Raw genomic sequence first — 111,418 nt, forward strand, 5'->3', positions numbered from 1 at the left:
GACACCCCGCCGCGGATGCGTTCGGAGTTGGAGACCAGCCTGGTCTCGACCACCATCGGGCAGAGCACCGACACGCCGATGCCGTTGTCCTTGAGCTCGCGGGCCAACGTCTCGGCCAGGCCGACGACACCATATTTGGCAACGCCGTACGCCCCGAGGCCGGCGTTGGGCACCAGCCCGGCGAAGGACGCGGTGAACGCGATGTGCCCCGTGCCCTGCTTGAGCAACCGCGGCACGAACGCCTCGACGGCATGGATCGAGCCCCACAGGTCGATATCGATCACCCAGCGCCAGTCCTCGTGCGTCATCTGCGCGATCGGGCCCGCGACAACGATGCCGGCGTTGCTGAACACGACGTCGACATGGCCGAGAAGGCGGAAAGCCTCGTCCGCGAGGTGCACCACCTGGTCGAGATGCCGGACGTCGCAGACGACACCGTGCGCGTCAACCCCGCCGCCGCGCAACCGCGACACGGCCTGGTCCAGCGCGGGCTGATCGACGTCGGCGAGCACCACACGGGCTCCCCGGCGCGCGAACTCGGCGGCGGTGGCCAAGCCGATGCCGCTCGCACCGCCGGTGATGACCGCCGAGCGTCCTTCGAATGTGTTCATAAAGATAAGCACCCCGGGTTGTCGTCGCACTACCGTCATTCGACCACTGCGGTCGATGGAGGATTGATCCGGGTCCACAGGGCCGCGAGGTAGACCAGGTTCTGGTCGACGGGTTCAGCAGATCGAGGCCGGTAAAGCAGGGTGTTGCGGTGGACAACCAATTCTGCAGCGCTGGCTCCGCGGTCAAAGCTGTTGGCTGCCAAGCACTGCAGCGTCGCGGCACGATCGGCTCCCTCGACACAGTCGAACACGCGCCGGACTATGTCGTCGGAATCTCGGGGGATTGAGCCAGCAGCAGGTGAGGAAGAAAGTCGCGCACGGTGACGAGCCCCCTGCGGCCGGCTTCGTCGGCGAACACGACCAGCATTTGCAGCCGCCCGAGTATCGCCCGAACGGAACTGCTCGAGTTGGGAAGACCAGTTGTACGCGCACGGCAACGAGCTGTGTGCATGTGCACAACTCGGCGGGCGATATTGGGCCGCTGGCAGTTGTGCTTTCGCGCGGCGCGGCTGACGATAGGCAATGTCCAGAGCCAATCCCCGCGCGACGATCCTCCGAACACATCGAGCCCGGACAGACAGGACCCGCCATGAGTACCGTTAGGCAAGCAACCATCGACCTGTTCCGATCGCACGGTCTGACCACGTGGTTCGGCAACCCCGGTTCATCGGAGCTGACCCTGTTGGAGGACTTTCCGGACGATTTCCGTTACCTGCTGGGCCTGCAGGAGATGGTGCCGGTGGGAATGGCCGACGCCTATTCGCAGATCACCGGCCGCCCCGCTGTCGTGAATCTGCACACCGCGCCGGGCATGGGCAACGCCCAGGGCGCGCTGTACAACGCATTCGTCAACAAAACCCCGCTGATCGTCACGGCGGGAAACCAGCGCCGCTTCATGCAAAACCAGTACTGCCTGCTGACCAACATCGAAGCCACCACGGTGCCAAAGCCTTTCGTGAAATGGGCGGCCGAACCGGCGATCGCCAGCGAGACCCTTGCCGTCCTCGCCCATGCCGTCCACCTGGCGACCACACCGCCGATGGGCCCGGTGTTCGTCTCCTTGCCGATGGACGACCTGCAAGCAGAACTCGATGACACCCAGGCCGCCGACATCGCCGCGGTGTCCGCCCGGAAAGTGACCCACGCCGTTGGATTTCCAGCGGATCTCGCCGATCAGATCTCCGCGCGCTTGGAAGCCGCGGCCTCACCGGCGTTCATCGTGGGTGGCGATGTCGAGCGCTACGGCGCATGGGACGCGGTCATCGGATTGGCCGAACGCACCCGATCGGTGGTGTGGACGGCCCCGCTGACCGGGTGGAGCGGGTTCCCCGAGAACCACCCGCTGTATCAGGGCATGCTCCCCCCGGGTGCGGGCTGGATCTCCCAAGCATTGACCGGACGCGATCTGATTCTGGTGATCGGAGCGCCGGTATTCCGGTACTACCCCAAGGTTCCCGGCCCCTATCTGCCGCCGGGTGCAGACCTGATCCACATCACCAATGACCCCGACGAAGCCGCCCGCGCACCGGTCGGGGACGCGATAATCGCCGACCTGCGCAGCGCCGCCGAGGCCCTGCTCGCCGCGGCCACACCAAGCCGGCGGCCCGCCCCGCCGCCGCGTGCACCGATCCCCGACGTCGAGCACGCCGAGGCACCCCTCAAGCCGGAGACATTGTGGGCGGCCGTCGGGCGCGCCGCACCGCCGGAGACGCTCTGGGTCAGCGAGGCCGGCAGCAACGAGTTGGCGATCACCACCGGTATCCGGCCCGGTAAGCCGTTCTCCCACTTGTCGGCGGCCGGCGGCGGACTCGGCTTCGGGTTGCCCGCCTCCGTTGGCGCTCAACTCGCCGCCCCCGACCGCCCCGTCGTGGCGTTGATGGGGGACGGCTCCATGCACTATGCGATCACCGCGTTGTGGACGGCGGCGCGGTACCGCATCCCGGTCACCATCGTGGTCGCATCCAATGGCGAATACGGCGTACTCAAAGAATTCGGCAAGTGGGAGAAAACGGCCGGAGTACCCGGCCTGGACCTACCCGGGCTGAACGTCGTGGCCACCGCCGCCAGCTACGGCGTCGACGCTCACGAAGCACGCACCACCGACGAGGTCATCGAACTGGTGGAATCCGGCATTGCCGACCGCGAGCGACCCACCCTCATCAACGCGCGCACCATCCCCGTTGACGCCTGAATCCATTGGGGCGGCACGGAATTAGGCGTCGCGCCGACCGACTACTTCAGGCAGCCGCCCGCGTCGACGGGCAGGGTCACGCCGGTGACATAGCGGGACTCGTCGGAGGCGAGGAACAACACCGCGTTGCTGATGTCTTCGGGCTCCACCCACGGAATCGGCAGGGTGTGGAACATCTGGCAGATCGGGGCCATGTCGTCGGGGCCCGGATTTTCCAGATCCGGGCGGAACATCCTGAACGTCCCCTCGTTGTGCAGCATGGGTGTCCGCACGTGGGTGGGATGCACGGAGTTGACGCGAATCATGTGCTGCCCCAACTCAACCGCGAAGGCGCGCATGAGCCCCACCACACCGTGTTTGGCCGCGACGTAATGGCCGGTATGCGGGTAGGCCTTGAGCCCGCCGACCGAGCTGGTCAAGACGATCGACCCCCCGCGGCCGCCGGCCAGAATGTGCGGGACACCGGCTTTCACGGTTTTCCACACGCCCGACAGGTTGACGTCGATCATTTCCGTCCAGTCCTCTTCGCTGGTTTTGTCCAGCGTCGCACCGCCGTTGCCGATGCCCGCGTTGGCCACGATGATGTCCAGCCGGCCCAGCTGCTCCACACCGCTGTCCACGGCGGCCTTCAGCGCGTCATAGTCACGCACATCGACCTCGGCCGTGAAGATTCTGCGGTTGTGGCCCTTGACGAGATCGGCGGTCTCGGCCAGATCCTCCGGCGTCGACGCCGGGATCGCGGTGGCCTCAACGATGCCCCCGCGGATGGGCTTGCAGATGTCGACGGCAATGATGTCGGCGCCTTCTTGCGCCAACCGCACCGCGTGGCTACGGCCCTGACCGCGCGCCGCCCCGGTGATGAAAGCGACCTTGCCCTCGACACGTCCGGTCATGACTACCTCAATTCCTCAGATGGCTCAGCCCAGAACGGCCGGCATTGTCTCCCATCCCCGCACGGTGGAAGTGGGGGAGAGCTTCGCTTCGGTAAGGTTGACGTCCCACTCGGGGAAGCGCCTCAAGATCTCCTCGAGCGCGATGCGGCCTTCGAGACGAGCCAGCGCCGAGCCGAGGCAGTAATGGGTGCCGACGCTGAACGTCAGATGTTGATGCGGTTCGCGCCGGATGTCGAAAACGTCTCCGTCCGGCGGGAATTGGCGGTGATCGCGGTTGGCCGCGCCGACGAGCATCATCATGACGCTGCCCGCGGGCACGCGTTGGCCGTAGTACTCGACATCGCGGGTGACGTAGCGGGCGACGTGTGGTGCGGGCGGTTCGAAGCGCAGCAATTCCTCGATGGCCGCGGGGATCAACGACCGGTCCGCTACCAGCTCACGCCGCTGGTCCGGGTGCTCGGCCAGCACCTTGCCGGCCCATCCGATCAGCCGGGTGGTGGTCTCGTTGCCGGCGCCGGACACCACGCTGATATAGATGAGGAGCTCGTCGCGGCGGAGCCGGCGGACGGTCCCGGTCTCGTCCTCGAACTCGGCGTGCAGCAGTTCGGTCATGATGTCGTCGGAGGGATGCTCGGCCCGCCAGTCGATGAACTGGCCGAAAAACTCGCCGTCCATCATGTTTTCGGCCGTGGCGTCCATCGGCTTGCCGGCTTCGGTGCGCAAGTTCGCGTTGGCGCGATCCCGCGCGGCCTCCTGGTATTCCTCGGGGATGCCCAGCAGCATCCCGATCACCCGCATCGGCATCTGCGCCCCAAGGTCGGCGACGAAGTCGAACCGGTCGGTGCCGACCAGCGGATCCAAACTGCGAGCGCAGAATTCGCGGATCTTCGGCTCGAGGTCGTTGATCTTGCGCGGCGTGAACATCCGGGACAGCAACTTGCGGTGGACGTCGTGGATCGGCGGATCCTCGAACAGCAGCACACCCGGCGGAATGGCGATGTTGGCCTTGATCAGCTCGAGTATCGCGCCCTTCGCCGAGCTGAAGGTCTGGTAATCGACCAGCGCGCCGTCGACGTCGTCGAACCGGCTCAGCGCGTAGAAGTCATGCGCCTCGTTGTAGTACAGCGGTGACTCCTCGCGCAGCCGCCGAAACATCGGGTACGGGTCGGCGTTCAGCCCCACGTCGTAGGGATCGAAGTAGATTTCGCTGGCCGCGCTGACTGTCACGGGTAATCAATCGCCTCTCGCCGGACCGCGTTCCCCCCGGAACCACGGGTCGTGCCGCATGTGAACTCTGTCATCACTCACCAACGGGTGTCAACGACGAATCCGTTTTGGCTATTTGTGGTTCTAGATTCTAGAGAATCCAATTCTCGCAGGGCAAACGATGTGCGCTATTTGCTCAGCTCTTGTGGCGAAACGGCGCGCGCTAGCCGACAAATCCGCGCGAGCAGAAGTCCCACACCTCGTCGGCGGTGATGGGATGGACCGTCGCGTCGTCGGAGCCGCCGCTGGACTGCGCGATGAACATGACCGTCTGCATGGTCATGGCGGCCACCCGCTTGGGATTAACACCGGCGCGCAACTTGCCGGCGTCGTCGGCGGCTTCCATCAGCTCGGTCAGCAACGCCAGCAACGGCGCGTGGGCGACCTTGACCTCGGCGGGATGCGTGACCAGCAACCGCGGCGCAAAGTCGGTGAACAACGGCCGCTTGGCCGTCGGGTCGGGACGGGAGGCCTCGTACAACAGCTCGACGGCGACTTTGAGCCGCTCCAGCGGATCGGTATGGCTTTCGGTGGCGGCGCGGATCTGGTCGGCGGACCGGCTCAACGCGTCTTCGAACAGCGCGAGCAGCAGCTCGTGCTTGCCGTCGAACTGTAGGTAGAAGCTCCGCAGCGACTGGCGGGACCGGTCCACGACCTCCTGGACGGTAAAGTCGGTGCTGCCCTTCTCGATGATGATCGCCTGCGCGGCGTCGAGAAAGCGCTGAACACGTTGCGCGGCACGCAGTTTCGCGGTCTTGATGGACCGCTCCACGGCGCGCTGCTTCCAGGCCGGCTCTTCGCTTGGGCTGGTCACGGACGGCTCAGATGATTGCCGCGAGGGGAGAACATGGTTGGACTCTACCGGAGAACGCCGTGACATCGTTGCGCTCGACCCCCTCACGGACGACGTGTCGGAGATTGTAACTTTCTCACGACGAGAATACTATTCTCCTACACGTGTGTATAGAAGCGGAATGGCCGGCGAGCGCTAGGGGGTTTCGAGGGGTGCCGTGCAGCTGACTTTTGACGCCGACGTCGAGGCGTTCCGCGTCGAATTCGTGGCTTTCCTGGACGCGCATCTGCCCGCCGACGCCGAGGCGGTCGAGCGGCCGCGGTCCAGTTCGCACATCCCGGGGTGGGCTCGCCGCTGGCAACGGCTGCTGTTCGATAGCGGTTGGCTGCTGCCCGGCAACCCGCCAGAATTCGGTGGGCGCAACGCCACGCTATTGCAGCAATACGTGTACCTGGAGGAGTTGGGGCGGCGGCGCATCTATCAAAGCTTCAATCCGCAGGGCGTGGGCATCATCGCGGCGTCGTTGTTGACGTTTGGCACGCCAGCGCAAAAGCGGCGATGGGCGGTGCCGATCCTGCGGGCCGAGATCACCGCGTCGCTGGGAATGAGCGAGCCCGGCGCGGGCTCGGATCTGGCGTCACTGAAAACCCGGGCGGTGCTTGACGGCGACCACTTCGTGGTCAACGGGCAGAAGGTGTGGACGTCGGGCGCCCACGACGCCGACGTGCTGCTGACGTTCGTGCGCACCGATCCGGGCAAGCCAAAACACAAGGGCATCAGCGCATTGCTGATCCCGACCGACACCCCCGGCGTGGTGCGCCGTCCGTTCGCGTCCATGTGCGACGGCGACGATGTCGACTTCAATGAGGTGTTCTTCACCGACGCGCGCGTGCCGGCCGAGAACCTGGTCGGTGAGCTCGACGGCGGCTGGCGGGTGGCAACCGGGTCGCTGGGCCACGAGCGCGTCATGCTGTGGATGGGATATGCCGATCTGCTGCGCGAACTGACCGAGGATTTCGGGCCATCCGGTGTGCTGGAGCGGGACCGCTTCGCCACCCTGGTGATGGACTCCTACGCGCTGCGGCTGCTGGGATCGGCGGCGCTGGCGCGCGCCGCCCGCGGGGAAGAGGACGTGCCGGCTCAGTCGGTGCTCAAGCTCCTCGGTTCCGAAGCCCTGCAACGCGCCTCCGAGGACGCGCTGAACGCCGCGGGCGCTGACGGGCTCGTGTACCGCGCGGTGACCGCGCCGTTCGCCCCGCTGAACCTGGACAGCCACTACCGCGGCTGGTTCGACCGATACGCGCGCAGCTTCGCCGCGACCATCGCCGGCGGCACCTCCGAAATACAGCGCAACATCATCGCCGAACGAGTGCTCGGCATGCCGCGCAATTAGGCCGCGCGAGTGGGCATTTGACCAAGTGGTCTCGCCCGGGCGCCGAGACTGCACTGGCAGCCCTGAGCGCAGGCTCGACACCACTCGGGCAGAATCGGCGCCAGCAGGTTGGGTAACAACCCCTTACGGACCAGGCCCACTAAGCCGTTTGGGCGTCCATCCACGAGTAGTAGCCGATCGCGACGAGCCCGGCCGCGATCGACACCGCCCCTAATACGATGCCGGCCATCGCGATTCGGGGATTATCCGCTTCGCCGCGCTGCACGCGTCTGCGGGCGATGTCACCCGTTATTACCGCCGCTATGCCGAATGGCACCCCGATCAGAAGCCAGCATGTGATGAGCGAGACCAAACCCAGGATCAGCGAAGCGACGCCGACCTCGTTTCGGGGTGCGTCCGGCTGACCCATCAGACGAGTCTACGTGGAGGTCGGCTTGGGTTGTCCGTTCGCCCCCTTCTGCTAAGGATTCACATATGTAACAGGAATCCCGGGCCATGCCGATGTGCCCGCCTCATAGCGACAAGTTCGGTGCAGTCCCAAGCAGTCCAGCGATTGTCGCGGAGAGGCGGGCAAAGAGCCACCACCAGTCCTCCGGTGACTCAAGTGACGGATGGGGCGGAAGCCGGCCGCTACAGCTCGGCGAGCCGTGGCGCAGATCCCTTGGTGCGCAGTAGGACTCCGGCCTCACGGGTCAATTCCCGTGCGCTACCCAGCAGACCGTCCAGGATCAGCGACCGTTTGACGTGGCGGTGCAGCTGGTGCTCGGCGGTAAAGCCGATGCCGCCCAGCACCTGCTGGCAGTGGCGCGCGGCGGTCAGCGCCGCCTGGCCCGCCGCGGCCTTGGCCAGCAGGCTGGCTAGCCCGTCCGGGTCGTCTCGGCGCACGACGGCGTCGGCCAGGGTCGCCTCGGCGCCCTCGATTGCGACCAATGTCTCGGCCAGCCGATGGCGGATCGCCTGAAACGAGCCGATGCGCCGGCCGAATTGAACGCGGTCCACGGCATGCTGGCGCGCCAGTGACAGCATCGCCCGGCCGGTCCCGACCAGCCACCAGGCCAGTGCCCGCCGCCCCGCGTCCACCGCGGCCGGTGACAGTGGATCCGCTTGCGGCACACGATGTATTGGCAGTTCGCCGTCGAGCGCCGAACTTGGGCCGTCGCCGCGCTCCCACACCACCCAGGAGCCGCCCGCGAACGGCAGCGCCACCGTGGCCCCGGGGGCGGCACCGGCGGCGCGCAGCACGACATCGTTGAGCGCGGGGGCGTGCGCGCCGGTCTCGCCGAGCAGTCCGAACACCAAAGGTATTGCCGTATCGGGCATTTCGTTCAGCATGTCGAGCCAGCCGAGCTCGATCAACGCGGCATCGAGCTTGGCGCCCGAAGCGGCGCTCATTGTCGTCCGCAGCGAATCGGCCAGCAGGCGCAGTGACGAGGGGTCTGCCGGGGCGTCCACGATTCACTCCTTCCCGAGGTCGAGCAACCGGCGGGCGATGATGTTGCGCTGAATCTCGGCGGTACCGCCATAAATGGTCGCCGCGCGCGAGTACAGGTACTCCGGCCGCCAGGCCGTCTCGTCGAGCTCAAGGGTCCCCGGCAGCAGATCGCGAACGGTGTCGTAGAGCCGTTGCTCGGCGGTGGCCAGCAGCACCTTGTCGATAGAGGTCTCCGGACCGAGCCGCTCTCCGTTGCCCAACCGGTGCTGGGTGCCACGGGACCGGCACCGCACCGTATGCAGCGCGAGATATGCCGCGCCAAGCACGGATTCGTCAACCTCGCGCGCTTCCGCGAGGAGTTCGTCGAACCGCGAGTAGAGGTAGGCGATCCGCTGCCAGAAGCAGGTGGAGCGCTCATAGGGCAGCAGGTCCATCGCCAGCCGCCAGCCGTCTCCCGGCCGGCCGAGCATCCGGCTCGCCGGGATCACCACGTCGTCGTAGTAGACCTCGCAGAATTCGTCGACCCCGTGCATCGTGCGCAGCGGCCGAACGGTGATGCCCGGCGTGTCCAGGTCGACGAAGAACGCGGTGATTCCGTCGTGGCCGGGCGCGGTGCGGGTCAGCAGGACGCATCGGGTGGAGAATTGCGCGAAGCTGGTCCAGACCTTCTGCCCGTTGACAATCCAGTTATCCCCCTGGGGCGTCGCGCGGGTGGACAGCGAGGCCAGGTCGCTGCCGGACCCCGGTTCGGAAAAGCCCTGACACCACTGCTCGCGGCCGCTCAGCAGCCGCGGCACCATTTCCGCCGCGAGTTCCGTTGGGGCGTAATCGATCATCGTGGGCGCGAGCACCTCGACCATCGAATAGGGGCCCGGCTCGGCCAGCCTGCGGCCCACCACCTCCTCGCCGACGATCGCGCGAAGCACCGCGGGGCCGCCCAATCCGCCGACCTCGACGGGCCAGCCGTACCGCATCCAATCGGCGTCGTAGAGCGCCCGGTGGACTCGGGCCAGTTGCCGCATCTGGCCCTCTAGCGAGCGGTCGGGTCCGGGAGTCAGGTCGTGGTCGCCGAGCCACGCACGCAGGTCGGCCCGGAACCGCTCGACATTCACGGCGCGGGACGGCCCACGGCATGCGGGCGGCCCGAGTCGTGCGCGCCGCTGCGGCGGATGAACGTCATGGCGCGGGTCTTGAGCCGCCATCCGTCGGCGGTGCGGGCGTAGGTGTCGCGGTAGTAGCCGATCCGCATGTCGTGGGTGGCGTGCTCGATAAAACACAACGGTTGGGTGCCGCTCGCCGAATCACCGTCGATGTCGACCGCCGCGGTTCCGGTGAGAAACAAGCCCTTTGGCGCGGCGGCCACCAACTCCGGGAACCTGTCCAGGCCGTAGGTGTCGCCGAAGGCGCTGTAGGTTCCGTCGGGCGTGAAGACGGCGAGCAGGCCGTCGATGTCTTCCTGGGTGATGGTGACCGCGTAGCGGGCGAGCAGCTGCTGGATCTCGACGAGATCGTCAGTTCTGGTCGACATAGACCTTGCCGCCTTTCATGACAAAACCGACATGCTGGGTAACAGTGATGTCCTCCAACGGGTTTCCCGGCACCGCGATGATATCGGCGAGCTGGCCCGGCGCGAGCCGTCCCCGGTCGTCCGCGTTGATCAGCTCGGCGGCGGTCACCGTGGCCGCCCGCAGCACCGCCAACGGTGGCAGGCCCCAATCGACAAGGGTGACAAGCTCGTCGGCGTTGCGGCCGTGCGGTATCGCGGGGGCGTCGGTGCCCACCGCGATCTTCACACCGGCCTCGTAGGCGGCCAGTATCGAGGTGCGCGACCGAGGGAACATCTCGGCGGCCTTGGCCTGCAGCTCGGGTGGGGCGTGTGAGACGTCCATGCCCTCCGCCAGGCGCCGGGTGGATACCAAAAACGTGCCGTGCTCGACCATCGCCGCGATCGCCTCGTCGTCGATGAGGAAGCCATGCTCGATGCAGTCGATGCCGGCGGCCACGGCATGCTTGACCGCCTCGGCGCCGTGCGTGTGCGCGGCGACGCGCAGCCCGCGCCGGTGTGCCTCGTCGACGATCGCCCGCAGCTCCTCATCCGAATAGTGCTGCGCGCCAGGGGGTCCCGTCAGCGACATCACCCCGCCCGAGCAGCAGACCTTGATCAACTGCGCGCCGTGTTTGATCTGATAGCGCACCGCCTTGCGGATCTCGTCGACCCCGTTGGCGATGCCCTCCTCGACCGTCAGCTCCAGCACGTGCGGCGCGAAGGCCGCGAACATCGTCGGATCCAGATGCCCGCCGGTGGGTGTAATGGCGTGCCCGGCCGGCACCACCCGTGGTCCGTCGATCCAGCCCGCGTCGATGGCCTTGCCCAGCGCGACGTCGAGCAGGTAGCCGCCGGTCTTGACGAACAACCCGAGGTTGCGCACCGTCGTGAACCCGGCACGCAGCGTGCGGCGGGCATTGCCCACCGCACGCAACACCCGCGTCGGCGGATCGTCCTGCACCTGGGACAGCCCGGGCTTCTCGCCGCGCCCGCCCATGAGCAGGTTGACCTCCATGTCCATCAGCCCGGGCAACAGGATCTGGTCACCGAGATCGATCAGCTCACCCTCGACGTCACCACCGACACCGGCTATCCGCTCGCCGTCGATCCGCAGGACGCCGGGCCGCAGGATCTCGCCGGTGTCGACGTCGAGCAGCCCGGCGGCCTTGAGCGTCAACACCTCTTAGATCACCGGTTCCTTGATCAGCTCCACCCAGGCCGCGCCGCTGTCGGGGACCCGCGGCTGCTTCCACGCTTCGATCGGAAACGACACCATGACCAGCGACTGCATCAGGTGCATGAGCGTCCTCGCGTCCTCGGGCAGATCGTCCAGTGGATACTTGTCACAGTAGGCGATCACGTCGTCCAACCGCGGGAATGCGGCGTCGTAGAACGCCTGCATCTCGGTCATCGTCGAGGCCAGCCGCTTCGCGTAGCGCTCGGGCTCGGTGGCCAGGTCCCAATCCAAATACGGCTCCAGGTCGGCGAATTCAGACGGTAGCGCCATTATTGCTATATTCCTTTACGTAGTCTCCGGCCACCTTGTGCAGATGGCGGAGAAGGATTTCCTGATCGCATAGCGGAAAGTCCTTGACGACCTTGGTGCCGATCATGGTCTGGGTCGCTTCCAAAGTGTTGGCGTCCTGCAGCGCGTACTCCTTGAACGTCACCGCGGCCAATTCCTGCGCCAACCGTTCGCGCGCGTTTCTCGGCGGCACGAAATACAGTGTGGTCTCGAAGATGTGCTTGTCGACGGCGGTCGGCCAATAGTGATAGGTCAGGTACCAGCCGGGCGCCCAGATCAGCAGCATGAAGTTGGGGAAGAAGTGCCACGAATCGATGCCCCACTGCGGTGCCCGCGCCGGGTTGACGCCGGGGGGTAGCTTGTCGAGCTTCTCGATGACCTCCGGCCGGTCCCAGGGACCGAACAGCCCACTGCGCAGCACCCGGTCCAGGGGCTTCACCATGTTCAGGTCCGCGGGCGGCGCCTGACCGCCCCACGTGGAGATCATCCCGTGCGGGCTCGCCAGCTCGTAGTGCAGCGCCTCGAAGCCGTACTTCATGATTTTGGCGGCTTCTTCCTTGGTGTACTGCCCCTGGTGCAGCACCGGCGCGTGGTAGAACTCGGCAAACGCGTCGATGAACAACTTCCAGTTGCTGCCGACCTCGGCCTTGTACGAGTAGACCTCGGTCATCTCGTGGAAGGGGTAGCCCTCGATGCCTTTGGCCAGCGGCCCGAGGTAGTCGACGAGCGGCATCGCGTCTCGGTCAAAGTTGATGAAGATGAACCCTTCCCACGCCTCACAGCGCACCGGGACGAGTCCGTACTGGCCCTTGTCGACGTCGAAGAACTCGTCCTCCTGTTGGATAAAGGTCAGATCGCCGTCCAGGCTGTAGCGCCAGGCGTGATACTTGCAGGTGAACTGGCGGCAGGTGCCCGAGGTCTCCTCGTGTGGATAGTCGTTCCACACCAACTTGTTTCCGCGGTGGCGGCAGATGTTGTGGAACGCCTTGACGGACCCGTCCTTGGTCTTGACGACGATCACCGACATACCGCGGCCCGCCGACGGCAGCTCCTTGGTGAAATAGCTGCCGGCGCGCGGCAGGCGCTCGACCCGGCCGACATTGAGCCAGGTGCGCTTGAAGACGGCGTCGCGCTCGGCTTCGAAGAACGCCGGATCGACCGAGTCGGTGTAATCGACTGGCGCGGTGCCCAGTTCGGGATAGTTTTCTGTCCAGCTTCCCGCGGCTGGTTTCGCGAAGTGGGGCAAGGCTCTTACCTCTCTACCTCTTCTAGTTCTATGCCAAAGGTGTTGAAAGCCATGGCCAGCAGCGTGTAGCAGCCGACCGTGAAGACGAAGTCCATCCGCTGGCGGTCGTTCAGGCGCTCACCGAGCGCGGCCCACGTCTCGTCGGACAACTGGGATTTCTCGTCGAGTTCGTCGACCCCGGTCAGCACCGCGCGTTCGAACGCCTCGAGGCCGGCGCTATCACCGCCGGCCTGCCGAACCGCGGCGATCTCGTCGTCGCGCAATCCGGCCTCCTTGGCCAGCGTTACGTGATGGGTCCACTCGTAGGCGCAGTCGCGACGATGCGCGACCCGCAAAATGGCCAGTTCGCGGACGCGCGGCGGCAGCGTGGACGAATACAGGAGGTGGACGTTGAATCGGAGAAATGCCTTGGCCAGCGCCGGGTGATTGGCCAACGTCGAAAGCGCGTTGCCGGCGTCGCGCGGATTGCAGCGTTCCGCGGGCAACATGCCCGACAGCGACCGCTGCACGGTCTCGTCCCACTCGTCGGCGGGCAGCGGCTGCAGGCGCATCGGCGGTGTCCTCTCGGGATCCCCTCGACCACCTCTCGGTCAAAGAGAATCAGATTCTCATTTCCAACCAATAGAGTTGCACGATTCGGTCGGCTGGTCAATGGTGGCGCGCATGGCGAGGGCCGCCCGGGGCATGCGCCGATCCGACGCCGGCGCGGGCGGCGGCGTGGGCAATTTGCGTCGTCGCCGAGCGTGCGGCCCGGCCATGCGAATCCCGCACGGCCGCCCTGGATGTTGATTCTCGCTTCGCGAGAAGATAGTTTTCAAAATAGTGATCTTGGCGCTGGCCGGTGGTTTGCCGCGGCCGTGCGGGTCGCGAGACCGACGGATCCGAGGGAGAGGATGGCCATGAACAGAGACGACATGATCCTGATCAGCGTCGACGACCACACCGTCGAGCCACCGGGCATGTTCAAAGACCATCTGCCGACGAAATACCTGGACGACGCGCCCCGGCTGGTGCACAACCCGGACGGCTCGGACATGTGGAAGTTCCGCGACACGGTCATCCCCAACGTGGCGCTCAACGCGGTCGCCGGCCGGCCGAAGGAGGAGTACGGCATCGAGCCAACCGGGCTCGACGAGATCCGGCCGGGCTGCTACAACGTCGACGAACGCATCAAGGACATGAACGCCGGGGGCATCCTGGCCTCGATTTGCTTCCCGTCCTTCCCCGGCTTCGCCGGGCGCCTGTTCGCCACCGAGGATCCGGAGTTCTCGGTCGCGCTGGTGCAGGCCTACAACGACTGGCACATCGACGAATGGTGCGGGGCGTATCCGGCGCGGTTCATCCCGATGGCGATACCGGTGATCTGGGATGCCGAGGCGTGCGCCGCGGAGGTGCGGCGGGTGTCCAAGAAGGGCGTGCACGCGCTGACCTTCACCGAGAACCCGGCCGCGATGGGTTACCCCAGCTTCCACAATGAGTACTGGAACCCGCTGTGGAAAGCCTTGTGCGACACCAACACCGTGATGAACATCCACATCGGATCCTCGGGCCGGCTGGCGATTACGGCGCCCGACGCGCCGATGGACGTGATGATCACGCTGCAGCCGATGAACATCGTGCAGGCCGCCGCGGACCTGCTGTGGTCGCGGCCGATCAAGGAGTACCCGGACCTCAAGATCGCGCTCTCGGAGGGCGGCACCGGGTGGATCCCGTACTTCCTGGAGCGAGCGGACCGCACGTTCGAGATGCATTCGACGTGGACGCACCAAAACTTCGGCGGCAAGCTGCCCAGCGAGGTTTTCCGCGACCACTTCCTGACGTGCTTCATCAGCGACAAGGTTGGCGTGCAGCTGCGCAACATGATCGGGATCGACAACATCGCCTGGGAGGCCGACTACCCGCACAGCGACTCGATGTGGCCGGGCGCGCCCGAAGAGCTCTGGGACGTGCTGTCGGTGAACAACGTGCCGGACGACGAGATCAACAAGATCACCCACGAGAACGCGATGCGCTGGTACTCGTTCGACCCCTTCACCCACGTCCCTCGGGAGCAGGCGACGGTCGGTGCGCTGCGCAAGGCCGCCGAGGGGCACGACGTGTCCATTCGGGCGCTCAGTCACCACAAAGATGCCAGGTCCGGCTCGTCGTTCGCGGATTTTGCGGCCAACGCGAAAGAGCTCACCGGCAACAGGGACTGAGTCGCCGGCGCCCGGCGAGCAGTCGCAGAATCGCATTGTTCGGGCGGCAATCGTGCGATTCTGCGACTGCTCGCGGTGAAGAAAGGTGCGCGGAATGGATTTCGAGCTGACCGACGACCAGGAGCTGATCCGCCGGTCGGTCGCCGAGTTGGCTCGGAAGTTCGACGACCAGTACTGGATGGAAAAGGACCAGGCGCACGAGTTTCCGACGGAGTTCTATCGGGCCATAGCCGACGGCGGCTGGCTGGGCATGACGATTCCCACCGAATACGGCGGCCACGGCCTCGGCATCACCGAAGCCACGCTGTTGCTCGAGGAGGTCGCCAAATCCGGCGGCGGCATGAACGCGGCCAGCTCGATTCACCTGTCGATCTTCGGCATGCAGCCGGTGGTGGTGCACGGCTCCGACGAACTCAAGGCCCGCACGTTGCCTTCGGTGGCGACCGGCGAGGTGCATGTCTGCTTCGGGGTGACCGAACCCGGTGCGGGGCTGGATACTTCGCGCATCACGACGTTCGCCAAGCGCGACGGCGATCGCTACGTCGTCAACGGTCGCAAGGTGTGGATCTCCAAAGCCATGGAGTCTGACAAGATCCTGCTGCTGACCCGCACCCAGGCGTACGACGAGGTGACCAAGAAAACCGACGGGATGACGCTGTTCCTCACCGACCTCGACCGCAACCGGGTCGACGTCCGCCCTATCCGCAAGATGGGCCGCAACGCCGTGAGCTCCAACGAGCTGTTCATCGACAACCTGGAAGTGCCGGTCGAGGACCGAATTGGCGAGGAAGGCAAGGGATTTCGCTACATCCTGGACGGTCTGAACCCGGAGCGGATGCTGATCGCCGCCGAGGCGCTGGGCATCGGGCGGGTGGCGCTGGACAAGGCGGTGAAGTACGCCAACGACCGCGAGGTCTTCGGCCGGCCGATCGGCATGAACCAGGGCATCCAGTTTCCGCTCGCCGACTCGCTGGCCCGGCTGGATGCCGCCGAGTTGATGTTGCGCAAGGCAACCTGGCTGTACGACAACGGCAAACCCTGTGGGCGCGAGGCGAATACGGCCAAATACTTGTGCGCCGACGCCGGCTTCACCGCGGCGGACCGGGCGTTGCAAACCCACGGCGGCATGGGCTACGCCGAGGAGTACCACGTCGCGCGCTACTTCCGTGAGGCCCGGCTGATGAAGATCGCGCCGATCAGCCAGGAGATGATCCTGAACTTCCTGGGAGCCCACGCCCTGAAACTGCCGAGGAGCTATTGATGGCCAATCCGCTGTTCGACCTGACCGGCCGATCGGCGTTGGTGACGGGGGCCGGCGGGGGGATCGGTGCCGCGGTCGCGCGGGCGCTGGCGGCCGCCGGTGCCGCGGTGCTCGTCAGCGACGTCGATGCGGATGCGGCTTCGGTTGTCGCTCAACGTATTTGCGTCGACGGCGGCAAGGCCGACAGCATCGCCCTCGACGTCCGCGACCGCGGTGCGGCCGACGCCGCGGCCGCGCGCGCCGCCGGGCTCACCGAGGGCACGCTGCACATCCTCGTCAACAACGCTGGGGTGACCGCGCCGGCGATGTTCGCCGACCTCACCGACGAAAGCTTCCACCGGGTGCTCGACACCCACCTCATGGGCGCCTTTCACTGCACCCAGGCCGCGCTGCGCTTCCTGCCCACCGACGGCACCGGCCGCGTCATCAACGTCGTCTCGTCGGCCGGAATCACCGGCACGCTGGGCCAGGTGAACTACTCCGCCGCCAAGGCCAGCATCATCGGGTTCACCAAGTCGCTCGCGCGTGAGATGGCGCGCAACAACATCCTGGTCAACGCGCTGGCGCCGCTGGCGGCGACGCGCATGACAGAGACCATCCGCACCAACGAAAAATTCGCGGCCAACATGATGGCCCGAATTCCGTTGCGGCGCTGGGCCGAACCCAAGGAGGTCGCGGGCGCGTTCGTCTTCCTCGCCTCCGACGCCGCGTCCTACATCACCGGGCAGGTGCTGCCGGTGGACGGCGGCATGGTGATGTGACCGTGGCCGACGACCCCGTGCTGCTGTCGGAGGACCGCGATGGGGTACGCACCCTGACCCTCAACCGTCCGCTCCGCAAGAACGCGATCAACCCGGAGCTGTGGATCGCGTTGCGGGACGCGCTTGACGCCGCCGGCCGTGACCGCAGCGTGCGCGCGCTGGTGATCACCGGCGCCGGCGGCAGCTTTTGCTCCGGCGCCGACATCTCGGTCCCCGACGACGTTCATCCCAAACACAAGCTGCAGCGCTTGACCGACGTGGCGCTGGCGCTGCACGAGCTGCCGATGCCGACGGTCGCCAAGGTGACCGGGGTCGCGGTCGGCGCCGGATGGAATCTGGCGCTGGGTTGCGATTTGGTGGTAGCGACGCCGGAATCGACGTTCTCCCAGGTCTTTTCCAAGCGGGGCCTGTCGATCGACCTCGGCGGTTCCTGGCTGTTGCCGAAACTCGTTGGCCTGCAACAGGCCAAGCGGCTCACGCTGCTCGCCGAAACGATCGACGCCGCGGAAGCCCACGCCCTCAACCTGGTGACCTGGGTGGTGGCCGCCGCCGAGATCGACGCCTTCGTCAACGACCTTGCCGGCCGGCTGGCGGCCGGCCCGCCGATCGCGCTCGCCCAGTCCAAGGCCCTGCTGAACGAGGGCACCGACCGCACCCTGCGCGACGCGTTGGCCAACGAGGCCCGCGCCCAGGCGGTCAATTTCGCAACGGCCGACGCGGCGGACGCCTATGCCGCCTTCGCGCAGCGGCGGGAGCCGTCGTTTACTGGTCGCTGGGCGCTATCGAGATCTGACCAACAATCGGAGTGAACATGCGTGAGACAGTCATCGTCGAGGCGGTACGCACGGCAGTGGGGAAGCGTAACGGCGGGTTGTCCGGCATGCACGCCGCCGACCTGTCCGCGGTCGTCCTCAACGAACTGCTGGAACGGACCGGCATTGGCCCGGAGATCGTCGACGACGTGATCTGGGGATGCGTATCCCAGGTCGGCGACCAGTCCAGCAACATCGGGCGCTACGCGGTGCTGGCCGCGGGCTGGCCCGAGAGCATCCCCGGGACCACGGTCAACCGGGCGTGCGGTTCCAGCCAGCAGGCGCTCGACTTCGCGGTGCACGCGGTGATGTCGGGCCAGCAAGACGTCGTGGTAGCCGGCGGCGTCGAGGTGATGAGCCGCGTCCCGCTCGGTGCGGCCAGGGCAACCGGGACGCCCTACGGGCCGAAAGTGCTTGCCCGCTATGACGATTTCTCGTTCAACCAGGGCCTGTCGGCGGAGATGATCGCCAAGAAGTGGGGCTTCTCCCGCACCCAGCTCGACGAGTACTCCGTGCAGTCCCACGAACGCGCCGCCGCGGCCCAGGACGGCGGCGCCTTCATCGGCCAGATCGTGCCGGTGTTCACCGATGACCAAACCGTCATAGCCGCCGACGAGGGCATTCGGCCGGGCAGCAGCGTCGAAAAACTGGCCGCGCTCAAGCCCGCGTTCATCGACGACGGCGTCATCCACGCGGGCAATTCCTCCCAGATCTCCGACGGGGCGGCCGCGCTGCTGGTGACCACGTCGGAGATGGCGGTCGGGCTGGGGCTGACGCCGCTGGTGCGCTACCGCGCGGGTGCGGTCACCGGCGCGGACCCGGTGCTCATGCTCACCGGCCCCATTCCGGCGACCGAAAAGGTGCTGAAGAAGGCCGGCGTTTCGCTGCCGGAAGTGGGCGCGTTCGAGGTCAACGAGGCCTTTGCGCCGGTTCCCCTGGCGTGGCTCGCGGAAACGGGAGCGGACCCGCGTCGTTTGAATCCGCTCGGCGGCGCGATCGCGCTGGGACACCCCCTTGGCGCGTCCGGTGCGGTGCTGATGACGCGCCTGACAAACCACATGCGCGACAACGGGATTCGCTACGGGCTACAGACCATGTGCGAAGGCGGCGGCACGGCCAACGCCACCCTCGTCGAGCTCGTCTCGTAAGGGCTCTCGAAAGGCTCTCGATAAGGCCCAACGTGACCCTTGTCACAGCGCCCAAACTAACCTACTGTGTATTCACTAGGTTGGTTCAGCCCGCCAATCGATGAGGAGTTCGGTGGCCGAAGCGCGGCGATACGACACGTTGCTCGCCAAAGGTGAGGACCGCAAACAGCGGATCCTCGACGTCGCCCAGCGCCTCCTCACGCGCAACGGCTGGCGCAACACGACCCTCGCCCAAATCGCCGGCGAAGCCGGGGTCACCCCCGCGGGCCTGCTGCACCACTTCGAATCCAAGGAGCACCTGCTGCACGCGGTGCTCGACGCGCGTGACCTCGACGACGACTCCCATGCGGACCGGGCCGGTGACCTGCTCGTCGAGATCGCTCGGGTCGCCGATCGCTTCAACCGGGCTCCCGAACTGGTGGGCACGTTCACCGTGCTGCTCGTCGAAAACATCCTCCCCGACGCTCCGCTGCACGACCGGATGCTGGACAGACAGCGCGAAGCGATCGACATCGTCGCCGAGCTCGTCCGGCGCGGTCAGGCAGACGGCCGATATCGCACGGATTTAGACCCCGCCGTCAAGGCGGTGGAAATTCTCGCGTTCGTCCACGGAATGGAAACGATATGGTTGCTCAACCCTTCGATACCGCTGATCGAGGTGTTCAAGGAGTACGCGGAGTCGCTGGCACGGGACTTCGCGCCGCCCAAGACGCGCGAGAAGACATGAGGTACCGGCTGGACGTCGTCGCCAGCGATGTCGCCGACGTGGTGCGGTTCGCCGGCGGGTGGCTCTTCGACCGGGCGATGGCGGGATGGGACGTCACCGTGCTCCTCACGGACCTTGCCGACCACCCCGACGACCGGCCGCTGCAGATCCTCGGGGCCCAGGTACTCGACCTGGAGGACGCCTTGGCCTCGGTCGAATCCCGGCCCCGCCCCCAGGCCCTGGCGGCCGCGGCGGATCTGGTCGGCTGCGACTCGCGGGTGCGGCGAGGCGTGTTGCAGGCCCTCGATCATGGCGTCACCGAGGTGACGCTGTGGGGCGAGACCTGGCCCGCCGAGCTGAATGGCAGCGTTGGCTTGGTCCAGCACCGGCTGAGCATGGCCGCCAAGACGTTCAAGGCCCAGGCGCTGGCGGCCGCCTTGAGTGTCGGCGGGGTGCCGCACGGCTCGATCGGGTACGTCGAAACGTTCCGCAGCGGGCTGCTGGCGTGCCCGTCGGTCGCCGCCGATCTGGTTCCCGCCGGCTGACCGTCCGGCCCGGCGCCTCACCGAATGTGAATGCGGCGACGCCGTGTCGGCGTGCCCCGTCGCTCATTTCACCGTCGGCGGGCCGGGCTCGGCCGGCGGCGGCACCCGTCGTTGACGACGACCATGCCGTGTGGAAATGTAATACTCAACTCTGAGAGGATCATTCTCACTAACCGAGATTCGGACGGAGCAACAAATGGTGAACGACTTCACCGAGATGGACTTCTTCCGCGATGCCCGGCTCGTCGAGAACCCGTACCCCTACTACGAAGCTCTCCGTCAGCGGTGCCCGGTGACCCGGGAAGACCACTACGGGGTCACCATGGTCACCGGTTGGGACGAGGCCTGCGCCGTGTTGAACGACGCCGAGACGTTCTCGTCGTGCATCTCGGTGACCGGTCCGTTTCCCGGCTTTCCGGTGCCGCTCGAGGGTGACGACGTGACCGAGCTGATCGAGCAACACCGCGACGAGCTGCCGTTCAGCGACCAGCTGCCCACCCTCGACCCGCCGACACACACCAACCACCGCGCCCTGCTGATGCGGCTGATCACCCCCAAGCGCCTCAAGGAAAATGAAGACGCCATGTGGGTGCTCGCCGACCGCGCGCTCGATGGGTTCCTGGCTCCGGGCCAGGGGGAATTCATCAAGGGCTTCGCGGGTCCCTTCACGCTGCTGGTCATCGCCGACCTGCTGGGCGTGCCCGAAGAAGATCGCGATCAGTTCGTCACGAACATCCGCCAGCATTCGGGCGGCGGAGTCGGGGGCACCGGCAAGGAAGCGTTGGCGCACAACCCGCTTGAGTTCCTCTACGGAACCTTCGCCGACTACGTCCGGGACCGCCGCCGTGAGCCGCGCGACGACGTGCTGACCGGCCTGGCCACCGCGACGTTCCCGGACGGCTCGGTTCCCGACGTCGAAGACGTGGCCCGCGTCGCGTGCAATGTCTTTTCGGCGGGCCAGGAGACCACCGTGCGGCTGCTGGGCGCCGCGCTGCAGACCCTCGGGGAACGCCCCGACATCCAGCAGCAGCTGCGCAGGGATCGCAGCCTGATCCCGAACTTCATCGAAGAGGCGCTGCGCATCGAGAGCCCGGTCAAGGGCGACTTCCGCTTGAACCGGGTGCCCGTCAACGTCGGCGGCATCGACCTGCCCGCGGGCACCACCGTCATGATTCTGCAGGCGGCCGCCAACCGTGATCCGCGCCGGTTCGACGACCCCACCACGTTCGATCCGGCCCGCAAGAACGCGCGGCAGCATCTGTCGTTCGGGCGGGGCATCCACAGCTGCCCGGGCGCGCCGCTGGCGCGTGCCGAAACCCGCGTGGCGATCGAGCGGATGCTCGACCGGACGTCCGACATCAGGATCAACGAGCGCGTTCACGGCCCGGCCAATGACCGCCGCTACCAATACGTTCCGACCTACATCCTGCGCGGCCTGACGGAGCTGCACCTGGAGTTCACGCCGGCATGAAGGTCTGGGTAGACGACCAGCGCTGTCGCGGTCACGGCGTGTGTGTCACGCTCTGCGAGGAAGTGTTCAGCCTGACCGACGACGGGTACGCGGTGGCGATAGCATCCGACGTACCAACGGAATTGGAGAAGGCAACCCAAGAGGCCATCGAATGCTGCCCCGAGCAGGCCATCAGCGAGACCGAGATCGCTACTCCTTGATCGAGATCGCCTGCCGGGGACACTGACGGACGGCCTCGCGCACCTGTGCCTCGTTCTCCGGCGTGACGTCGGGTTGCAAGACGGTCAGCATGTCGTCGTCCCCGAGCTGGAAGACCTCCGGGATGATGCCCATGCACACCCCGTTGCTTTCGCAAAGGTCCCAATCGACTTCGATTTTCATTGCGGCCTCCTCACCGCAGCACGCGCACTGGCACGTTCTTCCAGCCCGCGACGTTTTGCATGTTGACTCGTCTGCATGCGGGCCAGTCCACCTCGTAGCGCGGCATGAAGTCGAGCAGCTTTTCCAGCGCGATCGCGCTTTCCATGCGGGCCAGGGCCGCGCCGAGGCAGCTGTGGATCCCGTAGCCGAAGCCGACGTTGATGGCTTCATGCGGGTCGCGGTCGACGTCGAACTTGTCCGGGTCGGTCCACGCTTCGGGATCACGGTTGGCCGAGCCGCCGATCAGAAACACCGGCTTGCCCGCCGGAATCGTGACGCCGTGCAGGTGAACCTCTTTGAGCGAGCAACGGACGTTGTACTGGGACGGCGCCTCGTAGCGCAACAGCTCTTCGACCGCGGCCGGGATCTTGCTGCGATCGTCGAGCAGCTTCTGCCACTGGTCGGGGTTGCGGCCGAACACCACCGCGGCGTTGCCGACCAGCTTGGTCACGGTCTCGGCGCCGGCGCCGCCCAACAGCGTTGCGAAACCGGCGATTTCGACATCGTCCAGGTTGCTCAGCTCGCCATTCTCCCGCTCGATCTCGGCGGTGAGCAGCTTGCTGAACAGATCGTCACCCAGCTCGGCACGGCGCTGCTGGATCAGGTTGTAATAAAACAACCCCGTCTCGATGCTCGCCTGCAGGCCGGCCTCACCCACCTCGACCTGGCCGGGCTCACGGGACAGGGTCTCGTCGATCCATATCCGGATCTGCTGGCGATGCTGCGGGGCCACCCCAAGCATCGTGGTGATCACCTCGACGGGAAACGGTGCCGAGAAATCCTGCACGACGTCGAACCGATCGGGGTTGGCGGCGTTGAGGAACCGCTCGATGGTCTCGGTGACCATCTCCTTCTGGGACTGGATCGCGCGCGGCGTGAACACCTTGTTGAGCAGGCTGCGCATGTTGCGATGCTCGGGCGGGTCCATGAAGATGATCGACTTCGGATTCGGCTGTACACCGGACCGCACCATCGCCAGGTCGACTCCGCGCGCCGACGAGTACGTTTCGTAGTCCTTGAACGCCGCCGCCACGTCCTCGTGCCGGGTGAGCGCGTAGAAGTCGTATTTCTCGTCGTAGTAGACGGGCGCTTCCTCGCGCATCCGGCGATACGTCTCGTAGGGACTGTTGAAGAAGTCCTCGGAGAACGGATCGAAGACGACCTTCGGTTTTGTCACTGCATCCTCCTCAGCGGCGGGCTGAACCGTTACAGCGGAGTGGCTGACTGTAACGCTAACGGTAACTCTTTCATGACGAACCGGAAAGACCAAAACGCCGCCATCTCAAACCTTCCCGGTGACGCCGATGACCTCGATGACGTCATCCAGCGCGCCGAGATCGCTGCCGAGTTCCTCGGCGATGCCGCGAGCGACCGCCACGTCTTTGCCGACGAACTCGCCGGCTACCTCGATGAACGACGCGACGGAACCGCGTGCCGCGACGATGTCCAGCACCCGGCTGGTTGCGCTGCCGTGGGGCAGCGCGGCCAGCAGGGCCGACTCCGGCATGCCGAGCCGCCCGCCCAGCCGGATCGACTCGGCGAGCAGCCCGATGTGACCCGCGAACAGCGCGTTGTTGACCAGCTTCACCTTTTGGCCGGCGCCGCCCGGGCCGACGTGCAGCACCGGGTCGCCGTAGCAGGCCAGCACCGGTCGCACGCGCGCCACGGCGCCGTCGGTGCCGCCGACGAACAGCGTCAGCGTGCCGGCCGCGATGTCGTGCGGGCCGCCGCTGACCGGCGCGTCGACCACCTCGATGTGGCCGGCGCGGGCGGCGACGGCCTCGATCGTTTTCGGGCTTGCGGTGGTGTGCACCACCAGCGTCGAACCGGACGGCATCGTCGGCAGCAGCGCGCTGTCCAGGCAGACCCGCCGGACCTGTTCGTCGGTGAACACGCAGACCACCACGACGTCGGCCCGCGCGCCGGCTTCGGTCACCTCGTTCACCGCGTTGGCGCCCAGCCGCTCGAGCTCGCGGCGCTGTTCGGCCGTCCGGCCCAGCGCCCGGACGTGGTGGCCGGCCCCGACGAGACGGGCCACCATCGGGCGTCCCATCCGTCCCGCGCCGATGAACCCGACCGTCACGGGGCCTTCATCGGGGATGGCCCATCATGGCCAGCGCGGCGTCGGCGGCGTCGAGCACTGCCCCGGCGCGAGCCCCGGCCTTCTCGGCGAGGTCGACGATCAACCGGACGTCCTTCTGCAGCAGCGTGCCCGCGAGGCCGGCCAGCCGCTCCAGGCCGCCGACTCCGCCAAGGGCGTTGAGCGCGAAGCTGTTCCCGCTGCTGCGCGAGACGACTTCGGTGAGGCGGTCGGGGGAGACGCCGAGTGCCTGGGCCAGCGAGAGGGCGGTGGCCGCCGTGCCCAGGTTGGCGGTGAACAATAAGTTGTTGAGCAGCTTGGTGGTTTGGCCGGAACCCAGCTCGCCGAGATGAACGACGGGATCCGCGTAGGTTTCAAAGATGGGGCGGCAGCGCTCGACGACGCCGGCGTCGCCACCGACCATCACCAGCAGGCGCCCTTCCGACGCCGCCGGACCGCCGCCGCTCACCGGTGCGTCGATGACCGAAACACCCTTGACGGCAGCATTTTTCGCCAGCTCCCGGCAGGTGTTGGGATGCACCGTGCTGTGCACCGCGATGACGCTGCCCGGTTTCATCGCCGCCAACAGGCCGTCCTCGCCGCCGGTGATTTCCGCGATGTCGGCGTCGCCGACGACGCATAGGCAGACCAGATCGCTGGCCGCGGCGAGTTCGGCCGGTGACTCGGCAACCTTCGCCGGGGTGCCGGCGAATGGCTCCAGCGTCGCGGGCCTGCGCGCCCACAGGGTCGTCTCGTAGCCGCCCTCGATGATCCGCCGCGCCATGGGTGCGCCCTGGCTGCCCAGCCCGATGAATCCGACTCTCACCCGGCCTCCAAATCGGCTTCTGGGTCAACGGGATTCGCGCGGGTGGCCACACATTCGTCCGCGAACGCAAAGACCTTCGAATGGTAATCCGCGGCGGTGTGGCCGAGGCTGATGTTGTGCCCCGCCTCGGGTTGTCTGTGCACGGCGAACCGCGGCGCGGCGGAGAACAGGCCGGCGATCTCGGCCAACGCCGAATCGTCGGTCTGCCAGACCCTTTCGTACTCGGCGATGCTGAAATGCACCGGGACGCGCACGGCGGGGGCGAGCGCCGGGAAGGTTTGTCGGGCCCAATCCGACACCATCTGGTCCTCGTAGGCGGGGGCCGTCGGAGAAACCGTGACCCCGGTGAGGACCTCGGGCGGATACAGCCGCTGCGGGTGCCATAACAGCTCGCGCAGGCCCGCCGGCCGGCGTTCCCTGGTTGCCGTCTTGAGCATTTCGCGGGCCGCGGGGTGATAGTGCCGGCCGGTGCCGGCCAGTTCGACGCCGAGCAGATCGGCGCCGCGCTCGTCGGCGGCCATCCGCATCGCCAGTTCGCAGCCGCCCGAATGGCCCATCACGAACAAGCCCGCGCCGCGCGGCCGTTCCCCGAGGATGCGGTCCACCGCCCCGTAGGCGAGATTGACCCGCTGCTCGGGCCGGGCCATTGCCTCCGGGTAGGGAGTGGAGCTGCCGTAGCCGGGCCGGTCCAGCGCCACCACGGTGAATCCGGCTGCGGCGCCGGTCCTTAGCAACGAAAACGACGGGTGGCCCGGGCAGTCGAAGTAGACGGCGGTGGTGCCTCCGCCGTGGATGGCGACGATCACCGCTGTGGGCCGCTCCGCTTCGGCGACCAGCGCCGACATCGGCACGCCGTCGACGATCACCACCCTCGGGCGAGGCGCGGCACTCATGCGTCGGCCCGCAACAAGAGGACGCCGCTGGGGGTGAGGCCGCCGCTGCTGACCACGCCGACGCGGGCGCCGGCGACCTGCCGGTCGCCGGCCTCCCCGCGCAGCTGGCTGACCGCCTCGTGCAGCAGGCCCATGCCGTGGGTGCGGCCGTGCGAGAGCTGGCCGCCGTGCGTGTTGAGCGGCAGTTGGCCGTCGCGCGCGATGTTCTTGCCGCCGTCGAGAAACTCTTTGGCCTCGCCGATCCCGCAGAAGCCCAGCGCCTCGATCCAGGACAGGCAGTTCATGGTGAACCCGTCGTACAGCTCGGCGACGTCGACGTCGGCGGGTCGCAGCGACGTGCGCGTCCACACGTGCGCCGCCTGGCCTAGCACCTGCGGCTCGTGGGTCAAAGTGCTTTGGTCCCAATCGATTCGCTCGATGATCTGTGTCCCCACCGCCTCGACCAGGACGGGCGGCTTGGCGAGGTCGCGGGCGGCGTCGACGGCGGAGACGATGACGGCTATCGCGCCGTCGCACGGCACGTCGCAGTCGTAGAGCCCGAACGGCGTGGTGATGGGCCGCGCGTTGAGGTAGTCGTCCATCGTCATCGGCGTCCGATAGACCGCGGTCGGGTTGAGTTCGGCGTTGGCCCGCTGGTTCAGCGCGATCCAGCCCAGCGTCTCTTTCGTTGTGCCGTAACGGTGGAAGTGCCGCTGCGCGTTCATCGCCAGCGTATGGGCCGCCGACGTGGCGCCGAACGGGAACTGCCAGCCGGCGGTGCGGCCGCTCGACGGGGTGATCTTGCCCTGCTTCATCAGCTCGTTGTAGGTGGCTTCCCACAGCGTCCGGAAGCAGAGCACGTGACGGGCCAGGCCGCCGGCGACGGCGAGCATCGCGGCGATCACCGACCCGCCGGGGCCGAACGTTTCGATGCCGCCGTTGTGCCACGTCGGCCGGATGCCCAGCGCCGCCTCCAACGCGGTCACCCCACCCTCGCCGAAGCCGCCGAGATTACCGCCGCCGGGATAGGTGGACAGGCCGTCGATGTCGGCGAACGTCAGCCCCGCATCGGCGATCGCGGCCTCGCAGGCGTCCACCGTCAGTGACAGCGGCGGCCGCATCAGCCGGCGGCCGATCTTCGACATGCCGATCCCGGTGAGCGCGACCTTGTCTTCGAACTTCTCCGCCGTCAGCATGGGCCGGACGTGTTCGCCGAAGCGTTCCGGCGCGATCTCGTCGTCGGGCAGGGGAGCGGGCTGCGCTTCGGCGATCGGCCGAAACAGCGGCAGCCACACGTCTTCGGCCCGCTCGAAGACAACCTCCACTTGCTGACCGAGTTCGAGCCGATCGGGATCGCACTCGACGATGTTGGTGGTCAGCCGGACCCGAGGGTCCTCGGCGATCGCCACCTGCGCGACCACGTACGGCGCCGGCAGCCCGGGCAGGCTGAACCGATGGTTCACGGTGAATCCGGCCAGCGTGGCCTTGCCGGAAACGGCCCGCACACCCATGTCGCGGGAGCGGCAATACCGGCACACCGGAGCCGGCGGGTGGATCAGCGATTCGCAGGCCCGGCATTCCTGCAGCCGCAGCGCGCCGTCGGCACCCGACGTCCAGAAGAACTCGTTTTCGTCGGTGACCAGGGGTAGCGGGCGTCCCGATGCTGCTGACACATCACCTCCCGGACGGCCGCCCGAAGAACTCGGTAGGCGCGTTATACGAATCGGAGAATTACGTTATCAGTTCCGGGCGGGGACGATCCAGGCCGGAGCGCCCGAGTGACCGCGGAAACCTACGCCGTGATCCACGGGCCCGCAGGTCAGCTTTCGTTGCGGAATGCCGGGGCTGTTGTCTGGATTCTTCTACTGGGCGTAACATTTATGCCACATAACGTCGTGGAGACTCGAAGGGAGGAATTCATCATGTCCGAGACGTTCAATGCTCTGCTGGCCGAGCGGCTTAAGGACTGTGAGTTTGCACGGCACTTTGCCGCTGAATCGGCGCGCATCGCTGCTATCGACGCCGTACTCAATCAGCTGGATGACGCACGAGAGGCGTCGAACCTCACCAAGGCACAGCTTGCCCGCGCGATCGGTTCGGACCCGAGCGTAGTGCGCCGTCTGCTGTCCGCACAGACCGTGAACCCGACCTTGGCCACCGTGGCTGAGCTAGCAGCGGCGCTCGGATTGAAGGTCACGCTGACTCCCATGTCCGCCGAGGAACGGAAAAGGATCACCGAGCCGATGCTCACCGCGACCGGCTAATCCGACTTCACCGAGCGCGGGTTACGACCGAAATATTCATCCTTCGTGCCATCCGGTCATCGCGCCGTGCATGAGCGAGGATCGTACGGCAGCTCCCCGACGCTCACCGGTAGCGTCATCCTCGTCGCCAAGCCGGCCACGTGATCCTGTTCCATGCAGGCATCGGATCACGCGCTCCCCGTTTATCCACCGCCAATGACGAGGACGAGGCAGGAATGGCTAAGTTGATCTGGGAAGTTTCTAGCAACCAAATCACTAGCACCCCGCCTCGGCCAAAGCCCTGGTGATGATCATCGATCCCGAGCAGGAACCCGAACCGCCAAAGATGTTGATACGCCGCCTCTTCGGCCTGACCAACGCCGAAGCCGATGTGGCACTGCGCGTAATGCGTGGCGACGGTCTGACGCCCATTTCGGCGGATCTGGCGTTATCGCGGGCGACCGTCAACACGCACCTGCAACACATATCCGACAAGACCGACACACCGGCAAGCCGAGCTGGTGCGTCTACTGCTGGCCATCATCCTGTAGTGGCGCAGCGGTCACTCGCGTCTCGGCGTCGCAGGCACCTGCTCTTTTGTCCACCTCATAGCGACACACTGTTGGGTCAGTCGCTATGAGGTGGACGCATCGCCCATGCCGGCCAGCGAGTTGCCGATGTGACATATGGGATTAACGCCCGACTTCGGCCCGCCGCCCACCGGCTGGGGCGACGTGATCCGCAGCGTGGGGCAAGGAAAGATCAACGCGTGAAACCCCACTCGGCTTCGTTCGCCTCGGTTTTGAGGTGCGCGGTGGGATCCTCGTCGCCGCTTGTAGGCGGCGGCACGTCGTCGGGTCGGCGTTCGTCCAATTCCATGATGGCGTGCACGGGACAATCCATTAGCGCGCGCATGACCGCGTCGCGGTCGGCCTCGGCGACGGTGCCGTCCCCGACCAAACACGCGTATCCCCAGTCGTCGAGCGAGAAATATTTGGGCGCATGCTTGGCGCAGATGCCGAAGCCGTCGCAGAGGGTGCGGTCGAGGTGGATTCTCATGCCCCGGGTCACGCGTATACCACCGCCTCCACCTCGTAGGGCCTTTCGGCGCGAAACACGCTGGCGTGGCATGGTTTACAGGCGTTGTCGAGGTGGTGCGCCACCGCTCTCGGGAACCGGTCGAGCAGGCTCGCTGCCACATTGGTTGCGGCGTCCAGGGTGGCGCAGGCCCCGCGGCCGCGCAGCGTCACCGACCAGCGCCGCAGCCGGTCGAGGTCCTCGGGCGTGGCGACACCATCGCGCAGCGCGCCGGCAACGGCGGCCATCGCCGCGGTGCCGTTGAAACACGAACCGCATTGTCCGGCGTTTTCGCGGTCGAAGTAAGCCAGCACGGAGGCGGCGACCGCGACCGGGCAGTCGTCGGTGATCACCGCGATCGCGCCACAACCCAGGCCGGCGCCGAGGCCACGCAGCGTCTCGTGGTCCAACGTGGCATCCAGCACGGCCCGATTGAGCAGCCCGGCGAAATAGCCGCCCAGCAGCGCGCCTTGCACGTGCTCGGGTGAAACCCCGTGCAGGGCAAGCAGTTCGCGGAATGGCAGGCCGTGCGGGATCTCGTAGAGGCCCGGCGGGCGTCCGCCGCCGGTGAGGGTTACCAGGAAGGTGCCGGGCGAGGACGAGGTGCCCAGCGAGCGGAATGCCGCCGCGCCGTGCCGCTGCAGGTAGGGCAGGTTGGCCAGGGTCTCGACATTGCTCACCAGGGTGGGACGCCCGCCGACGCCCTTCTGGAACGGCCGCGGCGGCTTGTCCGTCGGCTTGACCGGGCCGCCGTTGATCGCGCGGGTGACCGCGGTCTCCTCGCCGGCGATGTATCCCGGGTCGACGCGGAACAGCTCAATCGCGGTGTCGCCGAACGCATGTTCCGTCAGCGCGGCTTCCACGCTGCGGGCGGATTCCGGATCGGACACGTAGACGTAGGCGCGGTCGGCCGCCACCGTCGCCGCGGCCAGCCGCAGCCCGTCGAGAACCAGGTGCGGGCGGTGCCGCAGCAGCCAGCGGTCCTTGATTGAGGCCGGCTCACCCTCCTCGCCGTTCGCGACGACGACCGCGCCGCCTGCCCGGCGCCCGTTGTCGCGCACGGCACACAGCTTCACCGCGAGCGGAAAAGCCGCTCCGCCGCGGCCCTGCAGTCCACTGCGTTCGACCTCGTCGAGCAGGTCGTCGGCGTCGGCAAGTGGCCGGTAGCCGCCGAGCTCCCGGTAAGCCGGGTAGTCCTCCCGCGAGTGGCCGGGCCGATCGCCCAGCAGTCGCGACGGACAGCCGGGCCAGGTGGTGACGGTGATGGCCGGCGCGGCGCTGGTTTCCATCAGCCGGCTCCCAACGCCGCGATTAGGCTTGCGCACATGCGAACTGCCGTGGTGCGCGTCAACGTCGACCCGTCCGGTCTACTCACGGCCGCAGAGTTAAGCCAGGGCATGACCGCGCTCCTCGGGCTTGCCCACGAGATCGGCGCGGACGTGGTCGACAACAATCTCGCGGCGATGCCGGCCAGTCGCCGCGAGGTGGAGCTGCTCATCGCCGGTGACGACGCCGACTCCGTCAAGAGCACCGGAGTTGACCTGTGTGCCAAGGCCTTTGGTGCCAGCCTGGCGGCCGGCGTAGTCACCTTTATCAGCCGGGGAACCGACGACGACGCGCACGGTGTGCTGTCCGCGTTCGGGCTCACCGGCGAGATCGTCCGGGAGCCCGGCGACGACGGCTTCGACGTCGTCCATGTGACATTGCGCGAAGCGGACCTGGAGCGGATTCCGGAAAGCCGGATCCACACGGCCCTCGAGGCCTCGCTCAACTGTGAGGTCCACATCCGCATCGTATAAACGCATCAGGAGCCCAAGAATTCGAGGATCGGGGGCGCCGCGAGCACCCAGGTGTCGAACATGTTGAAGTGCTGCACCCGGCCCGCGGCGCGGTCTTCGGAGGCGCGCTCCCACGCGTCCTCCGGCCAGGGCGGGTCGATCAGCTTCGACCCCTTGATCAGGCAGCTGACTTCCAGCGACGTCCGCTTGGGATGATCCCAGTCGTTTTCGCCGCCCCGGATGATCAGCGTCGGAACCCTGATGCGGTCGAACATTTCGTCGTCGACACCGGGAATGGTCTGTCCGGGCTTGGATACGAACGCGTTGAGCCAGCGCAGCATCACCCTGAGGAACTCGTCGCGGTCCAGGTCGAGGAACCGTTGCTTGTTGTTCGGGTTCTCCTCGATGCGCTCGCGCCACTCGGGGACCTTCAGCACTCCCTCCATTCCGGTGCCACGCGCCGCGAGAATGCTGGGGACCACGTAATAGGAACCCAGCACGAACGTGCCGTAGATGCCGCCGACGATGTTCCACACCACCAGTTTCTCGACGAGTTCGGGGTAGAGCATCGTCGTGAGGATGGAATCCCTTGCCCCGCCGGAGCCTCCGGCGAGGATGCACCGGTCAACACCGAGCGCGCGCAGCAGGCCGTGCAGCGTCTCGGCGCGCATGTGTGACTCGCTTTGGCCGTAGAACTGCACGTCGGACGCACCGCAATTGGGCCGGTCCCACAGCAGCACCCGATAGCCGCCGGCGACCAGCGCCTCGGCCAGCGGACGCAGGCCCGGGATTTCCTTGCTGAGCCGGCCGCCCGGTGTCAGGGCGATGAGTTCGCCTGCGTCTCCGAGGATCTCGTAGACAACGTTTCCCCCGTTCACCTCGATAGAAGACACAGATTCTCCCGTAGCGTCACGCCATCACCAGAACGTCATTGTCGACGACCCGCACCGGGTAGGTGCGGATGCTCCACTCCGGCTTGACCGCGGTGGTGCCGGTCGCCAGCTCGAAACCCCATTGATGCCAGGGGCAATAGATGTACTCCATATCGCGCACCATGACCGCGTCACCGGCGGCGGTCTCGTCGACGATGGTCCGTCCCCGGGGGCGGCCGGAGCACAGCGGACCGCCCTGGTGCGGGCAGTAATTCGCGATGGCGTAGAAGGTGCCGTTGACGTTGTAGACGCCGACGCCGTGCCGGCCGATGGGCACCAGCTTGTGGCTGCCCGGCGGGATTTCGTCCACCGTGGCGACGACGTGCTCGCGGCCCTGGGCGAGGCGGGGCTGGGGCCGCTGGGTGATTGCCCCTTCTTTTTCAGACGCCAATTCAGAGCACCCGGACCTGACCCTCGAGGACCGGCACGGTCTCGGGGAGGTGGTAGGTCGCGATCCCGTTCTTGTACATCACCGCGTCCCGGGCCGCCTTGGGAAGGTGCTTCACCAGCCAGCGTGGGTCGTCGAACGTCCAGTGCGGGTAGTCCGAGGAGTACAGCAGGATCTTGTCGCACTCCATCCACTCCATGGCGCGGGTCAACTCGGTCTTGTCTTCCGGGTAGTCCAGCGGCTGGGTGGTGAACTTGATGTGCTCCTTGACGTATTCCGACGGCTTGCGCTTGATGTCGACGCGCCGCTGGCGTGCCTCATAGATCGCGTCCATGCGCCACATCAGCGGCAGGATCCAGGTGAAGGCGTGCTCGACGAACACGATCCGCAGCGTCGGGAACCGGTCGAAGACGCCGTCGAAGATCAGGCTCATCACCTGGTTGGCGGCCAGCAGCGAGTACGTGACCATGAAGTCGTGGTTGTAGCTGGGGAAGCCGACCGGCGGCGTCGGCAGCATCTCGTAGTTGCTGCGTGACAGGTGACAACTCACCGTGATGTCGTGTTTGGTGGCGGCCGTCCAGATCGGGTTGTATTTCGGGTGGCCCCATGACGGCCGCGGCTCGGCCTTGATCAGAATCTGCGCCATATACGGGTGCCCGGCCCACTTTTCGATCTCGCGCGCCGCCCCCTCGGGATCCTCGACCGCCGCGCAGATGGAACCCCGCCAGCGTTCGTGCCAGTTGTTGTGGCTGTCGAGCCAGTGGTTGGCCTGCCAGTCGTTCAAGGCGCTCGAGAACGCCTGGTGCGCCTCCGCCAGGCGCGGCGTGCGCCCGCCGGGCTCCAGGATCGCGATGTCGGAGCCGGCCTCCATGATCAGCTGGCGAAACGCCATGTCCGGGTCGCTGCCCGGGAACTCGCCGTCGGGCGGGAAGGTGTCGGTGCGCATCGCGAAGCTGTGGGCGTAGTCGGGAGCGTCGTAGTAGATCAGCTCGCCCACCTTGTGGTCCAGGAAGAACTTGCTGCGCCACGGTTCCGGGATGTACTGCGTCAGCTCGCCGCGTTTGGGCACCGGGTGGACATCCGAGTCGACACACCGGACGGCGATGCGTTCGGCGGCGGGAACGCGTTCCTGCATATGGGTCAGCGTCATCGTGATCTCCCTTGTTCACTTCATATTCTGCGACTAGCCCGCTGCAAGGTCGACCGAAATGTCGATCCCGTACAGGCCGGCCGCGTTGCGCCAGCACAGCTTGTCGCGTTGTTCGGCCGACAGCGATCTCGGCAGCCGGCGGACGTCATTGCTTTGCCAGTGCGGATAGCTGGAGCCGAACATCACCATGTCGTCCTTGCCGGTGAAGCCGAACCACTCGCCGGCGAATTCGGTGTCGGGGGGACCGTCGAGGCCGCCCTGCACGAAGTACACGTGGCCGGGGAGGTAGTCGCTTGGGATCCGCGGCGCCCACGGCGTCTGTTCCAGGTGCGGCCGGCCGAACGTGTCCATCCGCCAGATGAACGGCGTCAGAAAGTCCGCGGCACCGTCGGCCCAGACGAACTTCAGCGTCGAAAAGCGCTCGAACACGCCCTCGGCGATCATGTTCATTAGGTGATAGAGGTAGTTCAGCGCCATGAAGCTGACGTATTGCTCGTAGGTCAGGGTGTGCCCGGATGGAGTCGGGGGAAACCCGATGCCCTCACCCGTCTCGATGTGCACCGCGACCGGGAGGTTCGCGTCGGCGGCGGCCTCCCACAGCGGCCAGAACTGCGGCTTGCCGTAGAGCTCGCGGGATTGCAGCGGAACGCCGATCTGGACCACGCGCGGGTGCGCGCGCCATTTTTCGATTTCGCGCACGGCGCCGGCGATGTCGTCGGGGTTGACCCGGACGGTGCCGCGGAACCGGTCGCCGAACTCGTCGTGCTCGAGCCAGCGCGACACCATCATCTCGTTGTGCGCGGCGTGCAGCGCCGTGCCCAGGTGCCGGTCGGGCATGATGCCGCGCCCCATCGGATGCAGGATCGCCACATCGACGCCGCGGTTCGAAAACAGTTCGTTGGCAACGAATTCCGGATCCGAACCGGGATACTGGCGGTCCGGTCCTTCGGTGTTCGGCGCGTATTCGCCGCCCGGCGCCCCATACCAGTCCATCTCGTAGTCGGGGAATCCGCGGCTCTTGAACGGCTCGCGCAGGAAGGAGCGCAGGTCCTTGTTGGACGGAAAGAAGATGTGCACGCTGGCGTCGATCAGCGGTGTGCGGGCTCCGTCAGCGTGCTCGATCACGAAAACCACCCTTCGACTCCGGTAGCCAAAGCGAGCCGGGTCGGGTCATCTGATAGCCAACCTAACATTCTCGTCGACGGTCAATCAATGGTTTTCCAGTAAGCGTTTCGGTTAGTCATCGTTCCTGCTAATCGTCGATATTGGGGTCGCGAGGGTAAGTCCAGTTCTTGAATTCGGATAATACCATTCTCCGGCTCGCGGGTGGGCGCGCGCACGCCACTGACTGCTGGGACTTGACCGTCGCCGAATTGGCTTGGCAGGAACCGAAATTACGTGTGTTCGCGGTGGGCCTGCCGGGTCGCGGCCGCAATCCTGCCGACCTGGCAACGGTTACCATCGCCGACCTGGTGAATTCGGTCCCGCGCCGCCGATTTCGGGCGCGGGCCTGATACCCCATGTCGCGCATGCCGCTAGGTTGCATCACAGTGTCCGGGCCGACGGAACTAGAGAAGGAGCGACCATGACGGCAGCAAGCAGTGACGTCTGGGAAGTCATGTCGACCGCCCGGACGATCCGGCGGTTCACCGACGAGCCGGTCGACGACGCGACGTTGGCGCGGTGCCTCGAAGCGGCCAGGTGGGCTCCGTCGGGCGCCAACGCGCAGGGCTGGCGGTTCGTCGTGCTGCGATCGCCCGAGCAGCGGGCCGTCGTGGCCAAGGCGGCGGCGCACGCCTTGGACGTGATCGAGCCGGTCTATGGGATGAGCCGGCCCGCCGACGCCGACAACAGCCGCCGCGCCCGCACCTACCGCGCCACCTACGAATTGCATGATCGCGCGGGCGAATTCGTTTCGGTCCTGTTCGCGCAACAGCACTATCCGACCGCGTCCGAGCTCCTGCTCGGCGGGTCGATCTTTCCTGCCATGCAGAATTTTCTGCTGGCCGCGCGGGCCCAAGGTCTGGGGGCATGCCTCACCAGCTGGGCTTCGTATGGTGGCGAGCGGCCGCTGCGGGAAGCCGTCGGCGTGCCCGACGACTGGATGATCGCCGGCCACATCGTGGTCGGCTGGCCCAAGGGCAAGCACGGGCCGCTTCGCCGTCGCCCGCTCGCCGAATTCGTGAACCTCGACCGCTGGGGCGAATCCGCCGACGCCCTGGTGGCCACCGTGTAGCCAGGACTTGGCGAAGACGCTTGTCGTGTTTGGGCACCTCATAACCAGTTTCCGAGATTATTACTTCCGCCATAGAGAATGATATTCTCGCCGTGGCGGTGACTACGGGAGGCGGCCCTCATGCTGTTGGAGTTCGATGCTGATCAGCGGCTGTGGCAGAAGACCGTTCGCGATGTCGTCACCAAGCAGTGCCCGCCCTCACTGGTTCGCGGTGTGGCCGAGGACGGCGTCGACCCGAGCCCGTTGTGGAAGTCCTATGTGGATCAGGGCTGGACCGAGCTGAACGATCCGGCCAGCGCCGTCGAGCTGGCCATCGTGTTCGAAGAGTTGGGACGGGCGACCGACCCCACCCCGTTTTTGGCCACGATGAGCCAGTTCGCGCCGTTGGCCGGAGATCGGTTCGACCCGCACGAGTCGGGCACCGCCGTGTACGACGGGGTTTCGGCACACCGGGACGCCGACGGCTGGGTGTTGGACGGCGCGGCACGCCATGTCCTCGATGGTGACCGCGTCGATCGGCTGGCGGTGGTGACCGACGCCGGGGTGTTCGTCGTCGCGTCCGATCAGGTGTCGGTTCGCCGCTCGGCGGTGTTTGACCCCGTCCTGCACATCGCCGACCTGTCCTTTAGCGAGGTCCGCGTGCCCGACACCGAGCGGCTGACCGTTGATCGCGAGCGCGCGCACCACCTTGCGTTGACGGGCATGGCGCTCACGATGGTCGGGGCCTGCCAACGCATCCTCGATCTGGTCCTCGAGCACGCCCGCAACCGGCAGCAATTCGGCGTGCCGATCGGCTCGTTCCAGGCCGTTCAGCACAAGGCCGCCGACATGCACGTGGCGGTGGAGCGGGCGCGGGCGCTGGCCTACTTCGCCGCGTTGACGATCTCCGCCGACGATCCCAGGCGCCGGCTGGCCGCCGCGATGGCCAAGGCATCGGCGGGGGAGTGCCAGTCGCTGGTATTCCGGCACGGCTTACAGCTTTTCGGCGCGATGGGGTTCACCTGGGAGAACGATCTGCAGTTCGCGCTCAAGCGGGCCAAGGCGGGTGAGCTCATGCTCGGCGGCGCGGCGGAGCATCGGGCGCGAATCGCCGAGGAGTACCGTGCAGCTGACTTTTGATCCCGACGTCGAGGCGTTTCGGGCGGAATTCGCGGCATTCCTCGACGAAAACCTGCCTCCCGCAAGCGAAACCCTGGAACGTCCCCGCTCGGTCTCCCACATGCCGCAGTGGGCCCGGCGCTGGCAGCGGCTGCTGTTCGACAACGGTTGGCTGCTGCCCGGTCAGCCCCCGGAATTCGGCGGGCGCAACGCGACGGTTGTCCAGCAGTTCGTCCATCTCGAGGAATTGTGCCGCCGGCGGATCTATCACAGCTTCAACCCGCAGGGTGTGAATATCGTTGCGGCGTCGTTGTTGTCGTTCGGAAGCGACGAGCAAAAACGGCGGTGGGCGGTGCCGATCCTGCGGGCCGAGATCACCGCTTCGCTAGGGATGAGCGAACCCAGCGCGGGCTCGGATCTGGCGTCGCTGCGCACCCGCGCGGTGCTGGACGGCGACCACTTCGTGGTCAACGGGCAGAAGGTCTGGACCTCCGGGGCTCATCACGCCGACGTGTTGTTGACCTTCGTGCGGACCAACCCGGATGTACCAAAACACAAGGGAATCAGCGTATTGCTGATCCCGACCGATACCCCGGGCGTCGTGCGCCGGCCATTCCCGTCGATCTGTTCCGTCGATGACCTGGACTTCAACGAGGTGTTCTTCACCGACGCGCGGGTCCCGGCCGAGAACCTCGTCGGCCCGCTCAACGAGGGGTGGCGGGTGGCCAACGGGTCGCTTGGACACGAGCGCACGATGATGTGGTTGGGTTTTGCGGATCGGCTCGACAACCTGATCGCCGACTTTCATCCCGGTACCGAGCTTGAGCGCGACCACTACGCCACCACGATCATGGACAAACAGGCTCTGCGCCTTCTGGGCTCGGTGGCGTTGGCCCGCGCCGCCCGCGGCGAAGACGACGTGGCCGCGATCTCCGTCCTCAAGCTCCTGGGTTCCGAAGCCGAATTACGGGGCACTGAACTCGCTTTGACGGCCGCCGGGGCCGAGGGGCTCATCCACCCGGGGCAGACCGGCCCGTATGCGCCGATGAACCTGGACCACTACTTCGCCAGCTGGTTCGAGCGCTACGCCCGCAGCTTCTCCGGCACCATCGCCGGCGGCACCTCGGAAATCCAGCGCAACATCATCGCCCAGCGGGTGCTCGGCCTGCCGCGCGGCTAGCGCCGAGCTGGGGGCACCGCCCGCCGAGCTGGGGACACCGCCCGCCGAGCTGGGGACACCGCCCGCCGAGGGTCACGCTGGCGCAACGTTGGGCGACGAGTGCCACTCTGGCGTGACGCTCGGCGGAGAGGATTTACTCGATGACCGCGGCCTCTTTGCGTTCGGTGACGGGTCGGGCCAGCTCCTGCTCGTCGCAGACGCGCTGCAGCTTGTCGAGGGTCTCGTCGAGGCCGGCGCCAACGCGGCGACCCGGCGTGAAGGTGGCCGGCAGTTTCCGCATGCCCTGGATGACGCCGATGGTCTCGTAATGCACCGCACCATCGGGGTCGCAATGGTAGTCGGGCATCCGGTCGAGCACCGCGGTCAGCATGGATTTGAACACCGTCCGCGCCACGTTGGATCCGATGCACCGGTGCACACCGATCCCAAAGCTGAAGTGGCGGTTGCCTTTGCGGTCGAGGACGACCTTGTCCGGTTCGGGGAACACGGCCGGATCGCGGTTGGCCATGGCCCACGAAATCCACAGTCGCTCACCCTCTTTGAACTGCACGCCGTCGAGCGCCACGTCGTCGGAGAATGTCCTGCCATCACCGGGCGCCGGGGTGAAGTAGCGCAGGAACTCTTCGGTCGCGGGATCAAGCAGGGTATCGCGGTGCCGGGAAAGGTGTTCCCGCTCGTCGGGGTGCTCCGAAAGCCATTCCAGCGAATGGGCGGTCAGGGCCGTCGTGGTGTCGAAGCCGCCGCCGATCACCAATCCGAGGTTGCCCAGGATCTCCAGATCCGGGGCGGGCTCGCCGTCGATCCGCATCTCGACCAAGGCGTTGACCACGCCGGGCCGCGGGTTCTTGCGGATCTCGATCATGCTGTTGACCAGGTCGAGCCCCATCTGCCGGTGCATTTCGGTGACACGCTGGATATCCGGGGAGTGTTCGGGGGTGTACACCGCGGCATGGGTTGGCTCGCTGTAGATCTTCCATCTCTTCAGGGGGATGCCCAAGATCGCCAGCGTCAGGACGGCCGGCACGACGTTGGCCAGATCGTCGACGAAGTCGATGCTGCCTTCCTCGATCTTCTCGTCGAGGCAGGCGCGCGTCACGTCGTCGATGAACGGCACCCAACGCCTGACCGCGGCCGGTGAGAGATAGGGGTTCAGCACGGTGCGGTAGCTGCGGTGCTCGGGATCGTCCATCTCCAGGATGCCGCCCCGCACGCCGTTGATGCGGCTGGCCGTCGGGATCGAAATGCCTTTGTAGCCACGGCGTTCGTTGTTGACGTCGTGATCATTGGAGACCGCGGGGCAGCGGGCGAGCTCGAATACCTCGTGGCTGCCGGCCGCGACCCAGTGACCGCCGTAGGTGTCGCTCCACGCCATCGGGCACCGGGCGTGCATCTCCTCGGTGATCGCCTTGAACTGCGACCGGTACTCCGCGGAATGCCGATCGAAGTGATACTGGTTTCGCTTACGGTCGCTGACGACGTCGTCGACACTCAACGCACTGTCTCCCTTTATGTTTCATCGGTGATGATGATGGCCTGCTCCGGACAGGACTGCGCGGCCTCGCGCACCTGGTCCTGCCGATCGGGCGGCACTACGTCGTCGATCGCCGACGAACTGCCGTCAATGTCGCTGAGCTGGAAGGAATCCGGAGCGATCATCGAGCAGAGGGTATGGCCCTGGCAGCGTTCCGGATCAACCCAGACCTTCACGGTGTCTCCTTGCGAGGGTTCGTTGCGGCTCAGTTGTGGTAGTCGTACCACTTGAGATAGCCGCCCGCGTCGACGCGCAGCTGCATGCCCGTCACGTACCGGGCCTCCTCGGAGGCCAACCACAGGACGGCGTTGCTGATGTCCTCGGGTTCGACGTAGGGAACCTTCATCGCCTGCTGCACGCCGAAAACCGGCTCGGCGTCCGCTCGTGTCGGGTGTTCGAGGTCCGGCCTAAACGAGCGGTACATCGGCTCGCTCTGCAGCATCGCGGTGTTGCAGTTGGTCGGGTGAATGACGTTGGCCCGAATCCCCAACGGGGCCAGCTCCGTTGCCAGGTCGTGGACATAATGGGCGATCGCGCGCTTGGAATGCACGTAGGCCATGCCGCCCGGGTCGTTGCCGGGGACGTCCTTCTTGCCGGTGTCCATCAGCGCCGCGGTGGATCCGGTGGCGATGATCGAGGCGCCCGCGCCCAGGTGCGGCAGCGCCACCTGAATCGCGTTGATGGTGCCGACCAGGTTGGTGTTGATCACGTCGCACCACGCCCGCAACGGCGGCCGGCCCTTCATCCCGGCGACACCGGCCTGGGCGACCACGATGTCGAGCCGGCCGAACTCGGCGAGCCCATCGTCCAGCGCGGCGCGCAGCTGCGCGGCGTCGCGCACGTCCGCCTGGGCGATCACCGCACCCCGGCCGGTTTTCTCGATGAGCCTGGCAGTTTCGTCGAGATCCTCCGGTGCCGCCATCGGGTACCCGATGGTGTCGATGTCACGGCACAGGTCGACGGCGATGATGTCGGCGCCCTCCTCGGCCAGCCGCACCGCGTGGCTGCGGCCCTGGCCGCGGGCCGCGCCGGTGACGAAGGCGACCTTTCCTTGAACGCGCCCCTGTGCGCCGTCTCCCACACTTGCTCCTTCCGATTACGTGCTCAGGTGTTTCGGCCGCCGTTGACGCCCAATATCTGGCCGGTGATGTAGCCGGCTTCCTCGGACACGAGAAAGGCGCATGCCGCCGCGATGTCTTCCGGCTTGCCCATCCGGCGCACCGGGGTCCGGGCGATGGTCTCCTCGACGTCGCCGAGGAACCCGTTTTTCTCGGCGACGCGCAGCATCGGGGTGTCGATGAAGCCCGGTGGCACGGCGTTGACGGTGATGCCGCTGGGCCCGTACTCGAGTGCCAGCGACTTGGTGAGCCCGTTGACCGCGGACTTGGCCGCCACGTAGTGGGCCATGTACGGCGCGCCGGAATGCGTGCTCGACGACGAGATGTTGACGATCCGTCCCCACCCGGCCTCGACCATGTCGGGCAGCACGGCCTGAATCACGTGGAAGACCCCGTTGAGGTTGACGTCGATCACCCGCTGCCAGTCGGCGAACGTGATGTTGCTGAAACGCTTGAATCCGTCCAGGCCCGCGGCGTTGACGAGAACCGTTACCGGCCCCAGCCGGGCACGGATCGCCGACAGCGCGGCATCCACCTGCGAGCGGTCCGTCACGTCGGCGGTGAAAGCCAGATCGGTGTCCGACGCTCGGAGGTCGATGGTGGCGACGTCCAGGCCGTCGGTGCGCAGGCGTTGCGCGACGGCCAGACCGATGCCGGACCCGCCACCGGTGACAACCGCGGTCTTCACGTCCTCATCACCGCGCAAACCCCTGCTTCAAATGTGGCCGTCTCAATCACAAAGAATCGCCCTTACAATTATGAGAACCTTACTCTCGGTTTGGAGCGGCGTGCAACATCGCCACGAAACCGTGCTCGGCCTGCGTCGAGAGGCCCAGCGCGCCAACGCCTGAGCGATTGCGCCGCTGGTCAGTGGGCCGATCCCATTCCTGAGACTTCCTTGAATTCTCGAGAGTCGAATGTAAGATTCGCCCGGGAAGAGAATGAAATTATCGTGACCGTCACCACAGTAGGGGGCACGGAATGCCAGCGCAGGACACGGCAGAGACCACCGCACGGACCGTTGCGGATGCCGCGCCCGGGTCGCGGGTCGACCGGCGGCTGCTGATCGACGGCCGGCTCGTCACCGCCGACAAGGCGTTCCCCTCGATCAATCCCGCCACGACTGCCGTCATCGGGCATGCTCCGGATGCCGGCGTCGAGGACGCCGAGGCGGCGATCGCGGCGGCCCGGCGTGCGTTCGACACGACATGCTGGCCAACCGATGCCGGGTTGCGGATCCGTTGCCTCGATCAGCTGCATCAGGCGCTGGTCGACCACGCCGAGGAATTGCGTGAGCTAACCATCGCCGAGGTCGGCGCCACGCGTGCGCTCACCCAGGGTGCCCAACTCGATGAGCCGATCGGCATCGTGCGCTTTTACGCGGACCTGCTCCGTAATTACCAGTTCTCCGAAGACCTCGGCGAGAAAGAATCGCGGGGCATGCGGCATCACCGTTGGGTGGAGAAGGAAGCCGCAGGGGTGGTGGGCGCGATCATCGCCTACAACTATCCGAACCAGCTCGCGCTGGCCAAGCTGGCCCCCGCGCTGGCCGCCGGATGCACCGTCGTGCTCAAGGGCGCCCCCGACACCCCGCTGATCACACTGGCATTGGGTGAATTGATCGCCAACCACACCGACATCCCGCCCGGCGTGGTGAACGTGCTCAGTTCCTCGGGGCCCGCCGTCGGGGAGGCGCTGACCACCAGTCCCGACGTCGACGTGATCACCTTCACCGGGTCGACCGCGGTCGGCCGCAAGATCATGGCCGCCGCGAGCCAGACCGTCAAGCGTGTCTTCCTGGAATTGGGTGGCAAGTCGGCGGTGATCATGCTCGACGACGCCGACTTCGCCGCCGCCGCCATGTTCGCGGCGTTCAGCATGGTCACCCACGCCGGCCAGGGCTGCGCGCTCACGTCCCGGCTGTTGGTGCCCAGAAAGCACCACGACGAAATCGTCGAGCTGATTGCACGGAACTTCGCCAAGGTGCGCCACGGCAATCCGGCCGATCCGAAAACGTTTATGGGGCCGCTGATCAACGAGCGCCAGCGGGACAAGGTCGACGCCATGGTCCAGCGGGCCGTCGCCACGGGGGCCACCCTGGTCACCGGCGGCGAGCGGTTGGATCCCGGCTACTTCTACGCGCCCACGCTGCTCACCAACGTCGACCCCGACAGCGAGATCGCCCAGGACGAGGTGTTCGGGCCGGTGCTGGCCGTCATCGCGTTCGACGATGACGACGACGCGGTGCGCATCGCCAACAACTCGATTTACGGATTGGCCGGCGCGGTCTTCGGCCGCGACCAGGACCGGGCGCTGGCGGTGGCGCGCCGAATCCGGACCGGATCGTTTTCCATCAACGGCGGCAACTACTTCGGCGCCGACAGCCCGTTCGGCGGCTTCAAGCAGTCCGGCATCGGCCGTGAGATGGGTGTCGCCGGGCTCGAGGAATTCTTGGAGCGCAAGACTTTTGCGATTCCGGCCGAGGGGGCCCCGGCATGAGGCCGCTGGAGGGCATCCGCGTCCTGGAAGTCGCCATGTACGGCTTCGTCCCGTCGGCGGGTGCCGTGCTGGCCGAATGGGGAGCCGACGTGGTCAAGGTCGAGCACGCCGTGACGGGCGATCCGCAACGCGGGCTCCGGCAGACCGGGATGCTGCGCGTCGAGGGCGACCCGAACCCCAACATCGAACACGCCAACCGCGGCAAGCGCAGCATCGGACTGGACATGTCGGTGCCGGAGGGCAAGGAGGTGCTCTACGAGCTGGCCCGCCGCTCCGACGTGTTCCTGACCAGTTTTTTGCCCGACGCCCGGCGAAAGTTCGGCATCGACGTCGACGACATCCGAGCGGTGAACCCGAAGATCGTCTACGCGCGCGGAAGCGCGCTCGGCCCGCGTGGCGAGGAGGCGACCAAGGGCGGCTACGACATGACCGCCTTCTGGTGCCGGGCCGGAACCGCCGCCACCATCACCCCGGCGGGCATGCCCGGCATGATCGCGCCACCCGGACCGGCGTACGGCGACACCATCTCGGGCACCAATCTCGCCGGCGGCATCGCGGCGGCATTGCTCAAACGCGAACGCACCGGCCAACCGTCGGTCGTCGACGTCTCGCTGCTGGGCAGCGGCTTTTGGTCGATGGGACACACGGTCGCGTTGACGAAGCATCTGGGTCAGCGGCTGGAAGCGCCGCCGCCCGGTGTGCATGGTGCGCCCAACAACCCCTTGGTGGGCCTGTACACCACGTCCGACGGCCGCTACATCTCTTTCGTGATGATGCAGCCCACCAAGTTCTGGGCCGACGTGTGCCGGCACGTCGACCTGCCGGAGCTGGCCGACGATCCGCGCTTTGCCACCGTCGAGAAAATCGCGGCCAACACGGCGGATGCGGTGGAGATCTTGACCAAGGTGATCGCAACCCGCACGCTTGCCGAGTGGAGCGAACGCTTTGCCACGCTCGCCGGCCCCTGGGCGCCGGTGCAGGACACGTTGCAAGCGGTCGATGACGCGCAGATCCGCGCGAACGAGTATCTGGTTCGCGCAGGCGAACTCGACTTGGTCGCCAACCCAGTCCAATTCGACGTCACCGCGCCGCACACCGGGCCGGCGCCCGGATTCGCCGAGCAGACCGACGAGATCCTGATGGAAATCGGGCTCGACTGGGACCGCATCATCGAACTCAAGACGGCCGGCGCCGTCACGTAGGGCTGCCTGGAAATGTCTGAACCGAACGTCGCTTCCGTTGCGACTCACTCGCCGTGCCTCCGCGCCGTTTCCGATAACGGTTATGCATTTTTCGTTACGCCCGGGCACGGCATGAGTCATAATCGCCGAACGCTTCAAGACGAGTGGGCCCTCGTGTTGGAGCGGCCAACTCACGCAACAGAATGGAGGCTGGCGTGAGGATGGAGGGCATGGTCACCGACGCGCAGCCGCGGTCCGCGGCCGCTCGGATCGGTCTGGCGCACAGGGTGGTTGGTTCGGGCGAGATATTTACTTCAGCGTCAACGGTCGCGATGCCGGAAGGACCTCGCTTCGATGGCGAGTAGGGGAGCGGACCGCTGGTCGCCGGGCATCTCGTTGGGGCGCGGCTCCAAGCCCGCGGAGGCGATCGGCGGCTTGTTCGCGATGTCCGCGGACGCGATCAAGTTTTTGTTCCGCCGGCCGTTCCAGTGGCGTGAGTTCTTGGAGCAGTCGTGGTTTGTCGCGCGCGTGGCAATGGCGCCGACGTTGTTGGTGGCGATTCCGTTCACCGTCTTGGTCAGCTTCACGCTCAACATCTTGTTGCGTGAACTGGGCGCCGCGGATCTGTCCGGTGCGGGCGCCGCGTTCGGGGCGGTGACCCAGCTCGGCCCGCTGGTGACGGTGTTGATCGTGGCCGGCGCCGGTGCCACGGCGATGTGCGCCGACCTGGGTTCGCGCACGATCCGCGAGGAGATCGACGCGATGGAGGTGCTGGGCATCAATCCGGTGCAGCGCCTGGTCACGCCGCGCATGCTGGCCTCGGGCCTGGTGGCGCTGCTGCTGAACAGCCTGGTCGTCACCATCGGCATTGTGGGTGGCTACGTCTTTTCGGTGTTCGTCCAAGACGTCAATCCCGGCGCGTTCGCCGCGGGCATCACCCTGCTGACGGGCGTGCCGGAGGTGATCATTTCCTGTGTCAAGGCAGCGCTTTTCGGTCTGATCGCCGGATTGGTCGCGTGTTATCGCGGACTGACGATCACCGGCGGTGGCGCGAAGGCCGTGGGCAACGCCGTGAACGAAACGGTGGTCTACGCGTTCATGTCGCTGTTCGTGGTGAATGTGGTTGTCACCGCTATCGGCATCCGAATGTCGGCCAAGTAGCAGAAGGAGGTCTAGGGACAGACTGTGATGACGCTGCGCGCCGCCTATCCGCGCCTGACGCGACAACTCGAGAAGCCGGTCGGCACCCTGAGCCGGATCGGCGATCACATGTTGTTCTACGGCAAGGCGATTGCCGGGATACCGTTCGCGGCCACCCACTACCGGCGGGAAGTGATCCGTCTCGTCGCCGAAATCAGCATGGGTGCGGGAACTTTGGCGATGATCGGCGGGACACTCGTGATCGTCGGCTTCTTGACGCTGGCCGCGGGTGGCACGCTGGCGGTCCAGGGGTACAGCTCGCTGGGCAATATCGGCATCGAGGCGCTGACCGGTTTCCTGGCGGCCTTCATCAACGTCCGGATCGCGGCGCCGATAGTCGCGGGAATCGGATTGGCCGCCACCTTCGGCGCCGGTGTGACCGCGCAGCTGGGCGCCATGCGGATCAACGAAGAGATCGACGCGCTGGAATCCATGGCGATCCGGCCGGTTTCGTATCTGGTCAGCACGCGAATCGTGGCCGGAATGCTCGCGATCACCCCGCTGTATTCCATCGCCGTCATCCTGTCTTTCGTCGCCAGCCAGTTCACGACCGTGGTGCTGTTCGGCCAATCAAGCGGCTTGTATCAGCACTACTTCACGACGTTCCTCAACCCGATCGACCTGCTGTGGTCGTTCCTGCAGGCCGTCCTGATGGCGCTCACGATCTTGTTGATCCACACGTATTTCGGTTACTTTGCTTCGGGGGGGCCGGCCGGCGTGGGTGTCGCGACCGGTAATGCGGTGCGGACCTCACTCATCGTGGTGGTGTCGGTGACGCTGCTGGTTTCGCTGTCCATCTACGGCACCAACGGCAACTTCCACTTGTCCGGGTAGGGGAGGAGACCTGACGTGACGGAGCGCCTCGGGCCCGGCCCCATTCACCGTTCCGAAACCACAAGCGCCGCGGCGCCCGTCGCGGCCTCACCGGGCCGCCACTTCGGGGCGCAATCGTACGTCCGGCCGCTGGCGGGGTTGGCGACCATCATCGTGGTCGCCGCGATCGTCGCCGTCGCGGTGGGCCTGTTCCGGGGCGACTTCACGACGAGCGTGCCGGTGACCGTGGTCTCGCCGCGCGCCGGCCTGGTGATGAACCCGGACGCCAAGGTGAAGATGCGCGGCGTGGAGGTGGGCAAGGTCTCCTCGATCGACGTGCGGCCGAACGGCGAAGCCGTGCTGCATCTGGCGATGCAACCGGCGCAGATGCATCTCATTCCGGCCAATGTGCTCGTCGACATCGCGTCGGCGACGGCCTTCGGCGCCAAGTTCGTCGAGCTGATCCCGCCCGCCGAGCCGTCGCCAAAGCCGTTGAGCGCCAATCAGGTGCTCGAGGGCAAACACGTCACCGTCGAAATCAACACGGTATTCCAACAACTCACGTCGCTACTGGCGAAGATCGATCCCGCCAAACTCAACGAAACCCTCGGCGCGATAGCGTCGGCGGTAAACGGCCGCGGCCACAAGATCGGCCAGATGATATCCGATCTCGATTCGTTTCTGGCCACCCAGGAACCCAGCCTTCCCGCGCTGAGCCGCGACCTCGAAGTCCTGCCCACGGTGAGCAACGCCTATGCCGACGCAGCGCCGGATCTTCTCGCCACCACCGACAACGCGATCAGGATCAGCAAGTCGATCGTTGACGAGCAACGGAATCTGGATGCGTTCTTGATCAGCTCTATTGGCTTGGCGGACATGGGAAATGACGTTGTGGGCGGCAACAGGAAGGCGCTGACCGACGTCCTGCACCTGTTGGCGCCGACCACCGACCTGCTCAACGAATACCACAAGGCGCTGTGGTGCGGCATAGCCGGGGACCTGGGGAATGTGACGGCGCCGGACCTACCCGAACCGATGGTCAAGGTGACGGTCTACCTCGGCTTCGGAACCGAACGTTACCGCTACCCAAGCAACTTGCCCAAGGTGGCCGCGACCGGGGGTCCGCAGTGCCAGGACCTGCCCGTGGTGCCCTTCGACGTTGCGCCGCCGTTCGTGGTGGCCGACGTCGGCTCCAATCCCATGGAATACGGCAACCCGCAATTGCTGATCAACTCCGACGGGCTCAAGCAGCTGCTGTACGGGCCGATCGACGGGCCGCCGCGCAACTCCTTCCAGGTGGGACAGCCCGGATGAGCGGTTCACGCGCGATGATCATCAAGTTCGGGGTCTTTGCCATCGTGATGGTCCTGTTGACGGTGTTCTTGTTCTTCATTTTCGGCCAGTACACAACCGGTGCGACGAACGGGTATTCGGCGGTTTTCTCGGATGTGTCGCGGCTGAAGACCGGGCAGACGGTGCGGGTGGCCGGGGTCCGGGTGGGCACGGTCAACAGCGTCTCGTTGCGGCCGGACAAAAAGGTGCTGGTGAAATTCGACGCCGACCGCAGCGTCGTGCTCACCACGGGCACCCGGGCCGTCATCCGCTACCTGAACCTGGTCGGTGATCGCTATCTTGAGCTCGTCGACGGTCCCGGATCCACGAAGGTGCTGCCGGCCGGAGCGGAGATCCCGATCGATCGCACGGCGCCGGCCCTCGACCTCGATCTGCTGCTCGGTGGATTGAAACCGGTTACCCAGGGCCTGAATCCACAAGACGTCAACGCGCTCAGCGCAGCACTCATCCAGGTTTTCCAGGGCGAGGGCGGAACGCTGCAGTCGCTGCTGTCGGAGACGTCCTCGTTCTCCAATGCGTTGGCCGACAACAACCAGACGGTGCAGGGGCTGATCGACAACCTGAACACCGTGGTGGGCACCGTCGACCAGGAGGGCACCAAGTTCTCGGGCGCCATCGACCGTCTTGAGAAGTTGATCAGCGGCCTGTCGCAGGACCGCGACACCATCGGCGCCGCGATCACCGCCCTGGACAACGGAACTGCATCGATCGCGGATCTGCTGGGCCGCGCCCGCGCGCCGTTGGCCGGCACCGTCGACCAATTGAATCGGCTGGCCCCGTTGCTGGATAAGGACAAGAACCTTCTCGACGCTTCGCTGCACAAGTTGCCCAACGACTACCGCAAGCTAACGCGGCTGGGTGCCTACGGCGCCTGGTTCCCCTACTACCTGTGCGGACTGGCGCTGCGTGTGTCCGATCTGCAATACCGGACAGTCGAAGTCGGCATCAAGCACCAGATCACCGGAAGGTGCGCGGAGCCGAAGGATGGCGAATGAATAAGTACCGTGGGGCGGGCCTCATTCGCGCCGGATTCATCGGCGCCGTGCTGGTGGCGCTGGTCATCGCGGTCGGGCTGAATCCCGAACAGCTGATACAGCGAGCGACCACGGTCCGCTACCAGGCGCTGTTCTCCGATGCCGGCGGCCTGGCAACCGGCAACGACGTGACGGTGTCGGGAATCAAGGTCGGCAGCGTGACGGGCATGTCGCTGCAGCGCGGCGATGTTCTGGTGACATTCACCGCCAAGGGCGACGTTCTGCTCGGGTCGGCCAGCACCGCACACATCAAAACCGGCTCGCTGTTGGGTCAGCGGGTGCTCACCGTCGACTCCGCGGGCAGCGGCACATTGCGTCCGATGTCCGTCATCCCGGTGTCGCGCACCTCCTCGCCCTATTCGCTGTCCGAGGCCGTCGGTGACCTGACGACCGACATCGCGGGAACCAACACCGAAGCGCTCAACCGGTCCCTCGACACGCTGTCGGCGACGCTGAATCAGGTTGCGCCGCAACTGGGGCCGGCGTTCGATGGGATCACCCGGCTTTCCCAGACGCTGAATGCCCGCAACCAGACACTCGGGCAGCTGCTCAAGGGTGCCGCCGATGTCACCGGCATCCTTTCGCAACGCAGCCAGCAACTCAACACGTTGATCCTCAACGCCAACGACCTGTTGTCCATGCTGGTGGCGCGGCGGCAGGCGATCGTGCGGCTGCTGGCCAGCACGTCCGCGGTGGCCAAGCAGCTGTCGGGTCTGGTGCATGACAACGAGGCGAAGCTGGCACCGTCGCTGGAGAAGCTGAACTCGGTGACGGCGATGCTGGAAAAAAACCGCGACAACATAGCGAAGGCCTTGCCCGGACTGGCGAAATATGAGCTGACGCAGGGTGAGACGGTGTCCAGTGGGTTCTACTACAACCCGTTCATCCCGAACCTGTTCCAGTTGGAATTTTTCCAATGGTTGTTCGACTACTCCTTCGGGTTCCGCGCCTACGGCGCCCCCGGTCAACCACCGGACACCGCCGGGCCGCGGGCATTCTTCCCGTTCCCGTTCAACATGGATCCGGGCGGCCGGCCATGATGCGGCTCGAGGCGATTCCGCGCAACAAGCTCAAGGGCGGGCTGGCGATCGTGTTGGCCGGGCTCATCGTTGTGGGCACGGGGATTGCCATCCGCAACACCTTCTTTCGCCCGACGACGATCATCGCCTACTTCCCGACCGCCACCGCGATCTACCCGGGCGACGATATCCGGGTGTCCGGGATGAAGGTGGGCACCATCGCATCCATCCGGCCGCAGGGCACCCAGGCGAAGCTGGTGATGCACGTCGATCGCAACGTGCGCATTCCCGCGGACGCGAAAGCGGTGATCGTCGCCCAGAACCTGGTGGCGGCACGCTACGTCCAGCTCACCCCGGCCTACCGGTCGAGCGGTCCCGCCATGCGTGACGGCGCGGTGATACCGGTCGACCGGACGGCGGTGCCCGTCGAATGGGACCAGGTGAAGGACCAATTAATGCGTCTGGCAACCGAGTTGGGCCCCAACAGCAAGGTGTCGACCCCATCGGTGGCGCGGTTCATCGACAGCGCCGCTAACGCGCTGGGCGACGGCAACGGTGAGAAGCTGCGGCAGACGCTGGCCCAGCTGTCCGGGTTCGGGCGGATCCTGGCCAACGGCAGCGGCAACATCGTCGACATCGTCAAGAACCTGCAGAATTTCGTTGGGGCACTGCGCGACAGCAATGTCCAGATCGTGCAGTTCGACAACCGGCTGGCCACACTCACCAGCGTGCTCGACGACAACAAGTCCGATCTGGACGCGGCGTTGACGGACCTGGCGAGCGCGGTCGGCGAGGTGCAGCGGTTCATCGAGGGGAGTCGTGACCAAACCGCGGAGCAGATAACGCGGCTGGCCGACCTGACGCAAGTACTCGTCGATAACCAGATGGCGTTGAAAAACGTTCTGCACGTGGCGCCGAACGCGCTGGCGAACGCCTACAACGACTACGACCCCGATGTCGGGAACATCCGCGGCGGGGTCGGAATCCAGAACTTCACCAATCCGACGTTTGCCTGGTGCTCGCAAATCGGGGCCATAGAGAACGCCACCGCCGTGGAGACCGGCAAGCTGTGCGGCTTGTACCTGAGCCCGGCGCTGAAGGTGTTCAACCCGAATTTCCTATTCAACTTCAACTATTTGCCGATTCCGGTCAACCCACTGCTATCCCCGGCGTTTGACCCGAAGAACGTCGTTTACACCGAGCAACGGCTGGCGCCCGGCGGCGAAGGACCGAAGCCGACGCCCCCCGAGCTGCCGCCGGCGGTGTCCGCGTATACCGGGCTGCCCGGCGATACACCGCCGGCACCGCCACCGCCGCCGCCACCGGCGCGGATACCGGGAGCGGCGATGCCCGAGCCCCCGCCGCCCAGCGTGCCGCCCGAGCCGCCGGCCGAACCGCCGCCGGGCCCGGCGAATGTGTCGGACATGCTGCTCCCCGGGGGAGGCCCGCAACCATGACCACTCGAGCTGCGATACGGCGAGTGCTTGGCATCGGCTGCAGCATCATGCTCGCCACGACCGGCTGTAGCTTCAACGGCCTGAACTCGTTGCCGCTGCCGGGCGCGGTGGGACGCGGTCCGGGCGCCACCGTCTACCATGTCGAGCTCGCCAATGTCGTTACGATGGAAGCGAATTCGCCGGTGATGATCGACGATGTCATCGTCGGCAGCATCAGCAACATGAAGGTGCGGGGATGGCATGCCGACGTGGAAATCTCGGTGCGGCCCGGTGTGGTGATCCCCGCCAACGCGGTGGCCAGCGTCGGCCAGACCAGCCTGCTGGGATCCATGCACCTGGAACTGAATCCCCCACTGGGCCAACCGCCGATCGGACACCTGCAACCGGGCGCCACGATCCCGCTGAACCGGTCGTCGACTTATCCATCGACCGAGCAGACACTGTCGTCGCTGTCCGTGATCCTCAACGCCGGCGGGTTGGGACAGATCGGGGACGTCATCCACAACTTCAATGCCGCCCTGTCCGGCCACGCGAGCGACGCTCGCGATCTGCTGGAGCGCCTCGACAGGTTCGTGGGCACGCTGGATCGGGAACGCGACAACCTCGTCGCGTCCATCCGGGCGCTGGACCGGCTTTCCGCCACGTTCGCCGGACAACGCGACGTGATCACCCAAGCGCTGCACAAGATTCCGCCAGCCCTGGACGTGCTCATCAAGGAGCGGCCGCGGCTGACGGAGGCTCTCGAAAAACTGGGGACGTTCAGCGGCACCGCCACCAAACTCGTCAACGACGCGGGATCTGACTTGGTCAGAAACCTCAAGAATCTCGAACCGGCACTCGGCGCGCTCGCCGACGTCGGGCCGAACCTCGACGCCGCACTGGCGGAGGCGCCGTTATTCCCGTTCACCCAGAGCATCGTCGACCGGTACATCCGGGGCGACTACATGAACGGGTATTTCATCATCGACCTGACGAATGCCGGGCTGCGCAAGAGCATCCTGCGGGGTACCCACTGGGAACGGCTGGGCGCGGAGGGCGTGCCGGCGCCAGGGGATCCAGAATATCTGCAATTCAGATACGGTGCGCCGCCCGGGGCACCCGGGGCACTGAGCAAGCCCGGACCAGTTGGGGAACCGGCGCCGTTCGGGCCGCCGCCACCGTGGGGACGGCCGGGACCACCACCAGCCGAGGCGCCAGCGGCGCCACCGCCGGTCCCGCCGATAGTCGCCGGCCTGACAATGCTCGGCCCAGACGCGCAGAAGGCGCCCTCACCGGTCCCCGGTCAGGCGCCACCGCCGGCCGACCAGGGTGCCCCGGTACCGGGCGCGACACCGACCCCGGAGCCGTCCACGGACGGGGGGCGGTAGATGCTAACCCGTTTCGTCCGTATCCAATTGGCGATCTTCGCGATCGTGGGCATCGTCGGTGTCATCGTCATGGCGTTGTGGTACATCCAGGCACCGACGCTGCTGGGCATCGGCAAGATGACGGTCACGCTGAAACTGCCCGCCACCGGTGGGCTGTATCGCTTCAGCAACGTGACCTATCGCGGGGTGCAGATCGGTAAGGTGACCGCGATAGGGCTGACCCGCGATGGCGCCAAAGCCACTCTCTCCCTTGATACTTCACCGAAGATCCCCGCGGACCTGCAAGCTCAGGTGCTCAGCATTTCGGCGGTGGGCGAGTATTACGTCGATCTGCGTCCACGCACCGACTCACCGCCTTACTTGCACGACGGTTCGATCATCGCCGTGAACGACGCGACGATTCCGCAGCCGATCGGTCCCGTGCTCGACCAGACCAGCACCTTGATCAACAGCATTCCCCAGGGCAAGCTCAGCACCCTGCTCGACGAGTCCTTCCAGGCATTCAACGGCGCCGGTTACGATTTCGGATCGCTGTTCGACTCGTCGGCCCAAGTCTCGGGTGATCTCAACGGCGTTGCCGACCGCGCGCGGAACCTGACCGACGACACCGGTCCCTTCCTCGATGCGCAGGCTCAGACCGCCGACTCGATCCGAACGTGGGCGCGCAGCCTTGCCGGTGTCACCGGGCAGCTGTCGCGGAACGACCCGCAGATCCGCACCCTGCTGGAAAAGGGGCCCGGCGCCTTCGATGAGGCGTCGCGGCTGCTCGACCAGATCAAACCGACGCTGCCGGTGCTGCTCGCCAACCTCACCACGATCGGTCAGATCGGCGTGACCTACCACGCTTCGCTCGAGCAGGTTTTGGTGCTGCTGCCGCCGTTCACCGCGGCGATTCAGTCGTTCATCGGCATCAAGGCCCCGGACGGGCTGGCCAAGGGCGCCTTCAATCTCATCATCAGCGATCCGCCCGCATGCACGGTCGGCTTCCTGCCGCCGAGTCAATGGCGTACCCCCGCAGACACCCGCGTCGTCGACACACCGAACGGGCTGTACTGCAAGCTCCCGCAGGATTCACCCATCGGAGTGCGCGGCGCCCGCAATTACCCCTGCATGGGGCAGCCCGGAAAGCGTGCGCCGACCGTCGAAATCTGCGAGAGCGACAAGCCATTTCAACCGCTGGCGATGAGACAGCACGTCTTCGGCACCTATCCACTGGACCCGAACCTCATCGCGCAGGGCATCCCGCCGGACGACCGCGTCAACTGGAACCGCGAGAGAATCTTCGGGCCGGTGGAGGGAACGCCGCTTCCCCCGGGAGCGGTTCCGCGGGGAACGCCGCCGGGCGCACCGTTACCGCCGGCGCCGCTGAACCCCGCGACGATGGGGGCGGTGTCGCCCATAGCGCCGATCGACGAACCGTCTCCCCCGGCCGGTGCCCGCGCGCCGGCGGCGCCGGCCGCGCCTTCCGTGGCGCCCAGCGCGTTCGGACGCGGCGAACCGCAGCCCGGTCCGTCGATATCCACGGCCCAGTACGACCCGCGCACCGGCAGTTATGTCGCCCCGGATGGCCAGGTTTATCGGCAATCGGACTTGGTCGCGAAAAAGGCTCCCAAGACGTGGAAGGACATGTTCGCGATCTGACGTTCCGGGCCCCTTTGGATTAGGTGCGCCGGCTCACCCTATTTTGTCCAGCCGGAATGGCTGGTCGATGTATAGGGGCAGATTGGTGCCACAGGCGCCGGGTTTGCCGGTCGTGTGTTCTCTTCCGGCCAAGACCGACGAGCCAACCACTTTTTCACCGGTCTCCGGGTCCGCGGGATAGAAATGGATGACTTCGTGCCCGGTGTATGAGGCGCCGTCGGGGCAGGTTGTCCAGTTCGGGATGTCGCGGCTGACGAACCAGGTGCTTCCGTCGTGCATGTTGATCGGTGCGGTCCAGCCCTGGTCGCTGACCACCTGGCCCGTGCAGTCCTCCGCGGTTTGGCACGAAGTGGTGATTTTCCAGGTTTCTCGCACCACCGGTTCCTGGTGATACACATCGTTCGTCCTGGCCCAGTCGCCGACCCAGGTGGCGGTATATGTCCCGTTGAGGGAAGCGTCGTAGGCCCACGCTGACGGGGCCGCGCCCACACCGCCAATCACGCCGGCGGCCACCAGTGCCGCGCTTGCCGTCGCATTCATGAAACGCATCGGCCGCTCCTTGACGCGCTGATGCCGCCAGTTTGAAAAGCAGGTGAATTCACAGGCTAACACCGCCTCCGCATATCGCGATCTCGTTTGGAGCGAACCTGCATTCGGCGCTCACACGACATCGAATTTTTCGATAAGCCATGACCCGTTGACCTTTGTCAGCGCTACCCGAAGACTGCTCGATGTCACCACCGGTTGTGGCTTTTCCTTGCTTGCCGTCTTCTGCTTTATGAAAACAAGCACGACAGCCGAATTCGGGTGCATCTCCGACACGGCGGCCTTGACCACAGTGGCGGTCGTCGTGACCTGGCCGCGCTGAGCCGACGGCCCCACGATCTGGTCCGCGAAGCGCTGGTAGTAGGCCAGGTAGTCCTCGGTAAGCCGGGACTTGGCGTTGGCGAAGTCGCGGTCAAGGGTTTCCGGCGAGTAGGACAGCAGCGCCACCGTGCCATCGCTGGCCGCCTTGACGACCTGGTGTGCCGCGGCGTCGTCGGTCTGCAGATCCGGACGGTAGGCGAAATAGAAATAGCCGGCCGCATAACCGGTCGCGGCAATAAGCAGAAGTGTCAACAGGATTGGACGCCACCTCGCCGCGCAACGACGCGTCCAGCGCCGGATCGCGCCGGTTCGGCGGTGACGCGTCGGCTCCCGGGGTGATTCGTCGACCGTCACGGAACGAACTCGATTCTCGAAACTTTCAGCTGGCCCGCGTCCCTTTGGATGGCAACGACCGCCCGCAAGGACCGCGAATCCGGCTTAGCCTCACCGGGTTTGATGATCTCTGATTTCGCCGCGACCAGGACAAGCGCCGAATCCTTGGTCATGGATTGCACGGCGACGGCTTGCACGGTGGCCTTGGCGCTGATTTTCGACTGCTCGATTGCCTTGACGAGATCCTCGGCGCCCATCAAGAAGCCGACCTTGAATATCCCGGTGGTGTCGTCGGCGAAACGCTGCATGTCTTCTCTCGCCTTGTTCGGGTCGATCGACATCATCGTCACGACGGCGTTGCGGGCGGCCGCGGAAAACTCCGCGGCGCGTTGACGTTCCGCCACGACGTTGCGGTGATGCCACACCAGATACCCGCTCGCCGTTAGCGAGGCGCAGATGACCACGGCCGCGGCAGCGGCGGCGAGGGCCTTCCTGCCGGGGCGACGCAGCCGCCGACGCGACGGCGCCGACTCGTGTACGGCATCGGCATCCGCGTCGGACCGGTTGCCTTGATCGCTCGACGCCGCCTCGGCTTGTTGGCGCAGCCGTATCGCGCGGGCACGAGCGGCCTCGGCGCGGGCCTCCGCCTGGGCGAGTTCGTCCGCTCCGGCTACCGAAGCGGACGGTGACGCGGACAGCACCCCCGCCCGCGGATTATCGGCCCCGATCGGGTCGCTGGGAAGCTTGCGCGGCGGCATGGATCACCTCCCCGTCCGCACCTATGGACGAGAGTCACATTATCACTGCCAGGCGGGCACGCCGCCGCCGGCGGCGGCGATATCCGGTGCCGATCCTCTCTGAAAGGGAGAATTCTATTCCCTGCCGTGGTTCGGCTGTGGCAAAGTAATCTCGTGCGATTCATCGTGGCAGTGGTCGCCGTACTGCTGGGCCTCGGTGTGGTGGCGGCGCCGCGAGCCGCCGCCGGACCGAGCGTCTGCGATTACCCGGATTGCACCCCGGGCATCATGCCGCACGTTGTGCTCGGTGCGCCGTGCGACAACACCACGTACTACGTGTTCGGGACCGCCGACTACTACGTGTCTTTCGCGACGCAGCCGGGACGGTTGATGTTCTGCGGTTCGCCGAGAAGATATGAGCCCCGGTGGTTCCGCTCGCCCCCGATGGCCGGCGTCAAGGAAGAAAACTCGTCGTGCGTTGACTACCCGGAGTACTACGTCGCGCAGGCACCGGACGGCCTGTTCCTGGTCTGCAACGCACATGACGGCACCCAAATCTGGGAGCGCGGCGACACGTAGTGGGCCCGGGCCGGTCCGGCGCCGGCGTGAACACCGGGCCACGTCGTAGTGGTCACATGTGTCACTCGCGTCTCGGCATGGCGGGCACCCGCGTTGTTGCCCGCCTCGTAGCGACAAGTGGTTGGCTGTCGCTGTGAGTCGGGCACATCGCCTATGCCGGCCAGCGAGTGACCGATGTGACAAATGGGATTAACGCGCGACCTCGAAGTAACCCCGAATCCCGACCTGCTTACGGGCCAAACCCCTTAGCCGCCAGCCGAACTCACGGCCGCGTGTTCGGTATCTCCGGCCATGTTTGGAAGGGGCTGGGACCGAAGTAGTCGCCGTTATGAATCGTGCCGTCCATGTCGCGATGGTGCGCGTCGTGGCAGGTGGTCGGATCCCATTGAGGCCCCCATGCCGGGTTGAAGGGCTGCCCCGGGCACCAGTGGTATCCGACGAACGGCCAGGGCGGATCGTCGGCGTGAGCGCTGGTTGCGGTGCCCACACCCGCCAGTCCAATGTCGGCGGCCACCATGATCGCTGCGGCAGCCAAACGCGCCATTGTGTTCATGAGAAAACCGTACCCGAGCGGGTGGAGGTCGCCACCATAGTTTTCGGCCCAATGCCGTTTAGCCGGCGGCCCATTCTTTGGCGCGCTCAAGCTCGTTGAGGCCGAAGAAGGCGAGTTCGCCGGGGATCATCCACGCCAGGGCATGCAGCGTATGGGCGACCCATTCCTTGTCGGACACTATCGCGATCCGCTTGAAGGCCGAATGATGCTGGAAGAGAGCGCCGAAGCCCAGTTTCAGGTCTTCGACCAACCCGCCGGGCCCGAAGCCCTCGTAATCGGACGCGATGACCTCCACGATCCTGATCTCGCCGCTCTTCAGCAGCTTTTCCAGGGTCGGCTTGACCTCGCGCAGGTCCTCACCGCGCAGCCGGCCCGACACGCGGATGCCGATCACTCCCTGCGGCACGTCCGGCAGTACTTCGATCATCGAACTCCCCTTCCTTACCAACGGGCCAACAGGCCAACAGCGATGTATAGCTTGGGATTTAATCTCCGGCCACGGTGAGCCGCCGCTTGGCTCTGCGTGAGCCGGCGGAGCCGTCATTGGCTTCGGCCGCGTCGACGAGTCGGCGCGTGATGCGCCGCAGCTGGCAACGCAGCGTCTCGTCGTCGATGCCGGCCACCAGCGGATGCATCACCCCGACCGCGATGGCACCCGACATGATCGCCGCCAAAACCCTGCTGTCGTCGCCGGCGTCACCAACGAGCACCCGGTAGAGACGCTCGATGAATCGCTGGAACGGTTGGTGCTCGGCCAGCAAGCGGACGATGACCGGATCGAACTGCAGGGTGCTGGCCGCCCCGCGACGTTCGACGGCCAGATCGATGACCCGGTCCAGCAGCAACTCGCGCGCCCGCGGCGGGTGATCCTCGGCTTCGGCGGCTTCCAACGCCTCCTCCAACCCGCCGAGTTCGCGTTCGGTGAGCGCGATGACGATCTGCTCTTTGGTTTTGAACTGGTGGTAGACCGCCGCCTTGGTGACCCCGATCGCGTCGGCGATCATCTGCAAGGAGGTCCCGCCGACGCCGTGGTCGGCGATCAGTTTCAGGGCCGCATCCATGATGCGGGTCTGTGCCGGGCTGCGCGTGACGGCACCGAATTGACACCCGGCCCGCGGAGAATCCACACCCAAAGCGTAGCCGATCGGCTATTGACGCTCGGGTAGCCGATCGGCTAGCTTCGCTGACGGGCCAGGCGGTGTCGTGTGCCGGAAGGAGTCAGGCGATGTCCGACGTCGGCGCGAACGATGCGGCAGGTCGCGGACCTTCGCGAGTTACGTTGCGCCACACCGACGGTGAGCTGATCCTGTTGTGGACGTTGCCGGTGGTGGCGATCGTCTGGATCGCCGCGTTTCTCTTGTTCCCGGGCTTCACGCCGCCGATGTCGCCCACGATGTCGGCGGGGCGGGTGGCCGCCTTCTATCGGGAAAACTACCCGGGCATCCGATACAGCATGATCCTGTTCAACTGGTTCGGCGTCGGCCTCATCCCCGTCCTGACCCTGCTGGTGATGCAGATCCGCCGGATGGCTCATCGCACGCCGATCTTCTCCTACTGCATGCTCGGCTGCGTGGCCGGCGGACCCACCCTGTTCCTCATCGCCAACGTCTGCTGGCTGCTGGCCGCCTTCCGCCCGGAACGCAGCCCAGAGCTGACGCAGCTGCTCAACGATTTCGCGTGGATCACCTTCACCACCTCGGTGCCCTTCCTCATCGCGCAAAGCGTAATTTTTGCCCTGTCAATCTATTTCGACGATCAACCACGTCCGGTGTTCAACCGATGGGTGGCCCACTTCAACCTCCTCATCGCGGCCGCGCTGGCGCCGGCGGCGTTCGTCGGCCTGACGCTGACCGGCCCACTGGCGTGGGACGGAGCGTTGTCGTTCTGGCTGAAGAACACCGCCATCGCGGTATGGATCGTCGTGACGGCCGTCGTTGTGGGCCGGGCCGTTTACCGTGAACGCGCCGAGTACCCGCGGCGCGTCGACGAACGGGTGAACGCATGAACGCGACACAGACGCTCCGGCATAACCCGAAGCGCGAGCTGTGGTTGGCGTGGTGGACGCTCATCGTCTTCTACAACTTCTTCTTCCTGGTGTTCTTCGTGCTCACGCGCACCCAGCCCCCGCCGGACCCCGCGTGGGACGCCGAGAGGATCGTGCGGTGGTTCCGCGACAACCACTTTGGGCTTCTCGCCGGGTTCGCCATCATGTTCCTCATCACCGGCATGACGACCATGTGCAACGCCCTCATCGCCTATTCGATGCGGCGCATGTCGATCAGCCGCGCTTTCGCGTACTCCTACCTGGTGCTGTACTCGCTCAGCGCCATACCCGGCATGCTGCTGATGTGCGTCGCGCTGACCGTCGGCGCGCTGCGACCCGACCGCGACCCCGAACTGATCCATTGGATCTACGACTTCGCGTTCCTGTCGTTCGTCGGAACCATGGGGGTGTTCCTGATCGGCTCGCTGGTATGGATGCTCGCGATCCTCATCGACAAGAACCGGGTGTTCCCCAAGTGGTTCGGCTACCTCAACCTCTGCAACGCCCTCACCGAGATCGTCGTGTCGCCCGCCTGGGCGTTCCGGCGGGGCGTGTTGGCGTGGAACGGCCAGATCGCGTGGTGGCTCGACGTGGTCGTATTCGGCATCTACACGGGCGTTTTCATCGCCCTGCTCCGGCGGATGATCCAACGCGAGGACTTCGGCACCGGGCCCCTGCCCGACGTCGCCCCGGCGGCGCCATGACCGACCTCGCCGGAGCCGACGTGGCACGAGACGCGAACAAGCCCGCCAGGTTCGTGCCGGGCCAGCCGGACATGTGGGCCTTCGTGTTGTTCGAAACACTGGTTTTCACAGCATATTTCGGCTTCTACCTGTTCTACCGAACCCAAAGCCCCGGACTCTTCCTGCGCTCCCAGGCGCAGCTCGACCTGCGCATCGGGGTCTTCAATACCCTTGTGCTGCTCCTGAGTTCGTGGTCGGTGGCGCGATGCGTGCAGGCGTCGCGCGCCGGTGCCTACCGTCCGGCGCTGAAGGACGCCTTCCTCACCGCCTTGTTCGGTCTGGTGTTCCTCGGTTCCAAGGTGTTCGAGTGGGCGCGGCAGATCCGCATGGGCAACGGCCTTACCAGCAACGACTTCTTCACCTACTACTTCTTTCTCACCGGGATCCACTTCGTGCACCTGCTGATCGGCTTCGTCGTCCTCGGCGTTGCGGTGTACCAACTTTGGAGTCCCGTGAGGCGATCCCAGGAGCTGGTCGAAACGTGCGCCACCTACTGGCACACCGTCGACTTCCTCTGGGTGCTCATCTTCGCGCTACTGTACGTGGTGAGGTGATCGGTGATCGGATTCAACAAAAGGCTGCTGGTCGTGTGGGTCGTGCTGGCGTCATTGACGCTGGCCTACCTCTGGATAGATCACTCCGCCGAAGATCGGGCCGGCGCGCTCAGCCCCAGCGCGGTGGTCACGTCCAGCGTGATCGTGATCGCACTCATCAAGGTGCGCATCATCTTTCGGGAGTTCATGGAAGTCAGGCAGGCCCCCGCCTTGCTGTGCCGGCTGACCGACGCCTGGGTCATCCTCATCGGCGCGAGCCTGCTCGCCACCTACTTCATCGGAACGCAGATCCGATAGTTCTCGCGCAGGAGTTTCAGCGCACGGACGCGACAGCGTCGGCGGTGGTGAACCTCAGGTGCAGTTCGCTCAAGCCACGCAAGATATACGTCGGCTCGTAGGTGTAGCGGCGGCCGGCGCTCGGGCCGTGGTGGGCCTCGTCAATCTCGATGTGCGACATCCGATCCAGGATGCGCTCGATCGAGACGCGGCCCTCCACCCGGGCGAGCGGTCCGCCGGGGCAGGAGTGGACGCCGCGGGCAAAGGCCATGTGCTCGCGAACGTTCTTGCGGTGGAGGTTGAACTCGTGCGGGTTCTCGAACCGGCGCGGGTCGCGATTGGCGGCGCCCGGTAGCACCATCACCACGGTGCCGGCGGGTATGTCGACACCGCCGATGCGGGTGGCCTTGCGGGCCAGCCGCGAGTCGCTCTTGACCGGGCTTTCCATGCGCAGCGATTCTTCGATGAACGCGGGAATCAGGCTGCGGTCGTCACGCACCTGCCGCTGGATGTCCGGCCGGTCGCCGAGCACCTGCAGCGCCGCGCTGAGCAGCTTGGCCGTGGTCTCCTGCCCGGCCGCGAACAGGAACGTCGCCGAGCGGACCACCTCGATCACCTCGGGTGTCGATCCGTCCGGATACTTCGCCGTCGCGAGCGCGGTGAGCACGTCGTTGCGCGGTTCGCGTCGCCGGTCCTCGATGTAGGAGCAGAACTTCTCGTCGAGCCACTCCAGCGGGTTGATGCCGACCGACCCCTGGTTCAGGGCGCCCACCCGCGACTCGGGACGGTCGGCGCCCAGAACGACGCGGAACTCCTTGTGATCGTCCTCCGGCACGCCGAGCAGGTCGGCGATCACCAACGTGGCGAACGGCTTTGAATATTCGGCGATGAACTCGCACTCACCGTTGTGCAGGAACTCGTCGAGCTGACGATCGGCCAGGCGCCACATGAACTCCTCGTTCTGCTTCAGCCGGCTCGGGGTGAGCAGCTTGCTCAGCACCGACCGGGCCCGGGTATGGTCCGGCGGATCCATGGTGACCATGTGCTCGAACATCGGAAAATAACTGCGGTGCCGGTCGATTTGGGCGCTGATGTCGTCGCCCTCGGGCTGAAAGGGCAGCGGCGGAAACGGCCCGCCGAGCGCGACGATGTTGGAGAACGTGTCGGCGTCCTTGTAGACCTCGGAGGCTTCCTCGTAGCCGGTGACGGCGACGGCCCCGTGGTGTGGCAGGCGCAGCACCGGGTTTTGGCCGCGCAGGTAGTCGAAGTAGGGGTGCGGATCGGGCACCAGCGACGGATCGGTGAAGAAGTCGATCGAGTCGTAGTCGCTCATCGGATTGCGTCTCCCTGGGCTGGGTTTACCGGTGGTGTTCGGCGGCAAGCGATGCCGCCGCCCGGTTTCAAGAATGTGCTGAGCACCTGCTTAGCATGGCGGTAATGTCAGGGTCAAGGTCGCGGGCGGCGCGCCACGATACGATCCGTCTGGTCGGCACGGGGGCGCGGAGAGGACAGAGGGCAGGGCATGGCATCTGCTTCAGCGGCCCGCAGGATCGGGGCGCCGGACGCGAAGAATCGCGGCCTGCTGCTCGACGCGGCCGAGCGGCTCATGCTCGACGAGGGCTATGCCGCGGTGACGTCGCGCCGGCTCGCGCACAAGGCCGGGCTCAAACCCCAACTCGTGCATTACTACTTCCGCACCATGGACGAGCTGTTCCTGGCGGTCTTTCGCCGCCGCGCCGAGGAAGGCCTGGCGGTTCAGGCGCAGGCGCTGCAATCGGCCCAGCCGCTATGGGCGCTGTGGAGATTCGGCACCGATCCCGGATTTACCCGGATTTCGATGGAATTCATGGCACTGGCCAACCATCGCAAGGAGATGCGAACCGAAATCGCTTACTACGCAGAACGTTTCCGCGAGGAACAACGCCGAGCGGTGACGGGCGCGCTGCGGCGCTACGGTGTGGAAGCCGACGATGTGCCCCCGGTGGTGTGGACGGTGCTGATGACCAGCCTGTCGCGGTTTCTGGTGCTCGAGCAGGCGCTCGGCATGTCCGCCGGTCACGCCGAAACCCTAGAGCTGGTCGAGAGTTATCTGCGCCGCCTGGAAGGGGAGCCGGAGCCGGCCGGGCCGGTTCACCAGGTGCGCAGCGAACAGAGCGCGCCCTTGGGGCCGATTTTGGACACCACGATCTTCCCGTCCACCGACAGGTCGCATTGAATGCCGCCGGGTGCGGCCGGTCGCCGGCCGGTCGTGACGGTCACCATCGCCCACTGATCGGGGTTTAACAGGTTCACCGGCTGAACCCACGGCTTACCGGGGGCGATATCCGCATGGACCTGCGGGGTGAAGGTGTACGGGTTGTGGCTGTAGTCGGAGAAGAGTGTCGGGTCCTGATCCTGATAGAAGATGTCGACGTAGGCCGGGCTCGTGGACGAGACGACGTACACGACCTGATGCCACACAGGGTCGGCCTGTGCCCGTCCGCTGCCGACCAGCAAATCCGCCACAATCAACGATGTCGCCGAGCTTGCGACCAACAGTGTCTTCACGGTGGTGTTCATGACGCTCCTCCGGCTGCCGGGCGCGGACTGGCGGTGCGGTTCATCACCCGCTCTGCGGCCTGCCAGTGGGCGTCGGCAACCCACAGCCGTGCAAAGGATGCTATCGCCTCGTCGGGAGGAACTCCCCGTATTACGCGCTTTATCTCCGTCGCCGGATGGCGGGCCAGTTTCGTCGCCACCGATCGCCATCCCTCGTCGAACGATGACCGGGGAAACACCAGATCCACCAAGCCAATTCGCTGGGCCTCGGTGGCGTCGACGGCGGTTCCGGTACCCGCCAGCAGAAGCGCCCTGCCCTTCCCGACGAGGGCGGCCAGTCGCTCGGCGCCGCCCCAGGCCGGCATGATTTCCAGCTCGACCTGATTGAAGCCGATCTTGATGTCGTCGGCGGCGATCCGGATGTCGGCGGCGACGGCGACCTCGGCGCCGCCGCCGAAGGCGTGTCCGTTCAGCGCGGCGATCACCGGGGCCGGGAAGCCGGCAAGCTGATCGCAGACCGCCCGCATCCGCTTGGCCATCGCGGCGGCATCCTCCTCGGTCCGCAGCGCGCTCAGCTCCTTGAGGTCGCCGCCGGAGACGAATGCCCGGTCGCCCGCGCCTTTGATGACAAGGGTTTTGGCGTCCGCGGCCGCGTCGAGCGCCTTCTCCAGCTGATGCATGGTGTCGAGTCCGATGGCATTGCGAGCGTGGGGACGATCGATGGTGAGCACCGCCAACCCGCCGTCGATCTCCAGGTCCACCATGCGTCGTCGCTCCTCGGGCGAGAACGGCCGATATTGGCATTCTCTTATCGGGAGAATAACATCATCGTCGCAGGCCGAAGAACTTTCGTCGGCGAGGATGGGGGTGGTCCGGTGCGTAGCCGAATCGCTGCCGCGTTCGCGGCCGCTCTCGCCGTCGCCGTGCTCGGGGCCTGCACGTCGCGTCCGCCGACCCAGGTGTCCAGCACGGCGTCGGTCACGGTCAACGGCAACGACGCGAACATCCATGTCGTCAAGTGCAGTCAGTTGGAGTGGTACCGGACGATCGACATCGGCGGCGACTTTGCTGGGGCCACCGTTGTCATCGATCAACGAGCGGAACCGCTCACCACCGAGTCCGTGCGCATCCGGAACTTGGGCGGCTTCACCGGCATGTACTCCCAAGGCGACGGCGGCGACGCCGACATGAGCCTGAGCGGCGACAAATTCACCATCACCGGCACCGCCAACGGCTACAACACCGACAAGCCCGGTGAACCGGCCACCGCCGCCTTCAAGATCATCGCGACCTGCTGACGTCCCGCGCCGAGCGCTCGAGCGGGGCCACGCGTTGCGGTTGGCGACCTGGAGAGAATACAATTCTCAGAAATTGCGAAGGAGGATTTCATGGGGCAGTTGTCGCATCGGGTGGACGTCCCGTTCCCACTCTTTGACGCGGATAATCATCTCTACGAGCCGCCGGAAGCGCTGACCAAGTACCTGCCCAAGGAGTACAAGGACTACGTCCAGTACGTGCAGATCAACGGGCGCACCAAGATCGCGCTCCGCGGCGTGATCAGCAACTACATTCCCAACCCGACCTTCGAGGTCGTCGCCCGGCCGGGCGCCTGGGAGGAATACTTCAAGTACGGCAACCCGGAAGGCAAGAGCAAGCGCGAGCTGTTCGGCGAGCCGATGCGCGCGATCCCGGCGTTCTTCGAGCCCGGCCCGCGCCTGGAGAAGATGAACGAGCTGGGCCTGGACCGCACCCTGATGTTTCCGACGCTGGCCAGCCTGATCGAGGAGCGGCTGCGCGACGACCCGGTCGCCATCCACGTCCTGATCCATGCGCTGAACCAGTGGCTCGACGAGGTCTGGGGCTTCAACTACCAGAACCGCATCTTCACCACCCCGGTCATCACCCTGCCGATCGTCGAGAAGGCGATCGAGGAGCTGGAGTGGGTGGTCAAGCGCGGCGCGCGGTGCATCCTGATCCGTCCGGCGCCGGTCCCCGGATTTCGCGGCCCCCGATCGTTCGCGCTGCCCGAGTTCGACCCGTTCTGGGAGCGGGTCGTCGAGCACGACGTGCTGGTCGGCATGCACTCCAGCGACAGCGGCTACTCCCGGTACACCTCCGAGTGGGACGGCGCCGACCAGGAGATGCTGCCGTTCCAAACCAACGCGATGGGCATCCTCAACGAGTGGCGGCCCATCCAGGACGCGGTGGGCTCGTGGGTGATCCACGGCGCGCTCTACCGCCACCCCAAGCTGAAGGTCGCGATCGTCGAGGCCGGATCGAAATGGATGACCCCGCTGCTGGACGGCCTGGCCGAGGTCTTCCGGAAGGCCCCGGAAGCGTTCCCGAGCGACCCCGTCGAGATGGTCAAGAACCGGGTCTACGTCAGCCCGTTCTTCGAGGAGGGCATCGACGATCTGATCAACCTCGTCGGTGTGGACCAGGTGCTGTACGGCTCGGACTGGCCGCACCCCGAAGGGCTGGCGGAGCCGACCTACTACATCAACGCGCTGTCGCACCTGCCCGTCGACGACCAGGCAAAGATCATGGGCGGCAACCTCGGTCGGCTCGTCACCGTGTGACCCAAACGTTGGCGTGGCAGACCATCCCCGAGATGGTCTTGAGCGCGGCGGACCGCTTCGGCGACGCCGAAGCGGTCGTCGACGGTCCACTGCGCCTCACATTTGCTGAACTGGTGCAGCGAATACGTTGCGCCGCAGGCGCTTTCGCGGACCTCGGCGTCGGCAGGGGTGAACGGGTCGCGATCTGGGCGCCGAACTGCGCGGAGTGGATCGTCGCGGCGTTCGGCCTGCTGACCGCGGGCGGTGTGCTGGTGCCGGTGAACACCCGGTTCAAGACGGAGGAGGCGGGCGACATCATCGCGCGCAGCGGAGCCAAGGCCGTCCTGGTGCAGAAGGGATTCCTGGGCCGGGATTACACTCTGTCCTCTTTGAAGCCCTCCGGGCTTCCACCGGTCATCGATCTGAAATCCGACTTCCTTTCCGGCGGTTCCCCGTTCGAGCGGCCGGTGAGCGGCACCGACATCTCGGACATCATTTTCACCTCGGGCACGACCGGCCGCCCGAAGGGCGCGATGATGAATCACCGCCAAACGCTGCGTGCGTACGAGGAGTGGGCGACGCTCGCGGATCTGCGCGAGGGTGACCGCTATTTGATGATCAACCCGTACTTCCACACGTTCGGCTTGAAGGCGGGCCTCGTCGCGTCCTTCCTGCGCGGTGCGACGATGCTGCCGGTCGCGGTTTTCGACGTCGATACGGTGGTGGATCTCGTTGAACGCGAACGCATCACGATGCTGCCCGGTCCGCCGACGCTGTACCATTCGTTGTTGACGGTTGGCGACGGGGCCAGGCTGTCGACGTTGCGGGCGGGCGTGACCGGCGCCGCGGACATCCCCGTCGAACTGGTCCGTCGCATCCACGGTGAGCTGCCGTTCCGGACGTTGATGACCGGTTACGGGCTCACCGAGGCCGGCAACGTCACCTTGTCCCGGCCCGGTGATTCCTTCGAGGATGTGGCCAGCACCGCGGGCCTGCCGTGCGAAGGGGTCGAGGTGCGCATCGCCGGCGACGGCGAGATCCTGGTGCGCGGGTACAACGTCATGCAGGGCTATCTCGACGATCCCGCCGCCACCGCCGAGGCGATCGACGCCGACGGCTGGCTGCACACCGGCGATCTCGGCAACCTGGACGACGCGGGGCGACTGCGTGTCGTCGGCCGCAAGAAGGACATGTTCATCGTGGGCGGATTCAACGCCTACCCGGCCGAGATCGAGGGCTTCCTGCTCAACCACCCGGCCGTCGCGCAGGCGGCCGTCATCGGTGTCCCCGACGAGCGGCTCGGACAGGTGGGCAAGGCGTTCGTTGTCCGGAAAGGTGTTGTCAGCGCTGAGGAATTGATCGGTTGGTGCCGCGAACGCATGGCCGGGTTCAAGGTGCCGCGGTCGGTGCGGTTTCTCGAGGCGCTGCCGCTCAACGCCACCGGCAAGGTGGTCAAAGACTTGCTTCGGTAGGCGGCGTGCCATCCTCGTATGCCAGATAAGAGAACTATATTCTCACAGCTTGTTGGGCATTTGTCGAGTGGCGGCCAGGGCGGCATCGGCGGGAATGGCCGGAGAAGGTGATAACGTGGCTCTCCTGATCGTCAGGACGTTGGCGGCGGAAAAATATCGGCGCAGATGCTCGCGCGTTAACGCGTCTGCCGAGTAGGGTTGCCGAACGGCGACGCCCACGCCGGGATACCGTCGCCTGCCGTCCGTGGCCAGAAGCAAACTTGCCACCGACGGGCAAGCGGCAGAGGAGTTTGGCATTGAGTCACGAGCAGCCTCGTTCCCGGGCTGGTGAACGGTGAATGGCGGCGCCCGCCAAAATGCCACTGACACGAAATCGGTTCCGGTGAACGAGGACGAAACCCCAAGCACCGCCGCCGAAATCCGGGCAATGGCCGAACAGGCCGAGGCAGAGGCCGCGGAGGCGGAGGCTCTTGCCGCCGCCGCCCGTGCCCGTGCCCGCGCCATTCAATTGCGACGCCAGGCCGAACTCGCCGAAGCGAAAAAACAGGAATCAGCCGCCGCGCAAGACACCCGCGAGATCGAGTCGGAAGAAATCCAGTCCGCGGTCGAGCCGGAAAGCGTCGAGACCGAAGGGAGTCCGGCCGAGGCCGAAGGGAGTCCCGCCGATGCCGATGCCTCGTCGGCCGAGGAGGAGAAGCCGGCGCGACGCTGGCGCTGCCTTTCCAGGCTTCGCCGTCCCAAATGGTCCACCATTGCCGCGTCCATAGCCATCGTTATTATTCTCGCCGCGCTGGCGGGCAGCGGCTACATGATCAAGGAGCATCGCGATGCGGTCCGGCAGCGGCAGCGTGCGGCCGAGTTCGCCGCGGCGGCACGCCAGGGCGTCGTGACGCTGACATCGCTGGACTTCAACAACGCCAAGCAAGGCGTGCAGCGCATCCTCGAGAACTCCACCGGCTCGTTCAAGGACGACTTCCTCAAGATGGCCGACGATTTCACCAAGGTGGTGGAACAATCGAAGGTGGTCTCGCAAGGCACCGTTCAGGCCGCCGCTGTAGACACGATGACGGCCGATTCGGCGGTGGTGCTGGTGGCCTCCACGTCGGAGGTGACCAATGCGGCTGGCGCCAAACAGGATCCACGTAACTACCGGCTGATCGTGACGGTCACCCGCGACGGTGGTCAGCTCAAGATATCGAAAGTCGAGTTCGTGCCGTGACCGCGGACGAAACGTCGGTGCCAGAGACTGCGGAAGCCGAAGAGACAGCGGAACTCCCAGAGACTGCGGAAGCCGAGGAGACGCCAGATGCCAGCGCGGCACCCGGCCGGTTGAAGCGCTCCTTCGCCACGCTGAAGAAGCGGTCGTCCGGCAAGGTCCTTCCCGCCCTGCTGGCGTTGTTGGTCGCGGCTTCGTTGGCGCTGCTGGGTGCGCTGTTCTATTTCTTGTACTTGCCGGATCGGGACACCGATGCCGCGGCCGCAAAGGCGGCGATTTCGGCCGCCAGCGAGGGAACGGTGGCGGTCCTGTCGTATTCTCCCGATACCCTTGACCGCGACTTCTCTTCCGCGAAATCACATTTGACCGGTGACTTCTTGTCCTACTACGACCAATTCACTCGGCAGATCGTTGCCCCGGCCGCCAAACAGAAGTCGGTGAAGACGACCGCGGTGGTGCTCCGCGCCGCCCTGTCGGACTTGCGTCCGGGTTCGGCCGACGTGCTGTTGTTCGTCAACCAAAGCACGCAGAGCAAGGATCGGCCAGAGCCGACGTTCACCTCCAGCAGCGTATCGGTGAAGCTCACGAAAGCTCATGGGAAATGGCTCATTTCGTCGTTCAATCCGGTGTAGGCCTGCGGTGACGACGAACGAGATACATTCGATGGTGATCGCATCGGATTATCGCATCCCGGATCCGACCCGAGTGTGGCCGCTGCTCGAGCGCAACAAAGCGGCACTGGCCGACATTGGCGCACACCACGTTCTGGTGTACACGTCCACCCACGACTACGGCCGGGTGCTGGTAATGATCGGGGTGCACAGCCGTGAGCCGATCGTGGAACTGTTGCGCTCCCGGGTCTTCTTCGACTGGTTCGATGCCGCTGGTGTCGACGACATCCCCGCGGTCTTTGCCGGCGAGATCGTCGACCGGTTCGTTCCGGTACCGCCGGCCATCTCCGGGGCGCCGGGCGTCGTGGTTGCCGCGATCGCGTCGGTCGACGACGTGTCGGCCCTGCTCGCGGGGGTCAGCTCGGCAGCGGACCGATTTACCGCGGCCGGTATCCGAAAGACCTGGATTTTCCAGGCTTTCGACGATGAGCATGAGGTCCTGATCTTGCAGGAGTTTCCCGACGAGGAGGGCGCGCGGCGGTGGATCGACCACCCCGACGCCGCGGCCCAATGGATGTCCGGGGCGGGCGTGGGTGCCTACCCGCCGCTCTTTGTTGGCCGGTTCTTCGACATGATGCGCATCGAGGCGGACTGAGCGGACCGATCCCGGACCGCACGGCACACTCGGTCTAGCCGCGCTGAGACCGAGCGGCCTTAACCGGCCTTCACCGGCGACATGGGTCCCACGAGTTGGCCGAGCAGGCGAGGGATGTCGAGGCGCGGCAACACCACCTCGACGAACACCATGCGGTCCTTGTGCTCGGCGGCCGCGGTGAATGCGTCGTCGAGCTCGCCATAGGTCTGCGCCCGGAACGCCAGATGATTGGCCACGCCCAGCGCGTGGGGAATGTCGGTCCAACTCCAACCGACAATGTCGTTGTAGGGGGCCGTCTTTCCGTGGATCGCCCGTTCGACGGTGTAGCCGTCGTTGTTGACCACCACGATGACGGGGGATAACCCCTCGCGGGAGAAGGTGCCGAGTTCCTGGACGGTAAGTTGCGCTGCGCCGTCGCCGATCAGCAACACGGTCCTGCGGTCCGGATGCGCCACGGCGGCCCCGACCGCCGCGGGCAGCGTGTAACCGATTGAGCCCCACAGTGGTTGGCCGATGAAGGTGACTCCGTGCGGCAACCGGTGATCCGCCATGCCGTAGAACGACGTCCCCTGATCGGCGAGGACCACGTTTCCCGGTGTGAGCGCCACGCAAAGCCGGTCCCATAGCATCTGTTGGGTAAGTGGTTGATCCCGTGGCGGGGGTGGCGGCAGTGGATCGGCGGGCGGCGACGCCACGGGTGGCGACGTGATCCCGCGCCGGACCAGGATCGTGGCCAGCGCCTCCAGCGCGGCGCCCATTTCCAGCGGCGCGAAGACCTCGCCGGCGACGCTGCTTTGGTATTGCCCGACGTCGATGGTCCGGGCCGGGTCGATCCGCTGGCTGAAGAAGCCGCTGACCATGTCGGTGAACACCACGCCCGCCGTCACCAGCACCGGTGCCTGCTCGATCGCCGTGCGCACCCGTTCGGCGCTGGCCGAGCCCGCGTAGATCCCCAGGAAGTTGGGTGAGCTCTCGTCGAGCAGGCTCTTTCCCCACATCAGTGTGGCGTGCGGCACCACGTCGGCCGCCAGCAGCGCCTCGAGTTCTTTGATGGCGTGCAGGCGGTGGACCAGCAGGTCGGCCAGCACGGTCAACTGGTGGTCGCCGATGAGTTCGGTTGCGGCGTCGGTGAATAGCGCTAGCGCCCGGGGGCTGGTGCCGCCGGCGTAGCGGGGCAGCGGCGCGTCGGGCGGTTCGGTGGGGAAGCGCGCCACGTCGGTGGACAGCAAGACGTATCCGGGTCGCTTCTGCTCGCGCACCTCGCTGAGCACCCGGTCGATCTCCCTGCACGCCGTCGCCGGCATGAGATTGGCCTGGGCACAGGTGATTTCGCGGCTGATCCGGAAGAAGTGCTCGAAATCCCCGTCGCCCAGGGAATGGTGTAGCGCGCGCCTGGTGCCCTGCGCGTCCTTGGAGGGTCCGCCGACGATGTGCACGACGGGCACGTGCTCGGCGTAGCTGCCCGCGATCGCGTTGGCCGCCGAGAGTTCTCCCACGCCGAATGTCGTTACCACGGCCGACATTCCGCGCAACCGTCCGTACCCGTCGGCGGCGTAACCGGCGTTGAGCTCGTTGGCGCTGCCGACCCACCGAATGGTGGGATGGGCCACGATGTGGTCCAAAAATTCCAGGTTGTAGTCGCCGGGAACGCCGAAGATTTCGGACACGCCGAGTTCGGCGAGGCGGTCCAACAGGTAGTCACCGACGGTGTAGGCGGAATTTCCGGGGCCGGGCCCCGCATCGGTCGGGGTATCAGTCACAAGCACGACGGTACGCTCGGCCGAAACCGTTCCGGCCGGCACGCCGTTCGCCTAATGTGCGGGCCATGGCAATCAAAGAATCCCGCGACATCGTCATCGAAGCCGGCCCCGAGGAGATTCTGGACGTCATCGCCGATTTCGAGGCGATGCCCGAATGGTCGGACCCGCACCAGAGCGCGGAAGTCCTCGAGACCGGAGACGACGGGCGTCCCAGCAAGGTGAAGATGAAGGTCAAGACCGCGGGGATCACCGACGAACAGGTGGTGGCCTACACGTGGAGCGACAACGCGGTGAGCTGGACGCTGGTCAGCTCCGCCCAGCAGCGCTCGCAGGACGGCAAGTACACCCTGGTTCCGCAGGGCCAGGCCACCCTGGTGAAGTTCGAGATCAGCGTCGACCCGAACGTTCCCCTGCCCGGCTTCGTGCTCAAACGCGCGATCAAGGGGACGATCGATACGGCGACCGCGGCCCTGCGCAAGCGGGTGCTCAAGGTGAAGAAGGGTAAGTAATCACCGTGAGCGGCGGTGGGCCCCTGGCCGGGGTGCGGGTGATCGAACTGGGCGGCATCGGACCGGGGCCGCACGCGGGGATGGTGCTCGCCGACTTGGGCGCCGACGTGGTGCGGGTGCGCCGCCCGGGCAGCGTGGCGATCGCAAGCGCGGCGAAGCCGGGCGAAGCGGGTCGCCACCAAGCGGTCGTGACGATGCCGCCTGAGGACCGCGACCTGCTGCACCGCGGGAAGCGCATCGTGGACCTGGACGTCAAGGCGCAGCCTCAGGCGCTGCTGGAGCTGGCCGCCAAGGCCGACGTGCTGTTGGACTGCTTCCGGCCCGGCACCTGCGAGCGACTCGGCATCGGGCCCGACGACTGTGCGGCGGTCAATCCGCGGCTGATCTTTGCGCGGATTACCGGCTGGGGACAGGACGGGCCGCTGGCCCAGACGGCGGGCCACGACATCAACTATCTGTCGCAGACCGGTGCGCTCTCGGCGCTGGGGTACGCCGACCGGCCGCCGATGCCGCCGCTGAACCTGGTCGCCGACTTCGGCGGCGGTTCGATGCTGGTGCTGCTGGGCATCGTGGCGGCGCTGTACGAGCGGGAACGGTCGGGCAAGGGCCAGGTCATCGACGCCGCGATGGTCGACGGGGTCAGCCTGCTGGTCCAGATGATGTGGGCCATGAAGTCGACCGGTGCGCTGCGCGACAGGCGCGAGTCGTTCCTGCTCGACGGCGGCGCCCCATTCTACCGGTGCTACGAGACCGCCGATGGCAAGTACGTGGCCGTCGGCGCCATCGAGCCGCAATTCTTCGCGGCGTTGCTGGCCGGGCTCGGCCTGTCGCCCGACGAGGTGCCCAGCCAGCTCGACATCGGTTCGTACCCACGGATGTACGACGTCTTCGCGCAGAGGTTCGCCGGCCGGACCCGTGACGAGTGGACACGGGTTTTCGTCGGCACCGATGCGTGTGTCACCCCGGTGTTGACTTGGAGCGAAGCCGCCGTGGCCGACCATTTGAAGGCACGCTCAACAATAATCACCGCCCACGGCGTCGAACAGGCCGCGCCCGCGCCGCGTTTCTCCCGAACGCCGGCCGGACCGGTTGGCCCGCCGCCGGCGGCAACCACACCTGTGGACGAAATCGGCTGGTAGCCAAGGATTTACGGCGAACATCGTCCGCGCGGAGGGCGCCGTTGCTAAGTTGGTCTCAGTGGCCGTCAAAGCATCACGGGAATTCGTCGTTGACGCGCCCCCAGAAGTGGTCATGGAGGCGCTGACAGATGTCGGCCTGTTGTCATCCTGGTCGCCGCTGCACAAACAGGTGGAAGTGATCGACCGTTATCCCGACGGCCGGCCCCACCATGTCAAGGCCACCATCAGGATCCTGGGGCTCGTCGACAAAGAGGTCCTGGAATACCACTGGGGCCCCGACTGGGTGGTCTGGGATGCCAAAGGGACCGCCCAGCAGCACGGCCAGCATGTCGAATACACCGTCAAACCCGAGGGCCTCGACAAGACGCGAGTGCGTTTCGACATCACCGTCGAACCGGCGGGGCCCATTCCCGGTTTCGTCGTTAGGCGCGCAACCGAAAATGTCCTCAACGCCGCGGTGAAGGGTCTGCGCAACCTGGTCATGGGCGGCGGTTAGCGGTGGCCGTACAGGCAGCGTCGGAAATCGTTATCGACGCGCCCCCGGAAGTGATCATGGAGGCACTCGCCGACGTGGACGCCGTGCCGTCGTGGTCATCGGTGCACAAACGGGTCGAAGTTATCGACAAACACCCCGACGGGCGACCGCACCACGTGAAGGTCACCATCGCGGTGACCGGCATTCACGACACGGAAATGCTCGAATACCACTGGGGCCCAGATTGGATGGTGTGGGACGCGGCCAAGACCGCGCAGCAGCACGGTCAGCACGGGGAATACACGCTGAGCCGGGAGGGTGACAACAAGACCAGGGTGCGGTTTGCAATCACGGTCGAACCGTGGGCGCCGCTGCCCGAGTTTTGGGTCAACCGGGCCCGCAAGAAGATCCTGCATGCCGCGCTGGAGGGGCTGCGGCAGCGCGTTATGGATGCATAGCCGTTCAGTCCCGCAGCGCGGCCAGCCGCCCGATCGCCTCGTCGAGGGTGTCGTCGCGTTTGCAGAAAGTGAAGCGCACCAAGTGATTCCACACCTTGGCTTGCTTCGAGGCGTGCGGGGCGGCCGGATCGCAGAACGCCGACATCGGGATGGCTGCCACGCCGACCTTTTCCGGTAGCGCTGCGCAGAACGCCGTGCTGTCGTCGTAGCCCAGCGGCCGCGGGTCGGCACACAGAAAATAGGTGCCGGCGCTGTCGTGCACCTCGAACCCGATGTCGATCAGCCCGGCGGCCAGTTGATCGCGTCTGGCCTGCAGACTGCTGCGCAGGTCGGCCACCCAGGCGTCCTCGGTGTCCAGCGCCAGAGCCACCGCGGGCTGGAACGGCGCGCCGCCGACGTAGCTCAAATACTGTTTGGCCGCACGCACGCCCGCGATGAGTTGCGCTGGGCCGCAAGCCCATCCGATCTTCCAGCCGGTGCAGTTGAACATCTTGGCCGCACTGGAGATGGTGATGGTCCGCTCGGCCATGCCGTCGAAGCCGGCCAGGGGCACGTGTTGGCGGCCGTCAAACACCAGGTGCTCGTACACCTCGTCGGTGATCACCAACAGGTCGGCCGCCACCGCGATCTCCGCGATCGCCGCCAGCTCGGTCGCGCTCAGCACCGTGCCGGTCGGGTTGTGCGGTGAGTTGACGATCAGCGCGCGGGTGCGGGGCGTCACCGCCCGCCGCAGCGCGTCGGCGTCCAGGGCGAAGCCGCTGGCATCGGGGACCAGCGGCACGGCCACCCGGTGCGCGCCGGCCATCGCCACCACCGGCGAGTAGGAGTCATAGAAGGGTTCGATCAAGATCACCTCCGAGCCGGGCTCGACCAGGCCGATCACCGCCGCCGCGATGGCTTCGGTGGCCCCGACCGTCACCAGCACCTCGGTGTCGGGGTCGTACTCGACGCCAAAGTGTCGCCGCCGGTGCGCGGCGATGGCGTGGCGCAGCGGCGCGATGCCTGTTCCCGGCGGGTATTGGTTGGCGCCCTCGGCGATGGCGTCTTGCGCGGCCTTCAGCAACGCCGGCGGCCCGTCCTCGTCGGGAAAGCCCTGGCCGAGATTCACCGCGCCGATCCGCGCGGCCAGAGCCGACATTTCGGCGAACACCGTGGTGGCGTAGGGCCGCAGTCGCGACACGGTCATGGTCGTCGAGCTTAGGCCGAGCGTCGAGCGTCGAGCGTCACGCCAGCGTGGCGATCCGCGCCGAGCGCTGCGCTGGCGTGACAGTCGACGAGCGGTGGGCCTCCCACCGGCGCAGCGCTGCCCAACCAACAGGTTGGCCGGGAGTTTTGTTAGGGTGCGGATACGAACCCCATTTGCGAACAGGAAGTCGACATGTCCGAAGAAGCCTTCATCTATGAGGCCATCCGCACACCGCGCGGCAAGCAGAAGAACGGATCGCTGAACGAGGTCAAGCCGCTGAGCCTGGTCGTCGGGCTGATCGACGAGCTGCGCAGGCGTTTCCCCGACCTGGACGAGAACCTGATCAGCGACGTGATCCTCGGCGTCGTCTCGCCGGTCGGTGACCAGGGCGCCGACATCGCCCGTGCCGCTGTGCTGGCCGCGCGGATGCCGGACACCGTCGGCGGCGTGCAGCTCAACCGGTTCTGCGCCTCGGGGCTGGAGGCCGTCAACACCGCCGCCCAGAAGGTCCGCTCCGGCTGGGACGACTTGGTCCTCGCCGGCGGCGTCGAGTCGATGAGCCGGGTGCCGATGGGATCCGACGGCGGCGCCATGGCGCTGGACCCGGCCACCAACTACGACATCGGATTCGTGCCGCAGGGCATCGGCGCCGACCTGATCGCCACCATCGAGGGCTTCTCCCGCGAGGGCGTCGACGCCTACGCGCTGCGCAGCCAGAAGAAGGCCGCCGAGGCGTGGTCGGGCGGCTACTTCGCCAAATCCGTGGTGCCGGTCCGCGACCAGAACGGTCTGCTGATTCTCGACCACGACGAGCACATGCGGCCCGACACCACCATGGAGGGCCTGGCCAAGCTGAAGTCCGCCTTCGAGGGCCTGGCGGCGTTGGGCGGCTTCGACGACGTCGCGCTGCAGAAGTACCACTGGGTCGAGAGGATCGACCACGTCCACACCGGCGGCAACAGCTCCGGGATCGTCGACGGCGCCGCGCTGGTGCTCATCGGCTCCGAGGCCGCCGGCAAGTCGCAGGGCCTGACGCCGCGGGCGCGCGTTGTGGCCACCGCCACCACCGGGGCCGAGCCGACGATCATGCTGACCGGTCCGACGCCGGCCACCCGCAAGGTGCTCGACCGGGCCGGGCTGACCATCGACGACATCGACCTGTTCGAGCTCAACGAGGCGTTCGCGTCGGTGGTGCTGAAGTTCCAGAAGGACCTCAACATTCCCGACGAGAAGCTCAACGTGAACGGCGGTGCCATCGCGATGGGCCACCCGCTGGGCGCCACCGGCGCCATGCTCCTGGGCACCATGGTCGACGAACTGGAGCGTCGCAACGCTCGGCGTGCGCTGATCACCCTGTGTATTGGCGGCGGCATGGGTGTCGCGACGATCATCGAGAGGGTTTAAGCACATGGCGGACAACACAATTCAGTGGGACAAGGACGCCGACGGCATCGTCACGCTGACCATGGACGACCCGTCCGGGTCGGCCAACGTGATGAACGAGGCCTACATCGAGTCGATGGGCAAGGTCGTCGAACGCCTTGTCGCCGAAAGGGATTCGATCACCGGCGTGGTGATCACCAGCGCGAAGAAGACGTTCTTCGCCGGTGGCGACCTCAACGGCATGATCAATCTCGGCCCCGAAGACGCCGGGCAGGCTTTCGATCTGGTCGAGCGGGTGAAGAAGGATCTGCGCACGCTGGAGACGCTGGGCAAGCCCGTCGTGGCCGCCATCAACGGTGCCGCGCTGGGTGGCGGCCTGGAGATCGCGCTGGCCTGTCATCACCGCATCGTCGCCGACGTCAAGGGCAGCCAGCTCGGGCTCCCGGAAGTGACGCTGGGCCTGTTGCCCGGCGGCGGCGGGGTGACCCGCACCGTGCGAATGTTCGGCATCCAGAACGCATTCGTCACCATCTTGGCGCAGGGCACCCGATTCAAGCCGGCCAAGGCCAAGGAGATCGGTCTGGTCGACGAGGTGTTGCCGACGGTCGAGGAGCTGGTGCCGCGGGCCAAGGCCTGGATCAAGGCCAACCCGGATGCGCACGAACAGCCTTGGGACAAAAAGGGTTACAAGATGCCCGGCGGCACTCCGTCGTCGCCGGGGCTGGCGGCCATCCTGCCGTCGTTCCCGTCGAACCTGCGCAAGCAGCTCAAGGGCGCGCCGATGCCGGCTCCGCGGGCCATCCTGGCCGCCGCGGTCGAGGGTGCGCAGGTCGACTTCGACACCGCCAGCCGCATCGAGAGCCGCTACTTCGCGCAGCTGGTCACCGGGCAGGTCGCCAAGAACATGATCCAGGCGTTCTTCTTCGACTTGCAGCACATCAACTCCGGCGGGTCGCGGCCCGAGGGCATCGGCAAGACGCCGATCAAGAAGATCGGCGTGTTGGGCGCGGGCATGATGGGTGCCGGCATCGCCTACGTCTCGGCCAAGGCGGGCTTTGAGGTGGTGCTCAAAGACGTGAGCCTCGAGGCGGCCCAGAAGGGCAAGGGCTACTCCGAGAAACTGGAGGCCAAGGCGTTGGAGCGGGGCCGCACCACCCAGGAGAAGTCCAAGGCGCTGCTGGACCGGATCAAGCCGGCTGGCGACGCGGCCGACCTTAAGGGCGTCGACTTCGTGATCGAGGCGGTGTTCGAAAACCAGGACCTCAAGCACAAGGTGTTCCAGGAGATCGAGGACATCGTCGAGCCCAACGCCGTGCTCGGGTCCAACACCTCGACGCTGCCGATCACCGGTCTGGCGACCGGTGTCAAGCGGCAGGAGGACTTCATCGGGATCCACTTCTTCTCGCCGGTCGACAAGATGCCGCTGGTCGAAATCATCAAGGGCGAGAAGACTTCCGACGAGACCCTGGCCCGCGTGTTCGACTACACCCTGGCCATCGGCAAGACCCCGATCGTCGTCAACGACAGCCGCGGGTTCTTCACGTCTCGGGTGATCGGCACGTTCGTCAACGAGGCGCTGGCCATGCTCGGCGAGGGCGTGGAACCGGCGTCGATCGAACAGGCCGGTTCGCAGGCCGGCTACCCGGCGCCGCCGCTGCAGCTCTCCGACGAGCTCAACCTGGAGCTGATGCACAAGATCGCGGTCGCCACCCGCAAGGCGGTCGAGGGCGCCGGCGGCACCTACGTGCCGCACCCGGCGGAAGCCGTCGTCGAGAAGATGATCGAACTCGGCCGGCCCGGCCGGCTCAAGGGCGCCGGCTTCTACGAGTATGTCGACGGCAAGCGCACCCGGCTGTGGCCGGGGCTGCGGGAGGCGTTCAAGTCCGGGAGTTCGCGGCCGCCGTTGCAGGACATGATCGACCGGATGCTGTTCGCCGAGGCGCTGGAAACGCAGAAGTGTCTCGACGAGGGCGTGCTGACGTCGACGGCCGACGCCAACATCGGGTCCATCATGGGCATCGGCTTCCCGCCGTGGACCGGTGGTAGCGCGCAGTTCATCGTCGGCTATCAGGGCCCCGCCGGTACGGGCAAGGAGGCCTTCGTGGCGCGGGCCCGCGAGCTGGCCGCCAAGTACGGCGACCGCTTCCTGCCCACATAGTTTTCGCGCGAGCAGACGCAAAATCGCCCATTTCGTCCCGAAATTGGGCGATTTTGCGTCTGCTCGCGCACGAAAGGGCGCGGTGCACGCAGGGACTCAGGCTTCGCGGCTGTCTCCTCACCCGGGCCCACTGAACACAACCCGGCGGATGGGATTGCATGGCATTTCACGCACGTGGATAACATCCCGTCCATCGCCAGTGTTTGCCATTCCCACGGCGTTTCGCACATAGACATCGCTGACCACGAGATTAAGAACGATCCGAGAAGTTGATATCGCATGTGATAGTGGATTCATAAGTCGCCCATTGGTTCTCGGCGCAGCGCACTGCTCTACGCCGCCGGAGGTCAGCGGGTCAGTTCCAGCGGAGACCGTTCCCTTCGTGGCGCACGCCCACGTCGGCCGCCACGGTGTAGTCCGGCACCGGCATCGAGTCGTGCATCCGCACGCCCTTGGTGTTCAGCTTCGCCAACGCCCGGGAGAGCGAACCCGGCATCAGCGAAACGAGTTGGGCCCCACGGGTTAACGCCCAAACTCCGACTCTAGAGCTGGGGACGATGCTCTTGGCGGCGCCTCGGGCAAAGGCCCGGCTTAGCCGCACCGGCTCGCGCATCGCCAGCTCGTAAGCGGCGAACGCGCGCAGGTGATCGCCGTCCGCCTTGGCCAGCTCCCCGGCCAGCACGTAGGCGCCCACCACCGCAAGGCTGGTGCTGCCGCCGACCGCGGGGCCGGGGCAGTACCCGGCGTCGCCGACCAGGGTGACCCGTCGGCGCGACCATCTGTCCATCCGCAGCTGCGTGATCGCATCGAAATAAAACGTCGGCGTCCGGTCGATTTCCTCCAACCAGCGGTCCACCTGGGAATGCATGCCCGCGAAGGCGCCACGCAGTAATTCCTTCTGCCGCAACGTATCCCGATGGTCGTAGGTCAGTTCCTGTTCGCTGCGAAACAGGAACACCACCCGCGCGTCGTCCAGGTGTGCCGCGGTGTAGATCACCGCCACGCGGCCGACCCCGACGTGGCCGACCATCCCGGCGTCGTCGATCAACGCCTTGGGCGCGGACACCACCGCCAGATATCCCCCGAGGAAGCGGGTGAGGCCGGCTTCCTCGCCGAAGACCAGGCGCCGCACGTTGGAGTGCAGCCCGTCGGCGCCGACGATGACGTCGAACCTGCGTCCACCCGCGTGCTCGAATGTCACCTCGCCGTCGTGCTCGATCGTCGTGATCGAGTCGCCGAATAGGTACTCGACGTCGTCGCGGCCGGCGGCGTAGTAGATCTCGCTGAGGTCGTCGCGCATGATCTCCACGTGCCGGTCCGAGGCGGCGCGGTAGATCTTGGTGAGGTCGATCTCCGTGGGCCGCGGCCGGCCCTCGCGGTACATCGTCAGCCGGGTGGTCTGGGTGGCGAGCGCCTCGATGCGCGGTAGCACGCCCATCTGCGCCGAGATTTCCATCGCCGGACGGAACAGGTCGACGGCGTGGCCGCCGGTTTTGCGCAGCGTCGGCGCGCGCTCGACGACGGTGACCTCGAAGCCGTGACGGCTCAGCCAGTACGCCAGCACGGGCCCGGCGATGCTGGCGCCGGATACGAGGATCCGCATGCCCCGCCTCCTTACTTAACAGTTGGTAAGGCGAGTCAAGCACTTACTTACCGATCGGTCAACTATTCTGGGTGGGTGACCCGGACGCCTTCCGAGACCCGCCAGCGCATCCAGGACGTGGCGCGCGAACTGTTCACCCAAAAGGGTGTGCAGCGCACCAGTTTGCAGGACATCGCGGATCGGTTGGGTATCACCAAGCCGGCGTTGTACTACCACTTCAGCTCGCGAGAAGATTTGGTGCGCAGCATCTTGCAGCCGTTGATCGACGAAGGGGAGCGGTTCATCGCGGACCGGGAACGCGCGCGCGACGCGACCCCGCGCGAATTGCTCGAGGGGTACTTCGACTACCACTTCCGGCATCGCGGCGACCTGGTGTTGGTGGTTGCCGAGTTGACCACGCTCGCCGATCTCGGCCTGATCGACCAGCTGCTTGCCTGGCGCGACCGGCTGGGAAAGCTGGTGTTCGGTCCCAGCCCCACACTCGAGCAGTCAACGCGCGCGGTGATCGCCTTCGGTGGCCTGCAAGATTGCTGCCTGCAATTCCCCGACACGCCCTACGACGAGTTGCGCCACGCCACGGTCGACGGGGCGTTGGCCGCGCTTGGAATCTGAACACCCGCTTTCGTTCTAGAGTCGGACGCATGCGCTTCGGTCTCTTTATTCCGCAAGGCTGGCGGTTGGATCTCGTCGGCATCGAACCCGAGAAGCACTGGGCGGTGATGCGCGACCTGGCGACCTACGCCGACGACGGCGGCTGGGATTCACTGTGGGTCTACGACCACTTCCACACTGTGCCGATGCCGACCGGCGAAGCCACGCACGAGGCGTGGACGTTGATGGCGGCCTACGCGGCGACCACCTCGCGAATCAAGCTCGGCCAGATGTGTACGGCGATGAGCTACCGCAATCCCGTGTACCTGGCCAAGGTGGCGGCCACCGCGGACATCATCTCCGGCGGCCGCATCCAGATGGGTATCGGCGGCGGCTGGTACGAACACGAGTGGCGCGCTTACGGTTACGGGTTTCCGTCGGCCCGGGTGCGGTTGGGCCGGCTGGACGAGGGCGTGCAGATCATGCGCGACGCGTGGCGCGACGGCAAGGTCAGCTTTGACGGCGAGCACTATCAGGTCGACGGCGCGATAGTGGCTCCGAAGCCGTTGCAGGATAACGGGATTTCGCTGTGGATCGCCGGTGGCGGCGAGAAGGTGACCTTGCGCATCGCCGCGAAGTACGCCCAGTACACCAACTTCACCCCGGAGCCCGAGGCGTTCGCGCGCAAGTCGCAGGTGCTGGCGGAGCACTGCCGCAACCTGGGTACCGACTTCGATGCCATCGTGCGATCGGCCAATTTCACTGCGCTGCTGGGCACGTCGGACGCTGACGTCAAGGAACGGCTTCAGCGGGTGCGCGATCGGATGGTCGGGTATGTGCCCGAGGCGGTGGCGGATGCGATGATCGCCGGCGGCAGCGGCCTGGACTCGGCGACGGGCACCCCGGAACAGGTGATCGAACGGATCGCCAAGGTCCGCGATCTTGGGTGCGAGTACGCGATCTGTTATTTCCCGGAGGCCGCCTATGACCGTTCGGGCATCGAATTGTTTGAACGCGAAGTGATTCCGGCGTTGAGCTAACTAGACGCCTGCTCCCGCGGGCTGTGGGTGGGACGCGGCTCGAAAGGCCAATCAGGGCACATGCCAAAGGTTATGGATCAAAACTAAAGTACAGGCTTTGGTGGTGTCGTTTGTCCCCAAAAGGCACGGTATGCAGTGGCCGTGGGCGCCGCGTGGTCGCCAGGGCAACCGGGCGGATCGTACGCCTCGGTCCGGCGCGCGTAGCGGTCCTGTGCCGCCTGCCGCTCGGAGCGCGCAGGTTCGCAGTTGAACTCCGCAGCCAGTTGGGCGTATCCGGCGTCGAGGACGTATTCACGGAGCGCTTCAGCCCCGGCCTGGAGCAATACGCGGAGCGCGCCGGCTTCCGATTTGATGTCGCCCTTACCTCGTTGACTCGCCCACTGGCGTAGCGTCTCGAACGAGGGGGAGCCTTCGCTGAGGTACGGCGCGATCACCGCTTCGTCGGCGTCTTTGAGGATCAGGCTGACTCGCTTACTCATGACGCATTTTCTACACGGATAATAGGTGCATGGCCAAGCGCATTCAGTGGGGCAAACGGACGCTGCGGAAGTCTCCTGCGGTCCGCACCCCGGAGGGCCTCGAAATGCGCTTCACTTTCCATCATCTCGGCATTCTCCCTTGTGCGGGTTAGCCTATCCCGGACTCGTAAGCAGGACGCGAGCGGGCTGGCACTGGGCGCGGCAGCGCCGCGTCGCGGCGGCGATGTCACCGCCCGAGTGATGTGCCCGTACGGCGCGGCTGTAAAAAGGGGGAGCTCGAAGGTATGTACCCGTTGCCCTACCCATGCCGACAGAGGAGCCGCCCATGGACAAGGCGGATATCGCCGCCCTGCTCGCGCTGGGCGCTGCGCTGTGCGTCGCCATCGGCGACGTGCTTCAGCAACGTGCGACACACCGGATCACCGACACATCGGTCGGCCTCATCGAATTGTTCGCGAAGCTGCTCCGCAACCGACGGTGGCGGTGGGGCGCCCTGATGATCGTGGCGAGCATCGTCTTCCAGGCGGCCGCCCTAAACCAGGGTTCGGTGCTGCTGGTGCAGGCGTTGCTTGTGCTGTCGCTGCTGTTCGCGCTGCCGATTAGCGCGGCGTTGTCCCGCCGCAGGGTGACTGGCCGAGAGTGGATTTGGGCCGTCGTGCTGACGGCGGCGGTGACGGTGATCGTCACGGTCGGCAACCCGCAGCCGGGTTCCTCGCGCGCATCGCTGCACACCTGGGCCGCGGTGGCGGTGGTGCTGGTGCCGCTGTTGGTCGGGTGCCTGGTGGCTGCCCGGATCTGGGGTGGCGCCTTGGCGGCGGTGTTGCTCGCGTTCGTGTCCGGTTCGCTCTGGGGGGTTTTCGCGGTGCTGACCAAGGGAGTCGTCTCTGCACTCGGCGATGGCGTGGGGGCGGCGGCCCGCACACCCGAGCTGTATGCCTGGCTGGCGGTCGCGGTCGGGGGATTCGCGTGGGAGCAGTCGGCTTTCCGGGCCGGTGCCTTGACCGCGTCGATGCCGACCCTGCAGGTGTCGCAGCCGGTGGTGGCGGCCCTGCTGGGTGTCGTTGTTCTCGGCGAGACGCTGGACACCGGTCGCGTCGGGATGATCGCCCTGGTGGCCGCCGCGTTGCTGATGGCGGTGGCGACCGCCGAACTCGCGCGCGGTGACGCCGTCGACGCGCACAACAAGGCCGAGGCGAATCTTCCCGGTGCCGTCGGCGAACCGGCATAGTTTCCTTGCGGCGCAATGTCTTTCGTAGTTGTCGACTTGCCGTGGGCTCAGCTGAAGAGCGTGGCAAGTTTGGCCAGTACTTCATCGAGAATCGCGGCCGGAACGCGTTCAACTTTGCGCCCGTTGCGTGACCCGATATCGATTGCTCGGGGTTGATCGCAGCGGATGACGCCGGTGGTGCGGGTGCCGGCATCTGTTAGCGACACCGCGAAACCTGCTGTGCGGGCGAAGTTTCCGCCACGCGTTATTGGCAGTACCACCGGAGTTTGCGTTAGACGGTTAAAGGCGGTCGGGGACACGATCAACACGGGGCGTGTGCCGCGCTGCTCATGACCCTGTGTCGGGTCAAGCGAAACGATGAATATGTCGCCGGGCTGCGTCAGAGCAACTCACCGCCGACGGGTTCGCCATCGAGCCAAACCCTATCCTCATCCGTGAGGTCGGCTGAGGCGTCGCACTGTGACAAGAGCTCGTCGAGGGTGTAACGCGGACGCGTCTGCGGTTCCACTATCAAGTGACCGGCATCGACCGACAGGCCAACCGCCGACCCGGCGTGCAGCCGCAGCATGTCGAGCACCGCGGGCGGGACCGCCAGCATGACCGAACCCCCCACCTTCCGAAGCTTAGTTGTAAACATGCCGCCCCTCTTCGATCGAAGTTTCATTTCAGTATAATACGATTTGGGTGCTGTGCCGCTTCCTTGACCCCAACCTCGCCACTGGCTAGGGGCGGTGATCGCGCTCACTGAAACTGCCCAGCTCTGTTTGAGTTAATTCGGCGGATTCACGTGCGCGATAGGCTGTTTCGGCGAGCTGCATCGCCAGCCTTACCGCCTGTGCACCGGCTCTTATCCTGCTGTGCTCGAGTCAATCGTTCGGCTTGCACCGAGATTCATCTCGGGAGTGGGCCAGGAGTGGGCCGGATTTCCTTTGGCCGCTGTCTCTCTCATGGCTCAGCCGAGCGAACAGGCTGTGTTGATTGGCTCCACGCGATTTTTTGAGCACCCACCAAAGCCGGGATTGGATAGCGCCTCAACTTCCGGTGAGGACGTCGGGCCCGAGGTAGCGGATTATCGGGGTGTCGCCGTCGAGGTCCCACAAGATCAGATAATCCTGGACGGATTCGGGGACGGTGATGGCCCATACGCTGCCGGGACGGATGAGGCGTCGGCGAACCGCGGGATCAGTGGGGTCAACTTCGATGCGGTCGAGCCATTCGTCGACGCGTGCCGCAAGGGTGGGATTGCTTTCGTAGAGCCTGACCAGCTGGTCGTAAGGCTCGGGATCCATCTCCAGCACAAGGCCCAACGATACCTCATCTGCCCCAATGCCCCAATTGCATTGGTGGGGTTGTGGGGTTATGATGCCGACATGGCATCCGTAGTCATTGAAGTGGACAGCAGACGTCGGATCAGCCTTGGCAAGCTAGGCCACCACGATACCTACCTGGCAACCGAACAGTCCGATGGAACGATCGTACTGGAACCAGCCATTACCTTGACTGCGGCTGAGCACGCTTATCTCCGTAACACGCAATTGCAACACCAGATCGAGGACAACCGGGCTCATCCCGAGCGCCGCCGGCCCAGGCCTCCGCGTGACACGGCACGCCTTGGGGCACCATCATTGGAAAACTGATCGACAAAACAAGCCGAGCTCAGCGCCAAATCCTTTGCGCTGCAACGTTGCCCGCCGTTAGCCGTTTGTGACGCCGTGGTCACGGATACGTCCGCCCGATCACTGTGAAACTGCCCCTTGCCGAAGGGCGCAGCGGAGCACTCAGTATTAGCCATGGAGGCGGCCACCAGTGGCGGAGAACGCGACGCAGAGCACAAGGCAGGACAAACGACCGACGCGGACACCTAGAGCAACTCACCGCCGACGGGTTCGCCATCGAGCCAAACCCTATCCTCATCCGTGAGGTCGGCTGAGGCGTCGCACTGTGACAGGAGCTCGTCGAGGGTGTAACGCGGACGCGTCTGCGGTTCCACTATCAAGTGACCGGCATCGACCGACAGGCCAACCGCCGACCCGGCGTGCAGCCGCAGCATGTCGAGCACCGCGGGCGGGACCGCCAGCATGACCGAACCCCCACCGTCCGAAGCTTGGCTGTAAACATGTCGCTACCTCCCGATCGAAGTTTCATTTCGGTACGGCGCGATCTGGGTGCTGTGCGGCCGGCGCGCGGCGCGTGTGCATGGCTATACGGAAGCGCATGACCACATGCATCTGCGCATGATATGTTGTAATTATGCCTAAGACTGTGCAGATTCGCGACATCGACGACGAGGTATACGCCGGCTTGGCGCGACGAGCCGCAGAAGACGGGATCACGGTTCCCGAGCTGTTGCGTCGTGAAGCCACTCGCTTGGCGGCTCGCCCGTCGATCGCGGAATGGCTACGCCGCACTGGCCGCCGCCCATCGCAGGTCTCGACCACCGCTGTCCTGGCCACCCTTGACGAATGGCGTGGCGAGTGGCCTGATGCTCGTCGTTGACGCGTCATGCTTGTTTGAAGTCGTGGCGGATACTCCGAGGTCGGCGGAGATCGCGGCGCGGCTCGCGACGGATACCGATCAAGCGGCCCCCGAGATCGTCGATGTCGAGGTGCTCGGTGTGATCCGCGCCCAGTACCTGGGAGGCTGTCTCGACGGAACGGCCGCCGGGCAGGCGGTGGCCGACCTACGCGACTGGCCAGGTGAGCGGTTTACTCACCGATGGATGCTCGACCGGGTGTGGCAACTGCGGGATTCCGTCCGTGGATGGGATGCGTTCTATGTCACCCTTGCCGAGGCGCTGGACGCAACTCTGGTCACGCTGGACGGCAGGCTTGCGCGCGCGCACGGCCCGAAGTGTCGGATCGAAGTGCTCGGCGCTTAGCGGTCTCGCCCGGAAGTTCGTCGGGGCGCTGTTGGCTGGGCGTCGAGACTGCGGTGGTTGCGGCGCCCGAGGCGAAAAGCTGAGCCGTGGGCGCAGGCTCGATGCCACCAGCGCAGACTCGGCGCCACCGGCGTCTGGTCACAAACCCCGACGAACTTACGGACCAGACCACTTGGGCGGCGTCGATCCGAATCGTGAGTCGCCCTCCGCGCGCGCGGGCGAGTCTTTCGAGAAGTTTGACTGTCGGTGTGCGGGCGCCCGTTTCGATCGCGGCGATCGCTGACTGCGTTGTTCCCATTCGCCGTGCCAGCTCTGTTTGAGTTAGGCCGGCGGATTCACCTGCGCGACAGGCTGTTTCGGCGAGTTGCATCGCCAGCTCCGCTGCCGCATAGGCTTCATCGAACGCTTCGCGCTGGTCAGGGCCGAGTTCGTCGATCAGCTGCTGGCGTCACTGGTGGTAATCGCTCATCGGCTATCTCCGCGGTAGCGGCTGCAGGCTAGATTTGCCGATTCGTCCTTATCATGACAGCCGAGCGCGCGAGCTTGCGGTGACTCCGATGTGGCTACTTTGTGGTCGTTGGGCGATTGTGGCGATCGAAGCCCTGGTGTCCAGTCAGTACTTGACCTGTTTTGATGCGGCGCGGTCAGCGGTCACGTGGATGCCCCCGTTGGGGGATCGCCCGGCTGGAAGAACCGCCCGGTGATCAACTCCGCTCACCGCCGAACGGTTCAAGTCGTCTGGTAAGAAACCGCTCCTTCAGGTTGGACGCGGTATCCCATCGCTTTCGTTCTGTAATTTTCGACTTAAAATACCCCGGCGGGCTGCTGAGTTTGCTACCGCATTGCCTGCCAGCTGGTTTCCAGTGGGTTTTCGGGATGCGGTGGTTGCGGGCCATCGAGGCCTGCGCTCAGATCCGCGAGCGTCCATCGAAAGTCACCAGCTCTCAGATTCCTCTCAGGTAGGTTTCTGAAACATCGTTATGGAACGTCGTTCTATCGACTACCGCAGGAAGGCTCGCAGATGAAACGTAAGCAGCACACGATGAAGCACGATCGCCGGTCGCCCACCCCGACGACACGCCGCCGCAGCAGCGCAGTCGGCCCTGGCGCCGCCGCCGCTTTTTCCGCTGCAGCTCGCCCCATCATCAGTGCCGGCGTCGTTATGGCCGGCGCCGGCATGATCGCCCTCACTCCGGCGACACTGCCCCGCCCGCACTTCGAGGTGCCCAACATCCAGGTGCCGGCCATCAACCTCACCGCCGCAGAGGATCTGGCTGCTGCTGCCTTCGACCCCACCTTCGGCTGGGAGTCGGTCTTCGAGCAGACTTCCACGAATCTATCGACACTTAGTCAAGAGTGGCTGGCGGCCCCGGCCCCGCTCCTGCAGCAGGTGATTACTAATCAGCTCGGCTACGCCAACATGTACGGCCTCGCGTTCAATGACGTTGCCAAGGGTTTGTATAACTTCATCACAGGGGATGGCGTGGGTAATCTTCAGTGGTCGGTCGCGATGGCGGCCAAGGATCTGTTCGCGGGCAATCTCTCCGGCGTGTTCTCGCAGCTCAGCTCAATATATTTCAGTGGAGCGCTCAGCGTCCTCGAGCCACTGGAGAGCTTGCTTCCTATCCCCGTCGAAGAGACGCAGAACTTAGCGAACTTGGCCGACGCGGCATTCGGGAGTATCGGCTCGCCGGTGGCGTCACTCGCCCTGCAGCTTGTCGAACTGCCGCAGGGGCTATTCGCGGTGGTGGGCGATAGCGCTCAAGGTGTCCTCAACGGGATAACCGGCGGGAACCCGCTGGAGGCACTTACCGCCGTCCTGGATACTCCCGCCAATCTGGTGAACGCCCTACTCAACCTCTATCCAGGCGTGTACGGAGAAGGCACCTTTGACGGCATTCTCCAGCCAGGTCATATTGCTTCACTTTTGTTGCTGACCCTGCCCCAGACGCTGGCGACGTCCATAGGCTGGGAAGGACCGAGCGGCAGCGCGGCGGCTGCCGGACTGGCAGTACCCGATCTCGCCGCGGCGCTGGGTGCCGGCCCGTTCTCCGACGCTGCCGTGGCGCTGAGCGGATTGTCGGGCGAGCTCCCTGCCGCCCTCGCGGGGCTGGGCGCCGGCCTTGCGAGCGCACTCCCTGCCGGCCTCGCAGGGTTGGGTGTGGACCTCGGTATGATATTGACCGCTTTGATTCCGTGAGTCCCATGGAAGTCCGTCACCGCGGCAGGTGACAACGTCAGCAGTTGGCCCCCTTCACTGAGGGGGGCCAACTGTTTTCCGCCTGCGGCCTCGCACGCTGACCTGTTGGGCGGCGCCCTCGACGAGCAGGCCGCTCATCGGGGTTGGCGACACGGCATCAGGTTTCCCCACTGTTGCGCGGCACTTTCGATGACGATGATGCCGTCGCTGAAAATGATGACGGAGATTTGGCCGTTCGCGAGCAGCGTGACGCGATGTTCGGCGAGGTGGCGCGGTCGTTGCTGTGATGACGGCATGATCCTGCGTAGCCGGTGACGACGAACGGCTTGGGGGCCAAGATTGACGCTGCACCGCGGCGGCCCGCCGCAGCGAGACCCCCGGGGCCGACGTTCCCGGGGGACATGACGTAGCCAGCCCGGCGGGGCGAGCAGCCTGCCGAGGGTAAAGATGCCGACCATGGTCCACGGCAGACCGGTAAACCCCAACCGGTGGCGGTCCCAGCGTGCGGCGGCGCCGAGCACCGACAGGGTGTCACAAAGTTGGTTGCCGGCGAATCGGAGCTCAGCTAAGGCGTCGGGCGCTACCTCGATCAGTCGCTGTACACCGCGCTGGAACATCCACCGCAGGTGCGCGGGTGCGGCGCGGCATAGCCCAGCGCCGCACGGTCGATTCGGGCCGGTGCAGCCGGGCGGCAATGCGTCGATACCCCAGACCGTTAGCCTTATGCAGCAGCGCATCCCCGATCACCGCTGTGGTGTCGACGTGGCGCACCTGAAACGCCGTCGGCAACGCGACGTGAGTGGATTCGCAGGCCAGGCAGCGCACCCGCCTGGGCTGTAGCGTCACCGTCGCCGTGCCGTGCGAGCGGACCGTGCGGTGCCGTCCGAATCCCCACTTGGCGAGCCGGCCATCGCATCGTGGACAGCGCAGCGTCCCGGCGGCGAGATTGTCTTCGACCAACTCGGCGGTCCGGGCGACGATCACAGCTGCAGTCGACGGTCATGGTCCACCAGTCTTGCCTACCACAGCCAGACTGCGACAGAGGTCAGTTCGTGTTGGGGACAACATATTTCGGCACCAATCGTCACAGTTAATGACGATCAGGGATTCGACCGCCACCATGCACACGATCCGCCGGGCGCTCACCAGGCGGGTCGATTTTCATGTGCACGCTAATGATGAAGACGAACACCATCCCATGTAGCACTCCATCGGCATCACCGGTTACTACCAAGCGCCTCGTGGTCGTCATCCAGAGAGACGGTCAACACTCGTTCGGGAGTCGCCTGGCATCGATGTGATCACGGTCGATCACGACCGAGCTGTTGACCAGGCGTGTCGCGGGCGCGACCTCAGGTTGGGGGGCGCGGTCGCCGCAAAACGTGATGGCCTCTGCACGCCGTGGCGCGCAGAGGCCATCACGTCGAAGGGGCTAGATATCAGTCAGCGGGTGGGGTGTACGGAGACCCGTTGGGGCCGACCGTGCCCGGCTGGCCGAAGAGCCCTCCGATACCGAAAGCCCCGCCGCTACCGCCAAGGCCAGCGGCCCCGGTGCTCACCGGCGCACCGCCGGTGCCACCCATACCGCCGTCGCCGCCGTTGCCGATCAGGATCCCACCGATACCACCGATACCGCCGGCACCGCCGCGGCCGCCATTATGGATGAAGGTCCCCCCCGTACCGCCGGTGCCGCCCTCACCGCCGTTGCCACCGTTGCCGAACAGCCAGCCAGCGTACCCGCCGCTACCGCCGGTACCACCGCTGTCAGCGGTGATACCGGTACCACCTACACCGCCGTCGCCGCCGAGCCCACCGTTACCGAATAGCCAGCCTCCGTCGCCGCCGGCGCCGCCGGTACCACCGCCGCCGTTGGTGACATCGAAACCCTGTCCGCCGATACCGCCGTCGCCGATCATGCCGGCGTTACCGCCGGCCCAGCCGGCAGTGTGGGCAGCGGTGCCGGCCGCGCCATTGCCACCATCACCGAACAGAAAGCCGCCGTCGCCGAGGTTGCCGAAGTACCCGGTTTGGCCGAACAACGTGGTGTTGGTGCCGGTAAATCCGTTGACGCCGTTGCCGATCAGATCGCGGCCGAACAAGTCGACGAACGGTGCGTTAATGACCCCATCAACGTTTTGACCGACCGAGCTGTTGATCCACGACTCGCCCATCGCGTGGAGGGTGGTGTAGAACGTCTCGTATGCCCCGTAAATGAACTGATCTTGCGCCGCCGCCGGATTAGTCAGCACACCCGCAGCCGCGGAGCCAATACCACCGAGATCGGCAGCCGCGGTGCTGATATTGAGGCCTTCCAGAGCGGCCGCGCTGGCGGTGATTCCATTGTTGATGCCGTCAAAGGCGGGAATGCTCAGCGCGCCGACATCCAAAGCGGCGGCGCTGGTGTTGATGCTGCTAGTAATGCCGTCGAAGGCGACCGCCCCGGCGCCAAGGCCATCGATGGCAGCGCTGCCTGCGTTAATGCCCTCGAGGGCGGCGGTGCTGGCGGCCGAGATCACGGGCTGGATGATCGGGTCGATGATCATGTCGAGTACGCCGGCGTGGGCGGTCGGCGCGGTCGCCATTGGAGTCATTGCAGCAGTGAAAAAGGCCCCAGCCGCCGTACCTAGCCCAATCACGCTGCTGCGGCGGCGTGTCGTCGGGGTGGGCGACCGGCGATCCTGCCTCGTGCTGTGCTGCTTACGTTTCATCTGCGAGCCTTCCTGCGGTAGTCGATAGAACGACGTTCCATAACGATGTTTCAGAAACCTACCTGAGAGGAATCTGAGAGCTGGTGACTTTCGATGGACGCTCGCGGATCTGAGCGCAGGCCTCGATGGCCCGCAACCGCCACATCCCGAAAACCCACTGGAAACCAGCTGGCAGGCAATGCGGTAGCAAACTCAGCAGCCCGCCGGGGTATTTTAAGTCGAAAATTACAGAACGAAAGCGATGGGACACCGCGTCCAACCCGAAGGAGCGGTTTCTTACCAGACGACTTGAACCGCTCAGCGCTCAGCGCTGCGCGGAGTCGACCCTTCAGCAGCCAACGGTGCGGCGGGTGTGACCACGTCAAGGCCGGGGTAGGAAAACCCCAAACTGCATGAGCCGCAGTTCATTCGCCCCTATGCCGAGTTGGCGACCCTTACAGCACTTTTGGTCGACTCGGCACGCGCGCGCAAAGACAAGGGCTTGGCTGGAGTTCCTCATGGCCTATATGCAGGACTCGCTTTGGACGGGCCGCCATGCTGTTTTCACCGTCGATCTCCTTGGTGCCGTGCTAGGAGGCGCGGCTCGGTGGCCTTAGCTGGCCTGTCGACGGGGGGTGTTGGGGATCGTGGCCTGGCGCACTCGTATTGGACTGGGAGCCAAGGTCATTGGGTGCCTGTAATGCCCGGGGCGTGCCACGGCTAGCTGTCGCACGGGCCGGGCCGTTTTGCGCTGCTGGAGTGTTGGTGAGGACGCGGGCGGCTGCCCAGAGGGGAGGAACGCAGCGCCAGCGATCCAGCAGCGACCATGCGGTGATGATCCGCGATGAGTGCTCTGGCGGTTGGGTGGCCAGCAGCCGCGGGGGTGGTGCCGAGCGGCTCAGCTGAGGCCAGGTCGCCCCCACCGTGGTCCGCAGCCAGGCGAGATTTGCCAGCTTTGATACCGCGCCGGCGTCCCAGCGCACGACCAGACCGTCGGTGGCCAGGTGACCCCATCGCGCGGTCGGCAAAATGTGGCGGCGCCGGGCTGTCGGCAAGACCACCGCGTGCGTGGCGGGCAACTCGCCGGCAATTAACACGTCAGCCAGAGCGGCGCCGTTGATGTAGGAGGTGACGCTGTCAGTGGTGATCAGCAGGGCCGGCTGAGTGGCGGGTTGGCGGCTGAAAGCCCACGCGCACGGGATGCACAACCGGCGCGACCCAAACGGCCAAGCGTCAATGCCGGCGAACTTCTCGGAGACGATGCGCGCACTGCTGACCGTCGGGCCGTGCTGGCCGCATCGCCCGCAGCGGCCAGTGCCCGGTGAGGATGCGTGTAGCGAGGGCCGACCGGCGACGACCCACGCCGCGGCGGCTGGATCAGAAAGCATCGGGCGCCACAATAGGGCCGAAACCGCTGCCACCATCGGCTGTGAAAATAATAAGAGCCTCGTATAGATGGCAAGGACCGCTGGGGCAGGCACCCCGATGGCAATTTCCTGCAATGCAGACATATATAGTCTGAACAGCGTTGAACGAGCTGCACGTGCAAGCCTGCAACGATCTTCCCGCACCAGGAAGACCCCGTGGCATCGACTCCCGAGAGACTTTTCAGCGTGAAGTACTGTCCATGACCAGGCACGTTTGCCAACTTCATACGTCATACGACAATATCCGTATGTTTGTGCTTGCAATAGTTTGCTTTATCCGAACATGATAGAACGATGTTTCAGTGTGTAGCACCCAGCGCAACCTTCCTTAAGGTTATCTCAGCAAGCAACTGTCGGGCGGAGCTGCAGGTTGCGCGTTGCCGCCATGCCGCTTTCGGCGTCCCCGCGTTCGCGCGATCCACCGCGTGAACGCCCACAAGTCGACCGGTCTCAATCCGCCGCCGTTCCCTTGGCAGAGATGACCAGCAGTCAACTGAAACGGCGAGCCAAGATCATCGATGCGGTCACCGACCTGATCGGCGAGGCCGGCGCCGATGCGGTGCAGATGCGCGACGTGGCCCAGCGGGCGGGAGTGGCACTGGCCACCCTCTATAAGTACTTCAGCTCCAAAGAGGACCTCTTGGTGGCGGCCCTCGCGGGCTGGCAAACGCGGGTGGTCCAGCCCATCGCGGGCGCCGCCGAAACGACCGGACAGGATCTGTTGTCCAGCATCGTGGACTACTTAGGGGCCGCCCTGCGCGCCTCTTATGTTGACCCCGAGATGACCGCGTTGGCCCTGCGCTTGACGATATCCACCGAGCCCACGGCGATGGCGGCGATGCACCAGATGCTACAGACGAACGCTGGGTTTTTAAATCGCCTTGTCGATGTTGTTGCGCCGGAGGAGCTTCCGCACGTCGCTTTCGGTCTCAGCGCGGCGTTGACCGGCTCGCTTATCGGATTGCTCACCGGCAGAATGACTTTGGAGGCTTCGCTAAGCCATGTCGAGTGGCTCGCACGTGTCCTGCTCGGCGACGTACAGCCGCGCACGCGAAAGTAGGTTGGCAATGTTTCGCGTCCATGCCCGATCAGCGCCTCGATCATCTCGCACGCCACGTCATCGGGCCTCTCAAGTGACCACGGTCGGGCACACGCCGCGGCGGTCACAATCCCTGCTGTGCCCACGTATCGATCGAAGGCTGCCTGGCCATCGTGTTGCCCGCCCTGGCCGTCAACCGCCTCGAACACCAAACCGGTTGGAGCATCAAGAAGTTCGTCCGCAACCCTGCCGCTGCCGCACCATCACGATCCAAGTCGGCGGCTAGCCGCAGACTGCCGCCGACAACCCCGCCAAGCTCCAGGCCGCGAGTGGGCGCTTCAGGTTGATAAAAGTCTGGACTGAATTGCGAAGAGTTTAATGGGGCCGACGCTTTGAATCGCAAGTCGAGGTTTTGGATACCCATGTAATTTGTCATTGCGGCGATTCTTTCGCTGTCGGAGATTGACGAGTCGTGTGCCGTTATTCGGGCGCAGTATCACGTGCGAACAAGGAATCGCGGCGAGGATTACACCGGGATGCCACGGCCTCTACAAAGTGAAACACTGTTCTATTAACTTAGAGTAATTTGCGGTGCTAGCTGCGACAACACGCAATCATCCGAGTCCATAATGTTTCAATTCGTCATCAATCGCTGAGCGTTCGGGATCGTCGAAGGGCCCACAAGCCGATTGGCCCCAAGATTTGGGGCACACTGCCCTGTCCGACTCCTGGCAAAGACGCAGTTCAACGCTCTGCGCTCCGGTACTCGGCCGTGGAGCGGCCTCGGCCGGATTTGAACTCCGCTTCCAATTGTGAGATTAGTTTGGGGTGTCCATGTGATTTATTGTTACGGCGATTCTTTCGCTGTTCGGAGCGCTGGCGAGTCATGTGCCGTTATTTGAGCGCAGCGTTACACGCGAACAATGAATGTCGGCCCTGATTACACAGGGGCTGCCACGGCATCGACAAAATTGAATCGTGGTTCTACCCCTGTCGTGCGTATTATCTCGCACGCATTAGTAAACCTTGTCAGAGCATCCCGATCGGGGTCGTCGGCCCGAGCTGGAGGTGGCATTGTCAACGCGTCGCCTTCACACTCGCCGCTGCCACACGATGCACCACGTGAATGCTCCCAAATCGACCAGGCCCAATCCGCTCCGTTGACAAAGATGACCAGCAGTCAGCTGAAACGGCGAGCCAAGATCATCGATGCGGTAATAGCCCTGATCGCCGATGGCGGTGCCGAGGCGGTGCAGATGCGCGACGTGGCTCAGCGATCGGGAGTGGCACTGGCCACGGTCTATAAGTACTTCAGTTCCAAAGAGGACCTGTTGGCGGCGGCCCTGGACAGCTGGCACCAGCGGGCGATCCGGCCCATCCTCCACGCCGATGAGCCGCCCGATCAGGACCGGTTGTCCGGCATTCTGGACTACTTGCGGCGTTCACAGCGCGCCTTTCGGGTCGACCCCGAGATGAGCGCGTTGACGGTGCAACTGGCGGTATCCACCGAGCCGGGGGCGGAAGTGGCGATCGACCATATAATAGGAACGAACGCCGAGATTATCGATCGTCTCGCCGATGTTGTTGCGCCGGAAGATCTTCGGCATGTGGCTTTCGGTCTCAGCGCTGTGTTGACTGGTTCGCTGATCGGGTTGCTCACCCGCAGACTGACTTTGGAGGAATCGCTCGGCCATGTCGAGTGGGTAGCGCGTGTCCTGCTTGGCGACATCCAGCCGCGCACAAAGTAGTTTGACGTTGCCTAACCCGAGCCTCGTCAGACGTCGGTGGTGACGTATCTCGTCTTGACCGGAGGCGCGGCGAGCAGCAGAGGGAGCTCCGTCAGTCGACCTTCGCCGGCACGAAATTTTCGGTAGGCCTCGTCGTGCTCGACCGTCTCCCAGAGTTCGTTGATAATCCAGTGCGCTTCGTCGTCCTGGTCGACGAGCACGTCGGTACCGAGGTTGCCGGCGAACGCCCGGGTATCTTGGAGCGCCCTGCGCATGATGTCGCGCGCCGCAGGGACCGCTTCGGGCTTGAGCCTGAGTTCAAGTAGCACCGTGACCGGCATCGTCGTCTCCTCTGATCGGGTTCCAGAGCCCCGCATGCGGCGGTGATCTCAAGTGGCTGCCACACGATAACCACGCCGTCAACGCACCACGGTGCTGACCCCACCGCGCGGGGCGGTCGTGCTACGGCCGTGCACTGAAATCGGCTGCAATGGTGTCTTTCGGCTGAACCCGTCGGGACCAGACGAAGACGACGGTCAGGCGGTGTCAAGCCCGCGGAAGTCATCGAGGTTGCGCGTGTAGGGCGGGAGATCGGCGGTGGCGGCGAACAGCGAATCGACGGCTCGGGCCCATGTGTGCTTTGCTCCCCCATCGCGACGATGTAGAACCGGCAGTGGGTCGCTTCGCGTCCGACCCGTTAAGCCCCAACCACGGGAGCGCAACTACCGAGGCGTTTCTCGAATAACGCCATCGCCAGTTGCACTTTGGCGGTACGTCTAAAGGCTCATGCGCCTGGAAGCGTACGCAGGACCGCTGGCGATGGAGTCCGTCAGAATCGTGACATCGATGACAGTCCCGTCCCGCTTATAGCGGTAGCCGTAGCCATCACTTGTTTCGACTTCGTCGAGTCCGCAGCCTTGCATTCGGTACCCCTCTCCGGCGTGGTGCGCAGCAACATGTCCCAGGCCTGCAAATCACCGCGCGTGATTATCCGACGATCGTCCTTGACTCGACGAATCCAATTCCGTGAGATGCCTTTCCAGTTCGCTTCGGTCAACCGCAGGTGCTATTCCAAGTCGTGTGTGAACTCGACTGAGCGCCTGTTGCACCTCTCGCTGCAAGACATCACTGAATCGATCTTCGGCACGTTGATGATGCATGCGATCGTCTTGACCGCTATCTAGTCATACGATCTGTATCCCAGTTCAGTATGCTAATCAGGCATACTGATGCTATCCTGGACACATGGCTGAGGTGACGACGATCAAGGTGTCCAAAGTACTGCGGAACAGGATCGCGGCTGAAGCCGCCGACGAGGGGCTCACCGCTCAAGCATTTCTCCAGTCACTGATCGATTCCCATGAACGCAACAAACGCCTAGCGGCGGTGGCCGCCGCCTACCGCGAGTCTTCTGACGAAGACTTAGAAAGCTGGCGTGAAGAAACCGAAGACTGGGCCGCTGCAGACGCCGATGGCCTAGGGCGGTGACCGATCTCAGCCCGGGAAGCGTGGTCTGGGTGCGGCTCGACCCCACTGTGGGCAGAGAACAACGCGGGACGCGGCCCGCGGTCGTCGTCGCATCCCGCGGTTATCTGGCGGCAGTGCCCGAACTTGTCATCATCGTTCCCGCTACCACTCGGGATCGCGATTGGGCGCACCATGTTCGGCTCACCGGGCCGCGACTGCGGCTGCCGAGACCGACGTGGGCGATGACCGAACAACCCCGCACGATCAGCCACGCGCGAATCACCGATCGGGCCGGCAGCGTCGAACCAGAATGTATGCGCCAGATTGCGCGCTGGATCGACGATTTCCTGCATCACGCATAGCAATTCGCACCTACATCCAACCTCCTAGCCGCGAGAGTGCAACTACCGACGCGTTTCTCGAGTAAGGCCGTCGCCAGCTGCAGTCTGGCGGCATGTCCAAAGTCGACCGGTCGAGAAACAAGCGATTCGATGCAAAGGCGCTCTGCGGATCGGCCGTGCCGAATCGGCCTGAGCGACCGCACTCGCGATCGTCGCATCATGGTGCAGCGATGCTAAAAGTCGGGCGTGCGTACCACCATCGACCTCCCGGTCGACCTGCACAAACAGGCGCTCGCGATCGTGCGGGACACTCATAGCACGCTGAGTGAGTGTGGGGACGGTCGTGACCTTCGACGCCGTCGCGCTCACTGTAGCCGCTGCCGTAACCCCGTCGCGCGCAACGCCCGACGCCCGACCGCGGCCCGTACCGACGCCTCGGAACCAACGACACGCACCTTGGTCTTCGCCCGCGTCACCGCCGTGTAGAACAACTCCCGCGTCAGCAACCGCGAATCCTCCTGCGGCAGCAGCACCGTCACCTCGTCGGCCTGGCTGCCTTGGCTTTTGTGGATCGTCATGGCATGCATCGTCTCGACGTCACCGAGGCGGCTGGTCGCGAAGTCGAGCGGTCCGGTCGCGGTGTCGATGACGGCCCGCAGACCTTCGGCGCCGGCCACGGTTACGCCGGTGTCGCCGTTGTAGACGCGCAGCCCGTAGTCGTTCGCCGTCACCAGCAGCGGGCGTCCCGCGTACCACTGCGACCACGCCGGCTGGCCCGTCTCCTCGGCAATCCACTTCTGCACCAACCCGTTCCAGTGCGCCACACCGAAAGGCCCCCGCCGATGGGCGCACAGCAACCGGTGCTCGTCCAGCGTCGACAGCGCGACGTCGACGGCGCCCAGCGCGGCGGCTTCGCGCAGCCGCAACGCGTGCGGCAGCACGATTGAGCGCAACCGCGGGGCCGAGTCGTCACCGTCGCCGGACTCGAGGTACTCGATGTGTTCGTCACCCGAGCGCAGCAGCGCCAGCGCGCGATCCGCATCGCCGACGCGGATCGCGTCGGCCAGCGCACCGATCGACTTCCCGAACCGGTGCGAGGTCCGCAGCGTCGCCACCCGCACGTCGTCCCGGGCCGACAGGCCGTCCACGAGGTCGGCCAGCACCGCACCTGCCTCCACCGACGCCAGCTGGTCGGCATCGCCGACCAGCACCAGCCGGGCGTCCGGGCGGACCGCCTCCAGCAGCCGCGCCATCAGCGTCAACGACACCATGGACGTCTCGTCGACCACGATCACGTTATGCGGCAATCGATTTCCGCGATCATGCCGAAACCGCGCCGAGGTACCGGGCTTGGGGCCGAGCAACCGATGCAGCGTCACGGCACGCAGTTCGCCCAGTCGCTCCCGGTCGGCGGCGGAAAGCTTGGCCACTTCGTGCGTCACCGCCTCCTGCAGCCGCGCGGCCGCCTTGCCGGTCGGGGCCGCCAGCGCGACGCGGGGCCGCGGCCCACCGGCCGACTCCGCCTGCTCGGCCGCCAGCGCCAGCAGCCGCGCGACCGTCGTCGTCTTGCCGGTGCCGGGTCCGCCCGTGAGCACCGTGACCGCCTGCGAGAGCGCGATTTCGGCGGCCTGGCGCTGCTCCCCATACTCGGCGGGAAAAAGTCGCTCTGAGGCGGGCAACTCGCCTGCCGGCCCGGACGCCAGCAGCGCCAGCACGTCGTCGCGCACCTGCGTCTCCTCGAGCCAATACCGGTCCAGGTAAAGCAGCCGATCGTCATATAGATGCAGCACCGCCAGCCCACCGAGCAACGGGCTCGCCCGCACCGCCACCAGCCACGCCTCAAGCTCCGGCCACGGCAGGTCGCCAGCGCTCGCAACCTCCGAGACCGCAGCCAGATCCACGCACACCGACCCCCCGCGCAGCCCGCGCACCGCCAGCGCCACCGCGAGCGCCATCCGCTCGTCGGGCTCCTCGCCCAGCGCGCAAACACGTTCCGCCACATGCACATCGGAGACGTCCAGCACGCCGGCCTCGTTGAAGGCGCGCAGCAGGCCGACACCGGTGAGGGAGACCTCGACATCCGCCGTCATGCCGCCCGCCTCCCCGCGTCGAGCAGATCCGACAGCGCCACCACCAGCTCAACCGGCGGGCTCCAGCCGAACACGCCGGCCGGGTGTCCGTCGTGGACCGGAGTGTCGGCACCGCACATGCCCCGCACGAACAGGTACAGCACCCCGCCCACGTGCCGCGCCGGATCGTAGCCCGGCACCCGCCAGCGCAGAAACCGATGCAGCACAACGGTATACAACAGCGCCTGCAGCGGGTAGTCGGAGTGCAGCATGGCCTCGGTCAGGCGCGCGAAGCCGTAATCGGCGGCGGTGTCACCGAGGTGGTTGGTCTTGTAATCGACGACCAGGTAACGCTGACCGGGCAGCCGCAGCACCGCGTCGATCGACCCGGCCAAATACCCGCACAGCGACTGATCGCCCAACCCGGCCGACATCAGGCGGTCGGCGTACGGCGCCAGCGGGTCGCCGGCGGGCAGGTGCAACCGCAGCAGTTCGCCGACGTCGGACACCGTCACATGCGGGGCGGGGCCGCGCCGATCACCCCCGGCCAACGGGATCTCGAATCCCAACTCGCGCAGCCGATCCCGCACGCCGATCCGCCGCAGCGTCACGCCTTCCGCCAGCGGGCCCAGCGGTGTGTCATGCATCGGCACCAACGCGGCGGCCAGCTCGGCGGCGTCGACGTCGACCGGCCACCACGCGCGGTGCCGTCGCACCTGCCGCTCGAGCTCGGCGGGCAGGTCGGGGACACCGGGATCGGCGGTCTCCATCACCGCGTGCACCAGGGAACCGAACGCCGCGCCGGCGGGCATGGCCGCCAGCGGTGACGCGACCGAATGTTCGGGCGCCGGCGCCGCGACGACGACCGCTTCCACCTCGTCGTCGCGCACGCCCACCTCGGGTTCGCTGATCACCCGGACCGCCACCTCTTCCGCGCCACGCACCAGCGCGGAATACGAGGTTCGCCGCCAGGCGGTGTCGATGGCGCGGTGGAAATGCCGCACCGCGAAGTCGGGCGGCGGTTCGGGCGCGTGGCCGGCCGGTGGCGTGGCGATCACCGATTCCTCCACCGACGGCCCGCCCGCCGCCTCCCACCGTTTGAACACCGCCCAGGCGTCCTCGTCGGTGATATCCGGCGCGCACCGATCCGGCACCCCCGACTCGCCGACGCCGCGGCCGCGCAGCAGGCGTGAAAGTCCGCCGCTTACTTCGTATTTGGTGGGCGCCCACCACGCGACCACCTGGGATTGCGCCCGGGTGAGCGCGACGTAGGTGGTACGGAGGTTGTCTTGGGCGTCCTCGAGCAGATTCAGCCGTTTGGCCGTCTCGCGTTCGGGGCTGTCGTTTTTGCCGCCGATGTAGAGGCAGCGGGTGTCGTCCTCGTGGTAGAGCAGGATGTCGTCGCTGCGGACATAGCGATTGAATGCGAACGGCAGGTACACGATCGGAAACTGCAATCCCTTGGCCACAAACACGGTCATGATCTGCACCGCGGCGGCGTCGCTGTCCAGGCGCCGGTTGTGCTCGCGCGCACGGGTGCGGTTGTCGCACTGGCGGCGCAGCCAATCCCGCAGCGCGGGCGGGCTGTAGCGCTCGCGATGCGCGGTCTCGTACATCAGCTCGGCGATGTGCGCCAGGTCGGTCATGTGCCGCTCGCCGCCGTGCTGGGCGAGCACGCGTCGCCCCATGCCGTTTCGCTGCGCGGCCTCGAAGACCGCCGCTATCCCGCGCTCGCGGGCGTAGTCGAGCCACTGCCGCAGCGTGCCGGCCACGCGGTCGGTGAGCGCATCGCCCTCGGCGGCAAGGGTTTCCGCGGTCTCCCCGAAGAACATCGTGCACGCGGCGGCGCGGACCAGCCCGCTGCGTTGTGGGGCGTCGAAGGCCTCCAGCAGGCACAGCCAGTCCTTGGCGGCCTGGGACCGGAACACGTCGGTGTCGCCGGTGTAGACGGCCGCAATCCCGGCCGCCGCCAACGCATCCCGGCACGCCCGGGCGTCGACGTGCTGCTCGACGATCACCGCGATGTCCCCGGCCCGCACGGGACGGCCGTCGTAGGTCGCGTCGCCGGCGAGCAGCGCGGCGATGTCCGCGGCCAGATCGGACGGAATGTACCGGCGCAACTTGTCTATCGGGATGTTGTCGGTGCCCGAGACGGCGCCATGGCCCAGGGTGGGGCGTTTGACGACACGCAGCCGAAACGGCGCGTTGTGCGGCGCCCCGGCCAGCCGCTGCCCGTCGTGGTGGGCGTCGATGTCGTGCACGACGATCTCGGGGTGGCCCAGCACCGCGCCCTTCAGCACCGCTTGCAGGCTGTCGACGAGCGGCCGGTCGCTGCGCCAGTTGACCCCCAGCGTGTAGCGGCCGGCGGCGGTGCGAGCGGCCATCAGGTAGGTGTGGATGTCGCCGCCGCGGAACCCGTAGATGGCCTGCTTGGGGTCGCCGATCAGGATCAGCGTCGCGTGCCCGGCGAACGCGCGTTCCAGGACGCGCCACTGGATGGGGTCGGTGTCCTGGAACTCGTCGACCAGCACGATTCGCCAGCGCCGGCGCATCCGGTCGCGGGCCGGGGAGTCTTCTGCTTCAAGGGCTTTCGCGAGCCGGGTGAGCAGGTCGTCGTAGCCGAGTATGCGTAGCCGCCGCTTGCGCCGATCGAGCTCGGCGCACACGTCGCCGGCGAACCGCAGCCGGGCGCCGGCTTCGCCGTCCGGGTCGGGATTGACCGGGCGCAGCTGCGCACACGGGTCGTTTACGACCGCCCGGGCGAGGTCGAGGGCCTGCCGGTAGCTCAGCACCGGGTCGTCTTCGTGGCGCCCGAAGCGGGCGAGGTACAGGTCGTCGACGATCTCGGTGACCAGGTCGTCGAGGCTTTCCTGCAGCCTCACGTCGGCGGCGGTATCACCGGCCACGCCAAGCGATTTCAGGACCCGGCCGCAGAACTCGTGGGTGGTGGCGATGGTGGCCGCGTCGAAGTTGGCCAGCGCGTCGCGCAGCCGCGCCCGCATGGCCACGTCGCCGCCGCGCACCAGATGCTCGACCAGGTCGCTGCGGGCCGGCGCGTGGCCCTCCAACGCGGACAGCGCCTCGACGATCTGGCCGCGGACCCGTTCCCGAAGCTCGCGGCTGGCGTTGCGGTTGAACGTGATCAGCAGCATGTCGTCGAGCGTGACGTCGGTCTCGGCGAGATAGCGGGTGACCAGTCCGGCCAGCGCGAACGTCTTTCCGGTGCCGGCGCTGGCCTCCAGCACGGTGGTGGAGCGCTCCCGGGGCAGCGGCCCCAACAGGTCGAAGCGATCCATCAGCCGGGCCTTCCCTCGGCGGCCAGCACCGGCGACCACAGCCGGGCCGCCAGCGCGCCCAGCCGGGTTTCTTCGCCGGGCATTTCTTCACCGGGGCGGGGCGCGGCCAGCAGCACGTCGAACGGCGCCTTGAATCCCCACACCCTGGCGTGCGCCGGCTCGCGGTCCTCGCCGTCGTGAAAGTTGTTGCTCTCCCACTTGCTGCGCGCGTATCCCACCGGGTCCTTGCCCTTGTGGCGCCTTTCGGCCCACGCGTAGGACGTCTTCAGCGGCAACGGCAACGGCTCCCGTCGGCCGGCGTCGAACAGCGTCACCAGGCCGGCGAGGACGGCCAGCGCATCGGGCGGCGCGCGCAGGCGGCACTCCTCGATGGTGTCCTTGGCGCCGCGCCCCACGTAGACGGCCGTCCAGTCCCGGCCCGGGCTGGCGGCGCCGAGCGTGACCAGCGAAATCCAGGCCAGCAGTTTGTGTTTGGGCGCAAGCCTCGAGTAGGTGACCGCAACGATGCGGTTGTCGAACACCCGATTGACCGTGCCGGTGACGCGGCGGCCGTCACCGAGGGTGATGACGACATCGTGAGCCGTGGAGTCCCCTCGTCGGTGGCGTCCGGCGGCGACCGCCAATCGCCCCGCCCTGTCGCGGATCTGCTTTGCCTTGCGCCAGCCCAGCCGGTCCGGCGGCAGTGTGCCGCGGCGCCACTCGAACTGGGCCGCCGCGTCATCGCCCATGCCGCGCAGCATGTCGTGCAGCATGCGGTCGCCGACGGTCCACTCCTGCAGGGGGTCGATGTCGACGGGCATCGCGTCGCAGACCGTGTCGACGTCCCACGGCAGGGTGTAGTCCAGCGCCCGGAAGAAGCCCCTGACCGGGTCCTTGAAGAAGTCGAGCAGGTCGGCCAGGGTGATGTCATCGGGATGCGGCGCGGGCAGCGGGTCGGTGATCAAGGGCCGAGGCGCGCGGCGTGTGCCGGCGGCGGCCCGGGCCGCGGTCAGCGCGGTGGGGTCGAACGTGAACGGCTTGTCGGGCACCAGCGCGCCGGGCACGACGTTGCGGCGGTCGAACGGCTGCAGCGGGTGCTTGATCAGGATCCGTTCGCGCACCGGCGATTCCGTGGTCTGATCCAGCGCGTCGAGCAGCTCCGCGAGCGGCACCGCGGGCGGACGCTCGTGACCGGTGTGCTCGTCCGCGCCGGTGTAGGTGATCACCAGCGTCTCGGTGGCCGCGCAGACGGCGTCGAGCAGCAATTGCCGGTCCTCGGAACGGATGTCGCGCTCACCGGTCATCGGCTCTCGGGCCAGCGCGTCGTCGCCGTCGGGGGCGCTGAGGCGCGGGAACACCCCGTCGTCCAGACCGACCAGGCACACCACCCGGTGCGGCACCGAACGCATCGGCACCATCGTGCACACGGTCAGCGTGCCGGTGCGGAAATTGGCCCGGGTCGGGCGGCCCGCCAGGCGGGCGGACAGCAACGCGCGTATGTCGGGGAGCCGCAGCATCATCGAGGCGCGGCCTCCGGCCTGCTCGACGACGTCGGCGAATTCGGAGTGCAGCTGCGCCTCGTGCCAGGCGTCCGCCGATTCGGTGAGCAGGCCGACTCCCTCGGTCAGGGCGTCCAGCCATTCGGTCAACGGCCTCGTGCCGCTGAGCCTTTCGGCGACATGGCGCAGCCGGTCGACGTATTCGGCCAGGCGGCCGGCCAGCTCCACCCGGTCGCTGCCGACGTCGTCGAGCGGCAGCGCGGTGCCCAGCCAGGCCCGCGAGTCCTCGGACATCGCGACGCCGGTGAGGATGCGGTCCAGCCCGAAGCGCCAGGTGTTGTGGACGATGTGGTCCAGCCCGTACGGCGCGCGATGTTCTTTGTCGAATCCCCACCGGATGTTGGCTTCCCGCACCCAGTCGGTGATCTCGTCGAGGTCGTCGTCGGTGAACCCGAAGCGCGCGCGCACCGGCGCCGCCTGCGCGAGGTTGAGCAGCTGGGTGGCGGTGGCGCGGCCGTCCGCGATGTCCAGCAGCTCGGCGGCCACGCCGAGCAGCGGGTTGGTGTGCGTCAGGGAGCGGTCGGCGAGCCTGACCCGCAGCCGGTGCGCGGGGTGGCTATCGCCGGCGGTCTCCCCGAGCCCGAAGCCGGCGACGATCAGCGGCGCGTAGGTTTCGATGTCGGGGCACATCACCACGATGTCGCGGGGTTCCAGCGTCGGGTCGTCCTCCAGCAGGCCGAGCAGGACCTCGCGCAGCACGTCGACCTGCCGCGCCGGGCCGTGACAGCTGTGCACCTGCACCGACCGGTCGCCGTCGGCGAGCCGGCGGCCGTTGGGCCCGACCGCGTTGGCGGCGACATCGGATTGCAGCCGGCCCAGCAGCGTGTCGGGTTTGGTTGCGCCGCCGATGAATTCGTCGGTCGCGCTGGTGGCCGGCAGCGCGCGCTGCAGCTCGCGCAGGTCGCGGCCCAGGGTCTCCAGCAGCGGATGTTTGGCGGCGTGCCGGCTGGTGTCGTCGCGTCGCGCCACCGCGCCATGCGGGCCGGTGAGCGCCCGCCACAGCTCGTCGCTGGGGTGCGGCAGCCACAGGTGCAGATCGTGGTGGGCGGCCACCGCGTCGAGCAGCTCCACGTCGGTGCGCGCCAACCGGGTGTGCCCGAACAGCGACAGCCGCGCCGGCAGGTCGGACGGGCCCTCGCGCAGCCGGGCAACCGTCTTGTGGTGGCGGACGTGCGGGGGATCGGCGGGGACGGCGGACGCCAGCGCGCGCCAGAGCGGCGGCTGCCAGGCCAGGTCGGTGTCGAGGTCGCCCGGGTTGCCGTCCAGCCAGTCGGCCAGCAGCCGCGGCCGCTGCCTGGCATACGAGGCGAACAGCCCGGCCAGCCGGCGCGCCACCGAATAGCGCCGGCCGCGCCGCAATTCGGCCTCGGGACCCGTATCGAAGTGGCCCAGATGCGTTGCCAGCGTGCGGCACCAGGGTTCGTCCAACGAGCGGTCGACGACGTCCAACAGCGGCCACACCAGGGCGTCCGGCGACCATGGATCGTCGTCGGCCGCGCCGGTGATCTCGGCGATCAGCGAGCTGGGGGTGCGGAAGGCCACCGCCGCGCAGACCCCGTCGCCGTCGCCCGGCTTGCTGCCCAGCACGTGCGAGAGCCGCTGGCTCAGCCAGCGCTCCACCCCGCGCGCGGGCACCAGCACCAGCTCCTCGGCGAACGGGTCGGCCGGCGGGGCGGCCAGCAGCGCGCCGAGCCCGTCGGCAAGCAGGTCGGTGCGCTCGGCGCGGTGGAGGTGGAGGGCCATTGCGGTGTCACCATAGAACGCCCCACCGACAGGCGGCGGTGGCACCATGGGCGGGGTCGACGCCTTGTCGAGTCGTAAGCTCGTGACCGTGCATGACCATTACGGCGACTACGGAATCGACGGCTCGTTTCACACCATCTCGGCGCGCGGGCAGGCGATCGGCATCGGCGCCCAAACGGTGGCCCTGACGGTGTGGGCCGGGATCAGCTGGGCACGCGGCAAGCGGCTGATGGCGGCGCTGTCGGGAGCATCGGCTGCCGCGATCGCTGCGACAACGGCCTCGTACGCCTACGCAACGCGAGCGGGCAAGTTCGTGGTGTGGGACCGCATCCTCGACGAGCTGCGGCTGGGTGGCGACGAAACCGTGCTCGACCTCGGATGCGGGCGCGGTGCGGTGCTGCTCGCCGCGGCCAAGCGGTTGCCGCGGGGCCGGGCGATAGGTGTCGATCTGTGGCAGGCCGACCAGACCGACAACTCGCAGCAGGCCACGCTGGCCAACGCGGCGTTGGAAAACGTCGCCGATCGCGTCGAGGTGCGCACCGCCGACATGACCGCCCTGCCGTTGGCGGACGAGAGCGTCGACGTCATCGTCAGCAGCCTGGCCATCCACAACATCCCGACCAGCGAGGGCCGGCGGCAGGCGCTGGACGAGGCGGTCCGGGTGCTGCGGCCGGGTGGTCGCCTCGCCGTCGCGGACCTGTGGGAGACCCGTCGGCACGCCGAACATCTGCGCGATCTGGGCTGGCGAAACGTGAAGCGCCGCAACCTCGGATGGCGCATGTGGTACGGCGGCCCCTGGTTCTCCACGCGCCTGGTCACCGCGACGAAGCCGGCGTGACTCGGGCGGGCATGGCGGGACGATGAACAGAAACGAACTCACCGAGCGGATCGTCGTCGCGCGGCTGGCGAAGGGGCTGACCTGGCAGCAGCTGGCCGACGCCATCGACAGGCCGGTGGTATGGACCACGTCGGCGCTGCTCGGCCAGCAGCCGATTCCCGCCGAGCTCGGCAAGGTGCTCGCCGCGATGCTCGGCCTCGACGAGTCGGCGGTGCCCGTGCTGGCGGCGCCGCCCATGCGCGGCGGCCTGCCCACCAGGGTGCCGACCGACCCGACCATCTACCGCTTTTACGAGGCCCTTCAGGTGTACGGCGGCGCCATCAAGGAGCTGATCCACGAACAATTCGGCGACGGCATCATGAGCGCGATCAACTTCAGCGTCGACCTACAGAAAAAGCCGCACCCCTCCGGCGACCGCGTCGTGGTGACCTTCGACGGGAAATTCCTTCCCTACCAATGGGTTTCGGCGGAGAACTAGATGGCGGTCAAGGCGGAACAGCCGAAATCCGTGGATCTCGTGCTCTCCGGCGGCGGCGTCAAGTTCATCGGTCTGGTGGGCGCCATCGTCGCGCTGATGGATGCCGGATATTCGATCAAGAGAGTGTCGGGCGTTTCGGCCGGCTCGGTGGTCGCGGCGATCTTGGCGGCCGGGTCCAAAGAGGGCCAGCTGACCGGCGCGGAGGTCAAGGAACTCGCCTTCTCGGTGCCGCTGCACAAGTGGCGCGACGCGGGGCCCGTCCCCTATCTCGGTGCCGCGTGGGGACTGGTGCGGGAAACGAGCATGTATCGGGGTGATGTCGCCCACGACTGGATTCGGGGCGAGCTGAAGAACCTGGGCGTCACCACCTTCGGTGATCTGCTTCTCGACGAGGCCTACCTGATCGGGGGACGGCAGTACAAGCTGGTGACCACCGTCGCCGACTTGACCGCGGCCCAGCTGGTGAGACTGCCGTGGGACTACCGGCGGCTCTACGGGCTGGACCCCGATGAGCAGCCGGTCGCCGAGGCGGTCCGTGCTTCGATGGCGATCCCGTTCTTCTACCGCCCGGTCAAGCTGACCGGAGTCAGCGGGGCGACATCCACCCTCGTCGACGGTGGTGTGCTGTCGAATTTTCCGATCGACACCTTCGACCGGCCCGACGGCAAATCACCACGCTGGCCGACGTTCGGGATCACGGTCTTACCGAGGCCTACCGAGGGCATCGGTGCGGTGATGCCCGCGCTGAAACCCCTGCGCTTCTTCGAACAGACGGCATTGTTGGAAAGCCTGCTCACGACGATGCTGGCGGGGCACGACCAGACCCACCTCAACCACCCGTGGGTCTCAACCCGCGCGATCGTCGTCGAATCGACCAACGTGGGCGTGCTCGACTTCGATGCCCCTGCAGAACGCTTGGAAGAGCTCTACGACAAGGGGTATGAGGCGACGCAGGAGTTCCTGTCGACGTGGGACTGGGCCGCCTATCTCAAGCGCTTCCGCTGGGCCGGTTGACGGCAATCGGCCCAGCTCATCAGGGGTGAAGTGACGGCCCGGCGTTGGCGTGCCACACTTCGAAATTGGAGGAGGCGACACGAGGGTGAGGCGGTTGCCCGGGCAACCGCATCGCCTTCTCCCTACAGACCGAATTCGGCTTCTATTCCGTCGATGCCGGCGCGGATGGCTTTGAGCGCGTCGGCGCGGGCGCGTAACTTGGTCGCGGCGTGGGCGTGTTGGTGCAGGCCGGCGAATTCCCGCGCGGCCTCTTCGGCGCGATCGACCACCATCTCGGGCAACACGATCTCGTCGACAAAGCCGGCGGCGAGGGCGGTCTCACCGAAGAACGTCTTGGCCAGCCCGGCGGCCTGCTGGTACGCCGACCGGGTCAGCCGCAGCTTCATGATCTCCAAGGCCGCATAGGGGATGGTCATGCCGATCGCGACCTCGTTGGCCTGGATGTTGTACGCGTGGGCGGCCACCCGGTGGTCGCCGGACGACAACAGGAACGCCCCCATCGCGATGGCATGTCCGGTGCAGGCCATCACCACCGGCTTGGGGTAGGACAACAGCCGATACGCCAGCTCGAAGCCGCCCCTGAGCATGTCGATCGCCGGCTGCACCTCACCGGAGGTCAGGATCTTCAGGTCGAACCCGCCACTGAACACCCGCTCGTTGCCGGTGAGCACCAGCGCCCCGATGTTGTCGCTGTCGGCCCGGTCAAGCGCCTCGTTGAGGGCCTGTTGCATCGTTGGGCCCAGCGCGTTGACTTTGCCGTCGTCCATCCCGATGACCGCGATGGAATCCTTGTGGCTGTAGGCGACCGGGCCGCTCATGGGTTGCTCCTTGCCCGTCAAACGTGCTGGCTGCGGTGCTTGCCCAGGTCGGCTTCGGCGTTACCCCAGCGCAGGCTGACATCGGTGGGCTGTTCGAGCTGCCGGGTGCGCCACCTGTCCTGGGTCTCCTGCACCGCGCTGTTGATCCGTTCGATCTCGCTGCGGAACACGTCGGGACGTGTTTCCTTGCTCGCGTAGTGGAAGTAGGTCAGCAGGCCGCGCAGCAGCTCCAGCTTCTGCTTTTCCCGCTTCGCCAGGTCGTGGGTCGTCATCAACTCGATGCGCTGAACCGGCGGCAGGGCATCCCAGTCCAGTACCACATCGGTCTGCAGCGCAGGTCGATCGCGTTGCCAGAACCGCCAACCGCGCGGCTTGTCGGGGCGGTCGTAGTAGGTCACGGTCCCGGTAAAGCGAGACTCGATGCCGCCGCCGATCTCGGCCCGGTCGAGCGCCGAATCCCACACCATGCGCCATTCCTGGCCGGGCGCAAGTACCGGCAACTCGCGTGGCAGCCGCAGTTCGACGACGTCGGCGTAGCCGTCGGCGGCATTTTCGTATTCGGCGACCGTCGGCGGAGTCGGAAACGAGAACCGGATGTCGTAGGCCGCGGTCTGGCCGAAATTTCTGGCCACGAGTTCGATCACGTGCCAGTCGGCGGGATGCGGCTCCATGAACATCGCGACGTGGGGGCGGATCTGCTCCGCGGCCAACCGGCGGTTGAGTTTGATCTGCCGGCCCGCGAAGACCAGCGCGACGACACCCAGCAAAATCGCCGCCCACGCCGCCCATGCCAACCAGGTGCCGGATCCCACATCGGTGACCCCGTGCCAGCCGCTCTGGAGCCACCCCATTGAATCCACCCCTCCGCTTATATCACAGTGATCTTCGGCCGGAAATTTCGCTGACCCGATAGTATTCGCTGGCCCGATTATCCCGATAATAGGGCGCCCGGCGCATATTGCCGGCCATGAAATCCATCCGCATCAGGACACACAAATGGCCGCCGGGCCGCTCAGCCGCCCATCACCATTCGCCACTGATCGAGATTAGAGGCTCGATACACGTAGTTGGAGCGCTTGACCTCCGACAGCGACGCGCTCGGTTCGGCCGAATACCAGTGCCCCGGAAACACCGTCGGGTCACCGGGAAGCGTGGCCAGCTGCTGCAGGCTGCGATACATCGCGTCGGAGTCGCCACCCGGAAAGTCGGTGCGCCCGCAGCCCTCCAGGAACAACGTGTCGCCGGCGACCAGGCGGCCGTCGAGCAGGAAGCACTGGCTGCCGGGCGTGTGACCCGGGGTGTGCAGCAGCTCGATTTCGATGTCGCCGACGCCGACCCTGTCGTGGCTCTCGTGGGTGGTGAGGTCGCCGACGCTGATTCCGGTGACTCGCGAAACCCAAAGGGCCTCATGGGAGTTCACGTGCACCGGCACGGGTGCCCTCTCGAGCAGCTCGGCCAGGCCCTTCAGCTTGAAGCCCATCATCTCCCCGCCCACGTGGTCGGGGTGGTGATGGGTCACCAACACCCCGGACAGGTGCATGCCGTCGGCCTCGAGGGCGTCGAGCAGATCGCCGGCGGCGTAGGCGGGGTCGACCACCACGCAGTCCCCGGTCCGGCGGTCGCCGATCAGGTAGGCGAAGTTGCGCATTTGCGTCGCGAACGGGTCGCCAGCAGCGAAATCGCGACCCGATAGCAGTTGACGGAAGTACAGCCGGTCGTCTGACATCTGACCAGACTATGACCCATCCCCGGGCTCGTCCCGGCCACTTCGCATTCGGGCGCGCTTTGCCGGAAAAGAGCCGCCGTCCATCGGGTTCGGGGT

115 protein-coding genes and 3 pseudogenes (1 of these 118 cut by a window edge) are annotated in these 111,418 nt (G+C 66.2%); 61 read left to right on the top strand and 57 right to left on the bottom strand.

The window, feature by feature from the left end; translation table 11 throughout:
- Both K3U93_RS03405 and K3U93_RS03410 read right to left on the bottom strand, forming a co-directional pair.
- Window positions 1-611, bottom strand: partial view of an SDR family NAD(P)-dependent oxidoreductase gene (locus K3U93_RS03405; protein WP_071509761.1) — the 5' portion only. It extends 208 nt beyond the left edge of the window; the window shows 611 of its 819 coding nt (coding positions 1-611); its start codon is at window positions 609-611; its stop codon lies off the left edge, out of view.
- 35 nt (window positions 612-646) lie between these two features.
- Window positions 647-862 (bottom strand): helix-turn-helix domain-containing protein, encoded by a 216-nt coding sequence (locus tag K3U93_RS03410; RefSeq protein WP_071509760.1) that lies wholly within the window; start codon window positions 860-862, stop codon window positions 647-649.
- A gap of 338 nt (window positions 863-1,200) precedes the next feature.
- Between K3U93_RS03410 and mdlC the strand changes: the two genes are divergently transcribed.
- Window positions 1,201-2,802, top strand: a complete 1,602-nt coding sequence (gene mdlC / locus K3U93_RS03415; RefSeq protein ID WP_083009202.1) for a benzoylformate decarboxylase — start codon at window positions 1,201-1,203, stop codon at window positions 2,800-2,802.
- 41 nt (window positions 2,803-2,843) lie between these two features.
- Here mdlC and K3U93_RS03420 read toward each other — a convergent pair whose 3' ends face one another.
- From K3U93_RS03420 to K3U93_RS03430, 3 genes are all read right to left on the bottom strand, one after another.
- Window positions 2,844-3,695 carry a mycofactocin-coupled SDR family oxidoreductase gene (locus K3U93_RS03420; protein ID WP_071509758.1) on the bottom strand — a complete coding sequence of 284 codons (852 nt, stop codon included), beginning with the start codon at window positions 3,693-3,695 and terminating at the stop codon, window positions 2,844-2,846.
- A 24-nt stretch (window positions 3,696-3,719) separates the two neighbouring features.
- Complete coding sequence (locus tag K3U93_RS03425) at window positions 3,720-4,922, bottom strand: cytochrome P450 (protein ID WP_071509757.1); 1,203 nt, start codon at window positions 4,920-4,922, stop codon at window positions 3,720-3,722.
- Between the two features lie 202 nt (window positions 4,923-5,124).
- On the bottom strand, window positions 5,125-5,775 hold the full coding sequence (locus tag K3U93_RS03430; protein WP_071509756.1) for a TetR/AcrR family transcriptional regulator: 651 nt from the start codon (window positions 5,773-5,775) through the stop codon (window positions 5,125-5,127).
- A gap of 196 nt (window positions 5,776-5,971) precedes the next feature.
- Here K3U93_RS03430 and K3U93_RS03435 point away from each other — a divergent pair, with 196 nt between their 5' ends.
- Window positions 5,972-7,147, top strand: a complete 1,176-nt coding sequence (locus K3U93_RS03435; RefSeq protein WP_071509755.1) for an acyl-CoA dehydrogenase family protein — start codon at window positions 5,972-5,974, stop codon at window positions 7,145-7,147.
- A 139-nt stretch (window positions 7,148-7,286) separates the two neighbouring features.
- Here K3U93_RS03435 and K3U93_RS03440 read toward each other — a convergent pair whose 3' ends face one another.
- The 8 genes from K3U93_RS03440 to K3U93_RS03475 form a co-directional block, all read right to left on the bottom strand.
- Window positions 7,287-7,556, bottom strand: coding sequence for a DUF4190 domain-containing protein (locus tag K3U93_RS03440; RefSeq protein ID WP_071509754.1), 270 nt, complete (start codon window positions 7,554-7,556; stop codon window positions 7,287-7,289).
- Window positions 7,557-7,777: 221 nt separating this feature from the next.
- The gene (locus tag K3U93_RS03445) at window positions 7,778-8,539 is read right to left on the bottom strand and encodes an acyl-CoA dehydrogenase family protein (RefSeq protein WP_083009502.1); all 762 of its coding nucleotides are present in this window, start codon (window positions 8,537-8,539) and stop codon (window positions 7,778-7,780) included.
- 63 nt (window positions 8,540-8,602) lie between these two features.
- Entirely contained in the window at window positions 8,603-9,691 is a 1,089-nt protein-coding gene (locus K3U93_RS03450; protein WP_071509752.1) for an acyl-CoA dehydrogenase family protein, read from the bottom strand.
- Complete coding sequence (locus K3U93_RS03455) at window positions 9,688-10,107, bottom strand: nuclear transport factor 2 family protein (protein WP_071509751.1); 420 nt, start codon at window positions 10,105-10,107, stop codon at window positions 9,688-9,690. The genes K3U93_RS03450 and K3U93_RS03455 overlap by 4 nt, the downstream gene beginning before the upstream one ends.
- Window positions 10,091-11,305: a metal-dependent hydrolase family protein gene (locus K3U93_RS03460; RefSeq protein WP_071509750.1), complete on the bottom strand. Its 1,215-nt coding sequence runs from the start codon at window positions 11,303-11,305 to the stop codon at window positions 10,091-10,093. The genes K3U93_RS03455 and K3U93_RS03460 overlap by 17 nt, the downstream gene beginning before the upstream one ends.
- Before the next feature lie 3 nt (window positions 11,306-11,308).
- Window positions 11,309-11,632 (bottom strand): hypothetical protein, encoded by a 324-nt coding sequence (locus K3U93_RS03465; protein ID WP_071509749.1) that lies wholly within the window; start codon window positions 11,630-11,632, stop codon window positions 11,309-11,311.
- Window positions 11,616-12,896, bottom strand: a complete 1,281-nt coding sequence (locus K3U93_RS03470) for an aromatic ring-hydroxylating oxygenase subunit alpha (RefSeq protein ID WP_071509748.1) — start codon at window positions 12,894-12,896, stop codon at window positions 11,616-11,618. The genes K3U93_RS03465 and K3U93_RS03470 overlap by 17 nt, the downstream gene beginning before the upstream one ends.
- Before the next feature lie 5 nt (window positions 12,897-12,901).
- Complete coding sequence (locus tag K3U93_RS03475) at window positions 12,902-13,447, bottom strand: carboxymuconolactone decarboxylase family protein (protein WP_071509747.1); 546 nt, start codon at window positions 13,445-13,447, stop codon at window positions 12,902-12,904.
- Window positions 13,448-13,795: 348 nt separating this feature from the next.
- Here K3U93_RS03475 and K3U93_RS03480 point away from each other — a divergent pair, with 348 nt between their 5' ends.
- The 9 genes from K3U93_RS03480 (at window position 13,796) to K3U93_RS03520 (ending at window position 21,998) form a co-directional block, all read left to right on the top strand.
- Window positions 13,796-15,094, top strand: a complete 1,299-nt coding sequence (locus tag K3U93_RS03480) for an amidohydrolase family protein (protein WP_071509799.1) — start codon at window positions 13,796-13,798, stop codon at window positions 15,092-15,094.
- 94 nt (window positions 15,095-15,188) lie between these two features.
- Window positions 15,189-16,355, top strand: coding sequence for an acyl-CoA dehydrogenase family protein (locus tag K3U93_RS03485; RefSeq protein ID WP_071509746.1), 1,167 nt, complete (start codon window positions 15,189-15,191; stop codon window positions 16,353-16,355).
- The gene (locus tag K3U93_RS03490; protein WP_071509745.1) at window positions 16,355-17,116 is read left to right on the top strand and encodes an SDR family NAD(P)-dependent oxidoreductase; all 762 of its coding nucleotides are present in this window, start codon (window positions 16,355-16,357) and stop codon (window positions 17,114-17,116) included. The genes K3U93_RS03485 and K3U93_RS03490 overlap by 1 nt, the downstream gene beginning before the upstream one ends.
- Window positions 17,113-17,925 (top strand): enoyl-CoA hydratase/isomerase family protein, encoded by an 813-nt coding sequence (locus tag K3U93_RS03495; RefSeq protein WP_071509744.1) that lies wholly within the window; start codon window positions 17,113-17,115, stop codon window positions 17,923-17,925. The genes K3U93_RS03490 and K3U93_RS03495 overlap by 4 nt, the downstream gene beginning before the upstream one ends.
- Before the next feature lie 2 nt (window positions 17,926-17,927).
- On the top strand, window positions 17,928-19,076 hold the full coding sequence (locus tag K3U93_RS03500; protein ID WP_071509743.1) for a thiolase family protein: 1,149 nt from the start codon (window positions 17,928-17,930) through the stop codon (window positions 19,074-19,076).
- Window positions 19,077-19,188: 112 nt separating this feature from the next.
- Entirely contained in the window at window positions 19,189-19,803 is a 615-nt protein-coding gene (locus K3U93_RS03505; protein WP_071509742.1) for a TetR/AcrR family transcriptional regulator, read from the top strand.
- A complete protein-coding gene (locus tag K3U93_RS03510) occupies window positions 19,800-20,327 on the top strand; it encodes a hypothetical protein (protein WP_071509741.1) in 528 nt (175 codons plus the stop codon). The genes K3U93_RS03505 and K3U93_RS03510 overlap by 4 nt, the downstream gene beginning before the upstream one ends.
- A 196-nt stretch (window positions 20,328-20,523) precedes the next feature.
- Window positions 20,524-21,798: a cytochrome P450 gene (locus K3U93_RS03515; protein ID WP_071509740.1), complete on the top strand. Its 1,275-nt coding sequence runs from the start codon at window positions 20,524-20,526 to the stop codon at window positions 21,796-21,798.
- Window positions 21,795-21,998, top strand: coding sequence for a ferredoxin (locus K3U93_RS03520; protein ID WP_071509739.1), 204 nt, complete (start codon window positions 21,795-21,797; stop codon window positions 21,996-21,998). The genes K3U93_RS03515 and K3U93_RS03520 overlap by 4 nt, the downstream gene beginning before the upstream one ends.
- On the opposite strand, the gene K3U93_RS03525 is transcribed toward K3U93_RS03520, so the two are convergent.
- The 6 genes from K3U93_RS03525 to K3U93_RS03550 all read right to left on the bottom strand — a co-directional run bounded on the left by K3U93_RS03525 (window position 21,988) and on the right by K3U93_RS03550 (window position 27,669).
- On the bottom strand, window positions 21,988-22,179 hold the full coding sequence (locus K3U93_RS03525; RefSeq protein ID WP_071509738.1) for a ferredoxin: 192 nt from the start codon (window positions 22,177-22,179) through the stop codon (window positions 21,988-21,990). The two genes, K3U93_RS03520 and K3U93_RS03525, sit on opposite strands and share 11 nt — an antisense overlap.
- 10 nt (window positions 22,180-22,189) lie before the next feature.
- Window positions 22,190-23,395: a cytochrome P450 gene (locus tag K3U93_RS03530; protein WP_071509737.1), complete on the bottom strand. Its 1,206-nt coding sequence runs from the start codon at window positions 23,393-23,395 to the stop codon at window positions 22,190-22,192.
- Between the two features lie 105 nt (window positions 23,396-23,500).
- Window positions 23,501-24,301 (bottom strand): NAD(P)-dependent oxidoreductase, encoded by an 801-nt coding sequence (locus tag K3U93_RS03535; RefSeq protein WP_083009205.1) that lies wholly within the window; start codon window positions 24,299-24,301, stop codon window positions 23,501-23,503.
- A 7-nt stretch (window positions 24,302-24,308) separates the two neighbouring features.
- On the bottom strand, window positions 24,309-25,124 hold the full coding sequence (locus K3U93_RS03540; RefSeq protein WP_071509735.1) for an NAD(P)-dependent oxidoreductase: 816 nt from the start codon (window positions 25,122-25,124) through the stop codon (window positions 24,309-24,311).
- Window positions 25,121-26,017: an alpha/beta fold hydrolase gene (locus K3U93_RS03545; RefSeq protein ID WP_071509734.1), complete on the bottom strand. Its 897-nt coding sequence runs from the start codon at window positions 26,015-26,017 to the stop codon at window positions 25,121-25,123. Before K3U93_RS03545 ends, K3U93_RS03540 begins: the two co-directional genes overlap by 4 nt.
- Window positions 26,014-27,669, bottom strand: coding sequence for a thiolase C-terminal domain-containing protein (locus tag K3U93_RS03550; RefSeq protein ID WP_071509733.1), 1,656 nt, complete (start codon window positions 27,667-27,669; stop codon window positions 26,014-26,016). The genes K3U93_RS03545 and K3U93_RS03550 overlap by 4 nt, the downstream gene beginning before the upstream one ends.
- A gap of 249 nt (window positions 27,670-27,918) precedes the next feature.
- On the opposite strand from K3U93_RS03550, the gene K3U93_RS03555 reads away from it, so the two are divergent.
- Both K3U93_RS03555 and K3U93_RS03560 read left to right on the top strand, forming a co-directional pair.
- Window positions 27,919-28,260 (top strand): helix-turn-helix domain-containing protein, encoded by a 342-nt coding sequence (locus K3U93_RS03555; protein WP_071509798.1) that lies wholly within the window; start codon window positions 27,919-27,921, stop codon window positions 28,258-28,260.
- Window positions 28,261-28,546: 286 nt separating this feature from the next.
- Window positions 28,547-28,879, top strand: a complete 333-nt coding sequence (locus K3U93_RS03560; RefSeq protein WP_139796749.1) for a helix-turn-helix transcriptional regulator — start codon at window positions 28,547-28,549, stop codon at window positions 28,877-28,879.
- A gap of 122 nt (window positions 28,880-29,001) precedes the next feature.
- Here K3U93_RS03560 and K3U93_RS03565 read toward each other — a convergent pair whose 3' ends face one another.
- Window positions 29,002-29,298, bottom strand: coding sequence for a ferredoxin (locus K3U93_RS03565; RefSeq protein WP_071509796.1), 297 nt, complete (start codon window positions 29,296-29,298; stop codon window positions 29,002-29,004).
- An 8-nt stretch (window positions 29,299-29,306) separates the two neighbouring features.
- Window positions 29,307-30,605 carry an NADH-ubiquinone oxidoreductase-F iron-sulfur binding region domain-containing protein gene (locus tag K3U93_RS03570; RefSeq protein ID WP_071509797.1) on the bottom strand — a complete coding sequence of 433 codons (1,299 nt, stop codon included), beginning with the start codon at window positions 30,603-30,605 and terminating at the stop codon, window positions 29,307-29,309.
- A 36-nt stretch (window positions 30,606-30,641) separates the two neighbouring features.
- On the opposite strand from K3U93_RS03570, the gene K3U93_RS03575 reads away from it, so the two are divergent.
- Window positions 30,642-31,115 carry a hypothetical protein gene (locus tag K3U93_RS03575; RefSeq protein ID WP_071509732.1) on the top strand — a complete coding sequence of 158 codons (474 nt, stop codon included), beginning with the start codon at window positions 30,642-30,644 and terminating at the stop codon, window positions 31,113-31,115.
- A 5-nt stretch (window positions 31,116-31,120) separates the two neighbouring features.
- On the opposite strand, the gene K3U93_RS03580 is transcribed toward K3U93_RS03575, so the two are convergent.
- From K3U93_RS03580 to K3U93_RS03595, 4 genes are read right to left on the bottom strand one after another with little or no spacing between them, the layout of a single operon-like run.
- Window positions 31,121-31,987 carry an alpha/beta fold hydrolase gene (locus tag K3U93_RS03580; protein ID WP_071509731.1) on the bottom strand — a complete coding sequence of 289 codons (867 nt, stop codon included), beginning with the start codon at window positions 31,985-31,987 and terminating at the stop codon, window positions 31,121-31,123.
- 16 nt (window positions 31,988-32,003) lie between these two features.
- Complete coding sequence (locus K3U93_RS03585; protein WP_071509730.1) at window positions 32,004-32,417, bottom strand: Rieske (2Fe-2S) protein; 414 nt, start codon at window positions 32,415-32,417, stop codon at window positions 32,004-32,006.
- Window position 32,418: 1 nt separating this feature from the next.
- Complete coding sequence (locus tag K3U93_RS03590) at window positions 32,419-33,564, bottom strand: amidohydrolase family protein (protein ID WP_071509729.1); 1,146 nt, start codon at window positions 33,562-33,564, stop codon at window positions 32,419-32,421.
- A 33-nt stretch (window positions 33,565-33,597) separates the two neighbouring features.
- Window positions 33,598-34,689, bottom strand: a complete 1,092-nt coding sequence (locus K3U93_RS03595) for an amidohydrolase family protein (RefSeq protein WP_071509795.1) — start codon at window positions 34,687-34,689, stop codon at window positions 33,598-33,600.
- Window positions 34,690-34,922: 233 nt separating this feature from the next.
- On the opposite strand from K3U93_RS03595, the gene K3U93_RS03600 reads away from it, so the two are divergent.
- The 4 genes from K3U93_RS03600 (at window position 34,923) to K3U93_RS03615 (ending at window position 38,078) form a co-directional block, all read left to right on the top strand.
- Window positions 34,923-35,078 carry a hypothetical protein gene (locus K3U93_RS03600; protein ID WP_176219875.1) on the top strand — a complete coding sequence of 52 codons (156 nt, stop codon included), beginning with the start codon at window positions 34,923-34,925 and terminating at the stop codon, window positions 35,076-35,078.
- A 71-nt stretch (window positions 35,079-35,149) separates the two neighbouring features.
- Entirely contained in the window at window positions 35,150-35,800 is a 651-nt protein-coding gene (locus K3U93_RS03605) for a nitroreductase family protein (protein ID WP_071509727.1), read from the top strand.
- Between the two features lie 120 nt (window positions 35,801-35,920).
- Window positions 35,921-36,919: an acyl-CoA dehydrogenase family protein gene (locus K3U93_RS03610; protein ID WP_071509726.1), complete on the top strand. Its 999-nt coding sequence runs from the start codon at window positions 35,921-35,923 to the stop codon at window positions 36,917-36,919.
- Window positions 36,903-38,078 (top strand): acyl-CoA dehydrogenase family protein, encoded by a 1,176-nt coding sequence (locus K3U93_RS03615; protein WP_071509725.1) that lies wholly within the window; start codon window positions 36,903-36,905, stop codon window positions 38,076-38,078. The genes K3U93_RS03610 and K3U93_RS03615 overlap by 17 nt, the downstream gene beginning before the upstream one ends.
- Before the next feature lie 133 nt (window positions 38,079-38,211).
- Here K3U93_RS03615 and K3U93_RS03620 read toward each other — a convergent pair whose 3' ends face one another.
- The 4 genes from K3U93_RS03620 to K3U93_RS03635 are packed head-to-tail and all read right to left on the bottom strand — an operon-like array spanning window position 38,212 to window position 41,415.
- A complete protein-coding gene (locus tag K3U93_RS03620) occupies window positions 38,212-39,570 on the bottom strand; it encodes a cytochrome P450 (RefSeq protein ID WP_071509724.1) in 1,359 nt (452 codons plus the stop codon).
- Window positions 39,571-39,584: 14 nt separating this feature from the next.
- Window positions 39,585-39,785 (bottom strand): ferredoxin, encoded by a 201-nt coding sequence (locus K3U93_RS03625; RefSeq protein WP_071509723.1) that lies wholly within the window; start codon window positions 39,783-39,785, stop codon window positions 39,585-39,587.
- A gap of 29 nt (window positions 39,786-39,814) precedes the next feature.
- Window positions 39,815-40,690, bottom strand: a complete 876-nt coding sequence (locus K3U93_RS03630) for a mycofactocin-coupled SDR family oxidoreductase (RefSeq protein ID WP_071509722.1) — start codon at window positions 40,688-40,690, stop codon at window positions 39,815-39,817.
- A 23-nt stretch (window positions 40,691-40,713) separates the two neighbouring features.
- A complete protein-coding gene (locus tag K3U93_RS03635) occupies window positions 40,714-41,415 on the bottom strand; it encodes an SDR family NAD(P)-dependent oxidoreductase (RefSeq protein ID WP_071509721.1) in 702 nt (233 codons plus the stop codon).
- Window positions 41,416-41,708: 293 nt separating this feature from the next.
- Here K3U93_RS03635 and K3U93_RS03640 point away from each other — a divergent pair, with 293 nt between their 5' ends.
- The 10 genes from K3U93_RS03640 (at window position 41,709) to K3U93_RS03685 (ending at window position 54,291) form a co-directional block, all read left to right on the top strand.
- A complete protein-coding gene (locus K3U93_RS03640) occupies window positions 41,709-43,226 on the top strand; it encodes an aldehyde dehydrogenase family protein (protein ID WP_071509720.1) in 1,518 nt (505 codons plus the stop codon).
- On the top strand, window positions 43,223-44,428 hold the full coding sequence (locus K3U93_RS03645; RefSeq protein WP_071509719.1) for a CaiB/BaiF CoA transferase family protein: 1,206 nt from the start codon (window positions 43,223-43,225) through the stop codon (window positions 44,426-44,428). Before K3U93_RS03640 ends, K3U93_RS03645 begins: the two co-directional genes overlap by 4 nt.
- A gap of 333 nt (window positions 44,429-44,761) precedes the next feature.
- Complete coding sequence (locus K3U93_RS03650; protein WP_071509718.1) at window positions 44,762-45,568, top strand: MlaE family ABC transporter permease; 807 nt, start codon at window positions 44,762-44,764, stop codon at window positions 45,566-45,568.
- Between the two features lie 27 nt (window positions 45,569-45,595).
- Complete coding sequence (locus tag K3U93_RS03655; RefSeq protein WP_071509717.1) at window positions 45,596-46,441, top strand: ABC transporter permease; 846 nt, start codon at window positions 45,596-45,598, stop codon at window positions 46,439-46,441.
- A gap of 15 nt (window positions 46,442-46,456) precedes the next feature.
- Window positions 46,457-47,734 carry an MCE family protein gene (locus tag K3U93_RS03660; RefSeq protein WP_071509716.1) on the top strand — a complete coding sequence of 426 codons (1,278 nt, stop codon included), beginning with the start codon at window positions 46,457-46,459 and terminating at the stop codon, window positions 47,732-47,734.
- Complete coding sequence (locus tag K3U93_RS03665; RefSeq protein WP_071509715.1) at window positions 47,731-48,768, top strand: MCE family protein; 1,038 nt, start codon at window positions 47,731-47,733, stop codon at window positions 48,766-48,768. The genes K3U93_RS03660 and K3U93_RS03665 overlap by 4 nt, the downstream gene beginning before the upstream one ends.
- The gene (locus tag K3U93_RS03670; protein WP_071509714.1) at window positions 48,765-49,847 is read left to right on the top strand and encodes an MCE family protein; all 1,083 of its coding nucleotides are present in this window, start codon (window positions 48,765-48,767) and stop codon (window positions 49,845-49,847) included. Before K3U93_RS03665 ends, K3U93_RS03670 begins: the two co-directional genes overlap by 4 nt.
- A complete protein-coding gene (locus K3U93_RS03675; protein WP_139796751.1) occupies window positions 49,844-51,283 on the top strand; it encodes an MCE family protein in 1,440 nt (479 codons plus the stop codon). The genes K3U93_RS03670 and K3U93_RS03675 overlap by 4 nt, the downstream gene beginning before the upstream one ends.
- The gene (locus tag K3U93_RS03680) at window positions 51,280-52,650 is read left to right on the top strand and encodes an MCE family protein (RefSeq protein ID WP_083009207.1); all 1,371 of its coding nucleotides are present in this window, start codon (window positions 51,280-51,282) and stop codon (window positions 52,648-52,650) included. Before K3U93_RS03675 ends, K3U93_RS03680 begins: the two co-directional genes overlap by 4 nt.
- Window positions 52,651-54,291: an MCE family protein gene (locus K3U93_RS03685; RefSeq protein ID WP_083009210.1), complete on the top strand. Its 1,641-nt coding sequence runs from the start codon at window positions 52,651-52,653 to the stop codon at window positions 54,289-54,291.
- 33 nt (window positions 54,292-54,324) lie between these two features.
- On the opposite strand, the gene K3U93_RS03690 is transcribed toward K3U93_RS03685, so the two are convergent.
- From K3U93_RS03690 to K3U93_RS03700, 3 genes are all read right to left on the bottom strand, one after another.
- On the bottom strand, window positions 54,325-54,840 hold the full coding sequence (locus K3U93_RS03690) for an Rv2253/PknI dimerization domain-containing protein (RefSeq protein ID WP_071509792.1): 516 nt from the start codon (window positions 54,838-54,840) through the stop codon (window positions 54,325-54,327).
- 111 nt (window positions 54,841-54,951) lie between these two features.
- Window positions 54,952-55,512 carry an Rv1363c family protein gene (locus tag K3U93_RS03695; RefSeq protein ID WP_083009212.1) on the bottom strand — a complete coding sequence of 187 codons (561 nt, stop codon included), beginning with the start codon at window positions 55,510-55,512 and terminating at the stop codon, window positions 54,952-54,954.
- Window positions 55,509-56,249 carry an Rv1363c family protein gene (locus K3U93_RS03700; protein WP_083009215.1) on the bottom strand — a complete coding sequence of 247 codons (741 nt, stop codon included), beginning with the start codon at window positions 56,247-56,249 and terminating at the stop codon, window positions 55,509-55,511. The genes K3U93_RS03695 and K3U93_RS03700 overlap by 4 nt, the downstream gene beginning before the upstream one ends.
- Before the next feature lie 153 nt (window positions 56,250-56,402).
- Here K3U93_RS03700 and K3U93_RS03705 point away from each other — a divergent pair, with 153 nt between their 5' ends.
- Window positions 56,403-56,807 carry a hypothetical protein gene (locus K3U93_RS03705; protein WP_176219876.1) on the top strand — a complete coding sequence of 135 codons (405 nt, stop codon included), beginning with the start codon at window positions 56,403-56,405 and terminating at the stop codon, window positions 56,805-56,807.
- A 262-nt stretch (window positions 56,808-57,069) separates the two neighbouring features.
- On the opposite strand, the gene K3U93_RS03710 is transcribed toward K3U93_RS03705, so the two are convergent.
- From K3U93_RS03710 to K3U93_RS03720, 3 genes are all read right to left on the bottom strand, one after another.
- The gene (locus K3U93_RS03710; RefSeq protein WP_230981643.1) at window positions 57,070-57,351 is read right to left on the bottom strand and encodes an Mtp family mycobacterial-type pilin; all 282 of its coding nucleotides are present in this window, start codon (window positions 57,349-57,351) and stop codon (window positions 57,070-57,072) included.
- Between the two features lie 67 nt (window positions 57,352-57,418).
- Complete coding sequence (locus K3U93_RS03715) at window positions 57,419-57,787, bottom strand: SpoIIAA family protein (protein WP_071509709.1); 369 nt, start codon at window positions 57,785-57,787, stop codon at window positions 57,419-57,421.
- Between the two features lie 58 nt (window positions 57,788-57,845).
- Window positions 57,846-58,421: a TetR/AcrR family transcriptional regulator gene (locus tag K3U93_RS03720; protein WP_083009506.1), complete on the bottom strand. Its 576-nt coding sequence runs from the start codon at window positions 58,419-58,421 to the stop codon at window positions 57,846-57,848.
- A 164-nt stretch (window positions 58,422-58,585) separates the two neighbouring features.
- On the opposite strand from K3U93_RS03720, the gene K3U93_RS03725 reads away from it, so the two are divergent.
- The 4 genes from K3U93_RS03725 to K3U93_RS03740 are packed head-to-tail and all read left to right on the top strand — an operon-like array spanning window position 58,586 to window position 60,998.
- Window positions 58,586-59,365 (top strand): hypothetical protein, encoded by a 780-nt coding sequence (locus K3U93_RS03725; protein ID WP_083009220.1) that lies wholly within the window; start codon window positions 58,586-58,588, stop codon window positions 59,363-59,365.
- Complete coding sequence (locus tag K3U93_RS03730) at window positions 59,362-60,108, top strand: hypothetical protein (protein WP_083009222.1); 747 nt, start codon at window positions 59,362-59,364, stop codon at window positions 60,106-60,108. Before K3U93_RS03725 ends, K3U93_RS03730 begins: the two co-directional genes overlap by 4 nt.
- Window positions 60,105-60,701, top strand: coding sequence for a cytochrome c oxidase subunit 3 family protein (locus K3U93_RS03735; RefSeq protein WP_083009225.1), 597 nt, complete (start codon window positions 60,105-60,107; stop codon window positions 60,699-60,701). The genes K3U93_RS03730 and K3U93_RS03735 overlap by 4 nt, the downstream gene beginning before the upstream one ends.
- A gap of 6 nt (window positions 60,702-60,707) precedes the next feature.
- Window positions 60,708-60,998, top strand: coding sequence for a cytochrome C oxidase subunit IV family protein (locus K3U93_RS03740; RefSeq protein ID WP_071509790.1), 291 nt, complete (start codon window positions 60,708-60,710; stop codon window positions 60,996-60,998).
- A gap of 16 nt (window positions 60,999-61,014) precedes the next feature.
- Here the strand turns inward: K3U93_RS03740 and K3U93_RS03745 are convergent, their stop codons facing one another.
- Window positions 61,015-62,310: a cytochrome P450 gene (locus tag K3U93_RS03745; RefSeq protein ID WP_083009227.1), complete on the bottom strand. Its 1,296-nt coding sequence runs from the start codon at window positions 62,308-62,310 to the stop codon at window positions 61,015-61,017.
- 189 nt (window positions 62,311-62,499) lie between these two features.
- On the opposite strand from K3U93_RS03745, the gene K3U93_RS03750 reads away from it, so the two are divergent.
- Window positions 62,500-63,192, top strand: coding sequence for a TetR/AcrR family transcriptional regulator (locus tag K3U93_RS03750; protein WP_083009230.1), 693 nt, complete (start codon window positions 62,500-62,502; stop codon window positions 63,190-63,192).
- Here K3U93_RS03750 and K3U93_RS03755 read toward each other — a convergent pair.
- On the bottom strand, window positions 63,108-63,536 hold the full coding sequence (locus K3U93_RS03755; protein WP_083009232.1) for an Rv2576c family protein: 429 nt from the start codon (window positions 63,534-63,536) through the stop codon (window positions 63,108-63,110). The two genes, K3U93_RS03750 and K3U93_RS03755, sit on opposite strands and share 85 nt — an antisense overlap.
- A complete protein-coding gene (locus tag K3U93_RS03760; RefSeq protein ID WP_083009235.1) occupies window positions 63,533-64,279 on the bottom strand; it encodes an enoyl-CoA hydratase/isomerase family protein in 747 nt (248 codons plus the stop codon). The genes K3U93_RS03755 and K3U93_RS03760 overlap by 4 nt, the downstream gene beginning before the upstream one ends.
- A gap of 111 nt (window positions 64,280-64,390) precedes the next feature.
- On the opposite strand from K3U93_RS03760, the gene K3U93_RS03765 reads away from it, so the two are divergent.
- From K3U93_RS03765 to K3U93_RS03790, 6 genes are all read left to right on the top strand, one after another.
- Window positions 64,391-64,813: a lipoprotein LpqH gene (locus tag K3U93_RS03765; protein ID WP_083009238.1), complete on the top strand. Its 423-nt coding sequence runs from the start codon at window positions 64,391-64,393 to the stop codon at window positions 64,811-64,813.
- 90 nt (window positions 64,814-64,903) lie between these two features.
- Complete coding sequence (locus K3U93_RS03770) at window positions 64,904-66,094, top strand: amidohydrolase family protein (protein WP_083009241.1); 1,191 nt, start codon at window positions 64,904-64,906, stop codon at window positions 66,092-66,094.
- Window positions 66,091-67,545, top strand: a complete 1,455-nt coding sequence (locus K3U93_RS03775; protein ID WP_083009244.1) for a FadD3 family acyl-CoA ligase — start codon at window positions 66,091-66,093, stop codon at window positions 67,543-67,545. Before K3U93_RS03770 ends, K3U93_RS03775 begins: the two co-directional genes overlap by 4 nt.
- A gap of 382 nt (window positions 67,546-67,927) precedes the next feature.
- Window positions 67,928-68,764: an Rv1363c family protein gene (locus K3U93_RS03780; protein WP_139796752.1), complete on the top strand. Its 837-nt coding sequence runs from the start codon at window positions 67,928-67,930 to the stop codon at window positions 68,762-68,764.
- Window positions 68,761-69,393 (top strand): twin-arginine translocation pathway signal, encoded by a 633-nt coding sequence (locus tag K3U93_RS03785; RefSeq protein ID WP_083009249.1) that lies wholly within the window; start codon window positions 68,761-68,763, stop codon window positions 69,391-69,393. Before K3U93_RS03780 ends, K3U93_RS03785 begins: the two co-directional genes overlap by 4 nt.
- 7 nt (window positions 69,394-69,400) lie before the next feature.
- Window positions 69,401-70,027: a fatty-acid--CoA ligase gene (locus K3U93_RS03790; protein ID WP_139796753.1), complete on the top strand. Its 627-nt coding sequence runs from the start codon at window positions 69,401-69,403 to the stop codon at window positions 70,025-70,027.
- Window positions 70,028-70,086: 59 nt separating this feature from the next.
- Here the strand turns inward: K3U93_RS03790 and K3U93_RS03795 are convergent, their stop codons facing one another.
- The gene (locus K3U93_RS03795) at window positions 70,087-71,787 is read right to left on the bottom strand and encodes an alpha-keto acid decarboxylase family protein (RefSeq protein ID WP_071509786.1); all 1,701 of its coding nucleotides are present in this window, start codon (window positions 71,785-71,787) and stop codon (window positions 70,087-70,089) included.
- Window positions 71,788-71,852: 65 nt separating this feature from the next.
- Between K3U93_RS03795 and K3U93_RS03800 the strand changes: the two genes are divergently transcribed.
- The 4 genes from K3U93_RS03800 to K3U93_RS03815 are packed head-to-tail and all read left to right on the top strand — an operon-like array spanning window position 71,853 to window position 74,368.
- The gene (locus tag K3U93_RS03800; RefSeq protein ID WP_083009251.1) at window positions 71,853-72,296 is read left to right on the top strand and encodes an SRPBCC family protein; all 444 of its coding nucleotides are present in this window, start codon (window positions 71,853-71,855) and stop codon (window positions 72,294-72,296) included.
- A 5-nt stretch (window positions 72,297-72,301) separates the two neighbouring features.
- On the top strand, window positions 72,302-73,435 hold the full coding sequence (locus tag K3U93_RS03805) for a CaiB/BaiF CoA transferase family protein (RefSeq protein ID WP_083009254.1): 1,134 nt from the start codon (window positions 72,302-72,304) through the stop codon (window positions 73,433-73,435).
- Window positions 73,436-73,493: 58 nt separating this feature from the next.
- Window positions 73,494-73,931 (top strand): SRPBCC family protein, encoded by a 438-nt coding sequence (locus K3U93_RS03810; protein WP_083009257.1) that lies wholly within the window; start codon window positions 73,494-73,496, stop codon window positions 73,929-73,931.
- A gap of 2 nt (window positions 73,932-73,933) precedes the next feature.
- Window positions 73,934-74,368, top strand: a complete 435-nt coding sequence (locus tag K3U93_RS03815) for an SRPBCC family protein (protein ID WP_083009259.1) — start codon at window positions 73,934-73,936, stop codon at window positions 74,366-74,368.
- Window positions 74,369-74,372: 4 nt separating this feature from the next.
- On the opposite strand, the gene K3U93_RS03820 is transcribed toward K3U93_RS03815, so the two are convergent.
- Window positions 74,373-75,554: a pyridoxal phosphate-dependent aminotransferase gene (locus K3U93_RS03820; RefSeq protein WP_083009262.1), complete on the bottom strand. Its 1,182-nt coding sequence runs from the start codon at window positions 75,552-75,554 to the stop codon at window positions 74,373-74,375.
- A gap of 192 nt (window positions 75,555-75,746) precedes the next feature.
- Here K3U93_RS03820 and K3U93_RS03825 point away from each other — a divergent pair, with 192 nt between their 5' ends.
- Window positions 75,747-76,958, top strand: a complete 1,212-nt coding sequence (locus K3U93_RS03825) for an acetyl-CoA C-acetyltransferase (RefSeq protein WP_083009264.1) — start codon at window positions 75,747-75,749, stop codon at window positions 76,956-76,958.
- A gap of 4 nt (window positions 76,959-76,962) precedes the next feature.
- Window positions 76,963-79,095, top strand: a complete 2,133-nt coding sequence (locus tag K3U93_RS03830; RefSeq protein ID WP_083009267.1) for a 3-hydroxyacyl-CoA dehydrogenase NAD-binding domain-containing protein — start codon at window positions 76,963-76,965, stop codon at window positions 79,093-79,095.
- 355 nt (window positions 79,096-79,450) lie between these two features.
- Here the strand turns inward: K3U93_RS03830 and K3U93_RS03835 are convergent, their stop codons facing one another.
- Window positions 79,451-80,698: an FAD-dependent monooxygenase gene (locus K3U93_RS03835; RefSeq protein ID WP_083009269.1), complete on the bottom strand. Its 1,248-nt coding sequence runs from the start codon at window positions 80,696-80,698 to the stop codon at window positions 79,451-79,453.
- A gap of 75 nt (window positions 80,699-80,773) precedes the next feature.
- On the opposite strand from K3U93_RS03835, the gene K3U93_RS03840 reads away from it, so the two are divergent.
- On the top strand, window positions 80,774-81,310 hold the full coding sequence (locus K3U93_RS03840; protein WP_083009272.1) for a TetR/AcrR family transcriptional regulator: 537 nt from the start codon (window positions 80,774-80,776) through the stop codon (window positions 81,308-81,310).
- 29 nt (window positions 81,311-81,339) lie between these two features.
- Window positions 81,340-82,329 carry an LLM class F420-dependent oxidoreductase gene (locus K3U93_RS03845; RefSeq protein ID WP_083009274.1) on the top strand — a complete coding sequence of 330 codons (990 nt, stop codon included), beginning with the start codon at window positions 81,340-81,342 and terminating at the stop codon, window positions 82,327-82,329.
- Window positions 82,330-82,412: 83 nt separating this feature from the next.
- Here the strand turns inward: K3U93_RS03845 and K3U93_RS03850 are convergent, their stop codons facing one another.
- Window positions 82,413-82,808 carry a hypothetical protein gene (locus tag K3U93_RS03850; protein ID WP_230981573.1) on the bottom strand — a complete coding sequence of 132 codons (396 nt, stop codon included), beginning with the start codon at window positions 82,806-82,808 and terminating at the stop codon, window positions 82,413-82,415.
- Window positions 82,809-83,133: 325 nt separating this feature from the next.
- Between K3U93_RS03850 and K3U93_RS03855 the strand changes: the two genes are divergently transcribed.
- A complete protein-coding gene (locus K3U93_RS03855; protein ID WP_083009277.1) occupies window positions 83,134-84,036 on the top strand; it encodes a DMT family transporter in 903 nt (300 codons plus the stop codon).
- Between the two features lie 47 nt (window positions 84,037-84,083).
- On the opposite strand, the gene K3U93_RS03860 is transcribed toward K3U93_RS03855, so the two are convergent.
- The 3 genes from K3U93_RS03860 to K3U93_RS03870 form a co-directional block, all read right to left on the bottom strand.
- A complete protein-coding gene (locus tag K3U93_RS03860; RefSeq protein ID WP_083009280.1) occupies window positions 84,084-84,419 on the bottom strand; it encodes a type II toxin-antitoxin system PemK/MazF family toxin in 336 nt (111 codons plus the stop codon).
- Complete coding sequence (locus K3U93_RS03865) at window positions 84,416-84,649, bottom strand: AbrB/MazE/SpoVT family DNA-binding domain-containing protein (protein ID WP_277622374.1); 234 nt, start codon at window positions 84,647-84,649, stop codon at window positions 84,416-84,418. The genes K3U93_RS03860 and K3U93_RS03865 overlap by 4 nt, the downstream gene beginning before the upstream one ends.
- 418 nt (window positions 84,650-85,067) lie before the next feature.
- Window positions 85,068-85,334 carry a hypothetical protein gene (locus K3U93_RS03870; protein WP_083009283.1) on the bottom strand — a complete coding sequence of 89 codons (267 nt, stop codon included), beginning with the start codon at window positions 85,332-85,334 and terminating at the stop codon, window positions 85,068-85,070.
- 72 nt (window positions 85,335-85,406) lie between these two features.
- On the opposite strand from K3U93_RS03870, the gene K3U93_RS03875 reads away from it, so the two are divergent.
- Window positions 85,407-85,673, top strand: coding sequence for a hypothetical protein (locus tag K3U93_RS03875; protein WP_139796754.1), 267 nt, complete (start codon window positions 85,407-85,409; stop codon window positions 85,671-85,673).
- Between the two features lie 224 nt (window positions 85,674-85,897).
- On the opposite strand, the gene K3U93_RS03880 is transcribed toward K3U93_RS03875, so the two are convergent.
- Window positions 85,898-86,116 (bottom strand): AbrB/MazE/SpoVT family DNA-binding domain-containing protein, encoded by a 219-nt coding sequence (locus K3U93_RS03880; RefSeq protein WP_083009286.1) that lies wholly within the window; start codon window positions 86,114-86,116, stop codon window positions 85,898-85,900.
- Window positions 86,117-86,286: 170 nt separating this feature from the next.
- Here K3U93_RS03880 and K3U93_RS03885 point away from each other — a divergent pair, with 170 nt between their 5' ends.
- Together K3U93_RS03885 and K3U93_RS03890 are read left to right on the top strand one after the other, a co-directional pair.
- A complete protein-coding gene (locus K3U93_RS03885) occupies window positions 86,287-86,532 on the top strand; it encodes a hypothetical protein (RefSeq protein WP_139796755.1) in 246 nt (81 codons plus the stop codon).
- A 22-nt stretch (window positions 86,533-86,554) separates the two neighbouring features.
- Complete coding sequence (locus tag K3U93_RS03890; RefSeq protein ID WP_230981574.1) at window positions 86,555-86,914, top strand: type II toxin-antitoxin system VapC family toxin; 360 nt, start codon at window positions 86,555-86,557, stop codon at window positions 86,912-86,914.
- Here the strand turns inward: K3U93_RS03890 and K3U93_RS03895 are convergent.
- Entirely contained in the window at window positions 86,847-87,284 is a 438-nt protein-coding gene (locus K3U93_RS03895; protein ID WP_254893541.1) for a helix-turn-helix transcriptional regulator, read from the bottom strand. The genes K3U93_RS03890 and K3U93_RS03895 overlap by 68 nt on opposite strands.
- A 651-nt stretch (window positions 87,285-87,935) precedes the next feature.
- On the opposite strand from K3U93_RS03895, the gene K3U93_RS03900 reads away from it, so the two are divergent.
- A complete protein-coding gene (locus tag K3U93_RS03900; protein ID WP_083009288.1) occupies window positions 87,936-89,114 on the top strand; it encodes a hypothetical protein in 1,179 nt (392 codons plus the stop codon).
- 561 nt (window positions 89,115-89,675) lie between these two features.
- Here K3U93_RS03900 and K3U93_RS24690 read toward each other — a convergent pair.
- From K3U93_RS24690 to K3U93_RS03915, 3 genes and pseudogenes are all read right to left on the bottom strand, one after another.
- Window positions 89,676-90,098, bottom strand: coding sequence for a DUF6431 domain-containing protein (locus K3U93_RS24690; protein ID WP_230981575.1), 423 nt, complete (start codon window positions 90,096-90,098; stop codon window positions 89,676-89,678).
- Between the two features lie 500 nt (window positions 90,099-90,598).
- Window positions 90,599-91,198: pseudogene (locus K3U93_RS25575) on the bottom strand (PE family protein); the annotation flags it as partial.
- 1,193 nt (window positions 91,199-92,391) lie between these two features.
- Window positions 92,392-93,189 carry a hypothetical protein gene (locus K3U93_RS03915; protein ID WP_338156883.1) on the bottom strand — a complete coding sequence of 266 codons (798 nt, stop codon included), beginning with the start codon at window positions 93,187-93,189 and terminating at the stop codon, window positions 92,392-92,394.
- Between the two features lie 409 nt (window positions 93,190-93,598).
- Between K3U93_RS03915 and K3U93_RS03920 the strand changes: the two genes are divergently transcribed.
- Window positions 93,599-94,288, top strand: a complete 690-nt coding sequence (locus tag K3U93_RS03920; RefSeq protein ID WP_230981576.1) for a TetR/AcrR family transcriptional regulator — start codon at window positions 93,599-93,601, stop codon at window positions 94,286-94,288.
- Window positions 94,289-95,436: 1,148 nt separating this feature from the next.
- Window positions 95,437-96,015 (top strand): TetR/AcrR family transcriptional regulator, encoded by a 579-nt coding sequence (locus K3U93_RS03925; protein WP_071508754.1) that lies wholly within the window; start codon window positions 95,437-95,439, stop codon window positions 96,013-96,015.
- Window positions 96,016-96,041: 26 nt separating this feature from the next.
- Here K3U93_RS03925 and K3U93_RS03930 read toward each other — a convergent pair whose 3' ends face one another.
- Window positions 96,042-96,335: a putative quinol monooxygenase gene (locus K3U93_RS03930; RefSeq protein ID WP_083009293.1), complete on the bottom strand. Its 294-nt coding sequence runs from the start codon at window positions 96,333-96,335 to the stop codon at window positions 96,042-96,044.
- Window positions 96,336-97,239: 904 nt separating this feature from the next.
- On the opposite strand from K3U93_RS03930, the gene K3U93_RS03935 reads away from it, so the two are divergent.
- From K3U93_RS03935 to K3U93_RS25580, 3 genes and pseudogenes are all read left to right on the top strand, one after another.
- Entirely contained in the window at window positions 97,240-97,482 is a 243-nt protein-coding gene (locus K3U93_RS03935) for a hypothetical protein (RefSeq protein WP_071512902.1), read from the top strand.
- Window positions 97,479-97,823 carry a type II toxin-antitoxin system PemK/MazF family toxin gene (locus K3U93_RS03940; RefSeq protein ID WP_083009295.1) on the top strand — a complete coding sequence of 115 codons (345 nt, stop codon included), beginning with the start codon at window positions 97,479-97,481 and terminating at the stop codon, window positions 97,821-97,823. The genes K3U93_RS03935 and K3U93_RS03940 overlap by 4 nt, the downstream gene beginning before the upstream one ends.
- A 225-nt stretch (window positions 97,824-98,048) precedes the next feature.
- Window positions 98,049-98,234, top strand: a pseudogene (locus K3U93_RS25580) (hypothetical protein); the annotation flags it as partial.
- Here K3U93_RS25580 and recD read toward each other — a convergent pair.
- Genes recD through recC form a run of 3 tightly spaced genes read right to left on the bottom strand, consistent with a single transcriptional unit; the run spans window position 98,168 to window position 106,448 of the window.
- Window positions 98,168-99,892, bottom strand: a complete 1,725-nt coding sequence (recD, locus tag K3U93_RS03950; RefSeq protein ID WP_083009298.1) for an exodeoxyribonuclease V subunit alpha — start codon at window positions 99,890-99,892, stop codon at window positions 98,168-98,170. The pseudogene K3U93_RS25580 and the gene recD sit on opposite strands and share 67 nt — an antisense overlap.
- Entirely contained in the window at window positions 99,889-103,167 is a 3,279-nt protein-coding gene (recB, locus tag K3U93_RS03955; protein ID WP_083009301.1) for an exodeoxyribonuclease V subunit beta, read from the bottom strand. Before recB ends, recD begins: the two co-directional genes overlap by 4 nt.
- The gene (recC, locus tag K3U93_RS03960) at window positions 103,167-106,448 is read right to left on the bottom strand and encodes an exodeoxyribonuclease V subunit gamma (protein WP_083009512.1); all 3,282 of its coding nucleotides are present in this window, start codon (window positions 106,446-106,448) and stop codon (window positions 103,167-103,169) included. Before recC ends, recB begins: the two co-directional genes overlap by 1 nt.
- 88 nt (window positions 106,449-106,536) lie before the next feature.
- On the opposite strand from recC, the gene K3U93_RS03965 reads away from it, so the two are divergent.
- Genes K3U93_RS03965 through K3U93_RS03975 form a run of 3 tightly spaced genes read left to right on the top strand, consistent with a single transcriptional unit; the run spans window position 106,537 to window position 108,778 of the window.
- On the top strand, window positions 106,537-107,286 hold the full coding sequence (locus K3U93_RS03965) for a class I SAM-dependent methyltransferase (protein ID WP_083009514.1): 750 nt from the start codon (window positions 106,537-106,539) through the stop codon (window positions 107,284-107,286).
- A 22-nt stretch (window positions 107,287-107,308) separates the two neighbouring features.
- A complete protein-coding gene (gene cynS, locus K3U93_RS03970; protein WP_083009304.1) occupies window positions 107,309-107,764 on the top strand; it encodes a cyanase in 456 nt (151 codons plus the stop codon).
- Window positions 107,765-108,778 carry a patatin-like phospholipase family protein gene (locus K3U93_RS03975; protein WP_071513549.1) on the top strand — a complete coding sequence of 338 codons (1,014 nt, stop codon included), beginning with the start codon at window positions 107,765-107,767 and terminating at the stop codon, window positions 108,776-108,778.
- A gap of 122 nt (window positions 108,779-108,900) precedes the next feature.
- Here K3U93_RS03975 and K3U93_RS03980 read toward each other — a convergent pair whose 3' ends face one another.
- From K3U93_RS03980 to K3U93_RS03990, 3 genes and pseudogenes are all read right to left on the bottom strand, one after another.
- Window positions 108,901-109,596: a crotonase/enoyl-CoA hydratase family protein gene (locus K3U93_RS03980; protein ID WP_083009306.1), complete on the bottom strand. Its 696-nt coding sequence runs from the start codon at window positions 109,594-109,596 to the stop codon at window positions 108,901-108,903.
- A gap of 9 nt (window positions 109,597-109,605) precedes the next feature.
- Window positions 109,606-110,447: pseudogene (locus K3U93_RS03985) on the bottom strand (DUF8453 domain-containing protein); the annotation flags it as partial.
- 161 nt (window positions 110,448-110,608) lie between these two features.
- Window positions 110,609-111,322, bottom strand: coding sequence for an MBL fold metallo-hydrolase (locus K3U93_RS03990; protein WP_083009312.1), 714 nt, complete (start codon window positions 111,320-111,322; stop codon window positions 110,609-110,611).
- Window positions 111,323-111,418 lie beyond the last annotated feature (96 nt).

The sequence above is a fragment of the Mycobacterium malmoense genome, assembly GCF_019645855.1.
GTDB lineage: Bacteria > Actinomycetota > Actinomycetes > Mycobacteriales > Mycobacteriaceae > Mycobacterium > Mycobacterium malmoense.

Excerpts from the sequence above, each read along its gene's own strand:
- mdlC (WP_083009202.1), top strand. The coding sequence starts at position 1,201 with ATGAGTACCGTTAGGCAAGCAACCATCGACCTGTTCCGATCGCACGGT.
- K3U93_RS03420 (WP_071509758.1), bottom strand. The coding sequence starts at position 3,695 with ATGACCGGACGTGTCGAGGGCAAGGTCGCTTTCATCACCGGGGCGGCG.
- K3U93_RS03440 (WP_071509754.1), bottom strand. The coding sequence starts at position 7,556 with ATGGGTCAGCCGGACGCACCCCGAAACGAGGTCGGCGTCGCTTCGCTG.
- K3U93_RS03445 (WP_083009502.1), bottom strand. The coding sequence starts at position 8,539 with ATGAGCGCCGCTTCGGGCGCCAAGCTCGATGCCGCGTTGATCGAGCTC.
- K3U93_RS03455 (WP_071509751.1), bottom strand. The coding sequence starts at position 10,107 with ATGTCGACCAGAACTGACGATCTCGTCGAGATCCAGCAGCTGCTCGCC.
- K3U93_RS03465 (WP_071509749.1), bottom strand. The coding sequence starts at position 11,632 with ATGGCGCTACCGTCTGAATTCGCCGACCTGGAGCCGTATTTGGATTGG.
- K3U93_RS03475 (WP_071509747.1), bottom strand. The coding sequence starts at position 13,447 with ATGCGCCTGCAGCCGCTGCCCGCCGACGAGTGGGACGAGACCGTGCAG.
- K3U93_RS03480 (WP_071509799.1), top strand. The coding sequence starts at position 13,796 with ATGAACAGAGACGACATGATCCTGATCAGCGTCGACGACCACACCGTC.
- K3U93_RS03485 (WP_071509746.1), top strand. The coding sequence starts at position 15,189 with ATGGATTTCGAGCTGACCGACGACCAGGAGCTGATCCGCCGGTCGGTC.
- K3U93_RS03490 (WP_071509745.1), top strand. The coding sequence starts at position 16,355 with ATGGCCAATCCGCTGTTCGACCTGACCGGCCGATCGGCGTTGGTGACG.
- K3U93_RS03500 (WP_071509743.1), top strand. The coding sequence starts at position 17,928 with ATGCGTGAGACAGTCATCGTCGAGGCGGTACGCACGGCAGTGGGGAAG.
- K3U93_RS03510 (WP_071509741.1), top strand. The coding sequence starts at position 19,800 with ATGAGGTACCGGCTGGACGTCGTCGCCAGCGATGTCGCCGACGTGGTG.
- K3U93_RS03515 (WP_071509740.1), top strand. The coding sequence starts at position 20,524 with ATGGTGAACGACTTCACCGAGATGGACTTCTTCCGCGATGCCCGGCTC.
- K3U93_RS03520 (WP_071509739.1), top strand. The coding sequence starts at position 21,795 with ATGAAGGTCTGGGTAGACGACCAGCGCTGTCGCGGTCACGGCGTGTGT.
- K3U93_RS03525 (WP_071509738.1), bottom strand. The coding sequence starts at position 22,179 with ATGAAAATCGAAGTCGATTGGGACCTTTGCGAAAGCAACGGGGTGTGC.
- K3U93_RS03545 (WP_071509734.1), bottom strand. The coding sequence starts at position 26,017 with ATGAGTGCCGCGCCTCGCCCGAGGGTGGTGATCGTCGACGGCGTGCCG.
- K3U93_RS03555 (WP_071509798.1), top strand. The coding sequence starts at position 27,919 with ATGTCCGAGACGTTCAATGCTCTGCTGGCCGAGCGGCTTAAGGACTGT.
- K3U93_RS03560 (WP_139796749.1), top strand. The coding sequence starts at position 28,547 with ATGATCATCGATCCCGAGCAGGAACCCGAACCGCCAAAGATGTTGATA.
- K3U93_RS03565 (WP_071509796.1), bottom strand. The coding sequence starts at position 29,298 with ATGAGAATCCACCTCGACCGCACCCTCTGCGACGGCTTCGGCATCTGC.
- K3U93_RS03570 (WP_071509797.1), bottom strand. The coding sequence starts at position 30,605 with ATGGAAACCAGCGCCGCGCCGGCCATCACCGTCACCACCTGGCCCGGC.
- K3U93_RS03575 (WP_071509732.1), top strand. The coding sequence starts at position 30,642 with ATGCGAACTGCCGTGGTGCGCGTCAACGTCGACCCGTCCGGTCTACTC.
- K3U93_RS03590 (WP_071509729.1), bottom strand. The coding sequence starts at position 33,564 with ATGACGCTGACCCATATGCAGGAACGCGTTCCCGCCGCCGAACGCATC.
- K3U93_RS03605 (WP_071509727.1), top strand. The coding sequence starts at position 35,150 with ATGACGGCAGCAAGCAGTGACGTCTGGGAAGTCATGTCGACCGCCCGG.
- K3U93_RS03610 (WP_071509726.1), top strand. The coding sequence starts at position 35,921 with ATGCTGTTGGAGTTCGATGCTGATCAGCGGCTGTGGCAGAAGACCGTT.
- K3U93_RS03640 (WP_071509720.1), top strand. The coding sequence starts at position 41,709 with ATGCCAGCGCAGGACACGGCAGAGACCACCGCACGGACCGTTGCGGAT.
- K3U93_RS03645 (WP_071509719.1), top strand. The coding sequence starts at position 43,223 with ATGAGGCCGCTGGAGGGCATCCGCGTCCTGGAAGTCGCCATGTACGGC.
- K3U93_RS03650 (WP_071509718.1), top strand. The coding sequence starts at position 44,762 with ATGGCGAGTAGGGGAGCGGACCGCTGGTCGCCGGGCATCTCGTTGGGG.
- K3U93_RS03655 (WP_071509717.1), top strand. The coding sequence starts at position 45,596 with ATGACGCTGCGCGCCGCCTATCCGCGCCTGACGCGACAACTCGAGAAG.
- K3U93_RS03665 (WP_071509715.1), top strand. The coding sequence starts at position 47,731 with ATGAGCGGTTCACGCGCGATGATCATCAAGTTCGGGGTCTTTGCCATC.
- K3U93_RS03670 (WP_071509714.1), top strand. The coding sequence starts at position 48,765 with ATGAATAAGTACCGTGGGGCGGGCCTCATTCGCGCCGGATTCATCGGC.
- K3U93_RS03675 (WP_139796751.1), top strand. The coding sequence starts at position 49,844 with ATGATGCGGCTCGAGGCGATTCCGCGCAACAAGCTCAAGGGCGGGCTG.
- K3U93_RS03680 (WP_083009207.1), top strand. The coding sequence starts at position 51,280 with ATGACCACTCGAGCTGCGATACGGCGAGTGCTTGGCATCGGCTGCAGC.
- K3U93_RS03685 (WP_083009210.1), top strand. The coding sequence starts at position 52,651 with ATGCTAACCCGTTTCGTCCGTATCCAATTGGCGATCTTCGCGATCGTG.
- K3U93_RS03690 (WP_071509792.1), bottom strand. The coding sequence starts at position 54,840 with ATGCGTTTCATGAATGCGACGGCAAGCGCGGCACTGGTGGCCGCCGGC.
- K3U93_RS03700 (WP_083009215.1), bottom strand. The coding sequence starts at position 56,249 with ATGCCGCCGCGCAAGCTTCCCAGCGACCCGATCGGGGCCGATAATCCG.
- K3U93_RS03710 (WP_230981643.1), bottom strand. The coding sequence starts at position 57,351 with ATGGCGCGTTTGGCTGCCGCAGCGATCATGGTGGCCGCCGACATTGGA.
- K3U93_RS03715 (WP_071509709.1), bottom strand. The coding sequence starts at position 57,787 with ATGATCGAAGTACTGCCGGACGTGCCGCAGGGAGTGATCGGCATCCGC.
- K3U93_RS03720 (WP_083009506.1), bottom strand. The coding sequence starts at position 58,421 with ATGGATGCGGCCCTGAAACTGATCGCCGACCACGGCGTCGGCGGGACC.
- K3U93_RS03725 (WP_083009220.1), top strand. The coding sequence starts at position 58,586 with ATGTCCGACGTCGGCGCGAACGATGCGGCAGGTCGCGGACCTTCGCGA.
- K3U93_RS03730 (WP_083009222.1), top strand. The coding sequence starts at position 59,362 with ATGAACGCGACACAGACGCTCCGGCATAACCCGAAGCGCGAGCTGTGG.
- K3U93_RS03735 (WP_083009225.1), top strand. The coding sequence starts at position 60,105 with ATGACCGACCTCGCCGGAGCCGACGTGGCACGAGACGCGAACAAGCCC.
- K3U93_RS03745 (WP_083009227.1), bottom strand. The coding sequence starts at position 62,310 with ATGAGCGACTACGACTCGATCGACTTCTTCACCGATCCGTCGCTGGTG.
- K3U93_RS03750 (WP_083009230.1), top strand. The coding sequence starts at position 62,500 with ATGGCATCTGCTTCAGCGGCCCGCAGGATCGGGGCGCCGGACGCGAAG.
- K3U93_RS03755 (WP_083009232.1), bottom strand. The coding sequence starts at position 63,536 with ATGAACACCACCGTGAAGACACTGTTGGTCGCAAGCTCGGCGACATCG.
- K3U93_RS03760 (WP_083009235.1), bottom strand. The coding sequence starts at position 64,279 with ATGGTGGACCTGGAGATCGACGGCGGGTTGGCGGTGCTCACCATCGAT.
- K3U93_RS03770 (WP_083009241.1), top strand. The coding sequence starts at position 64,904 with ATGGGGCAGTTGTCGCATCGGGTGGACGTCCCGTTCCCACTCTTTGAC.
- K3U93_RS03800 (WP_083009251.1), top strand. The coding sequence starts at position 71,853 with ATGGCAATCAAAGAATCCCGCGACATCGTCATCGAAGCCGGCCCCGAG.
- K3U93_RS03820 (WP_083009262.1), bottom strand. The coding sequence starts at position 75,554 with ATGACCGTGTCGCGACTGCGGCCCTACGCCACCACGGTGTTCGCCGAA.
- K3U93_RS03825 (WP_083009264.1), top strand. The coding sequence starts at position 75,747 with ATGTCCGAAGAAGCCTTCATCTATGAGGCCATCCGCACACCGCGCGGC.
- K3U93_RS03830 (WP_083009267.1), top strand. The coding sequence starts at position 76,963 with ATGGCGGACAACACAATTCAGTGGGACAAGGACGCCGACGGCATCGTC.
- K3U93_RS03835 (WP_083009269.1), bottom strand. The coding sequence starts at position 80,698 with ATGCGGATCCTCGTATCCGGCGCCAGCATCGCCGGGCCCGTGCTGGCG.
- K3U93_RS03845 (WP_083009274.1), top strand. The coding sequence starts at position 81,340 with ATGCGCTTCGGTCTCTTTATTCCGCAAGGCTGGCGGTTGGATCTCGTC.
- K3U93_RS03850 (WP_230981573.1), bottom strand. The coding sequence starts at position 82,808 with ATGAGTAAGCGAGTCAGCCTGATCCTCAAAGACGCCGACGAAGCGGTG.
- K3U93_RS03855 (WP_083009277.1), top strand. The coding sequence starts at position 83,134 with ATGGACAAGGCGGATATCGCCGCCCTGCTCGCGCTGGGCGCTGCGCTG.
- K3U93_RS03875 (WP_139796754.1), top strand. The coding sequence starts at position 85,407 with ATGGCATCCGTAGTCATTGAAGTGGACAGCAGACGTCGGATCAGCCTT.
- K3U93_RS03880 (WP_083009286.1), bottom strand. The coding sequence starts at position 86,116 with ATGCTGGCGGTCCCGCCCGCGGTGCTCGACATGCTGCGGCTGCACGCC.
- K3U93_RS03885 (WP_139796755.1), top strand. The coding sequence starts at position 86,287 with ATGCCTAAGACTGTGCAGATTCGCGACATCGACGACGAGGTATACGCC.
- K3U93_RS03895 (WP_254893541.1), bottom strand. The coding sequence starts at position 87,284 with ATGCAACTCGCCGAAACAGCCTGTCGCGCAGGTGAATCCGCCGGCCTA.
- K3U93_RS03900 (WP_083009288.1), top strand. The coding sequence starts at position 87,936 with ATGAAACGTAAGCAGCACACGATGAAGCACGATCGCCGGTCGCCCACC.
- K3U93_RS03915 (WP_338156883.1), bottom strand. The coding sequence starts at position 93,189 with ATGCTTTCTGATCCAGCCGCCGCGGCGTGGGTCGTCGCCGGTCGGCCC.
- K3U93_RS03925 (WP_071508754.1), top strand. The coding sequence starts at position 95,437 with ATGACCAGCAGTCAGCTGAAACGGCGAGCCAAGATCATCGATGCGGTA.
- K3U93_RS03930 (WP_083009293.1), bottom strand. The coding sequence starts at position 96,335 with ATGCCGGTCACGGTGCTACTTGAACTCAGGCTCAAGCCCGAAGCGGTC.
- K3U93_RS03935 (WP_071512902.1), top strand. The coding sequence starts at position 97,240 with ATGGCTGAGGTGACGACGATCAAGGTGTCCAAAGTACTGCGGAACAGG.
- recD (WP_083009298.1), bottom strand. The coding sequence starts at position 99,892 with ATGACGGCGGATGTCGAGGTCTCCCTCACCGGTGTCGGCCTGCTGCGC.
- recB (WP_083009301.1), bottom strand. The coding sequence starts at position 103,167 with ATGGATCGCTTCGACCTGTTGGGGCCGCTGCCCCGGGAGCGCTCCACC.
- recC (WP_083009512.1), bottom strand. The coding sequence starts at position 106,448 with ATGGCCCTCCACCTCCACCGCGCCGAGCGCACCGACCTGCTTGCCGAC.
- cynS (WP_083009304.1), top strand. The coding sequence starts at position 107,309 with ATGAACAGAAACGAACTCACCGAGCGGATCGTCGTCGCGCGGCTGGCG.
- K3U93_RS03975 (WP_071513549.1), top strand. The coding sequence starts at position 107,765 with ATGGCGGTCAAGGCGGAACAGCCGAAATCCGTGGATCTCGTGCTCTCC.
- K3U93_RS03980 (WP_083009306.1), bottom strand. The coding sequence starts at position 109,596 with ATGAGCGGCCCGGTCGCCTACAGCCACAAGGATTCCATCGCGGTCATC.
- K3U93_RS03990 (WP_083009312.1), bottom strand. The coding sequence starts at position 111,322 with ATGTCAGACGACCGGCTGTACTTCCGTCAACTGCTATCGGGTCGCGAT.